This is a genomic window from Ruegeria sp. CDSC052 (genome assembly GCF_059610685.1).
Genome location: NZ_JBXWOB010000002.1, coordinates 165398 through 280096 on the forward strand (window position 1 = coordinate 165398; position 114699 = coordinate 280096).

The 114699-nt window shown below is 57.6% G+C and carries 107 protein-coding genes, 1 tRNA gene and 1 pseudogene (1 of these 109 running past the window's edge); 53 read left to right on the top strand and 56 right to left on the bottom strand.

All coding sequences use genetic code 11. From position 1 onward, the window contains the following. Positions 1-18: 18 nt before the first annotated feature. On the top strand, positions 19-216 hold the full coding sequence (locus AC2FIM_RS06200) for a hypothetical protein (RefSeq protein ID WP_142635508.1): 198 nt from the start codon (positions 19-21) through the stop codon (positions 214-216). Positions 217-255: 39 nt separating this feature from the next. On the opposite strand, the gene deoD is transcribed toward AC2FIM_RS06200, so the two are convergent. From deoD to AC2FIM_RS06215, 3 genes are all read right to left on the bottom strand, one after another. Next, positions 256-966 (bottom strand): purine-nucleoside phosphorylase, encoded by a 711-nt coding sequence (deoD, locus tag AC2FIM_RS06205; RefSeq protein ID WP_496707984.1) that lies wholly within the window; start codon positions 964-966, stop codon positions 256-258. Between the two features lie 17 nt (positions 967-983). Next, positions 984-1301: an H-NS histone family protein gene (locus AC2FIM_RS06210; protein WP_271948410.1), complete on the bottom strand. Its 318-nt coding sequence runs from the start codon at positions 1299-1301 to the stop codon at positions 984-986. Positions 1302-1426: 125 nt separating this feature from the next. Beyond that, positions 1427-3409, bottom strand: a complete 1983-nt coding sequence (locus AC2FIM_RS06215; protein WP_281286264.1) for a protein meaA — start codon at positions 3407-3409, stop codon at positions 1427-1429. Positions 3410-3538: 129 nt separating this feature from the next. On the opposite strand from AC2FIM_RS06215, the gene AC2FIM_RS06220 reads away from it, so the two are divergent. The 6 genes and pseudogenes from AC2FIM_RS06220 to AC2FIM_RS06245 all read left to right on the top strand — a co-directional run bounded on the left by AC2FIM_RS06220 (position 3539) and on the right by AC2FIM_RS06245 (position 10452). Next, entirely contained in the window at positions 3539-4924 is a 1386-nt protein-coding gene (locus AC2FIM_RS06220; RefSeq protein WP_271948408.1) for a 1-acyl-sn-glycerol-3-phosphate acyltransferase, read from the top strand. 115 nt (positions 4925-5039) lie between these two features. Then, positions 5040-6326, top strand: a complete 1287-nt coding sequence (ccrA, locus tag AC2FIM_RS06225; RefSeq protein WP_142635517.1) for a crotonyl-CoA carboxylase/reductase — start codon at positions 5040-5042, stop codon at positions 6324-6326. Positions 6327-6693: 367 nt separating this feature from the next. Further along, positions 6694-7413 carry a helix-turn-helix transcriptional regulator gene (locus tag AC2FIM_RS06230; RefSeq protein ID WP_142635521.1) on the top strand — a complete coding sequence of 240 codons (720 nt, stop codon included), beginning with the start codon at positions 6694-6696 and terminating at the stop codon, positions 7411-7413. Between the two features lie 82 nt (positions 7414-7495). Beyond that, positions 7496-8134: an acyl-homoserine-lactone synthase gene (locus tag AC2FIM_RS06235; RefSeq protein WP_496676560.1), complete on the top strand. Its 639-nt coding sequence runs from the start codon at positions 7496-7498 to the stop codon at positions 8132-8134. Positions 8135-8195: 61 nt separating this feature from the next. Next, on the top strand, positions 8196-9728 hold the full coding sequence (locus tag AC2FIM_RS06240; protein ID WP_496676557.1) for an ATP-dependent DNA helicase: 1533 nt from the start codon (positions 8196-8198) through the stop codon (positions 9726-9728). Continuing rightward, positions 9725-10452 (top strand): annotated as a pseudogene (locus tag AC2FIM_RS06245) (SDR family oxidoreductase). The gene AC2FIM_RS06240 and the pseudogene AC2FIM_RS06245 overlap by 4 nt, the downstream one beginning before the upstream one ends. A 4-nt stretch (positions 10453-10456) precedes the next feature. On the opposite strand, the gene AC2FIM_RS06250 reads toward AC2FIM_RS06245, so the two are convergent. The 13 genes from AC2FIM_RS06250 to trpS form a co-directional block, all read right to left on the bottom strand. Continuing rightward, positions 10457-11224, bottom strand: a complete 768-nt coding sequence (locus AC2FIM_RS06250; RefSeq protein WP_142635529.1) for a TIGR02186 family protein — start codon at positions 11222-11224, stop codon at positions 10457-10459. Positions 11225-11226: 2 nt separating this feature from the next. Continuing rightward, a complete protein-coding gene (locus AC2FIM_RS06255; protein WP_142635531.1) occupies positions 11227-12147 on the bottom strand; it encodes a sulfite exporter TauE/SafE family protein in 921 nt (306 codons plus the stop codon). Positions 12148-12503: 356 nt separating this feature from the next. Further along, the gene (locus AC2FIM_RS06260) at positions 12504-13472 is read right to left on the bottom strand and encodes an ABC transporter permease (RefSeq protein ID WP_142635533.1); all 969 of its coding nucleotides are present in this window, start codon (positions 13470-13472) and stop codon (positions 12504-12506) included. A 3-nt stretch (positions 13473-13475) separates the two neighbouring features. Next, complete coding sequence (locus tag AC2FIM_RS06265) at positions 13476-14567, bottom strand: ABC transporter permease (protein ID WP_142635535.1); 1092 nt, start codon at positions 14565-14567, stop codon at positions 13476-13478. Position 14568: 1 nt separating this feature from the next. Then, positions 14569-16098, bottom strand: coding sequence for an ABC transporter ATP-binding protein (locus AC2FIM_RS06270; protein WP_496688964.1), 1530 nt, complete (start codon positions 16096-16098; stop codon positions 14569-14571). 92 nt (positions 16099-16190) lie between these two features. Further along, complete coding sequence (locus AC2FIM_RS06275) at positions 16191-17189, bottom strand: BMP family lipoprotein (protein WP_271948395.1); 999 nt, start codon at positions 17187-17189, stop codon at positions 16191-16193. Between the two features lie 160 nt (positions 17190-17349). Continuing rightward, positions 17350-17763 (bottom strand): GNAT family N-acetyltransferase, encoded by a 414-nt coding sequence (locus tag AC2FIM_RS06280; RefSeq protein ID WP_271948393.1) that lies wholly within the window; start codon positions 17761-17763, stop codon positions 17350-17352. Further along, the gene (tsaB, locus tag AC2FIM_RS06285) at positions 17760-18347 is read right to left on the bottom strand and encodes a tRNA (adenosine(37)-N6)-threonylcarbamoyltransferase complex dimerization subunit type 1 TsaB (protein ID WP_271948392.1); all 588 of its coding nucleotides are present in this window, start codon (positions 18345-18347) and stop codon (positions 17760-17762) included. Before tsaB ends, AC2FIM_RS06280 begins: the two co-directional genes overlap by 4 nt. Next, the gene (locus AC2FIM_RS06290) at positions 18337-18900 is read right to left on the bottom strand and encodes a NifU family protein (protein WP_271948391.1); all 564 of its coding nucleotides are present in this window, start codon (positions 18898-18900) and stop codon (positions 18337-18339) included. The genes tsaB and AC2FIM_RS06290 overlap by 11 nt, the downstream gene beginning before the upstream one ends. Before the next feature lie 69 nt (positions 18901-18969). After that, complete coding sequence (locus tag AC2FIM_RS06295) at positions 18970-19563, bottom strand: 2-hydroxychromene-2-carboxylate isomerase (protein ID WP_496707983.1); 594 nt, start codon at positions 19561-19563, stop codon at positions 18970-18972. 10 nt (positions 19564-19573) lie between these two features. Then, positions 19574-20029, bottom strand: coding sequence for a universal stress protein (locus tag AC2FIM_RS06300; protein ID WP_142635548.1), 456 nt, complete (start codon positions 20027-20029; stop codon positions 19574-19576). 60 nt (positions 20030-20089) lie between these two features. Continuing rightward, complete coding sequence (locus AC2FIM_RS06305) at positions 20090-20953, bottom strand: branched-chain amino acid aminotransferase (protein WP_496693589.1); 864 nt, start codon at positions 20951-20953, stop codon at positions 20090-20092. Positions 20954-21013: 60 nt separating this feature from the next. Then, on the bottom strand, positions 21014-22042 hold the full coding sequence (gene trpS / locus AC2FIM_RS06310) for a tryptophan--tRNA ligase (protein ID WP_142635552.1): 1029 nt from the start codon (positions 22040-22042) through the stop codon (positions 21014-21016). 86 nt (positions 22043-22128) lie between these two features. On the opposite strand from trpS, the gene AC2FIM_RS06315 reads away from it, so the two are divergent. Beyond that, positions 22129-22815 carry a rhomboid family intramembrane serine protease gene (locus AC2FIM_RS06315; RefSeq protein WP_142635554.1) on the top strand — a complete coding sequence of 229 codons (687 nt, stop codon included), beginning with the start codon at positions 22129-22131 and terminating at the stop codon, positions 22813-22815. On the opposite strand, the gene murJ is transcribed toward AC2FIM_RS06315, so the two are convergent. The 3 genes from murJ to AC2FIM_RS06330 are packed head-to-tail and all read right to left on the bottom strand — an operon-like array spanning position 22816 to position 28305. Beyond that, the gene (gene murJ / locus AC2FIM_RS06320; RefSeq protein ID WP_271948384.1) at positions 22816-24357 is read right to left on the bottom strand and encodes a murein biosynthesis integral membrane protein MurJ; all 1542 of its coding nucleotides are present in this window, start codon (positions 24355-24357) and stop codon (positions 22816-22818) included. It lies immediately after the preceding gene. After that, positions 24354-27173 (bottom strand): [protein-PII] uridylyltransferase, encoded by a 2820-nt coding sequence (locus AC2FIM_RS06325; protein WP_496676538.1) that lies wholly within the window; start codon positions 27171-27173, stop codon positions 24354-24356. The genes murJ and AC2FIM_RS06325 overlap by 4 nt, the downstream gene beginning before the upstream one ends. Further along, complete coding sequence (locus AC2FIM_RS06330) at positions 27133-28305, bottom strand: penicillin-binding protein activator (RefSeq protein WP_271948380.1); 1173 nt, start codon at positions 28303-28305, stop codon at positions 27133-27135. The genes AC2FIM_RS06325 and AC2FIM_RS06330 overlap by 41 nt, the downstream gene beginning before the upstream one ends. Positions 28306-28392: 87 nt before the next feature. Here AC2FIM_RS06330 and rsmI point away from each other — a divergent pair, with 87 nt between their 5' ends. From rsmI to gshB, 3 genes are read left to right on the top strand one after another with little or no spacing between them, the layout of a single operon-like run. Next, positions 28393-29250, top strand: coding sequence for a 16S rRNA (cytidine(1402)-2'-O)-methyltransferase (gene rsmI / locus AC2FIM_RS06335; RefSeq protein WP_496676535.1), 858 nt, complete (start codon positions 28393-28395; stop codon positions 29248-29250). Position 29251: 1 nt separating this feature from the next. Then, positions 29252-29623 (top strand): YraN family protein, encoded by a 372-nt coding sequence (locus AC2FIM_RS06340; RefSeq protein WP_281995202.1) that lies wholly within the window; start codon positions 29252-29254, stop codon positions 29621-29623. 60 nt (positions 29624-29683) lie between these two features. Next, complete coding sequence (gene gshB, locus AC2FIM_RS06345) at positions 29684-30616, top strand: glutathione synthase (protein ID WP_281995201.1); 933 nt, start codon at positions 29684-29686, stop codon at positions 30614-30616. On the opposite strand, the gene AC2FIM_RS06350 is transcribed toward gshB, so the two are convergent. From AC2FIM_RS06350 to cobU, 4 genes are read right to left on the bottom strand one after another with little or no spacing between them, the layout of a single operon-like run. Continuing rightward, positions 30613-32124: a YifB family Mg chelatase-like AAA ATPase gene (locus AC2FIM_RS06350; protein ID WP_496676530.1), complete on the bottom strand. Its 1512-nt coding sequence runs from the start codon at positions 32122-32124 to the stop codon at positions 30613-30615. The two genes, gshB and AC2FIM_RS06350, sit on opposite strands and share 4 nt — an antisense overlap. Before the next feature lie 45 nt (positions 32125-32169). After that, a complete protein-coding gene (locus AC2FIM_RS06355) occupies positions 32170-33054 on the bottom strand; it encodes a glutathione S-transferase (protein ID WP_271948375.1) in 885 nt (294 codons plus the stop codon). A 58-nt stretch (positions 33055-33112) separates the two neighbouring features. Continuing rightward, positions 33113-33691: a histidine phosphatase family protein gene (locus AC2FIM_RS06360; RefSeq protein ID WP_271948373.1), complete on the bottom strand. Its 579-nt coding sequence runs from the start codon at positions 33689-33691 to the stop codon at positions 33113-33115. After that, positions 33688-34209 (bottom strand): bifunctional adenosylcobinamide kinase/adenosylcobinamide-phosphate guanylyltransferase, encoded by a 522-nt coding sequence (cobU, locus tag AC2FIM_RS06365; protein ID WP_496676526.1) that lies wholly within the window; start codon positions 34207-34209, stop codon positions 33688-33690. The genes AC2FIM_RS06360 and cobU overlap by 4 nt, the downstream gene beginning before the upstream one ends. Before the next feature lie 100 nt (positions 34210-34309). Here cobU and AC2FIM_RS06370 point away from each other — a divergent pair, with 100 nt between their 5' ends. From AC2FIM_RS06370 to AC2FIM_RS06395, 6 genes are all read left to right on the top strand, one after another. Continuing rightward, on the top strand, positions 34310-35188 hold the full coding sequence (locus AC2FIM_RS06370) for an RNA polymerase factor sigma-32 (protein ID WP_271948369.1): 879 nt from the start codon (positions 34310-34312) through the stop codon (positions 35186-35188). Next, positions 35185-36000 carry a ChaN family lipoprotein gene (locus AC2FIM_RS06375; protein WP_271948367.1) on the top strand — a complete coding sequence of 272 codons (816 nt, stop codon included), beginning with the start codon at positions 35185-35187 and terminating at the stop codon, positions 35998-36000. The genes AC2FIM_RS06370 and AC2FIM_RS06375 overlap by 4 nt, the downstream gene beginning before the upstream one ends. 63 nt (positions 36001-36063) lie before the next feature. Continuing rightward, positions 36064-37260 (top strand): bifunctional phosphopantothenoylcysteine decarboxylase/phosphopantothenate--cysteine ligase CoaBC, encoded by a 1197-nt coding sequence (gene coaBC / locus AC2FIM_RS06380; RefSeq protein ID WP_496707982.1) that lies wholly within the window; start codon positions 36064-36066, stop codon positions 37258-37260. Between the two features lie 15 nt (positions 37261-37275). Beyond that, positions 37276-37731 carry a dUTP diphosphatase gene (gene dut, locus AC2FIM_RS06385; protein ID WP_271948363.1) on the top strand — a complete coding sequence of 152 codons (456 nt, stop codon included), beginning with the start codon at positions 37276-37278 and terminating at the stop codon, positions 37729-37731. After that, positions 37731-38774, top strand: a complete 1044-nt coding sequence (locus tag AC2FIM_RS06390) for a HesA/MoeB/ThiF family protein (protein ID WP_496676523.1) — start codon at positions 37731-37733, stop codon at positions 38772-38774. Before dut ends, AC2FIM_RS06390 begins: the two co-directional genes overlap by 1 nt. Before the next feature lie 59 nt (positions 38775-38833). Then, positions 38834-40849: a M3 family metallopeptidase gene (locus AC2FIM_RS06395; protein WP_496676520.1), complete on the top strand. Its 2016-nt coding sequence runs from the start codon at positions 38834-38836 to the stop codon at positions 40847-40849. Here the strand turns inward: AC2FIM_RS06395 and AC2FIM_RS06400 are convergent. Genes AC2FIM_RS06400 through AC2FIM_RS06425 form a run of 6 tightly spaced genes read right to left on the bottom strand, consistent with a single transcriptional unit; the run spans position 40846 to position 47409 of the window. Beyond that, positions 40846-41778: a 2-hydroxyacid dehydrogenase gene (locus AC2FIM_RS06400; RefSeq protein WP_496676517.1), complete on the bottom strand. Its 933-nt coding sequence runs from the start codon at positions 41776-41778 to the stop codon at positions 40846-40848. The two genes, AC2FIM_RS06395 and AC2FIM_RS06400, sit on opposite strands and share 4 nt — an antisense overlap. Positions 41779-41793: 15 nt before the next feature. Beyond that, on the bottom strand, positions 41794-42933 hold the full coding sequence (gene rodA / locus AC2FIM_RS06405; protein WP_271948355.1) for a rod shape-determining protein RodA: 1140 nt from the start codon (positions 42931-42933) through the stop codon (positions 41794-41796). Next, positions 42930-44879, bottom strand: a complete 1950-nt coding sequence (mrdA, locus tag AC2FIM_RS06410; protein WP_496691765.1) for a penicillin-binding protein 2 — start codon at positions 44877-44879, stop codon at positions 42930-42932. The genes rodA and mrdA overlap by 4 nt, the downstream gene beginning before the upstream one ends. Beyond that, positions 44879-45412, bottom strand: a complete 534-nt coding sequence (locus tag AC2FIM_RS06415; protein WP_496676512.1) for a rod shape-determining protein MreD — start codon at positions 45410-45412, stop codon at positions 44879-44881. Before AC2FIM_RS06415 ends, mrdA begins: the two co-directional genes overlap by 1 nt. After that, entirely contained in the window at positions 45405-46307 is a 903-nt protein-coding gene (gene mreC / locus AC2FIM_RS06420) for a rod shape-determining protein MreC (RefSeq protein WP_281972515.1), read from the bottom strand. The genes AC2FIM_RS06415 and mreC overlap by 8 nt, the downstream gene beginning before the upstream one ends. A 55-nt stretch (positions 46308-46362) precedes the next feature. Continuing rightward, the gene (locus AC2FIM_RS06425) at positions 46363-47409 is read right to left on the bottom strand and encodes a rod shape-determining protein (protein ID WP_142635599.1); all 1047 of its coding nucleotides are present in this window, start codon (positions 47407-47409) and stop codon (positions 46363-46365) included. Between the two features lie 154 nt (positions 47410-47563). On the opposite strand from AC2FIM_RS06425, the gene rlmJ reads away from it, so the two are divergent. Continuing rightward, a complete protein-coding gene (rlmJ, locus tag AC2FIM_RS06430; RefSeq protein WP_496676508.1) occupies positions 47564-48349 on the top strand; it encodes a 23S rRNA (adenine(2030)-N(6))-methyltransferase RlmJ in 786 nt (261 codons plus the stop codon). 181 nt (positions 48350-48530) lie between these two features. On the opposite strand, the gene AC2FIM_RS06435 is transcribed toward rlmJ, so the two are convergent. Continuing rightward, entirely contained in the window at positions 48531-50102 is a 1572-nt protein-coding gene (locus tag AC2FIM_RS06435; protein WP_496676505.1) for a 2-isopropylmalate synthase, read from the bottom strand. A 283-nt stretch (positions 50103-50385) separates the two neighbouring features. Here AC2FIM_RS06435 and AC2FIM_RS06440 point away from each other — a divergent pair, with 283 nt between their 5' ends. Further along, positions 50386-51051: an SDR family NAD(P)-dependent oxidoreductase gene (locus AC2FIM_RS06440; RefSeq protein WP_496676502.1), complete on the top strand. Its 666-nt coding sequence runs from the start codon at positions 50386-50388 to the stop codon at positions 51049-51051. Positions 51052-51057: 6 nt separating this feature from the next. On the opposite strand, the gene AC2FIM_RS06445 is transcribed toward AC2FIM_RS06440, so the two are convergent. After that, on the bottom strand, positions 51058-52527 hold the full coding sequence (locus AC2FIM_RS06445; RefSeq protein WP_496676499.1) for an MORN repeat-containing protein: 1470 nt from the start codon (positions 52525-52527) through the stop codon (positions 51058-51060). Between the two features lie 146 nt (positions 52528-52673). Here AC2FIM_RS06445 and AC2FIM_RS06450 point away from each other — a divergent pair, with 146 nt between their 5' ends. The 3 genes from AC2FIM_RS06450 (at position 52674) to AC2FIM_RS06460 (ending at position 56355) form a co-directional block, all read left to right on the top strand. Beyond that, positions 52674-54332 (top strand): NAD+ synthase, encoded by a 1659-nt coding sequence (locus AC2FIM_RS06450; RefSeq protein ID WP_496731835.1) that lies wholly within the window; start codon positions 52674-52676, stop codon positions 54330-54332. A 288-nt stretch (positions 54333-54620) separates the two neighbouring features. Next, the gene (locus AC2FIM_RS06455; protein WP_496676493.1) at positions 54621-54872 is read left to right on the top strand and encodes a hypothetical protein; all 252 of its coding nucleotides are present in this window, start codon (positions 54621-54623) and stop codon (positions 54870-54872) included. Between the two features lie 154 nt (positions 54873-55026). Next, positions 55027-56355 (top strand): NAD(P)/FAD-dependent oxidoreductase, encoded by a 1329-nt coding sequence (locus tag AC2FIM_RS06460; protein ID WP_496676490.1) that lies wholly within the window; start codon positions 55027-55029, stop codon positions 56353-56355. Positions 56356-56358: 3 nt separating this feature from the next. Here the strand turns inward: AC2FIM_RS06460 and AC2FIM_RS06465 are convergent, their stop codons facing one another. Continuing rightward, positions 56359-57291 carry an MBL fold metallo-hydrolase gene (locus AC2FIM_RS06465; RefSeq protein ID WP_496676488.1) on the bottom strand — a complete coding sequence of 311 codons (933 nt, stop codon included), beginning with the start codon at positions 57289-57291 and terminating at the stop codon, positions 56359-56361. Between the two features lie 140 nt (positions 57292-57431). On the opposite strand from AC2FIM_RS06465, the gene gltX reads away from it, so the two are divergent. Then, positions 57432-58757, top strand: a complete 1326-nt coding sequence (gene gltX / locus AC2FIM_RS06470; protein ID WP_496676485.1) for a glutamate--tRNA ligase — start codon at positions 57432-57434, stop codon at positions 58755-58757. Positions 58758-58809: 52 nt separating this feature from the next. Here the strand turns inward: gltX and AC2FIM_RS06475 are convergent, their stop codons facing one another. Then, positions 58810-59379 carry a gamma-glutamylcyclotransferase family protein gene (locus tag AC2FIM_RS06475; RefSeq protein ID WP_142635620.1) on the bottom strand — a complete coding sequence of 190 codons (570 nt, stop codon included), beginning with the start codon at positions 59377-59379 and terminating at the stop codon, positions 58810-58812. Positions 59380-59472: 93 nt separating this feature from the next. Between AC2FIM_RS06475 and AC2FIM_RS06480 the strand changes: the two genes are divergently transcribed. Beyond that, positions 59473-59919 (top strand): RrF2 family transcriptional regulator, encoded by a 447-nt coding sequence (locus AC2FIM_RS06480; RefSeq protein ID WP_496676481.1) that lies wholly within the window; start codon positions 59473-59475, stop codon positions 59917-59919. Positions 59920-59921: 2 nt separating this feature from the next. On the opposite strand, the gene AC2FIM_RS06485 is transcribed toward AC2FIM_RS06480, so the two are convergent. Further along, positions 59922-62450, bottom strand: coding sequence for an ABC transporter permease (locus AC2FIM_RS06485; RefSeq protein ID WP_496676479.1), 2529 nt, complete (start codon positions 62448-62450; stop codon positions 59922-59924). Next, on the bottom strand, positions 62447-63142 hold the full coding sequence (locus AC2FIM_RS06490; protein WP_271948339.1) for an ABC transporter ATP-binding protein: 696 nt from the start codon (positions 63140-63142) through the stop codon (positions 62447-62449). Before AC2FIM_RS06490 ends, AC2FIM_RS06485 begins: the two co-directional genes overlap by 4 nt. A gap of 26 nt (positions 63143-63168) precedes the next feature. On the opposite strand from AC2FIM_RS06490, the gene AC2FIM_RS06495 reads away from it, so the two are divergent. Beyond that, positions 63169-63828 carry an arylesterase gene (locus AC2FIM_RS06495; RefSeq protein ID WP_496676475.1) on the top strand — a complete coding sequence of 220 codons (660 nt, stop codon included), beginning with the start codon at positions 63169-63171 and terminating at the stop codon, positions 63826-63828. On the opposite strand, the gene AC2FIM_RS06500 is transcribed toward AC2FIM_RS06495, so the two are convergent. The 5 genes from AC2FIM_RS06500 to AC2FIM_RS06520 form a co-directional block, all read right to left on the bottom strand. Next, entirely contained in the window at positions 63829-64386 is a 558-nt protein-coding gene (locus AC2FIM_RS06500; RefSeq protein ID WP_142635628.1) for a L,D-transpeptidase, read from the bottom strand. A 179-nt stretch (positions 64387-64565) separates the two neighbouring features. Continuing rightward, positions 64566-64772, bottom strand: a complete 207-nt coding sequence (locus AC2FIM_RS06505; RefSeq protein WP_142635630.1) for a cold-shock protein — start codon at positions 64770-64772, stop codon at positions 64566-64568. A 311-nt stretch (positions 64773-65083) separates the two neighbouring features. After that, complete coding sequence (locus AC2FIM_RS06510) at positions 65084-65830, bottom strand: hypothetical protein (protein WP_142635632.1); 747 nt, start codon at positions 65828-65830, stop codon at positions 65084-65086. Continuing rightward, on the bottom strand, positions 65827-67482 hold the full coding sequence (ettA, locus tag AC2FIM_RS06515; protein ID WP_271948336.1) for an energy-dependent translational throttle protein EttA: 1656 nt from the start codon (positions 67480-67482) through the stop codon (positions 65827-65829). Before ettA ends, AC2FIM_RS06510 begins: the two co-directional genes overlap by 4 nt. Before the next feature lie 81 nt (positions 67483-67563). Continuing rightward, positions 67564-68073: a DUF2059 domain-containing protein gene (locus tag AC2FIM_RS06520; protein ID WP_496676469.1), complete on the bottom strand. Its 510-nt coding sequence runs from the start codon at positions 68071-68073 to the stop codon at positions 67564-67566. Positions 68074-68488: 415 nt separating this feature from the next. Between AC2FIM_RS06520 and AC2FIM_RS06525 the strand changes: the two genes are divergently transcribed. The 3 genes from AC2FIM_RS06525 (at position 68489) to dacB (ending at position 70941) form a co-directional block, all read left to right on the top strand. Beyond that, positions 68489-68740, top strand: a complete 252-nt coding sequence (locus AC2FIM_RS06525; RefSeq protein WP_416383917.1) for an MOSC domain-containing protein — start codon at positions 68489-68491, stop codon at positions 68738-68740. 32 nt (positions 68741-68772) lie between these two features. Beyond that, the gene (locus AC2FIM_RS06530) at positions 68773-69393 is read left to right on the top strand and encodes a nicotinate-nucleotide adenylyltransferase (protein ID WP_271948332.1); all 621 of its coding nucleotides are present in this window, start codon (positions 68773-68775) and stop codon (positions 69391-69393) included. 66 nt (positions 69394-69459) lie between these two features. After that, a complete protein-coding gene (dacB, locus tag AC2FIM_RS06535) occupies positions 69460-70941 on the top strand; it encodes a D-alanyl-D-alanine carboxypeptidase/D-alanyl-D-alanine endopeptidase (RefSeq protein ID WP_271948330.1) in 1482 nt (493 codons plus the stop codon). A 2-nt stretch (positions 70942-70943) separates the two neighbouring features. Here the strand turns inward: dacB and AC2FIM_RS06540 are convergent, their stop codons facing one another. Beyond that, entirely contained in the window at positions 70944-71366 is a 423-nt protein-coding gene (locus AC2FIM_RS06540; protein ID WP_142635642.1) for a tellurite resistance TerB family protein, read from the bottom strand. A gap of 81 nt (positions 71367-71447) precedes the next feature. Continuing rightward, positions 71448-71906 carry an Lrp/AsnC family transcriptional regulator gene (locus tag AC2FIM_RS06545; RefSeq protein WP_142635958.1) on the bottom strand — a complete coding sequence of 153 codons (459 nt, stop codon included), beginning with the start codon at positions 71904-71906 and terminating at the stop codon, positions 71448-71450. Positions 71907-72021: 115 nt separating this feature from the next. Between AC2FIM_RS06545 and phhA the strand changes: the two genes are divergently transcribed. The 5 genes from phhA (at position 72022) to AC2FIM_RS06570 (ending at position 77760) form a co-directional block, all read left to right on the top strand. Next, positions 72022-72822: a phenylalanine 4-monooxygenase gene (gene phhA / locus AC2FIM_RS06550; RefSeq protein WP_496707979.1), complete on the top strand. Its 801-nt coding sequence runs from the start codon at positions 72022-72024 to the stop codon at positions 72820-72822. A 7-nt stretch (positions 72823-72829) separates the two neighbouring features. Then, a complete protein-coding gene (locus AC2FIM_RS06555) occupies positions 72830-73183 on the top strand; it encodes a 4a-hydroxytetrahydrobiopterin dehydratase (protein ID WP_496707978.1) in 354 nt (117 codons plus the stop codon). Between the two features lie 122 nt (positions 73184-73305). After that, complete coding sequence (locus AC2FIM_RS06560) at positions 73306-74880, top strand: lysine--tRNA ligase (RefSeq protein WP_142635648.1); 1575 nt, start codon at positions 73306-73308, stop codon at positions 74878-74880. 48 nt (positions 74881-74928) lie between these two features. Next, entirely contained in the window at positions 74929-75330 is a 402-nt protein-coding gene (locus tag AC2FIM_RS06565) for a DUF4864 domain-containing protein (protein ID WP_142635650.1), read from the top strand. 141 nt (positions 75331-75471) lie between these two features. After that, positions 75472-77760: a glycosyl hydrolase family 28-related protein gene (locus tag AC2FIM_RS06570; RefSeq protein ID WP_271948321.1), complete on the top strand. Its 2289-nt coding sequence runs from the start codon at positions 75472-75474 to the stop codon at positions 77758-77760. Positions 77761-77803: 43 nt separating this feature from the next. Here AC2FIM_RS06570 and AC2FIM_RS06575 read toward each other — a convergent pair whose 3' ends face one another. Further along, a complete protein-coding gene (locus AC2FIM_RS06575; RefSeq protein WP_142635960.1) occupies positions 77804-78466 on the bottom strand; it encodes a hypothetical protein in 663 nt (220 codons plus the stop codon). 144 nt (positions 78467-78610) lie between these two features. On the opposite strand from AC2FIM_RS06575, the gene AC2FIM_RS06580 reads away from it, so the two are divergent. From AC2FIM_RS06580 to AC2FIM_RS06595, 4 genes are all read left to right on the top strand, one after another. Beyond that, on the top strand, positions 78611-78931 hold the full coding sequence (locus AC2FIM_RS06580; RefSeq protein ID WP_142635654.1) for an antibiotic biosynthesis monooxygenase family protein: 321 nt from the start codon (positions 78611-78613) through the stop codon (positions 78929-78931). A 71-nt stretch (positions 78932-79002) separates the two neighbouring features. Continuing rightward, complete coding sequence (locus AC2FIM_RS06585) at positions 79003-79410, top strand: universal stress protein (RefSeq protein ID WP_281972496.1); 408 nt, start codon at positions 79003-79005, stop codon at positions 79408-79410. Between the two features lie 158 nt (positions 79411-79568). After that, positions 79569-79970 carry an excalibur calcium-binding domain-containing protein gene (locus AC2FIM_RS06590; protein WP_246097187.1) on the top strand — a complete coding sequence of 134 codons (402 nt, stop codon included), beginning with the start codon at positions 79569-79571 and terminating at the stop codon, positions 79968-79970. A 38-nt stretch (positions 79971-80008) separates the two neighbouring features. Next, complete coding sequence (locus tag AC2FIM_RS06595) at positions 80009-80362, top strand: MmcQ/YjbR family DNA-binding protein (protein ID WP_142635658.1); 354 nt, start codon at positions 80009-80011, stop codon at positions 80360-80362. A gap of 43 nt (positions 80363-80405) precedes the next feature. On the opposite strand, the gene AC2FIM_RS06600 is transcribed toward AC2FIM_RS06595, so the two are convergent. Then, positions 80406-80630 carry a hexameric tyrosine-coordinated heme protein gene (locus tag AC2FIM_RS06600; RefSeq protein WP_142635660.1) on the bottom strand — a complete coding sequence of 75 codons (225 nt, stop codon included), beginning with the start codon at positions 80628-80630 and terminating at the stop codon, positions 80406-80408. 110 nt (positions 80631-80740) lie between these two features. Between AC2FIM_RS06600 and AC2FIM_RS06605 the strand changes: the two genes are divergently transcribed. Then, entirely contained in the window at positions 80741-81187 is a 447-nt protein-coding gene (locus tag AC2FIM_RS06605; protein ID WP_271948315.1) for a MarR family winged helix-turn-helix transcriptional regulator, read from the top strand. A 275-nt stretch (positions 81188-81462) separates the two neighbouring features. After that, positions 81463-81753 (top strand): antibiotic biosynthesis monooxygenase family protein, encoded by a 291-nt coding sequence (locus AC2FIM_RS06610; protein WP_142635662.1) that lies wholly within the window; start codon positions 81463-81465, stop codon positions 81751-81753. Positions 81754-82586: 833 nt separating this feature from the next. On the opposite strand, the gene uvrB is transcribed toward AC2FIM_RS06610, so the two are convergent. Beyond that, positions 82587-84773 (bottom strand): excinuclease ABC subunit UvrB, encoded by a 2187-nt coding sequence (gene uvrB / locus AC2FIM_RS06615; protein WP_496676451.1) that lies wholly within the window; start codon positions 84771-84773, stop codon positions 82587-82589. 81 nt (positions 84774-84854) lie between these two features. After that, complete coding sequence (locus AC2FIM_RS06620; RefSeq protein ID WP_271948305.1) at positions 84855-85334, bottom strand: SRPBCC family protein; 480 nt, start codon at positions 85332-85334, stop codon at positions 84855-84857. Positions 85335-85492: 158 nt separating this feature from the next. Here AC2FIM_RS06620 and AC2FIM_RS06625 point away from each other — a divergent pair, with 158 nt between their 5' ends. Next, the gene (locus AC2FIM_RS06625; protein ID WP_142635668.1) at positions 85493-85804 is read left to right on the top strand and encodes an ETC complex I subunit; all 312 of its coding nucleotides are present in this window, start codon (positions 85493-85495) and stop codon (positions 85802-85804) included. Beyond that, positions 85805-86281 (top strand): GNAT family N-acetyltransferase, encoded by a 477-nt coding sequence (locus AC2FIM_RS06630; RefSeq protein ID WP_142635670.1) that lies wholly within the window; start codon positions 85805-85807, stop codon positions 86279-86281. 8 nt (positions 86282-86289) lie between these two features. On the opposite strand, the gene AC2FIM_RS06635 is transcribed toward AC2FIM_RS06630, so the two are convergent. Next, a complete protein-coding gene (locus tag AC2FIM_RS06635) occupies positions 86290-87159 on the bottom strand; it encodes a LysR family transcriptional regulator (RefSeq protein WP_271948302.1) in 870 nt (289 codons plus the stop codon). Positions 87160-87262: 103 nt separating this feature from the next. Between AC2FIM_RS06635 and glyA the strand changes: the two genes are divergently transcribed. Then, positions 87263-88570, top strand: coding sequence for a serine hydroxymethyltransferase (gene glyA / locus AC2FIM_RS06640; RefSeq protein ID WP_271948300.1), 1308 nt, complete (start codon positions 87263-87265; stop codon positions 88568-88570). Positions 88571-88671: 101 nt separating this feature from the next. Here glyA and hutU read toward each other — a convergent pair whose 3' ends face one another. The 3 genes from hutU to hutI all read right to left on the bottom strand — a co-directional run bounded on the left by hutU (position 88672) and on the right by hutI (position 93191). Further along, positions 88672-90345 carry a urocanate hydratase gene (gene hutU / locus AC2FIM_RS06645; RefSeq protein ID WP_271948298.1) on the bottom strand — a complete coding sequence of 558 codons (1674 nt, stop codon included), beginning with the start codon at positions 90343-90345 and terminating at the stop codon, positions 88672-88674. 105 nt (positions 90346-90450) lie between these two features. Continuing rightward, complete coding sequence (gene hutH, locus AC2FIM_RS06650) at positions 90451-91986, bottom strand: histidine ammonia-lyase (RefSeq protein ID WP_142635679.1); 1536 nt, start codon at positions 91984-91986, stop codon at positions 90451-90453. Beyond that, positions 91983-93191: an imidazolonepropionase gene (gene hutI / locus AC2FIM_RS06655; protein ID WP_281972488.1), complete on the bottom strand. Its 1209-nt coding sequence runs from the start codon at positions 93189-93191 to the stop codon at positions 91983-91985. Before hutI ends, hutH begins: the two co-directional genes overlap by 4 nt. Positions 93192-93407: 216 nt before the next feature. Between hutI and hutC the strand changes: the two genes are divergently transcribed. From hutC to AC2FIM_RS06680, 5 genes are all read left to right on the top strand, one after another. Continuing rightward, positions 93408-94112 carry a histidine utilization transcriptional repressor HutC gene (gene hutC / locus AC2FIM_RS06660; protein ID WP_496707976.1) on the top strand — a complete coding sequence of 235 codons (705 nt, stop codon included), beginning with the start codon at positions 93408-93410 and terminating at the stop codon, positions 94110-94112. 96 nt (positions 94113-94208) lie between these two features. Further along, a complete protein-coding gene (gene hutG, locus AC2FIM_RS06665) occupies positions 94209-95012 on the top strand; it encodes an N-formylglutamate deformylase (RefSeq protein ID WP_496707975.1) in 804 nt (267 codons plus the stop codon). Positions 95013-95056: 44 nt separating this feature from the next. Then, on the top strand, positions 95057-96433 hold the full coding sequence (locus AC2FIM_RS06670; protein ID WP_496707974.1) for a formimidoylglutamate deiminase: 1377 nt from the start codon (positions 95057-95059) through the stop codon (positions 96431-96433). 84 nt (positions 96434-96517) lie between these two features. Beyond that, positions 96518-96868 (top strand): hypothetical protein, encoded by a 351-nt coding sequence (locus tag AC2FIM_RS06675; RefSeq protein ID WP_496710029.1) that lies wholly within the window; start codon positions 96518-96520, stop codon positions 96866-96868. A 188-nt stretch (positions 96869-97056) separates the two neighbouring features. After that, positions 97057-97134: transfer RNA gene (locus AC2FIM_RS06680), tRNA-Arg, on the top strand. A 37-nt stretch (positions 97135-97171) separates the two neighbouring features. Here the strand turns inward: AC2FIM_RS06680 and AC2FIM_RS06685 are convergent. The 6 genes from AC2FIM_RS06685 to AC2FIM_RS06710 are packed head-to-tail and all read right to left on the bottom strand — an operon-like array spanning position 97172 to position 107870. After that, the gene (locus AC2FIM_RS06685; RefSeq protein ID WP_271948284.1) at positions 97172-99154 is read right to left on the bottom strand and encodes a DNA/RNA non-specific endonuclease; all 1983 of its coding nucleotides are present in this window, start codon (positions 99152-99154) and stop codon (positions 97172-97174) included. A 36-nt stretch (positions 99155-99190) separates the two neighbouring features. Further along, positions 99191-102328, bottom strand: coding sequence for an ATP-binding protein (locus AC2FIM_RS06690; RefSeq protein WP_496676435.1), 3138 nt, complete (start codon positions 102326-102328; stop codon positions 99191-99193). After that, entirely contained in the window at positions 102325-104133 is a 1809-nt protein-coding gene (locus AC2FIM_RS06695; RefSeq protein ID WP_496676432.1) for a S1 family peptidase, read from the bottom strand. Before AC2FIM_RS06695 ends, AC2FIM_RS06690 begins: the two co-directional genes overlap by 4 nt. Positions 104134-104140: 7 nt before the next feature. Further along, the gene (locus tag AC2FIM_RS06700; RefSeq protein WP_271948278.1) at positions 104141-105748 is read right to left on the bottom strand and encodes a S8 family peptidase; all 1608 of its coding nucleotides are present in this window, start codon (positions 105746-105748) and stop codon (positions 104141-104143) included. Further along, a complete protein-coding gene (locus AC2FIM_RS06705) occupies positions 105735-106436 on the bottom strand; it encodes a copper chaperone (protein WP_496676427.1) in 702 nt (233 codons plus the stop codon). Before AC2FIM_RS06705 ends, AC2FIM_RS06700 begins: the two co-directional genes overlap by 14 nt. A gap of 6 nt (positions 106437-106442) precedes the next feature. After that, positions 106443-107870 (bottom strand): tyrosinase family protein, encoded by a 1428-nt coding sequence (locus tag AC2FIM_RS06710; RefSeq protein WP_281972479.1) that lies wholly within the window; start codon positions 107868-107870, stop codon positions 106443-106445. A gap of 365 nt (positions 107871-108235) precedes the next feature. Between AC2FIM_RS06710 and iolG the strand changes: the two genes are divergently transcribed. From iolG to iolE, 6 genes are all read left to right on the top strand, one after another. Then, positions 108236-109249: an inositol 2-dehydrogenase gene (iolG, locus tag AC2FIM_RS06715; protein WP_271948273.1), complete on the top strand. Its 1014-nt coding sequence runs from the start codon at positions 108236-108238 to the stop codon at positions 109247-109249. Positions 109250-109366: 117 nt separating this feature from the next. After that, entirely contained in the window at positions 109367-110287 is a 921-nt protein-coding gene (locus tag AC2FIM_RS06720) for a sugar ABC transporter substrate-binding protein (protein WP_142635704.1), read from the top strand. A gap of 68 nt (positions 110288-110355) precedes the next feature. Continuing rightward, entirely contained in the window at positions 110356-111462 is a 1107-nt protein-coding gene (locus AC2FIM_RS06725) for an ABC transporter permease (protein WP_142635706.1), read from the top strand. A 1-nt stretch (position 111463) separates the two neighbouring features. Further along, positions 111464-112285 (top strand): ATP-binding cassette domain-containing protein, encoded by an 822-nt coding sequence (locus AC2FIM_RS06730; RefSeq protein ID WP_142635708.1) that lies wholly within the window; start codon positions 111464-111466, stop codon positions 112283-112285. Between the two features lie 83 nt (positions 112286-112368). Next, the gene (gene iolD, locus AC2FIM_RS06735) at positions 112369-114201 is read left to right on the top strand and encodes a 3D-(3,5/4)-trihydroxycyclohexane-1,2-dione acylhydrolase (decyclizing) (protein WP_281995352.1); all 1833 of its coding nucleotides are present in this window, start codon (positions 112369-112371) and stop codon (positions 114199-114201) included. Continuing rightward, a protein-coding gene (gene iolE / locus AC2FIM_RS06740; RefSeq protein ID WP_496707973.1) for a myo-inosose-2 dehydratase crosses the window boundary here: on the top strand, positions 114198-114699 show its 5' portion. Its footprint extends 398 nt past the window's final position; 502 of the gene's 900 nt are visible here — the first part of the coding sequence; it begins with the start codon at positions 114198-114200; its stop codon lies off the right edge, out of view. The genes iolD and iolE overlap by 4 nt, the downstream gene beginning before the upstream one ends.

The window sequence follows — 114699 nt, forward strand, 5'->3', positions numbered from 1 at the left end:
GATCAGCAAAGCAGGAGAATGCCTGTTTTTCTTCTGCTTCTTGCCGCCGCCGTATTCGCCTATTTTCTGTGGCGCGCCCGTACTTCGTCACTGACGCGTGAATGCCGTTGGCGCCAGCACCGAAAAGAAGGGCAATGGGTCTGTTCGTTTTGCGGTGCTCAGACCGATGGGGCGGAAAGCCCCAAGCAGTGTTTAAAGGGATCGACCGGTGGATAGCCGATGCGGGACAGGGTCGACCCTGCCCCAACCCGTTTTCTAAGCCTTTGGAAACGCCGCCTGAAGTGCGATCTCAACCATGTCGCCAAAGCTGCTTTCACGTTCGGACGATGGCAGAGCTTCTCCTGTCAGCAAGTGGTCGGAAACGGTCAGCACGGCAAGGGCCCGGCACCTGTGGCGCGCGGCCAGGATGTAAAGTTCGGCGGCTTCCATTTCGACGCCCAGAATGCCGTGACGCACCATCTGTTCGTTCAGATCGGGACGTTCATCGTAGAACACATCCGAGGAATAAATCCCGCCAACATGAGTTGGTGTTCCTTTGTTTGCCGCAGCCTCAAAGGCGGCCTGCAACAGGCTCCAATCCGCGCAAGGTGCAAAGTTGAGCTCTTTCATGATCCCCCGAGACGGCGTGCTGAGCGTGGTCGAAGTCATCGCCAAAATGACATCACGAATGTTCACACTGTCCTGCATCCCGCCACATGACCCAATACGGATCAAATTTCTGGCGCCAAAATCGCGGATCAATTCATTCACGTAAATTGACAGCGAGGGCATTCCCATACCGCTGCCTTGAATCGTGACCGGATTACCTTTCCAGGTTCCGGTGAAGCCCAACATGCCACGCACGTCATTCACCAGTTTGGCGTTATCCAGAAAAGTTTCTGCCGCCCATTTTGCCCGGTAAGGATCACCGGGTAAAAGAACTGTTTCAGCGATTTCGCCTTTTTCGGCGCCTATATGAATCGTCATTTCGTTATCAATTCCATTCAGATTTCCATATCCGAAATATCCGCTCCGGCTTTCAAAGCTTCGTGTACCCAATGCGGCTTGCGACCGCGCCCCGACCAGGTTTGATCGTGGTTGGATGGATTTCGGTATTTTTCTTTTGTTTTCGAAAGCTTAAGAGATTTCGAGGACCCATCAGAAAGTTCGGAAAGGGAAAACCCAAATTCCGCTGCGGCTTTCTGAGCAGCTTTCAAAGCCTCTTTCCGATCACGTCTTTCGGCTGCTTTCAGCGCCACATCTACATTGGCACGCAATTCCAACAGTTCATTGCGCGTCATCTTTTCGAGATTCATTCCCATTTACATTCCCCTGATGTTACCGAATTACAATGTCCCCGAAGAGTCACCGTAGTTCTAAAAGCATCCATTATCTATCCCTTTCGCGAAGGCGATAGATACGGGGAAAATGGGTGGCAAATCGGCGGTTATTCAGCGGCCAGGTTTTGCGGATCAACCAAGGAAACTATGTCGCCCATGATTGCATTCAACTCGAAGTTTTTTGGCGTGTAGATTTTGGCCACACCCATCGCTTTGAGCTTTTCAGCATCGTCATCTGGGATAATGCCACCGACAACAACAGGAACATGTTTCAGGCCCGCCTCGCGCAGACGGTTCAGAACGTCCTGAACCAACGGAATGTGACTGCCGGACAGAATCGACAGGCCGATCACATGGGCTTTGTCCTCGATTGCGGCGGCCACAATTTCCTCGGGTGTCAGACGGATGCCGTCATAGCTGATGTCCATGCCGCAATCGCGGGCGCGGAAGGCGATCTGTTCAGCGCCATTTGAATGGCCGTCCAGACCGGGTTTCCCGACCAGGAATTTCAGGCGACGTCCAAGCTTGTCGCTGACCGCGTCAACGGCCGAGCGCAAGTCCTCCAGCCCTTCGGTTTTGTTTGAGACCGAGCCGGAAACGCCGGTCGGGCCGCGATATGTGCCATAGACTTTGCGCATCTCTTCGGCCCATTCGCCGGTGGTGACGCCAGCCTTGGCGGCGACGATTGACGGCTCCATTACATTCGCACCGGATTGTGCGGCCTCACGCAAAGCGGCCAGCGCTGCTGCAACTGCCGCGCCATCCCGTTCGGTGCGCCATTCGTTCAGGCGGTTGATCTGTTCCTGCTCTACTGCCGGATCAACGACCATGATGCCGCCGTCTTCGGTTTCCAGGGGTGAGGGCTCGCCCTCGGTCCATTTGTTCACGCCGACCACAATGGTCTCGTTGCGCTCGATCCGGTTGAGGCGCTCTGCGTTCGAATCCACCAGGCGTGACTTCATGTATTCGATCGAAGCGACAGCGCCGCCCATCGAATCCAGGTTTGCCAGCTCCGCACGCGCGCCTTCTTTCAACTCTTCAACCTTGGCATCAACAGCCGGGTTGCCATCAAACAGATCGCCATATTCCAACAGGTCGGTCTCATAGGCCAGAATCTGCTGCATCCGCATCGACCATTGCTGATCCCAGGGCCGCGGCAATCCCAGCGCCTCGTTCCAGGCGGGCAATTGCACCGCACGGGCGCGGGCCCTTTTCGACAGTGTTACGGCCAGCATCTCAATCAGGATGCGGTAGACATTGTTTTCAGGCTGCTGCTCGGTCAGACCCAGCGAGTTTACCTGAACGCCATAGCGAAAGCGGCGGAATTTGGGATCCTCAACGCCATAGCGTTGTTGCAAAATCTCATCCCAAAGGTCGACAAAAGCCCGCATTTTGCACATTTCGGTAACAAACCGTATGCCGGCGTTCACAAAGAACGAAATCCGGCCACACAGCGCCGGAAAATCCTCGGCCGGTACCCGTGGGCGCAACTCATCCAGAACTGCAATCGCTGTTGCCAAGGCGTAGGACAGTTCCTGCTCGGGCGTCGCGCCAGCCTCTTGCAGGTGATAGGAACAGACGTTCATCGGGTTCCATTTTGGCACGTTGGTATAGCAATACTCGGCCACGTCGGCGATCATCTTCAGCGACGGTTTCGGCGGGCAGACATACGTTCCGCGGCTCAGGTATTCCTTAATCAGATCGTTCTGAACCGTGCCCTGCAGTTTAGAGACATCAGCGCCCTGTTCCTCGGCAACCGCTATATAGAGCGCCAGCAACCAAGGAGCCGTGGCGTTTATCGTCATCGACGTGTTCATCTGTTCCAACGGGATCTGGTCGAACAAAACCCGCATGTCGCCCAGATGGCTGATCGGCACACCCACTTTACCAACCTCGCCGCGTGCCAGCGTGTGATCGCTGTCATAGCCGGTTTGCGTCGGCAGATCGAAGGCCACTGACAGACCCGTCTGACCCTTGGCCAGATTCCCGCGATACAGCGCGTTGGACGCTTTGGCGGTGGAATGACCGGCATAGGTTCGGATGAGCCAGGGGCGATCTTTCTGCGTCTGCGTCATAACTGGGCCTCGTATTGCGGGTGGGCAAGAAAATTACGTTCATGGGTTCTAAAGCGCAATTTTCGGGACATGTCAATTCGCTGCGCCGCGGCATTTCCGGTTGTGCCGATTGTGGGATGCAGCGATTGGTGGCAGGGTGCATTTATGACACAGACCGTGGAACTTCCGCTTTGGCTGTTTTTGTTGATCCTGGTATTCGCCGCGGTCACACTGGCCTCGCATTTTCTGTTTCCGTCAGTGCGGTGGTTTTTTCGCCGTAGGTTGGAGCGCGCGGTCAAACGCCTGAACACGCGCCTGCAGCGCCCGATACAGCCGTTCAAGCTGGCCCGACGCCACGATATGATTCAACGTCTGATCTATGATCCTCAGGTAGGGCAGGCCGTGCAGCAGCACGCACGTGAAGAAGGCATTCCCGAAGCGGTCGCCTTTGAGCAGGCCCAGCGGTATGCGCGCGAGATCGTGCCTTCTTTTTCCGCCGTTGCCTATTTCAGTATCGCCATCCGGTTGGCGCGGATTCTGAGCAACGCCTTTTATGATGTACGGCTTAGTTATCAGGATGAAGATGCCCTGAAAGATATTGATCCAAATGCGACAGTTGTTTTTGTGATGAACCACCGCAGCAACATGGATTATGTGCTGGTCACCTATCTGGCGGCCCAGCAATCGGCTTTGTCTTATGCTGTTGGCGAATGGGCGCGCGTTTGGCCGCTCAGTCGGTTGATTCGTGCGATGGGGGCCTATTTTATTCGCCGCAAGTCCGGCAGCGAACTCTATCGTCAGGTATTGGCCTGCTATGTCCGGCATGCCACCGATGCCGGTGTTACACAGGCCATGTTCCCTGAAGGCGGGCTGAGCCTGACGGGGGCCATGGCACGCCCCAAGCTGGGGCTTTTGAAATACATAATCGATGGTGCCAGGGTGGATGGGGCGGATGTGGTGTTTGTTCCCGTTGCGCTAAACTATGACCGGGTTCTTGAAGATACGATCCTGACCAAGGCCGCACTTGGCAATCAAAGGCAATTTCGTGCCCGAATCGGGGTTATAACTGGGTGGATGTTGAAACAGATAGGCAGGCGTCTGACCGGTCGCTACCAGCGGTTTGGATTTGCTGGAGTGCGATATGGTCACCCTATCTCATTGAAGGAATTCCGCACCGCCCATGACGATGTGATGACTGATCTCGCGCGCGAACTCATGCAACGGATCAAAGAAGCGATTCCGCAGGCGCCTGTTCCTGCAGCGTGCTGGCTGGTTCGCACCAAAGGAGGAATGCCCGAAGACGAGCTTAAAAGCTTGATCACCGGGTTTTTGCAACGTGACGGAACTTTGGGTGATCAGGATGAGTCCGCGGTTTCAGCTGCCTTGGATCAGCTGGTCGAACGCAGAATTCTGAAACGAGAAGGTGGGAAAATATCTCAATCCGGGCAAAGGGTTGATCTGCTCGACTACTATGCAGCCTCAGCCCCGATTGGCGACGGCTGGCCTGATGCTGCGGCAGCGAAAGAAGTTTCTGCAGGCGCTGGGTCATAAAATTACAAAAATGATGCAAAATCTATTGCATTATTTCCCTCAGGCCAATATCTCATCATCCAACGCAAGCGCTTCTGCATCGCGGCAAACAGGAATGAGAAATAAGGAGGCCAACATGGCTCTGGACACCGACAGCGGTATCGCAACTTACGACGCGCCGGAAAAAGACCTCTATGAAATGGGTGAAATCCCTCCGATGGGGTTTGTGCCTAAGAAAATGTATGCATGGGCAATCCGTAAGGAACGCCACGGGGAACCGGATACTGCGATGGTCCAGGAAGTCGTGGACGTACCAGAACTGGACAGCCACGAGGTGTTGGTTCTGGTGATGGCGGCGGGCGTTAACTATAACGGCGTCTGGGCATCCCTGGGCAAGCCGATCTCGCCCTTTGACGGCCACAAAGCCCCGTATCATATCGCCGGTTCTGACGCTTCGGGGATCGTATGGGCCGTGGGTTCGAAAGTAACGCGCTGGAAAGTGGGCGACGAGGTTGTCATTCACTGCAACCAGGACGATGGCGACGACGAACATTGTAATGGTGGCGATCCGATGTATTCGGACAGCCAGCGGATCTGGGGTTATGAAACGCCGGATGGGTCTTTTGCACAGTTCACCAATGTTCAAGCCCAGCAGTTGATGCCGCGCCCCAAGCACCTGACCTGGGAAGAAAGCGCTTGCTATACTCTGACGCTGGCGACCGCGTATCGGATGCTGTTCGGGCACGAGCCGCATGACCTGAAGCCGGGCCAGAACGTTCTGGTCTGGGGTGCCTCGGGCGGCCTTGGCTCTTATGCGATCCAGCTGATCAATACCGCAGGCGCCAACGCAATCGGCGTGATCTCGGACGAAAGCAAGCGTGACTTTGTCATGGGTCTGGGCGCCAAGGGCGTGCTGAATCGCAAAGACTTTAACTGCTGGGGTCAGTTGCCCACAGTAAACACACCGGAATATGCGGACTGGTTCAAAGAGGCGCGCAAATTCGGCAAGGCGATCTGGGAAATCACCGGCAAAGGCAAGAATGTCGACATGGTGTTTGAACATCCCGGCGAAAGCACATTTCCGGTGTCGACCTTTGTCGTGAAAAAAGGTGGTATGGTTGTGATCTGCGCCGGTACCACCGGCTATAACCTGACTTTCGACGTTCGCTATATGTGGATGCATCAGAAACGTCTGCAAGGTTCGCATTTTGCGCATCTCAAGCAGGCTGCTGCCGCGAACCAACTGATGGTCGAACGCCGTCTGGATCCCTGCATGTCCGAAGTGTTTGCCTGGGGTGAATTGCCCGACGCGCATATGAAGATGATGCGGAATGAGCATAAACCAGGCAACATGTCGGTTCTGGTTCAGGCGCCGCAGACGGGCTTGCGCACGCTTGAAGAGGTTCTAGACGCAAAAGGCTGAGCCCCCCCAAAAAAATAGAATATTAGCACCCGCGAATCGCATCGAGCGAGCGCGGGTGTATCTATTTCGAGGCATAAGGAAATAATTACAGTGGGTTACAGAATCGTGACCCGCTAGTTTTGGGGAGTAGAAACCAGTGAATAGGCTTAAAATCATCTCACATGTTACGGTTGTGTTAACCCTTCGTTAACCGTTTCGGAGTGACTTTAGATGGCGCATAATGAGTGGATACTGGACGTTTTGTCGGACCTCAACGCCTTCGCTGTTGAAAACGGTTTGACCGCACTTGCCGAGCAGCTTGATGATACCAAGTTGATCGCAGCGGCCGAGATTGCGTCCATGCAAGATAAGGCACAGGCGCCCGCGAATGGGAACACAACTCGACATGAGTCAGGTCCTAGAGGACTTGGAAAGCACCAACACGCTTGACGAGTTGGGCGATGTAGCCGTTCGATTGCGCGACCGGCTGCAGGTTGAACATCTTATCTATCATTGGGTTGATGGTGCCGGGGATCAATACGGCTATACAACTTACCCGGACGCTTGGGCCGAGCGATACCGGGAGCGGAATTATCACCGCATAGATCCAGTGATCCTGGGGTGTTTCCAACGGTTCCACCCGGTTGACTGGAAATTTCTGGACTGGTCTGGAAAAGTGGCGAAAGCCTTTTTGCAGGATGCCCTTGAACATGGGGTTGGCAATCAGGGTTATTCGATCCCCATCCGGGGGCCGAACGGCCAGTTTGCCTTATTCACAGTGAATCACTCATGTGATGATGAGAAATGGAAGTCCTTCATCGAGGCCCATGGCCGCGAGCTGATTTTGATCGCGCATTACTTTAACCGAAAGGCTCTGGAGTTCGAAACCGACAGGCAGCCGGATACGACCCGAGGCCTGTCGCCTCGTGAGACGGATGCCATGACCTTGCTGGCGCTTGGATACAGCCGGGCACAAGTCGCGCACTCACTGTCAATCTCGGAACATACGCTGCGTGTCTATATTGAAAGTGCGCGTGCCAAGCTTGGGGCGCAGAACACAACCCATGCCATCGCAACAGCACTCAGCCGTGGATTAATAGTGGTTTAACAAGCGCGCGCGCCAAAAACGGGAAATTAACCACGACTTTGTACCCCCTTCGTTCCTGCACAGGACGACAAGGGGAAAAGTCATGTTGCGCTATTTGTTTGCCGACGAACTACATAAGTTTCCGAATTTGGCCCAAGGGATGTTCCGGGATCGAGCGGATCAGTTCAAAACACGTCTGGGCTGGGATGTTCACGTGGACGAAAAAGGAGAAGAGCGGGATCAGTATGATGACCTGAATCCGCTCTATGTCATCTGGGAAGAAGAGGATGGCAGCCATGGGGGGTCGATGCGGGTATTGCCGACGACAGGACCTGTCATGGTGAATGAGGTGTTTGGGCACCTGACAGGGGGTAAGCCGGTCCACAGCCCGCTGATCTGGGAAGTAACGCGGTTCTGCCTGTCCCGAACGGCCAGCGCCCATACTGCCGGTGCCATCATGCTGAGCGGCGGCGAAATCATGGAAGGGTTCGGGCTGACCCATATTGCTGGCGTCTTTGATGCGCGCATGATTCGGATCTACCGTCTGATCGGATCGTCTCCAGTCGTTCTGGGGTCACAAGGGAAAGGGCGTGATCAGATTTCGGTTGGGCTCTGGCCCTATTCGTCCGAGGATTGCAATCGGGTGGCTGAACGGGCGGGCATCCCACGTGAGCTGTCCAGGATGTGGTTCAAAGCCGCGTTCGGCACTGTCCGGCAACACCGGTTTGCCCTGTCCGCCTGACGGGGTCTGAAAGCCAATTCCATATCTGGCGATAGCTGGCGTGGCCCTGTAGGGTCGCGCCATGTCTATACCCACAGTCACCTTTTCCGACGATCAAGCCGCCGCCTATGACAGCATTTCCGAGATGCTGAAATCTGCTGGTGTGGACCTGGATGATGATGCCCTGCTGAAAATGCCCGGCAATGGCGAATCCGGGGTGATGGCCGTGATCGGCAAGGCGGGTTCAGGGAAAACGCTACTGCTGGCAGAGCTTTACAAAGCATTGGCTGACGCGGGTCTTCAGATCGTTTCCGGTGATTTCGAAAGCCGCAAAGCGCGCGAGAAACGCAGCTTGGCCATTCTTGCGCCAACGAACAAGGCCGCCAGTGTTTTGCGCCTGCGGGGTGTGCCTGCGACCACGATCCACCGCATCCTCTATACGCCGGTTTATGACCCGGAATATGAACGCATTGCCGAATGGCTGGCGGGCAACGATGAACGCCCCGAGGTTGAAGGGCTGACTGACGAAGCCCTGGACCGGGCGGCTGCTTTTTATCAGAACAACAAGTCTATCCCCGGCGCGCTGGCCGTTGCGGGCCTGCGTGGGTCCGACTTTATCACCGGCTGGAAACGTCGGGAGGAGCCGCTGGACATAGGCTTTGTAGATGAGGCCTCGATGCTGGATGACCGGCAGTTCGAAGACCTGAAAGAGATCTTCCCGACCCTGTTGCTGTTTGGCGACCCGGCGCAGCTGGCCCCGGTCAATCAGTCTGGCAGCATGGTATTTGAGACGCTACCCGAGCCGCGAAAGCAGGTATTGCACAGGGTCCACAGGCAGACGGCAGACAACCCGATCCTGGACCTCGCGCATGCGCTGGCCGACCCTCAGATGGGGTTTGAGGATTTTGAACGGCTCGTCGAACAGACCGCCCGACAGGATGACCGAGTTGTTTGGGGGCAGCGTGTTGAAGTTGACCTGATGGCCCGCAGCCCGGTTCTGGTCTGGCGAAATGCCACCCGAATTCGCTTGATTCAAGCCTTCCGCAATGTTCACGCTGCACCCGACACCGAGCTTCTGGCGGGAGAGCCGTTGATTTGCGATGGAATCGAACTGCCGCTGAAGCACCGCAAGAAAAGGCTGGATCTTGAGGCGCGCGGGCTAATCAAGGGTGCTCAGGTCATCTATCTGGGGCCAGGACGAAAACCGGGGTTTTCGCGCCTGCATGTGATGGGGGCCGAGGATCCGCAGGTCAGCGCAGCGTCGATTGTCAAAATCGAAATGCCTGATGAGGAAGAACCGTTTATTCCATTTGCTGCGCGAATGGGGGCTACCTTTTTGCATGGCGCAGCAGTGACCATTCACAAGGCGCAGGGGTCGCAGTGGGACACGGTACAGGTGTTTGCGCCGGATATATATGCGGCTGCCCGGATGGGGCGAACCGAGGCTGGGCAACCTTTGTGGAAACGTCTGGCTTATGTTGCGATCACGCGGGCGCAAGAAAGGTTGATTTGGGTGGTGCGCAACAGGCTGGCCAAGCCCACTTATCCGCTGCGCGTGGATGATTTGCGCGCGGCTCCGGCGGCGACGCTGACCCTGGAGGCGGAAGAGATATGAAATCCATCATCATCACAGGCGCCAGTTCAGGCATCGGACGGGCAACTGCCGAGCTGTTTTGGCCGAGGGCTGGGCGGTTGGGCTGCTGGCGCGCAGCGCGGATGTGCTGAACGAATTGGCTGAAAGGCACAAGAATGCGATCCCCCTGGTGACCGATGTTACCGACCCCACCGCTGTTTCGGGTGCTTTCGAGACATTCCAGAATGAGGCGGGACGTCTTGACGTATTATTCAATAATGCCGGAATCTTTGCCCCCGGCGGCACGATAGACGAAATCCAGTTGGAGGATTGGTACCAGAGCGTCAGCGTGAACCTGAACGGGATGTTCCTAAGCGCGCGCGAAGCCTTTCGCATTATGCGGCATCAGGCCCCTCAAGGGGGAAGGATCATCAATAACGGTTCGATCGCCGCGCATGTACCGCGTCCGAATTCGGTCCATTACACCGCTACGAAACACGCGATAACAGGCCTGACACGCAGCCTATCACTGGACGGGCGCGCCTTTGGTATCGCATGTGGTCAAATCGATATTGGCAACGCGCGAACACAGATGGTGCAAAACCTGGTTGAAAACGCCATCGCGGGAGGGCAGCAGCCCGACCCGACGATGGCTGTTGACGATGCCGCACGTTCTGTACTGCACATGGCGTCTTTGCCTGCAGAGGCAAACGTCCAGTTCATGACCGTCATGGCCACTACGATGCCCTATATCGGGCGTGGATAGGGCTTTAGTTCTCGCGCAATAGTCGGAAGGCTGTGGACGCTCCCCAACCCGCCGCGATGGCAATGACCAAAGACATCAGGCCATACCAGACCGGCTGCTGACGGGACATGTTGTAGAGGAACCGTTCCAGCCCGACCTTCCGCACGTCGATTGTGGTCTCGAACTGGGAAACAACCTCTCGGCCGCGGGTCAGGTATATGCGCGCGAAATAGGCGCCTTCGGTCAAATCGGCTGGCATGTCGATTGAGGTTCGGAACAATGTCTGCTCGTCCACCGCAACCGTATTTTCGCGGATAGAATACAGGCCCTCATCCTCACGGATGCGAACGACGGCCTCGGCAAAATTCTGCGCGCCCCGGATATTCATCGCGGCACCCACTGACCGAATGGCCCGTTCAATCGAGATCCTGTACCGCAAGTCTTCTGTATCTGACAGGATTTCTGTAAGCGGAGCGCTGGTGGCAACCGCATAAAAACTGGGCGCAAGGTCGACCAGGACGCTGTCGGTGTTGACCCAGATACCCAGCCTGCGTTCTTTTCGCCGGACCGTCACTGGGCTCGAGGGGCCTGCAACGGCCACGATAACTTGAAGCGGTGGGCCGGAAGGGATCGGCGTTTCACGTTTCACGGCACCGAAAATAAGAATTTCCGAGCCATCGAAATTCGCCGTGATGGCAACCCGGTCCTGACTTAGGCCAAGCACGACCTGTTCCTCCTCGGCGATGGCCGGGGTGACACAGAGGGCGAGTAGCAGGATCAACCGTCTCAGCATGATCAGTGCCCCCCTGCAACGCCGAGCGAATAGAGCTCGGAGGGTTCCAGAAGCAGATCCAGCGCCAGTTTGCCACAAACCACCAAGACCAGTGCAGCCAGCAATACGCGCAGCTGCTCGGCAGGCATTCGTGCGCCGATCACCGTTCCGATCTGCGCCCCGATCACGCCGCCGACCAGCAACAACACAGCCAGAACAATGTCGACTGTGTAGTTGGTTGTCGCGTGCAGCATCGTGGTGAACGCTGTTACGAAAATAATCTGGAACAGGGAGGTGCCGACAACGACTTTGGTGGGCATTCCCAGCAGGTAAATCATGGCAGGAACCATGATAAAGCCGCCTCCGACACCCATGATCGCAGAAAGGATACCTACGCTAAGCCCGACCAGGACGGGGGGGATGACCGAGATATAGAGGCCCGATGTACGGAACCGCATTTTGAACGGCATCGCGTGAATCCAGCCGCGCTGACGACGTGCAACAGGGGCGGCGGTGCCCTTTTTGGATTTACGCAGCGCGTTCAAGCTTTCGATGAACATCAAGCTGCCGACGACGCCCAGAAAGACCACGTAACACAGGGTTACGAGCAAATCGACTTGTCCGAGGCTTTTGAGATAGTTGAAGATCACCACCCCGAACGCAGCTCCGATCAGTCCCCCGACCAGCAATACCGTGCCCATCTTCAGGTCGACCGTCTTTCGGCGGAAATGGGCCAGAACACCAGAAAATGACGAGGCGACAATCTGGTTCGCTTCGGTGGCTACGGCAACTGCTGGTGGGATGCCAATGAAAAACAACAGCGGGGTCATCAGAAACCCGCCGCCGACCCCGAACATCCCTGACAGGATGCCGACCATGCCGCCCAACCCCAGCAGCAGAAAGGCGTTTACGGAAACTTCAGCGATAGGAAGGTAAATTTGCATGAGGTACTAGTAATTAGGGCCAGCTGCGTCGCGCAATGTGACACATTCGACTTCTGGAATTTGTGAAAGGGTTCGTATCTGACGCGCAGAATCACGCCCTTGGCGAGGCAGGGTAAAGCAGGGCTGGCGGCTTGGACCAGTCTGAAACTGTGCATCCGCAAAAGGCGTTTTGACAGGGAGTATCCCCTTAGACCAAGCGCAAGACCTAGCATCCGGCACCCCGGCGAGAAACTCTCTCAAATCAGCTGTCACTGGAAACACATCCATGCCCCTTTAGAGCCGTTGCGGCATGTAAAATCAACTCTACATGCCGCCATGCAGCGAACAGGACTGACGTGTGTTTCAAACTGGACCTATTACCGCTCTTTTACATAGGGTTCGCCACCGGCTTTCGGTGGAACGGCCTTGCCGACAAAGCCGGCCAAAATGACGACGGTCAGGATATATGGCAGCGCATCCATGACCTGCACAGGAATCACCACGCCACCCAGGTCAATATTTTGGAACCGCAACGCAACGGCTTGCAACAGTCCGAACAGCAGGCAAGCCCACATCGCGTGCCATGGCCGCCATTTTGCAAAGATCAGCGCCGCCAGCGCGATGAACCCGCGACCGGCAGTCATTTCCTTGACGAATCCAGCTTGCAGGGCCGTGGCCAGATAGGCACCGGCAATGCCGCACAGCACGCCACAGATCGCTACAGCCGCAAAACGCAGCCCAACGACAGAAACCCCGGCCGTATCCACAGCGGCTGGGTTTTCACCCACCGCGCGCAGGCGCAGGCCAAAGCGGGTGCGGTACAAAACCCACCAGGTTGTCGGGACCAGAAGGAAAGACACATAGACCAGGATCGAATGGCCGGACAGCAGCTCGGAATAGATTGGCCCAAGAAATGGGACATCACTCACCGCATCCGCAAAAGGGAAGGTGATCGGTTCAAAGCGCCCTCCGCCGAACAGCGAGGGGGTACGCCCGCCCTGTTTGAACCAGCTTTGCGCGATCAGGACCGTCAGCCCAGAGGCCAGAAAGTTGATGGCGACGCCTGAAATCAGCTGGTTGCCCCGAAAGGTGATCGAGGCCACCCCATGCAGGGCGGACAGAACAAGAGAGGCCGCGATCCCGGCCAGCAATCCCAGCCAGACCGATCCGGTCACGGCGGCGACGGCGGCAGAAAAGAACGCCGCGATCAGCATCTTGCCCTCAAGCCCGATGTCGAAAATACCGGCGCGTTCGGAGTACAGACCGGCCAGACAGGCCAGCAACAGCGGCGTAGCCAGGCGGACGGTCGAATCGAGGACCTGGATGAGGGTAACGAAAGTATCCATCGTTTAGCCCTCCTTCCGCATGGCAAGGAACAGCTTTTCCAGCGGCATGCGGACCATGTTGTCCAGCGCGCCGGTGAACAGGATCACCAGGGCCTGAATGACCACGATAAGCTCGCGCGGGATCGACGTCCACAGCGCCAGCTCGGCCCCGCCCTGATAGAGGAAACCAAACAGCAGCGCCGCCAGAAACACGCCAAACGGATGGGACCGGCCCATCAGCGCCACGGCGATACCGATAAAGCCAGCGCCCTCGGTCGAGTTCAGAACCAGCCGCTCTGCCTCACCCATCACGTTATTCGTGGCCATCAGACCAGCCAGCGCGCCCGAGATCAGCATGGCGATGATGGTGATCCGAACCGGAGAAATACCGGCATAGACGGCACCGGTTTCCGAATGCCCATAGGCGCGGATCTCATAGCCCAGCCGGGTGCGCCAGATCAGCGCCCAAACGATCACACAGGCCAGGACAGCAACAAAGAATGAGATATTGGCAGGTGCGCCACGGAATACGACGTTTTCAGCGGTCGAGAACATCGACTGGAACGTCGGCAGATGCACCGCCTCGGGGAAGCGTGCAGTTGCCGGGTCTTGCGAGCCCTGCGGGCGCATGACGTTGACCAGCATATAGTTCAGCAAGGCAGCAGCGATGAAGTTGAACATGATCGTGGTGATCACGATATGGCTGCCGCGTTTGGCCTGCAGATAGGCCGGAATGGCCGCCCAAGCGGCCCCGAACACCATCGATGCGGCACAGGCGGCCAGCAAGGCGATGCTCCAATGCGGCCAGTCGATGTAAAGGCACACCACGGCCACGCCAAGCCCGCCCAGCATCGCCTGACCTTCGCCACCGATATTGAACAGCCGTGCGTGAAAGGCGACCGCCACAGCGAGTCCGGTGAACATGAAATTCGTGGCGTAATACAGCGTATAGCCCCAGCCATAGGTCGATCCCAGCGCGCCGGTGACCATCAGGTTCACCGCTTCGATCGGGTTTTCGCCAATGGCGAGGATCACCAGCGCCGACAGGATTGCGGCCAGAAGCAGACTGATCACCGGGATCAGAACAACATCGGCCCATTTGGGCATTTTTTCCATGTTACGCTGCCTCTCCCGCAACACCGGCCATCAACAGGCCAAGTTCTTTTTCATCAGTTTCATGGGGCAGGCGTTCGCCCATGATATGTCCGTCAAACATGACAGCGATCCGATCCGACAGCGAGAATATCTCTTCCAGCTCGACCGAGACCAGCAGGATCGCCTTGCCCTGGTCGCGCAGATCGACGATCTGTTTGTGAATGAATTCGATCGCCCCGATATCCACGCCTCGGGTCGGCTGACCGACCAACAGCAGGTCCGGGTTACGTTCGATTTCACGCGCGACGACGATCTTCTGCTGATTGCCGCCCGAAAAGCTTTTGGCCGACAGCCAGGGGTTCGGCGGGCGCACATCGAATTTTTCGATCTTGGCTTCGGTATCGGCGCGCAGGGCGGCGTTATCCATGAAGAGGCCACGCTTATAGGCCGGGTCTCGGTGATAGCCGAAGGCCACGTTCTCCCAGGCGTGGAAATCCATGATCAGGCCTTCGCGCTGGCGGTCTTCGGGCACATGCGCAATGTGCTGCGCGCGCCGCGCCTGGCCATCTGACCCCGCCCCGCTGAGCGCAAGCGGCGTGCCGTTCAGTTTGATCTGGCCCTGGCCCGGGCGCATCCCGCCCAGAACCTCTAGCAGTTCGGATTGGCCATTGCCGGCGACGCCTGCGATGCCCACGATCTCACCAGCGCGCACGGTCAAGTCGATGCCTTTGACACGCTCGACGCCCGCGCTGTCGAAAACACGCAGGTTTTCAATCTCGAGGATGGGCTTACCGGGCTGTGCCGGAACCTTGTCGACCTGCAGCAGAACCTTGCGGCCCACCATCAGCTCGGCCAGTTCTTCGGGGCTGGTCTCGGCGGTTTTCACGGTGGCCGTCATTTGCCCGCGGCGCATGACCGACACGGTGTCGGTGTTTTCCATGATCTCGCGCAGTTTGTGGGTGATCACGATGATCGTCTTCCCCTCGGCCCGCAGCCGGTCGAGGATGCGGAACAGCTGATCCGCCTCGGATGGGGTCAGCACGCCGGTTGGTTCGTCCAGAATCAGGATCTCGGCCTTGCGATACAGCGCCTTAAGAATCTCAACCCTTTGCTGCATCCCCACACCGATTTCGTCGATACGCTTGTCGGGGTCAACGAACAGTTCGTATTCTTCTTCCAGCTCTTTCAACTCTTTGCGGGCTTTATTCAGGGACGGGGCCAACAGCCTTCCATCCTCGGCGCCCAGCACGATGTTTTCCAGAACGGTAAAATTCTCGACCAGTTTGAAATGCTGAAACACCATCCCGATGCCCGAGGCGATCGCGGCCTGGCTGTCAGGGATTTCGGTCTTTTGACCATTGATCCAGATTTCACCTTTGTCGGCTTTGTAAAAGCCGTAGAGAATGCTCATCAGCGTGGATTTGCCCGCACCGTTTTCACCGATGATCCCATGGATCGTACCGGGGGCGACGCTGATGGAAATGTCTTTGTTGGCCTGAACCGGCCCAAAGGATTTGGATATCCCTTTGAGCTCAATGGCGGGGACGGTCATGTCTTGTCCTCAGTTGCCGAAAGGACTGCCCGGTCATCCCGGTGCAGCAAAGTGGAATCGGGCCGGGAGCATCACCCCCGACCCGCGCGATATCAGAACTGCAGTGCTGGGCAGCTGTCGTTCTCGTAATAGCTGACAACTGAAACATTGCCGTCGATGATGTCCTGACGGGCTTTGTCGACTGCTGCTTTCATATCATCCGAAACCAGCGGAGCGTTGTTGTCGTCGATCGCATAGCCAACGCCGTCTTCGGCCAGACCCATGATATATACGCCGGTCTCAACGTTCTCACCTGCGCTCATCGCCTCATAAACAGCGACGTCCACGCGCTTCAGCATCGAGGTCAGAACTTTGCCTGGGTGCAGGTGGTTCTGGTTGCTGTCGACACCGATTGACAGGATGCCTTCGTCAGCAGCGGTTTGCAGAACACCAACACCGGTGCCGCCAGCTGCGGCATAGACCACGTCGGCACCCTGGCTGATTTGTGCCTTTGTCAGTTCCGAGCCCTTAACCGGGTCGTTCCATGCCGCAGGCGTTGTGCCGGTCATGTTGGCAACCACGTTGATATCGGGGTTCACCGCCTTGGCACCCTGAGCATAGCCGCAGCCAAAGTGACGGATCAGCGGAACATCCATGCCGCCGATGAAGCCAACAGTCCCGGATTCGGATGCCATCGCCGCCATCATACCAACGAGGTAAGACCCTTCGTGTTCAGCGAATCCAACCTGACGCAGGTTAGGCGCGTCCAGCCAGGTTACATCGACAACGACAAATTTCGTGTCCGGATAGTCGGCAACAACCGCGCTGAGCGGGTCAGCCATACCGAAACCCATGGTGATGATCGGGTTCGAGCCTGCTTCGGCAAAGCGGCGCAGGGCCTGTTCGCGTTGCGCTTCGGACTGCATTTCGATCTCGCGGTAGGTGCCGCCCGTTTCTTCCGCCCAGCGTGAGGCGCCGTTATGCGCGGCTTCGTTGAACGATTTGTCGAACTTGCCGCCCAGATCAAAGATCAGTGCCGGTTCGGCCAGTGCGGCACCCGCTGTCAGTGCAACCACCGCTGCGGCGCCCATCAAGGATTTCATCAGGGTCATTTGTTACTCCCGTTTGTTTTTTTTCGGTCGGAGCCAAGATAGCCCCGTTTACCCACTGTTAGCGAGCATAACCGTTGTGATGGCGGGAATTAAGGCCGTTTGCAACCGCCGCGGTCAACAGATTTTTGACCATTTGGTCCAAGAAAATTCGCGACCTGTCTCAGGTTAAATTGCATTCCATGACGATGGCATCAATTTTCTGATTATTTTCAACCGTATAGTAATTCTTGCGCGTGCCGCACACACGATACCCGCAATGCTTGTAAAGTGTAATCGCGGGCTGGTTGGCGATGGAAACATCCAGAATCGCCCGGATAGCGCCCAGTTTTTTGGCAGCCGAGTGCCATTCGACCATACGTTTCCTAGCCAGTCCCTGACGCTGAACTGTGGGATGGGTGGCAATCGTCAGCAGTTCGGCATCGTCAGCGATTGCCTGAAAAAGGGCAAAGGACTGGGTGTCGCCGACGATATGGGTAAAGCGATTCTGCAGCAGCTCTGCAAACTCTGTGGCGGTCCAGGGGCGCGCTTGCGTAAAAGCCGCCGCATGGGTATCGGCTAGGTCTTCCGGGGTCATCCGTCCAGCAACATCGGCGGTTGATCCTTGGAGGGCGCCGCGTCTGCGGGGCGTATGTACAGGGGGGCCGGTGCCTCGGTCGTAGTCTGCCATCTTTGCGCTGCCACGCGGGCAATAGCGCAGACCTGAGCCTTTGGGTTGTCGTTGAACATCAGCGTACCCAGCGATTCTGCCTGATCAAGCTGGATCAGTGCCGGTTCCATATCAGGCTGCGAAACATAGACCTGATCTCTGGGCGCGCGAATTGCGGGCAACGCATCGCTGTCCAGGACAGCAAGCGCGTCAAAGCCCGATACGCCAATGGCCGGTATACCCAGACCTAAGGCCAGACCCCGCGCGGCCGAGACCGAGATGCGTATTCCGGTGAAATTACCGGGGCCTATTCCAACGCCGATCGCTGACAGGTCGCGCCATGAGCATTGTTCTGATGACAGCACCTCTTCGAGCAGCGGCATCAGACGTTCGGCTTGTCCCCGCGACATGGGCTCGACACAAGACGCCACAATCCGGTCACCGCGCAACAAAGCGGCCGCGCAATGCGCGGCCGATGTGTCAAACGCCAGAATGATAGGATCAGACGGCAACAGGGCGAACCTCGGTCACTTCGGGAATGTAATGACGCAGTAGGTTTTCGATCCCCATCTTCAATGTCAGTGTCGATGATGGGCAGCCTGCACAGGCCCCTTGCATATGCAGGTAGACAACGCCGCGGTCAAAACCGTGAAACGTGATGTCGCCCCCGTCCTGCGCGACTGCCGGGCGCACCCGGCTGTCCAGCAGGTCTTTGATCTGGTTGACCACTTCGGCGTCCTCACCGCTGTGTTCAGCATGGCCCGAACCCGCATTGGCATCCGCGCCCATGATCGGCTGGCCGGACTGGTAATGCTCCATCACCGCGCCCAGAATGGCGGGTTTGATGTGGTCCCACTGAACGTCGTCCGCTTTGGTCACGGTCACGAAGTCATTGCCGAAAAAGACTCCGGTCACGCCACTCACAGCGAAAATGCGGTTGGCCAGCGGCGACTTTTCCGCAGCCTCAGCCGATGGGAAATCTGCAGTGCCCGCTTCCAGCACGGTCTGGCCGGGCAGGAATTTCAGGGTTGCAGGGTTCGGTGTGGATTCGGTCTGGATGAACATGGCGCGGCTCCGTATCTGTTGTCTCTGATATGCGGGGCCACGAGCTGGAAGTCAAGAATTGGAACGATTCTAAATTTCTGCAGCTGAGCTTATCGCATCGTCCAGCCGATCATCGCCCCAAAACAGCTCGTCACCGACCAGAAAGCTGGGCGCGCCAAAAAGCCCTTTGGCCTGAGCGGTTTTTGTCTGCGCGATAAGCGCTGCTTTGATCGCCGGATTCTGGGTCTGGGAAAGTAAATCAGCGGCAAGCCCGGCTGAGCTGAGGCATCCGGCCAAAACAGCCTCATCCGCGATGTTCTGCCCTTGGGCAAATTCGGCAGAATAGACGGCGCGCACAAAGGCAGCTTTTTGCCCCTGATCTTCAATCGCCAATGTTAACCTGGCCGCTTTCAAGCCGTTCTGCGGAAAAGGATCGGGCCGGACAAGTGGCAAGCCGCGCTGGGCGGTCAGGCGTTCCATATCCCGCCACATGTACAGGCCTTTTGCCGGGTACAGATTGAACGGAGAATTGTCCCACCCTTGGGCGGCAAAGATTGGCCCCAGCAGAAAAGGCTGCCATTCGACCGAGACGCCCTGGCGGGTGGCAGCCTCTTCGATACGCATCGCGCTGAGATAAGAATAGGTCGAGGCGAATTCGAACCAGAATTGAATGCTGCGTTGCATCGGTGTGGCCTCAGGTAATCGCTTCGAGTTTTTCTTTGCTCAGATCACCAGGAACAATAGTGATTGGGATCGGCAGGCTGCCTGAGTTTTTGGTCAGTTGAGTCACCAATGGGCCAGGTCCCTTTTTGTCAGTGCCTGCACCCAGAACCAGAACGCCGATATCAGGATCGGATTGCACATGCTCGATGATCTGGGCAACGGGCTCGCCTTCGCGGATGGCCAGTTCAGGATCAACGTCTTGCTTGTCGCGCATCCATTTTGCGAAAACTTCAAAATGCGCATGGATACGCTCGCGCGCTTCTTCACGCATGACGGTGGCAACGCCGATCCAATGGTTGAATTCGTCCGGTGGGATTACCGACAGGATTGTTACGCCGCCGCCGGTATGGGCCGCGCGCATAGCCGCGAATCGCATCGCATTCAGGCATTCGCGACTGTCATCCAGAACCACTAGGAACTTGCGCATGGGTGTCCTCATTCATTTCCGGGGATCATGCCCGACTAGGTGCGTGCTGGCAACCAGAGCCTAACGCCCACTGGCGGCCCAGTCCCAATACAGGTCGCGTGCACGCCGGGCGACGGGCCCGACCTGAAACCGGGTGTCCTCCAGCGCGGTCACCGGGGTGATCTTGCTCATGTTGCCAGTCATGAATACCTCGTCGGCCCCGTAGAAATCCTCGAAACTCAGAACCGCCTCATGCACAGCCACGCCGTCGGCCCGCAGGTTTTTGATATGTCGTGCACGGGTGATGCCGGCAAGGAAGGTGCCGTTGGGGACGGGGGTAAAGACCTCGCCGTCGCGGACCATAAAGATATTGGCGGTTGCGGTTTCGGCTACGTTGCCCAATGCGTCAGCCACCAAAGCATTCGAAAACCCGTTCGCACGTACCTCGTTCAGCATCCGTGCGTTGTTGGGATACAGGCACCCGGCCTTGGCATTCACCACTGCTGATTCCAGTACCGGACGGCGGAATCGGGTCAGTCCCAGCGTGTCCGAGGCGGTCTCAGGCGCCATCGGAATCTCTTCCAGGCAGACAGCAAACCCGGTGCTGTTTTCCTGCGGTACGATCGCTGTCGCATCTCCGTCGATCCCCCAATACATCGGGCGGATATACACGGCCGCGTCGGGCGCATAGGCTTCAAGCCCTTCCAGCACGATCTCGACCATCTGGTCTTTGGTGACGGTCGGGGTCAGCATCAGCGCCTCGGCAGAGCGGTTCACGCGGGCGCAATGGGCCTCCAGATCCGGGGTCAGCCCGTTGAAGAACCGCGCGCCGTCAAAGACGGATGATCCCAGCCACGCACCATGATCCGCAGCGCGCATGATCGGTGCATCCCCATCATGCCATTGCCCGTTGAAATAGGTGCGGATGTTCTTGCCGACTGCCATGACGCCCTCCCAAGCTTTGAGGCAAACCTAGGAAGGCGTTAAGGCAACGTCCAGAGCCAATCAGCCCCGTTTCGCACCAACCATGCCGACGATGTCATAGGTCTGCTGCAGGATCGGGGCTGCAATCGCCCGCGCCTTTTCTGCGCCATTGGCCAGAATGCGATCAATCTCGGCCTCTTCACCCATCAGGCGGGCCATTTCGGTCGAGATCGGAGACAGTTTGGCAACCGCCAGATCGGCCAGCATCGGTTTGAACTCGCCAAATTGCTTGCCGCCAACGTCGGCCAGAACCTGATCCGCCGTCTGATCGCTGAGGGCGGCGTAGATATTCACCAGATTGCGGGCCTCGGGGCGGTTGTCCAAGCCATCGACTTCCGAAGGCAGAGCGTCCGGGTCGGTCTTGGCCTTTCGGATTTTCTTGGCGATCGTGTCGGCATCATCGGTCATGTTGATCCGGGTCATGTCAGAGGGGTCGGATTTGGACATCTTTTTTGACCCATCGCGCAAGCTCATGACCCGAGTTGCCGCACCTTTGATGACAGGTTCGGTCAACGGAAAAAAATCGACGCCATAGTCATGATTGAACTTAGTTGCGATATCTCGGGTTAGTTCCAGGTGTTGCTTTTGATCATCTCCGACGGGTACATGTGTCGCGTGATATACAAGGATATCTGCGGCCATAAGCGCCGGATAGGCGAATAGGCCCAACGATGCATTCTGTGCGTTCTTGCCAGCCTTATCTTTGAACTGTGTCATGCGCTGCATCCAGCCAAGCCGGGCAACGCAGTTAAAAATCCATGCTAGTTGCGCGTGCTCAGGAACCTGGCTCTGGTTAAACAGGATCGATTTTTCGGGATCTAATCCTGATGCGATATACCCCGCGCACAGCTCACGCGTTGCGTGCTGCAACTCTTTGGGGTCCTGCCAAACGGTGATCGCGTGCAAATCAACCATACAGTAGATTGTCTGATAGTCGGACCCTTGCATCCGAACCCAGTTCCGCAATGCGCCCAAATAGTTGCCAAGGTGCAGGTTACCGGATGGCTGTGCACCGGAAAACACGCGCGGCGTGAACTTGGAATCGGTCATCGAAGGGAACTCCCGTCTGGAAAAATCAGCCCCCGTCGCTTACCCATGAGGCAAAGGGACGTCAACAGCCGCGAAAGGCCCGCCCAATGAGCAGTGAGCATTATACACCCGCCGTGAACCCTCTGCCGCCCGTGGTGGTGGCTTTGTGTGTGTTCATCATGGGGGTTGAACTGGCATTTACTCTAGGTACGCGCGGGATCATTGGGGGCCCAACTGCTGTAGGCTGGCGCCTGGACGCTTTGCAGCACTATTCGTTTTCGCCGGATATCTTCGACTGGATGGTGGAAAACGGGCGCTGGCCGTTCGAGCATCTGATCCGCTTTGTCACCTATCCGTTTGTATCCGGTACGTTCACACAGGCCATCTTTGTCTGCGTCTTTGTGCTGGCCATGGGTAAAATGGTGGCCGAGGTTTTTGGCAGCGTTCAGATGCTGGTGATCTTTGTGCTGTCGGGAGTGGGTGGTGCGCTGGCTTATGCACTGTTGCTGGATCCGCGCTTTCCGCTGGTGGGTGGGTTCCCTCCGGTCTATGGGCTGATCGGAGCGTTTACGTGGATATTATGGCGCAAGCTGTCCCTGGTGGGCGCAAACCAATCCCGCGCCTTCAGCCTGATCGCCGTTTTGATGGGCATTCAGTTGTTGTTCGGCCTGCTGTTTGGCGGAACGCTGGACTGGGTGGCTGATCTGGGCGGTTTTGCCACTGGTTTTGCCCTGTCGTTCCTGGTTGCTCCGGGGGGGTGGGCGCGGATTGTCGGGCGCATCCGACGCGACTGATCAGGATCGACGCAGAGCCTTTCTGAACTCGGAAAGTTTGAATGCACCAATCAGGTGGCCGAGCAGGAAATACGTGACTGCAGCAACGATGATCAAACCGAGCAGTGCCAGGTAACGCCAGCCTTCCAGGGCAAAGGCCCAGCCAAACAGCTCAATAGCGGCATACAGGACAGCTCCCATCCCCAGGGACGCCGCAATGATCCGCCATGCCCTGTTCTTGAACCGGTCGTCAAACTGCGCTTCTTCCCCCATTTTTCGCGCGCCCAAGGCCAGCAGTCCAACCATGGCCCATCCGGCCACCGAGGCGGCAATCGCAGGTGCGAACCATCCCACCAACGGATACAGCCCGAAAGCCAGTGCAGCGTTCACGACCATCGCAAACACTGCATAGTGAAAGGGCGAGCGTGTATCTTCACGCGCGAAATACAAAGGCTGCAACAATTTCTGCAGCATGAACGCGGGCAGGCCGATGCCATAGATCGCCACGGCAAGTGCGGTGGCGGCGGTGTCTTCGGGGGTGAACTGTCCGCGCTCGAACAGAACCGAGACCAGCTGGGTGGGGATGAGCACAAAGGCAACGGTCGACGGGATGGTCAACAGCAACGTAAACTCACCTGCGCGAGAAAACGCATCGCGGGCGCCCGATTTGTCCCCAGCGCGCAGGCGGCGAGATAGATCGGGTAACAGGACGATGCCGACGGCGATGCCCACGACGCCCAATGGCAACTGGTACAAGCGATCCGCTGCAAACAACCAGCTGACGGCCTTTTCGGTTTTCGACGCAACCAGCTGGCCCACCACCAGATTGACCTGTGTAACCCCCATGGCCAAGGCGGCCGGAACCGCAATGCGGACCATGTTGCGCATTTCAGGGCTGAGTTTCGGCAGGCCCGGGCGGATACGGATGCCCGCACGTTCGGTTGCAACCCAGACCAGCGCTAGCTGCGCAACACCAGCGATGGGGATGACGGCGATCAGCCAACGGATGACCTCTCCGCCTGATATAGCGCCGGCGATCAGTGCTATGCAGGCAAAGATGTTCAGTAAAATCGGCGCGGCGGCGGCAGCCGCGAAACGGCCGGTTGCGTTCAGCACGCCCGAGAACAGCGCCGCTAGCGACATGAAAAAGATGTAGGGAAAGACCACATATCCATAATCAACGGCAAGGTCGAAGCGGTCGTCACCGTAAAAGCCCTCAGCCGTCAGCCAGACCAGACCAGGCATGAAAACCATCGCCAGCCCGACCAGCGCCAGCACCGCCACGGCCAGCAGGTTGAACGCGTCCTGTGCAAAGCCTTGCGCGTTTTCCCCGCCTTCGAGCCGTTTGGAAAACATCGGCACAAAGGCTGCGTTAAACGCACCTTCGGCAAAGAAGCGGCGGAACATGTTGGGCAGGCGAAAGGCGGCGACGAATGCATCCATTACTGGCCCGGGCCCGATGTAGGCGGTCAGCAGGATTTCCCGCAGAAAGCCCAGAATACGGCTGGCCAGGGTCCAGAACCCAACAGTGAACAGGCCTGAAAACAGCCGGATCTGCTTCATGAGACCGCGCGCTCGGCGCCTTCGGAGATGGCCTTGCGCAGCTTGGTCTCAAGCCCGCGCTGCTTGCTTTCCGAGTGATATTTCAACCCAAACATATCCTTGACGTAAAAGGTGTCCACCACCTGTTCGCCATAGGTCGCGATCACCGCATTGGCGATATAGACATTGGCTGCAGCAAGCGTTCGTGTCAGATCATAAAGCAGGCCGGGCCTGTCCCGGGTATCGACCTCGATGATAGTGTAGATCTCGGACCCGTCATTGTCGAAGATGATATGGGTCGGCACGTTAAAGGCCCGTTCGCGTTTCTTGATCTTGTCGCGCGATTTAAGGGCATCCCGCGCCACGACCTCGCCTTTCAAAGTCTTGTGGATCATCTGTGTCAGGCGCGGCAAGCGGCTGGCCTCGAACGGGTGCCCATCGGCGTCCTGAATCCAGAACGCATCGGTCACATAGCCGTCTTTGGTGGTATAACTGCGGGCATCAACCACATTGGCCCCGACCAGAGCCAAGGCGCCTGCGATACGGGCAAAGATACCGGGGTGATCACCCATGGCAAAGCAGGCCCGCGTCGCGTCGCGGTCTTCATCCGGGTGCAGACGGATTTCCATCGCGCCAGCATCACCGCTGCGGTCCAGCTCTTTCAGCATCTCGGCAAATTCCACATGGGTCGAAAGGTTCAGGCCCTGCCAATAGGGGTCATAGTGCCGACCCGTCTCGGTTTTGAGGGCGGCTTTGGTCCATTCCGCCAGCTCGGCCCGCAACGCCTTTTTGGCACCGGCACCGCGATTGGCACGGTTGAGGTCTTCCATCCCGGTCTCAAGCGCGCGCTTGGTTTCTGCATGTAGCGCGCGTAGCAGGGTGGCTTTCCAGTTGTTCCAGGTGTTGGGTCCAACGCCGCGAATGTCGCAGACGGTCAACACGGTCAGTAGGTCCAACCTTTTGACCGTTTTCACGGCCTTGGCAAAGTCGCGCACCGTGCGCGGGTCGGAAATATCGCGTTTCTGCGCCATGTCCGACATCAACAAGTGATACCGCACCAACCATTCCACGGTTTCTGAATCCGATTTGTTCAGACCCAGCCGAGGTGCAATCTTTCGGGCCATCTGTGCGCCCAAAATCGAATGATCCTCGGGTCGCCCCTTAGCAATGTCATGGATCAGCAGGGCAACATACAGAACCTTGCGATTGACCCCGCCCTCCAGGATTGAAGACGCCAGCGGCAGGGATTCCCCCAACTCTCCGCGTTCAATCTGGGCCAGATTGACGATGCACTGAATGGTGTGCTCATCCACCGTATAGCTGTGGTACATGTTGAACTGCATCATCGCCACGATGTGTTCGAACTCGGGCAGAAAGGCCGACAGCACCCCCAGTTCGTTCATGCGGCGCAGGGCGCGTTCCGGGTTCCCGTGTTTCAGCATCAGGTCGAGAAAGATGCGCCGCGCCTCTTTGTCTTCGCGCATGTCGTCATCAATCAGGTTCAGGTTGGCGCTGACCAGCCGCATCGCGTCCGGGTGGATCAGCATGCCGGTGCGCAGACCTTCCTCGAACAGGCGCAGAAGGTTCAGCTTGTCCGCCAGAAACTTGTTCGGATCGGCTACGTCCAGACGTCCATGGACGACTTTATATCCGGCTTTGATCCTGGGGCGGCGGCGGAAAATACGCTCTAGCAGAGGCGCGCCTTTCATATGCGTCGCCTCGAGTTTGGTCAGGAAGATGCGCGTCAGCTCGCCAACCTTCGTGGCCTCGCGGAAATAGCGCTGCATAAACACTTCGACCGCCCGACGACCCGCCCGGTCTTCGTATCCCATACGGGAAGCAACCTCGACCTGCATGTCAAAGGACAGTTGTTCGGTTGCGCGCCCGGTCACCAGATGCAAATGCGAGCGAACGGCCCACAGGAAATCCTCAGCTTCCACAAAAGTGCTGAATTCCTCGGGGGTGAACAGACCCAGCGGTACCAACTCGGCCACGTCCTGAACGCCGTAAATATATTTGGCAATCCAGTAGAGCGATTGCAGGTCGCGCAATCCGCCTTTGCCCTCTTTTACGTTGGGCTCGACCATATACCGCTCGCCCTGTTTCAGATGGCGCGCGTCGCGTTCCTGCAGCTTAGCCTCGATGAACTGGCGCTCAGTGCCATTGAACAGATCGTCTTTCAGGCGCGTTTCCAACTCATTTGCCAGATCGGCGTCGCCAGCCAAATAGCGCTGTTCCAACATCGCGGTGCGAATGGTGAAATCCTCGGATCCCAGGCGCAGGCAATCCTTGATGGTGCGCGAAGAATGCCCGACCTTCAGCCGCAGATCCCACAGGATATACAACATGGATTCGATCACACTCTCTGCCCAGGCAGTGATTTTGTAGGGGGTCAGAAACAGAAGATCGACATCCGAGGACGGGGCCATTTCCCCGCGCCCATAGCCGCCCACTGCCAGCACGGCCATTTTTTCTCCCTGTGTCGGCGTGGCCAGCGGGTGAAGCTCGCGACTGGCCACTTGCATCGCGGTGCAGACCAGCCCGTCGGTCAGGTAGGTATAGGAATGGGTCAGCCGTCGCGCGTCAAATGGATCGCGGACGAAGGCATCGGCGATTGCCTGACGACCGGATTTCTGGACGTTGCGCAAAATCCGCACGGTTTCGCCGCGCCTTTCGGCGTTATCAGATGTCTTGTCGAAGGCCTCTGACAGCTGTGCCATAACGGCTGCGCTGTCAAAGATTTCTTCGGGCTGGCAAATCAGGTCACCCCTTGGGATGAGTGTCAGAGCCAGCCGATCAGAATCCGGCGCCAGAGAAGCTTTGGGGGGCAGGGTCAATCACAACCACCTGTTTGTTCTGGATCGTGGCAATGGCCAGACCACGTTCATTCGTACCGTTGGGTCGCAGACGGAAGATACCGCCAACGCCCTGAAAACCGGCGTTCTGAGTTAGGGCAGATACGGTCAGAGCGTCGGATTTGCCCTGGCTGACCAAGGCAGCAATCGCGGCTATGCCATCATAGGCTAGGCCACTGATCGGATGTGGTGCCTCGCCATATGTGTTGTTGTACCGCTGACGATAAGCCTGTGCCTTGGATGGGTCCGGCAATGCGAACCAGCCACCCTGAACGCCTGGCAGTTCCAGTGTCTGGGCCGGGATGTCCCAGCGGGTCAGACCCATATATTGCGTGGTTGCCGGGGAGACGCCCGCTTCTGGTAGAAGCTGGGAATACAGCGGCAACGCCCCTGCAGTGGTCGAAGTCAGAAAGATCGAATCCGCCCCCGAGGACGCTACAGTAGCCTTGATTGTCGGCACCGAGTTGATGACCCCCTGCTGAGAGCGGTCATAGCCGACCGTGCCTGCATTACCCACTCGGCTGTTGCTCAGCGCGGTTGCGATAGCCGATTGTCCAAGCCGCCCTGCGGCATCGTTGCTATGCACGATGACCGTTCCGGTCTTGCCGCGCGAACCGGCATAGTTGACCAACCGGTTGGCGGTGTTTTCAAAAGTGGGGCCGAGCACGAAGACATTGCCGCCTGCGATGCTGGTATTGTTCGAAAACGACAGCAGGTTGACCTTGTTGTTCAGTACCGCAAGACCAGCTGAGTTTGCCGCCTGGGCGTAGACCGGACCGATGATTATCTTTGCACCGTCTGCCACGGCTTGCTGCGCGACTGTTGCGGCGGTACCCGAATTGCCCCGGGTGTCGTAGACCCGCAAATCAATCTGTACATTCTGCAGATCGGACATCGCCAGGCGGGCTGCGTTTTCAAGGCTGCGCGCCAGTTCAGCGTCCCCGGAATTTCCAGATCCAGCCGGAACCAGCAAAGCAACCGGTACAGGTTTTGAAGTGTTGATCGACGGGCCTCCGCCGATACTGCTGACGTCACACGCCGTCAGAATGGTCGCGGTGGCCAAGACGGCGGCTGCACGCGCCAACTTGCGAACGGGCTTGCAAACGGTAAACATCTAAATGAAAACTCCCTGATCCGGCGGCTTGGGATGCTGCCATTATTTGCGCCGCGATAATAGACGTCACGCTGTGAGGGTCCAGCTTTGAATTTTCAAAAAGTCAAATTGGGCACGGGCCTGTATTTTGTTGCCACTCCGATCGGGGCGGCACGCGACATTACGCTCAGGGCGCTAGACGTGTTGGCGTCGGCGGACATGATTGCCGCCGAAGACACGCGCAGCCTGCGTCGGTTGATGGAGATTCACGGCGTTCCTCTCGAGGGGCGCCGCATCCTTGCCTATCACGATCACAGCGGTGCAGGCGCCCGCGGCAAAATCCTGGATGCGCTGAAAGAGGGGAAATCAGTGGCTTATGCGTCCGAGGCCGGTATGCCGTTGATCGCGGACCCGGGATACGATCTGGGACGACAGGCGGCCGAGGTGGGGCACACTGTCACCTGCGCGCCGGGGCCGTCCGCCGCGCTGATGGCGCTGACGCTGGCCGGTTTGCCGACGGATGCCTTTTTCTTTGCGGGGTTTTTGCCCAATGCCTCAGGCGCGCGCCGGACGCGGATCGAGACGCTGCGAGATGTGCCTGGAACGTTGGTATTTTATGAATCTCCGAAACGTGTGGCGTCCTGTCTGTCGGATCTGGCCGAGGTTCTAGGGGAAAACAGGCAGGCCGCGATGTGCCGCGAATTAACCAAGAAATTCGAAGAAGTTCGGCGCGGGTCGCTGGCAGAGCTGGCAGAAGAATTGGCGAGTCAGACGGTCAAAGGCGAAATTGTTCTGCTGGTAGACCGTGGGGCTTCGGAAACTGTTAACGATTCAGACATAGAAGAGGCTTTGATACGCGCCCTGGAAACTCATTCAGTACGCGATGCGGCGGATTTGGTGTCGCAGATGTATAAACTGCCGCGTCGACCGATCTATCAGAAGGCGCTGAAACTCGGGAAAGGGTAAGATGACCTCACGCACTGTCCGAAGTTCGGTTTCTTATCATGCGGGTCAGGCGGCGGAACAGCAGGTTGCGGCAGATTACGAGCGGCGGGGATATTCCATAGCACATCGCCGTTGGCGCGGGGCAGGGGGCGAGATTGATCTGATCGTCCGCAACGGTGACGGATTGGTTTTCGTCGAGGTCAAGAAAAGCACAAGCTTTGAGATGGCTGCTGCCCGGATCAAACGGCGCCAGATGGACCGTATCTGTGCCTCGGCCGCCCAATTTCTGGAAGGGGAACCCAACGGCCAGCTGACAAATGTTCGGTTTGATGCGGCTTTGGTGGATGCATTCGGCGCGGTGCAAATCATCGAAAACGCCTTTGATCAGGTCTGACCCCATTGAACCCCCGGCCTGGCTGGGCCATGTATCTGGCGTGAAACTGAGGGACACGCCATGAAAATTGCCTTTCAGATGGACCCGATCGGGGCCGTGGATATCAATGCCGACAGCTCATTCCGTCTGGCCGAAGAGGCACAGGCGCGCGGGCATACGCTGTTCTTCTACAGCCCTGACAAACTGGCTTATCAGGAGGGCCGGATCACGGCCCGCGGCCACGATATGACGGTGCAGCGCGTGGCTGGAAACCCGGCGGAATTGGGGCCCGAGCGCGAGGTTGATCTGGCCGAGTTCGACGTGGTCTGGCTGCGTCAGGATCCCCCGTTTGACATGCACTATATCACTTCTACCCACCTGCTGGACCGGCTTAAGGGACAGGCGCTGGTGGTAAATGATCCATTCTGGGTTCGGAACTATCCCGAAAAACTCCTGGTGCTGGATTTCCCTGATCTGACGCCACCGACAACCATCGCCCGCGATCTGCAGACGATTAAGGCGTTCAAAGAAAAGCACGGCGATATTATCCTGAAACCGCTTTATGGAAATGGCGGTGCGGGGGTGTTCCGGTTGGATGGCAACGACCGGAACCTGACATCTTTGCACGAATTGTTCACCGGGTTTTCGCGCGAACCTCTGATCGTTCAGAAATTCCTGCCCGATGTCAGCAATGGCGACAAACGGGTCATTCTGGTGGACGGTCAGGCTGTGGGTGCAATCAACCGTGTTCCCGCCAAAGGTGAAACACGATCCAACATGCATGTGGGGGGACGGCCCGAAAAGGTTGGTCTGACGGATCGCGATCTTGAGATTTGCGCAGCCATTGGACCTTTGTTGAAGGAAAAAGGGCAGGTTTTTGTTGGTATCGATGTAATCGGCGATTACCTGACCGAGATTAACGTGACTTCGCCAACCGGAATTCAGGAATTGGAACGGTTTGATGGCGTGAACATCGCAGAAAAGATTTGGCAGGCCATCGAAGCCAGGCTTTAAGATGCAATATTGGCGCTGATGCGAAAGCTCAGCGCCTCGGCCACATGGGGTCTTCGGACATCTGATGCGCCGTCCAGATCGGCAATTGTGCGCGCGACCCGCAAGATGCGGTGAAAGGCGCGCGCTGACAAACCAAATTTCTCAGCCGCTTTCAACAGCAGCTCTTTTCCTTCGGCATCCGGCGCGGCGATTTCTTCCAGCACATTGCCCTCAACATCCGCATTCTGGCGCGCGGACGTTCCAGTGTATCTTTGCGCTTGAACCGCACGCGCCTGCTCGACACGCGCGGCAACCGTGGCCGAACTGTCCCCGGATGGAGGCAGGTCAAGGTCGGTGAACCCGACCGGAGGCACCTCGATCCTCAGGTCGAACCGATCTATCAGCGGGCCTGAAATGCGCCCCAGATAATCCTCGCCGCAGACCGGCGCACGCGAACAGGCCCGCGCCGGATCTGTCAAGTAGCCGCATTTGCAGGGGTTGGCCGCGGCAACCAGCATAAAGCGGCAGGGATATTTCACATGCGCATTGGCACGCGCAATCATGACCTCTCCGGTTTCGATGGGTTGGCGCAGGGTTTCCAGAACGGTTCGTGGGAATTCGGGAAATTCGTCCATGAACAAAACCCCGTTATGGGCCAATGAGATTTCTCCTGGTTTGGCTCCTTTCCCTCCACCAACAATGGCTGCCATCGATGCCGTATGATGCGGTTCGCGAAACGGTCTGGTGCGGCTGATGCCGCCTTCGTCAAGCAGGCCGCACAGGGATTGGATCATCGAGGTTTCAAGCGCCTCGGTCGGTGTCAGCGGCGGCAATATCCCCGGCAGGCGCGCGGCCAGCATGGATTTCCCGGACCCCGGCGTGCCGATCATCATCAGGTGGTGCCGCCCTGCGGCGGCAATCTCCAACGCGCGTTTCGCCCGCTCCTGCCCTTTGACATCGCGCAGGTCGCGGGTGCTGGGGGAAAGGTTGATCTCGCCGGGCAGGGCAGCGGGCAAAGGGGCTTGGCCCGAGAAGTGGCGGACAACATCGCCCAAAGATTCAGCGCCGATCACCTGAGTAGCGTCAACCCAAGCCGCCTCGGCGCTGGAGACCCGAGGGCACAGCAGGGTTCGGTCCTCGGCCGCGGCGGTCATCGCGGCAGGAAGCGCCCCGACAACAGGCACAAGAGACCCGTCCAGTGACAATTCCCCCAGTGAAACGGCCCCTTCAGCCGCGTCCTTGGGAATGATTTCCAGGGCTGACAGCAGAGCCACCGCAATGGGCAGGTCGAAATGGCTGCCTTCTTTGGGCAGGTCAGCGGGGGATAGGTTGATGGTGATACGCTTTGACGGCAGGGCAATGGCCATCGAGCTTAGCGCGCTTCGGACGCGATCGCGGGCCTCTGAAACTGCTTTGTCGGGCAGGCCGACGATGGAAAAGGCAGGCAACCCCGGTGAAACCGCGCATTGCACCTCGACCGGGCGGGCGTCGACACCTTGAAAGGCGACTGTATGAGAACGAGCGACCATGAACGACCTGCTTGGTTAACAGGTCGTTACTGGCACGCCGCCGGTTTAGGAATCGTTAACGGCGCTGACCATCTGAGTGAATTTCGGCCATGCCTCCGGATCGGCGAGGGTTTTGTCGCGGCAGAACCGATTGCAGAATCCCCAGCGCAGACCGTCCAGGTCCAGAAAATCTGTGACAGGCTCTCCGGAATAGGGGCAGGTCTGGTTGACCGAGGGACCGCTCTGGGCGGCCACAGCAGACGATGCCCCGCCGATTGGCCAGGGATCCGATTGAAGGTCCAGCGAATACGGGAAAGGGTCGTACTGGACTGTCAGACCCATCGCACGCCACTGCCTGACAACCGGATCCGACAGGAGGGTCAGGCAATAGTCCCGGTTGGCGTCCGAAACAGGCAGCCCATAACCGATGATCCGCGCGGCAACGGGCGTGTAAAACACATCCACCAAAGAATATGTACCGAACAAAGGGCCGGTGTTCGCCCCAGACACTTGGCGCGCATGATCCCAAAGGGTTTCGATCCGGCGCAGGTCAGCAAGCGTTTCGGCCGCCGGTTCGAAACCCTTCCAACTATGAAGCAGCTGCATCGCGCATTCCCCGCGGAGGGCTGAAAACCCGGCCACCATCTCGGTGCAAAGCCACCGTGCAGTGGCGCGGGCAGCCGCGTCAGAGGGCCACAATCCGACCTGTGGGTGGCGCTCAGCCAAGGTCTCGGCCATGGCAAGGCTTTCACCAACCACAGTTCCGTCTGGCAGGCGCAGAGCAGGCACCAGACGCGCCGGGAACAGGGGTTTCATATCCTCGGCCATAGTGCCTGAATAAAGGCCGATCATGTGGTTTCGATAGGGCAGGTCGAACTTTTCCAGCATCAACCAACCACGCAAGGACCAACTGGAAAACAGGCGGTCTCCGATAAACAAATCATAGGTCATGGGTCTAGGATGACTCAGGCTATTCAATCCGTAAAACAGAGATTTGTGCGCGGCCTGATCACGGGCAGTGATTGATCCGACCGACCGACCAACCGTCGCCGTGATGAGTAATCTCAGTCACGGAAAGATTGTCGATCCGGTGGCCGAAAGCCTCTTGCGCGTCCACATCCATGGCACGCTGGACCTGTGTCAGGATGACGCCGAAATGGGCAACAATGATCAGGTCCTGGCCGGTGTGATCGCCAATCAACCTGTCAATAACCGCGTTGACGCGGGCTCGGACTTCATTCCAGCTTTCGCCGTTTGGCGGGCGAACTTCACCGGGATTGTCCCAGTAGGCGAAGGTTAGTTCGGGGTCTTCGGCCTCGATTTCCTCGAACCCGCGCAATTCCCAACTGCCAAAATTGATCTCTCGCAGGTCGGGGTGGTGGGGCAGGCGGTGCCGGGTGCCCTGTACCGCCGAAGCCGTGTCAACGGCACGGCACAGGTCGGATGAGATCAACAACCCGTTGGCCGGCAAGTAGCTTTGTAGCCGGCCAATGGCGGCGTGGTCGCTTAGGTCAGCAGGCAGATCGGACCAGCCGACCATGGTTTTGGCATGGGTCGGACCGTGCCTGACTAGATGCAGACGCGTCATGGCAGTTGCCCTTTCAACACCACAGGAAGCCCGGCGGTGACCTGAACCACCAGATCAGCCTGCGCGGCGAGCGCGATGTTCAGGCGGCCTTGCGCCTCGCGGAATTGGCGAGACAGGGCGTTGCCCGGAACGATCCCGTGGCCAACCTCGTTCGAGACGATGACGACCGGGGCAGGACAGTCTCGTAACGCATCAAGCAGTGCTGTCTGGGCCTGCTGCAGGTCGTGTTCCGCCAGCAGGTGATTGGTTAGCCACATGGTAGCACAATCTATCAGACAGATCTGATCCGGGGTCAGCTCGGCCAGCGTTGCGCCAAGGTCCAGGGGGGCCTCGATCGTGTCCCAACCGCTGCCGCGCTGTGAAACATGGCGCTTAACCTTATCGCGCATCTCATCATCAAACACTTGTGATGTGGCCAGATAAACGCGGCGTTTCCCTGATAAAACAACAAGTTGCTCGGCGAATGCCGACTTGCCTGAGGCTGCTCCGCCCAGCACAAAGGTTAAATCCGAACCCACGATCATTACCTTTTAAGTGATCCACCTGGTGTTGTTCTGCGTATCGACCATGGGTCGGCAAGGCAAGCCCGGGCCGCGCCAGCGAAAAAGGGAGATTTCCATGGCACTGGACAGCGCAAACGATTTCTCGATGTCGCGCAGGGCGATGAAGGCCGAGTTACTGGATGCAGAAACCGAGTTGAAGCTGGCCTATGCCTGGCGCGACCAGCGCGATGAAAAGGCGCTGCACCGGTTAATCACCGCCTATATGCGACTGGCAATTTCGATGGCGGCCAAGTTCAAACGTTATGGCGCGCCGATGAACGATCTGATCCAAGAGGCCGGATTGGGTCTGATGAAGGCCGCTGACAAATTTGACCCGGATCGCGGGGTTCGGTTCTCGACCTATGCCGTCTGGTGGATCAAGGCGAGTATCCAGGACTATGTAATGCGAAACTGGTCAATGGTTCGGACCGGGTCCACCTCTGCCCAGAAATCCCTGTTTTTCAACATGCGTCGCGTCCAGGCCCGGCTTGAACGCGAAGCGGCCACTGATGGGATGGCGCTGGACCGTCACCAGTTGCACCAGATGATAGCAGCCGAGATCGGTGTTCCGTTGCGCGACGTTGAGATGATGCAAGGCCGGCTGGCAGGGTCGGATTTCTCGTTGAACGCTGTGCAATCCACGGATGAAGACGGGCGCGAATGGATCGACGCGTTAGAGGATGAACGGGAACAGGCCGCTGAAACCGTTGAAAACAAGCACGACACCGAACAGTTGCGCGAATGGTTGGTGATGGCGATGCAGGCCCTCAACGACCGAGAGCGCTTCATCGTGCGCGAACGCAAGCTGCGTGAACCGGTGCGCACACTGGAAAGCCTGGGTCAGGAACTGGGCCTGTCGAAAGAGAGGGTGCGTCAGCTTGAAGCCGCGGCTTTTGTAAAAATGCGTAAGAACCTTGAAGCTCAATCGCGCGAGGTGCAACACTTCATCGCATGAAACAGATTGCGATTCTGATGTGTACGCTGATGGTTATGGCTGGGTCCGGTCATGCCGATGACCTGATCCCTGACGATGTTACGGCCGCGATGCGAATGGCAGACGTTGTTTTGTTGGGCGAAACCCATGACAATCCTCGCCATCATCTGGTTCAGGAACAGGCGATTACATTGATCGACCCCTCCGCCGTGGTCTGGGAAATGGTCACCGAGGAAGGCGCACAGCGCCTGGCGCAAAAAGCGGCGTCCGATCCCGAAGAACTGTCACGCATCCTGCGTTGGGCGGAATCCGGCTGGCCCCCTCTCAGCCTGTATTACCCGATCTTTCAGGCCACGGATGCGCCGGTCTATGGCGCAATGGTCCCGCGTAAGGCAGCGCGTACAGCGATGGAACGTGGCGCTGCAACTGCGCTGGGCGCTGACGCAGCGCGGTTTGGGTTGACCGTTCCTCTGTCAAAGGCGGAACAGGCGGCGCGCGAGGCTGACCAGATGGCGGCGCATTGCGATGCGCTGCCGGAAAGCGCTCTGCCGCAGCTGGTTGCGATCCAAAGGTTGCGCGATGCGGTGCTGGCACGGGCCATATTGCGTGCCGTTGACGAAACTGGTGGCCCGGTTGCAGTTATCACCGGAAATGGCCATGCGCGAAAGGACCGCGGTATTCCGACATTCCTGTCGCGTCTGCGTCCGGGTCTTAAAGTGTATGTCCTGGGTCAGTCTGAAGACGGTACGATCCAAGGGGACTATGATGCAGTCATCGACAGCCCCACCGTGGACCGAGAAGACCCCTGCCTGGCCTTTCAACCGCAGAATTAACCGCTGGAACTGTCGGGCGCGCTTGCCTAATGTCGGGGCCGACCGAGACGGGAAGGGCACAACATGCTGGCATCGAAACGGATTCTGCTGATCATTGGTGGCGGTATTGCTGCCTATAAGTCACTGGATCTGATCCGGCGACTGAAGGAACGCGGCGCCGCCGTTACGCCGGTCCTGACCCGCGCAGCAGAAGAATTCGTGACACCTCTGTCTGTTGCCGCGCTGGCCGGCGAGAAGGCCTATCGCGATCTGTTCGATCTGACCGATGAGGCCGAGATGGGGCATATCCAGCTGTCCCGATCTGCGGATCTTGTCGTGGTCGCTCCGGCGACTGCGGATTTAATGGGCAAAATGGCAGGTGGGTTGGCGAATGATCTGGCCTCGACCCTATTGATGGCGACTGACACACCGGTTCTGTGTGCGCCTGCGATGAATGTCCGTATGTGGGATCACCCGGCGACGCGTCGTAATTTTGAACAGTTGCAGGCGGACGGCATTCGTTTTGTCGGGCCGAACAAAGGCGACATGGCCTGTGGCGAATATGGTCCGGGCCGCATGTCGGAACCGCTTGAGATCGTCGCCGCGATTGAGGCATCGCTGGGCAGCGGACCGCTCAGCGGTAAACGCATTCTTGTGACCTCGGGTCCCACGCACGAGCCGATTGACCCGGTGCGCTATATCGCGAACCGCTCATCCGGGGCGCAGGGCACAGCGATTGCACGTGCTCTGTCTGCGTTGGGTGCAGAGGTTGTGTTTGTAACCGGACCTGCCGAGGTTCCTGCACCCGATGGGGTCGAGGTTGTGCGGGTTGAAACAGCCCAGCAGATGTCAGACGCGGTGGATTCAGCCTTGCCTGTCGATGCCGGGGTATTTGCCGCCGCCGTGGCGGATTGGCGGGTGGCCAGCGCGTCGGACCGCAAGCTGAAAAAGACACGCGACGGTCTTCCGGCGCTGGATTTTGCTGAAAACCCGGACATTCTGAAGCGGGTCGCCAAGCTGGACGATGGACGCCCCGCGCTAGTTGTTGGCTTTGCCGCGGAAACGGACAATGTGATCGAACATGCGACCGCCAAACGCGACCGCAAAGGGTGCGACTGGATCATTGCGAATGATGTCAGCCCGGGGACCGGGATCATGGGGGGCGCAGAAAACGCGGTGATCCTGATCTCCGATGATGGGGCTGAGGAATGGCCACGTATGGGCAAAGACGCAGTGGCAGAAAGACTGGCACACAAGATTTCCGACGCGCTGGCCGGTTAGACAAGAGGATATCCGATGGTAGCAATTCGTGTGATCCGTGAGGACGGGGCCGACCCTTCGGTGCCCTTGCCATCTTATGAAACCACCGGAGCGGCAGGCGCGGATGTGCGTGCAAACTTCCCGGACAAGACGCCGATCACGCTGCTGCCCGGTCAGCGGGCTCTGGTTCCCACCGGACTGCGGATTGAAATCCCAAAAGGGTATGAGGTGCAGGTCCGGCCCCGCTCGGGCCTTGCGCTGAAATACGGGATCACGCTGCCCAATACGCCGGGTACGATCGACAGCGACTATCGCGGCCCTCTGGGGGTGATCCTGTTGAACGCTGGGCAGGAGAGCTTTGAAATCACCCATGGGGAACGTATCGCCCAACTGGTCGTCGCCCCGGTGGTGCAGGCGTCATTCGAGGCCACGGATACACTCAGCGATACTGACCGCGGTGCAGGCGGGTTCGGTTCGACCGGGCGCGGCTGATGTTACTTGTCCTGATCATCGCCGCAGCGCTTTGGGGGCTCGGCTATCTGGCTGGCGTGTCACGCAATGCACGGATGATTTCGGTTGGGGTGTTGTTGCTGGGGGTAATCTCGGCACAGCTGGTTTTGCCCCTTGGTAACCCCCTGCGTCAGGCCACGGGTGGTTCTGCTGCGACCTGGTTGATTTTGGTTGGTACGGCGGTTCTGGTTCTGATCTATGGAAAGGGACTGAAAGCGCTGCGAAAACGCGCGGCGCCGGCCTCGAACAAGGAGCCAGCCATGCCCTCAGACAAATTCTCCGAGACCGAGCTTGACCGCTATGCCCGCCATATCGTGTTGCGCGAAATTGGTGGGCCAGGGCAGAAAAAGATGAAGCAGGCCCGCGTGCTTGTGATCGGCGCCGGGGGGCTTGGGGCGCCCGCTTTGCAGTATCTGGCTGCGGCCGGGGTCGGCACGATCGGGGTGATTGATGATGATGAGGTTGAGAACGCCAATCTTCAGCGTCAGGTGATCCACCAGGATGCGGATATCGGCATGCCCAAGGTTTTTTCGGCCCAGCAGGCCATGCTGGCGCAAAACCCGAATGTGGTTGTTCTGCCCTATCACCGCCGACTGACCGAAGAGGTCGCCACCGAGCTATTTTCCGATTTTGACGTCATCCTGGACGGAACTGATAATTTCGACACGCGCTATTTGGCCAATCGCACGGCGGTCGCGTTGGGCAAGCCGCTGATTTCGGGGGCTCTGTCGCAATGGGAAGGCCAGCTCAGCGTTTTCGACCCGGCCAACGATGCGCCTTGTTATCAGTGCATTTTCCCCGAGGCTCCGGCTCCAGGTCTGGCCCCGTCCTGCGCCGAGGCTGGGGTGATCGGCCCCTTGCCTGGCGTCGTCGGTTCGATGATGGCTGTTGAGGCGATCAAGGTGATCACCGGGGCGGGTCTGGCACTGATGGGTGAGATGCTGATTTACGACGCTCTCTATGGCGAAAGCCGCAAGATTACACTGCCTCGCCGTGCAGATTGCCCCGTTTGTGGCAAAGGATAACCCCCCTGCTCTGGATCGAACGCGCCGTCGTTCTTAGGTAGGGGACAAAGGAGACTTCAATGACCAACCCGATTCTGTCCGCCTGGACCAGCGCGTTCGAAATTGCACCGTTCGACACGATATCCGACACGGATTTCGCCCCGGCCCTGGACGCGGCCATGCAGGCCCATAACGCTGAGATTGGCACGATTGCCTCTAACCCGGAGGCCCCGACTTTTGCCAACACGGTCGAAGCGCTGGAAGCTGCAGGAGAGATGATGGACAAGGTTCTGTCGGTATTCTTCACGGTCGCGGGCGCAGACAGCAATCCCTTGCGTGAGGAGTTGCAGCGCGAATTTTCACCCAAGCTGGCCGCGCATTTCTCGGGGATTTCGTCCAACAAGGCGTTGTTTCAGCGGGTTGCCGATCTGTGGGCGCGCAAGGATGAACTGGGCCTGACGGATGAGCAGGCACGCGTTCTGATGCTGTCGCATCGCGGGTTTGTGCGCGCTGGTGCGGCGCTTGAGGGAAACGAAGACACGCGGATGCAAGAGATCAAAGCGCGGCTTGCCTCGCTGGGGACGTCCTTCACCCAGAACCTTCTTGCCGATGAGCGCGATTGGTTCATGGAATTGTCCGAAGATGACCTACAGGGGCTTCCTGATTTTGTGGTCAATTCTGCCCGGGCAGCGGGTGAGGAAAAGGGTGCAAAAGGACCGGTTGTCACCCTGTCCCGGTCACTGATCGTACCGTTTCTGCAGTTTTCACCGCGCCGGGATTTGCGCCAGAAAGCCTATCGCGCATGGACTGCCCGGGGGGCAAATGGCGGCGAGACTGACAACCGGGAAATTGCCGCCGAAATCCTGCAGTTGCGTCAGGAACGTGCAAAGCTGCTGGGCTATGAAAGCTTTGCCGATTTCAAACTGGAAACCGAAATGGCCCGCACGCCCGACCGCGTCCGTGATCTGCTGATGCAGGTTTGGGAGCCTGCCAAAACGCGCGCCAATGCTGATGCCGAAATCCTGACGCAGATGATGCAGAATGATGGGGTCAATGGGCCCTTGGAAGCGTGGGACTGGCGTTACTACGCCGAGAAACGCCGCAAGGCTGAACACGATCTCGATGAGGCGGCGCTGAAACCGTACCTGCAGTTGGATCGCATGATCGAGGCCTCTTTTGCCTGCGCGAACCGTTTGTTCGGGCTGGAATTCAAGCAGTTGGACATACCGCTGTACCATCCGGACTGCCGGGCCTGGGAGGTGACACGGAACGGGCAACATATCGCGGTGTTCATTGGGGATTACTTTGCACGCGGCTCCAAACGGTCAGGCGCTTGGTGCAGCGCGATGCGCGGGCAGGCAAAGTTTCCCAAGGTGCAGACTCCGGTCGTGATCAACGTCTGTAATTTCGCCAAGGGTGATCCGGCGCTGCTGTCTTACGACGACGCTCGGACTTTGTTCCATGAATTCGGCCATGCGTTGCACCAGATGCTGTCGAACGTGACCTATGAAAGCATCTCGGGCACCTCCGTTGCGCGCGACTTTGTCGAGCTGCCCAGCCAGCTATACGAACACTGGCTTGAAGTCCCAGAGGTTCTGGCCGAATTCGCCACTCATGCCGAAACCGGCGCGCCGATGCCGCAGGAGATGCTAAAGAAAGTGCTCAAGGCCGCCAATTTCGATCAGGGGTTCCAGACTGTAGAATATGTGGCCTCGGCGCTGGTTGATCTGGCCTTTCATGAGGGCGCAGCGCCCGACGAGCCGATGGCGAGACAGGCAGAAGTTCTGGCGGATCTGGGAATGCCCGCGGCAATCGGGATGCGCCATGCCACGCCGCATTTTGCGCATGTGTTTGCTGGTGACGGCTATAGCGCTGGCTATTACAGCTATATGTGGTCCGAGGTCATGGATTCAGACGCCTTCGCCGCGTTCGAAGAGGCGGGGGGCGCCTTTGATTCCGAACGCGCAAAAGCGCTGGAGGAAAATATCCTGTCCACCGGCGGTTCCCGCGAAGCCGAAGAACTATATCTGGCCTTCCGCGGTCGTTTGCCGGGGGTCGAGGCCCTGCTGAAGGGGCGCGGCCTTATCGCAGCCTAATATCCCAATTCGCGGTCAACGAGGTGCAGAAAAGGCTCGCCCGCCTCACCTCTGCGAATATTATCACTGATCACCTGCGCCGATGTAACGGGGCGGGTTTCAGAGGCAATGTGAGGCGTCACCGTGACGTTTGGATGCGTCCAATACGGGTGGTTCGCAGGCAGCGGTTCGACCCGGAAAACATCCAGCGTTGCGTGACCGATCTGGCCCGTATCCAGAGCTGCCAGCAAGGCTAAATCGTCGATCAGCGGTCCTCGGCCCGGGTTGATGATATGCGCACCCTTGGGCATCAGGGACAGGGTTTCGGCGTTCAGTGTGTTTTCCGTGGCAGGCGTATCGGGCAGCAATAAAACCGCGATCTCGGCCTGTGTCAGTGCCGCACGCAACCCATCCTCACCGTGAAAGCAGGTGACCCCGGGGATGGCCTTGGCCGAGCGGCTCCAGCCGGTAACGTTGAACTTCAGTACAGACAGCGCGCGGGCTGCGGCCTCTCCCAATGCGCCAAGGCCCAGGATGCAGACGGTTCTGTCCGGGGCCAGCGGTGGTGGATCTGGGGCCCAAACCCCATCCTGAACCGTGATGTGCCGGTCCATACCCAGATGATAGCGCAGCACGTGACCGACGACCCATTCGGTCATTCCCTGCGTCAACCCGTGGTCCACCATTCGCGCCAGCGGCACGGTCAGAGTGTCATTCTCGACGATGCTTTCGATCCCAGCCCAAAGGCTGAGCACGGCCTTGAGGCGGGTGTAAGGTGCAAAATCCCGTAAGCCGCTATTGGGCGCATAGACGACGTAATCCACCTGATCTGGTTCAAACTTGGTGCCTAGCTGAAACGCGACCCCGGCATTAGTCAGGTACTGTGTCATCAAAGGTTGATACACGGGCCATAGTTCGGGGCGTGCCGAGAACAGGATGTTTGCAGTCATAACAGGCCTTTCGGATCAGCGGGGGCGGTGAATATGGGCACTTTGGACGATGCCGAAAGCTGCCATCAAAACCAGCATGGCCGAACCGCCATAGCTGACCATCGGCAGGGGAACTCCTACGACTGGGGCCAAGCCCATGACCATCGACATGTTCACGGCAAAGAATAGGAAGAAGTTCAGTGCGATACCCAGCGTGACCAAAGAGGAGAACCTGTCCTTGGTTGTCAGGGCCGTAACCAGGCAAAAGATCAGGATCAGCCCATAGAGAACCAGCAGGGTGATGCCGCCGACAAATCCGAATTCTTCGGCCAGCGTCGTAAAGATGAAATCTGTGTGTTTCTCGGGCAGGAAGTTCAGGCGCGATTGTGTGCCCTGCATGAACCCGCGCCCGTTCCAGCCTCCGGACCCCAGCGCGATCTTGGATTGGGTGATGTGATACCCCGCGCCCAGCGGATCGGTGGAGGGATCAAGGAAGGTGTCGATGCGGCGGAACTGGTAATCCTTGAGCAACTGCCACTCGGTTCCGCGGCTGTTGAAGACCGTGGCGATCAGACCGACACCCGCGGCGATAACCGCAGCGAAATAGGCCCAGTGAACGCCGGCCAGAAACATCAGGCCTCCCCCCGCCGCCAGCAGCAGGATCGAGGTGCCGAGATCCGGCTGGCGCAACACCATGAAGGTGGGGATCAGGATCAGGATGACAGGGATCAGAACCCAAAGGGGGCGTGACGTTTTATGCGATGGGAGCCAGTCGTAATAGGCCGCAAGCACCATCACCAGTGCTACTTTCATCACCTCTGATGGCTGCAGGCGCATGAACCCCAGGTCGATCCAGCGTTGCGCGCCCATGCCAACCGTTCCGAACAACTCGACCACCACAAGTAGAGCGATCGCGGCCAGATAAGCCAGAACCGACATATTTCGCCAGAACCAGATCGGGACCAGTGCCACAATGAACATCGCGATCAAGCCCAACCCAAAGCGTTCCATCTGAGGTTCGGCCCAAGGGGTCCATGATCCACCCGCCACCGAGTACAGCATCAGGAACCCTGCGCTGGCCACGCTGATCAGCAGCAGGGTCAGGGGCCAGTTCATATACAGGAACTTGCGGAACCCCGATGGCGTGGATTTGACGGCATATTCAAGATAGCTCATGCGCGGTCCTTCTGGGGCGGACGCGCTTTGGGGCGGCGGTCGCCCTCCAGCCGTTTTTGCTGTTCCTTGATACGCTCACGATCGGCGGCCGGATAGGCTTCGAGTGGTGGCGTACCGTTGTACAGCGCCTGCAGCATGATATCCCGTGCAACCGGTGCCGCGGCCTTCGACCCCCCGCCGCCATGTTCCACCACGACGGCTACGGCGTATTTCGGGTTGTCATAGGGGGCAAAGCTGACGAACAGCGCGTGGTCACGGCGTTCCCACGGCAGGTCTTCGTTGCGGATAACGCCAGCCGCACGTTCTGCCTTGGTGATATTGCGGACTTGGCTGGTGCCGGTCTTGCCCGCCATACGGAACTCATCCGAGATGATACGGCTGCGATAAGCCGTGCCGCGCCGGTCGTTCGAGACCGAAAACATTGCCTTGCGGACATATTCCAGATTAGTCCGATTGACCGCGAGCGGTTCCCCCGCGCCCGAGGGTTGTTCAACCCCATTGACCGAACGCACAAGGCGTGGCGAGACCGCACGCCCAGTTGCAATCCGGGCTGTCATGACGGCTAGTTGCAGCGGTGAGGCCAGCATAAAGCCCTGACCGATTGAGGCATTGGCAGTGTCACCTACCAGCCATTCTTCGCCGTGGACACGCTCTTTCCAAGCCTGATTGGGGGCAAGCCCTGCAGCCACTGCGGACATCGGGATATCGTGTTTCACGCCCAGCCCAAAGATACGAGCCATGTCGGAGATATTGTCGATGCCTGTGCGCAGGGCAACGTCGTAATAATACACATCGCAGCTGCGTTTCAGAGACAGACCAAGATCAACCGTACCATGCCCGCCGCGTTTCCAACAATGGAACCGGCGACTGCCGACTTTCAAGTGGCCGGGGCAGTAAACAGTGTTTCCAGGACCGATGACCCCAGCCTCAAGCGCTGCCATGGCAGTGATCATCTTAAAGGTCGAGCCGGGTGGATAGGTGCCCTGTACTGTCTTGTTGGCCAACGGGCGATAGTTGTCTTGTGTCAGAGCCCGGTAATCGGCAACCGAGATTCCGCGCACAAAAAGGTTGGGATCAAAGCTGGGTGCGGAACTGATGGCGCGGATATCACCGGTCTCACAATCGATCACCACTGCTGCGGCGCTTTCACCAGCCAAACGGGCCTGAGCGTATTGTTGAAGATCGGCATCGACCGACAGTTGCAAATCGGCCCCGGCCAAACCTTCTTGACGGTCAAGTTCACGCATCACGCGGCCGGTGGCGTTCACTTCGACGCGTTTGGCGCCTGCTTTGCCACGCAGACTGATTTCCTGTTTGGCCTCAAGCCCGACCTTGCCGATCTGAAAACGGGGAATGCGCAGAACGGGTTCCGGATCTTCTATCTGACTGAGGTCGTAATCGCTGACCGGTCCGACATAGCCGACGATATGCGCGAAATCCTCATATCTGGGATATTGCCGGGTCATCCCGACCTCGGGTGTGACACCGGGCAGGGCGGGGGCGTTGACGGCAACTTTCGAGATATCTTCCCACGTGACTTGATCGGCCAGAGTGACCGGCAGGAACGGGGCCGATCTGCGCATTTCGGTCATGGCGCGTTCGACCTCATCCTCGGTCAGTGGGATCAGTTCAGAAAGCTTGGAGATGACGGATTCAACATCGCCCGCATCTTCGCGCACCATGACGATACGGTAGGACGGAGAGTTTTGCCCGATGATCTGCCCATTGCGATCGTATATTCGACCACGTGTGGGCGGGATCAGGCGGATGTTAATCCGGTTTTCCTCGGCCAACAGGCGGTATTCGTCAGCCTGATCTACCTGCATAAACCGCATCCGGGCGGCCAGACCTCCGATAAAAGCGGCTTGCAGGCCTCCAAGGATCAGCGCACGGCGTGGCAAACGTTTATAGGCGAGGCCCTGTGACTTAGGTTTGCGTTGTTTCATTACCGCCCTCCCGACAGGCCAGGGTCAGAAGGTGCGACACGACGCACACCAAAACCGTTCTGACTGAGCAGAACGATCAATGGGTAGATCCCGATTGTCAGAACCACTTGCACCACGACCATCCCCAATGCCGCTTGTTGCACGGACAGAATAGCAAGAATGACGCGATTCAGGAAAAAAACAGCTGTGATCACGACGGCAACGGTGGTCCATTCGCCCAAAAAGCCCGCGTCGCGCAACCCGGGAGTTGCGGACCGAAGATAGGCAGTACCCAACACAACAAGCGCGGCCAGCAAGCCGGGGGGACGTTGAAACAGAAGGTCGGCTGCCAGCATGATCAGGGCGACCAGCAGGGTTGGCACATATTCGGGGCGCCGCAGAACCCAGGCAAAGGTCAACGCAATCAGGAAATCCGGAAACGGCCAGCGATCCGGCTGCGTGTCCAGTGGCAGCAGGTGCAGGAACAAGACCAGCAGCGCCATCAGCAGATACAGGCCACGTTTGAGCCACAGATTGGATGCGGCACTATCCATCGCCGGTCTCCGTCGGTGTCAGTGCCGCTTCGGGTTGGCGTGGGCCGACAATTCCTCCGGGGTCCTGAATAAGTGGCGCAGACTGATAGCGCAGCACTCTTAGAAATTTGAGCCGTTCAAAATCTGCAGACAGCCGCACCCGGAGGCGGCCACCCGGATCAGCGGTAATCTGACCGATCAGCAGGCCGCCAGGAAAAACGCCGCCATCCCCCGAAGTCACAACCCTGTCGCCCGGGCGCACCAGTTCGCGGTTCTCCAGAAACTCAACCACAGGCGCGGCGGTGTTGTCCCCGGCAATCAGAGCGGTCTGCCCCGACGGTTGAATCGTGGCAGGTATCGCGCTGGATGCGTCGGTCATCAGGATCACCCGTGCGGTATCTGGACCAACACCCGAGATACGACCGACAACGCCAATCCCGTCCATGGTGGCCCATCCATCCATGATTCCGTCACGCTCGCCCACGTTCAACAGAACCGACTGCCGGAACGGAGAACCGCTATCGGCCATGACGACCCCGGTAATATAGGTCAGGCGCGGATCGAGACGCACATTGTTTAGATCCAGAAGCCGGGCATTTTCCTGCTCAAGTTGCAGTGCGGCCTCTTTCCAGGCGCGCATCAGACGCAACTCGCTGCGCAATTCCTGGTTCTGCTCGCTCAGGCGTTGATAGCTCTGAAAATCCCGTGCCAGATTGACCGCAGCGGTAACCGGAACCATCGCCCAATCCATCGAGGGCACCACGTTGTCGACAACCTGCGCCCGAAACCGTTCGACGCGAGGGCTGTCAATGCGCCAGACCAGAAAGATGCCCAGAAGGCACAGAACCACAATCCCCAGCAGCAGACGGCGGAGCGGGGTGGTGTATTCATCGCGCTGTGATCGGTCCTTTGCCACAGGACTCCTTCCCGTGCTGCTCGCGCCCGAATGTACCCATTAGAGGGTGCGCGCCTTAGCTTTCGTAGTCAATCGCGTGGCGCAGCTGTTTTTCGTATTCCAGTGCCTTGCCGGTGCCCAAAGCCACACAGTTCAGGCTTTCATCCGCAATCGACACGGCCAGACCTGTCTGTTCGCGCAGTGCCAGATCCAGATCGCCCAGCAGCGCACCGCCACCGGTCAGCATCACGCCGCGGTCCACGATATCTGCGGCCAGATCAGGCGGCGTAGTTTCAAGTGCGGTCATAACGGCTTCGCAGATTGCCTGAACCGGTTCCGACAGGGCCTCGGCGACCTGCGCCTGGCTGATCTCGATTTCTTTGGGCACGCCATTCAACAGATCGCGGCCACGGATATGCATCGACTGGCCACGTCCGTCATCAGGCATACGGGCGGTTCCGATGGTGGTCTTGATCCGTTCGGCGGTGGATTCACCCACCAACAGGTTCTGCTGGCGGCGCAAGTATGAGATAATCGCCTCATCCATTCGGTCTCCGCCAACGCGGACCGAACGGGCATAGACAATGTCGCCCAGCGACAGAACGGCAACCTCGGTGGTGCCGCCGCCGATATCCACGACCATGTTGCCGGTCGGGTCAGTGATGGGCATTCCTGCACCAATAGCCGCAGCGATGGGTTCGGCGATCAGGCCCGCCCGGCGAGCGCCTGCGGACATAACCGATTGGCGAATGGCCCGTTTTTCAACAGGCGTAGCACCATGGGGGACGCAGACAATGATTTTGGGCTTTGAGAATGTGGAGCGTTTATGCACCTTACGAATAAAGTGCTTGATCATTTCTTCAGCGGTGTCGAAATCCGCAATCACGCCTTCGCGCATGGGGCGGATCGCTTCGATCGAACCAGGGGTTCGGCCCAGCATCAGCTTGGCATCCTCACCGACGGCGAGGACTTTCTTAACCCCATCCTTGACGTGGTAAGCCACAACTGAAGGTTCCGACAGGATCACACCGCGCCCTTTGACATAAACAAGCGTATTTGCTGTTCCAAGGTCGATCGCCATGTCCGCTGAGAACAAGCCGCCCAGATTGCCAAAGATGCCCATGTTGTACTGATCCCGTTCGTCAGAATTTCTACTGCCCGCGACTCGACGGTTCCGGGACGGATGTCTTATAGGGTGCCATCTCGCCCGGTAAAAGGGCTGATTCCGCGTAACTCAGCACCTTTCCGCCTTATTGAGAGGGACTTTAGAAGGCAACATGCTCTCTTATCAACACATTTACCACGCCGGGAATCTGGCTGATGTTCAAAAGCACGCTCTTTTGGCATGGGTACTGGACTATCTGACGCGAAAAGATAAGCCGATAACCTATCTGGAAACCCATTCCGGGCGTGGCCTGTACCAGCTAGACGCAGCAGAAGCCGTGCGCACAGGCGAGGCAGCCGTAGGTATCAAGCGAGCGCAGCGCGAAGGGTGGTTCCCAGCAGATCATCCTTTGTCTCTGGCGTTGGCCAAGGTCCATGAACGGCACGGAGAAAACAGCTATGCCGGTTCGCCGCTGATCGCGGCCAACCTGCTGAGGGGGCAGGACAGCCTGCATTTCGCAGAGCTGCACCCGCAGGAATACGCGGCATTGTCGATGACCATGTCCCCCTTTGGGGCAAAGGAGTACAAACAGGACGGGTTTGAGCTGGCGCAGTCGTTGCTGCCACCAACGCCGCGGCGCGGGATGCTGTTGATTGATCCCAGCTATGAGGTGAAGGCGGATTATGACCGGCTACCGGGCGTGATCTCAAAACTGCACCGTAAATGGAATGTGGGCGTCATCGCGCTGTGGTATCCGATCCTGACCGATCAACGTCAGGCCCCGATGGTTGCCGCGTTGAAGGCGCAGGGCTTTCCCAAGGCGATCAGTCATGAAGTCCGGTTTGCACCTGCGCGGGAAGGTCATCGAATGGTCGGATCAGGGATGTTCCTGCTGAACGCGCCCTTTGGCATCCAAGATGAAATGGATCGCTTGTCTCAGCTGTTCAAAGGGCTGTGACGCCAGTCTGATTTCGGACCACAGGGTTCTCCCGCCCCATTTGCCAGCATCTAAAGATGCCATCAAACGTGTTGGGCCCGGCAGCGCGCCGCAGGCGCGCTGCCGGGCCCAAAGCCGCAAGGGCGTCCGGCGTAGCCGGGCACCCGCGGGTGCGGGAGCCCTTGGGAGTGTCATCCGGCTGTCAGGTCAGGTCCTTATAGCTGATTTCACGCGTGTCTGCACCTGGCCCGGCCTTTTCACGGCGCATGATCAGGCGGTTCAGTGCGTGGATATAGGCCTTGGCGGATGCCACGACCGTATCGGTATTCGCTGACTGACCGGTGGCGATCATGCCGTCCTCTTCCAGCCGAACCGATACGGTTGCCTGCGCATCAGTACCCTCGGTCACAGCATGGACCTGATACAGTTGCAGGCGGGCGGTGTTGGGATAGATTCGGCGAATGGCTTTAAAGGTGGCATCGACTGGACCGTCGCCATGTTCGGTCGCGACAATGTCCTTGCCATCCACTTCCAGCTCGACCGTCGATTCCGCCTGACCGCCGGTGCCGCAGGTGACTTTCATCGAAACCAACTGCAGGTGATCGTCGGCCTCATCATCCTGGCTCATCAACGCGATCAGGTCGTCGTCAAAAACCTCTTTCTTGCGGTCGGCCAGATCCTTGAACCGCACGAAGATGTCCTTGAGCTGATTGTCTCCGACCTCAAAGCCCAGCGTTTCCAGCTTATCGCGCAATGCAGCCCGGCCCGAGTGTTTGCCAAGCGGCAAAGAGGTGCCCGACAGGCCGATATCTTCAGGGCGCATGATCTCGAAATTCTCTCGGTTCTTCAGCATGCCGTCCTGATGGATTCCGCTTTCATGCGCAAAGGCATTCTTGCCGACGATGGCTTTGTTGAACTGAACTGGGAAGCCCGCAACCGTCGCAACCCGGCGCGAAATATGCATGATCTTGGTGGTATCAATGCCAGTGTGCCACGGCATGATGTCATTGCGGGTGCGCAGCGCCATCACAACTTCTTCCAGCGCAGTATTGCCCGCACGCTCGCCAAGGCCATTGATGGTGCATTCGATTTGACGCGCACCACCAGCGACAGCCGCCAGAGAGTTCGCCGTCGCCATGCCAAGATCGTTGTGGCAATGGGTGGCAAACACCACCTCATCCGCGCCCGGAACCGTTTCGATCAGGCGCTTGATCAGGTCAGCGGATTCGACAGGTGCCGTGTAACCGACAGTGTCGGGGATGTTGATCGTCGTGGCACCGGCCTTGATCGCGATCTCGATCACACGGCACAGATAATCCCACTCGGTCCGGGTCGCATCCATCGGCGACCACTGTACATTTTCGCACAGGTTGCGGGCGTGGCTGACGGTTTCGTGGATCTTGTCAGCCATCTCGTCCATGGTCAGGTTCGGAATGGCACGGTGCAGTGGAGAAGTGCCGATGAAAGTGTGGATGCGGTTCTTGCCAGCGTGTTTGATCGCCTCCCAGCAGCGGTCGATATCAGCGAAATTCGCACGGGCCAACCCACAGATGCGGCTGTTTTGTGATCGCTCGGCAATCTCGCTGACGGCTTTGAAGTCGCCTTCTGATGCGATCGGGAAACCGGCCTCGATGATGTCGACACCCATCTCGTCCAGCAGTTCCGCGATTTCCAGCTTTTCGGCATGGGTCATGGTCGCGCCGGGGCTCTGCTCGCCGTCGCGCAAAGTGGTGTCAAAGATCAAGACGCGGTCTTGGTCGGTCACATTGGTCATGGGATTCTCTTTCTTCTTCTGTCCTAAAGCCTATGGCGCGCGGGCGTCCTCCTCTGAGCGGGCGCGCCGGGTGGCACGCTCAGAGGCGGATTAGGATCAGTAGGCCACGCAGAGACGCACCGCAGGGGGCGGTGTCGGCAACAAGGATATCTGCGCGGTTGATCATGGGGTTGAGCTTATACAGCGCATGCGGGGAATGAAAAGTAGGAATTTCATGCAGACGTCAAAACCTGCACGAATCGTGACGGTTGATTGCCGAGTGAAGACCGCTAGTTGATCCGGAATGGAGAAAGCTCTCATCATAGGTGCCTCGGGTGGTATCGGTGCCGCGCTGCAAAGGCTGTTGACCATGCAATCCGTAGACGTAACCACCTTGTCGCGTTCTGCTGATGGTTTCGACCTCACGAATGTCGAAGCTGTCGGCCCGGCTCTGGAAGCATTGCAATGCCCGTTTGACATGATCTTCGTTGCGACGGGTGCTTTGGAAATCAATGGTGCACAGCCAGAGAAGTCCATCAGATCAATTTCAGCGCAAGCAATGATGGACCAGTTTGCCCTGAATGCGGTTGGCCCGGCCCTTGTGCTGTCACAGGCCGCGCGGCTGTTGCCACGGGAAAGGCGATCTGTCGTGGCGGTGTTGTCCGCCCGCGTCGGATCAATCGGAGATAATCGGCTGGGGGGATGGATCAGCTATCGGGCCGCAAAAGCGGCGGCCAATCAGATCGTGCGCACATCCGCGATTGAGCTGGCCCGCACCCACAAACAGGCGATCTGTGTGGCCCTGCATCCGGGCACAGTGCGTACAGAATTCACGCGCAAATATGTCGGGCGACACCCGGCCGTTGAATCGGATGAAGCCGCGCGAAACCTGCTGAGCGTCGCCAAGGCACTTGTGCCCGCAGACACGGGCGGGTTCTTCGACTGGGCTGGAAAACCTGTGCCGTGGTGAGACCCGCTAACCGTCAGAGGCAGGGCTGGTTGCCGTTGTCGCGCTGTCGTCTGCCGGAGCACTCTCCTGCGGCTCGCTGGTGTTTTCACCCGGCAGAACACCGTTTTCCCAGACGCCGGTTTCTTCTTTGCCGTCTGCATAGCGCATCGTGCCGTCACCGTGGCGTTTGTTGTCCAAAAACCCACCTTCGTACACGTCACCAGTCGCATAGGTAGCGGTTCCGGTGCCGCTGATCTTCCCCTCGACCCAACCGCCTGTATAGGTGAAGCCGCGCGGTGTGGTTATCGATCCTTGCCCGTGGCGCTGCCCATCTTTGAAATCGCCCTTGTAGGTCGTTCCGTCCGGGAAGCTGGCTTTGCCCTCGCCCTGGCGCGCACCGTCGACCCAATCGCCTTCATATTTGTACCCGTTTGCAAATGTCAGAACACCGGTGCCGTGGTTCAGACCGTTCTTGAACTGCCCATCGTAGATGGCGCCGTTCGGGTAAGTGGCCTTGCCCTGACCCTCGAAGACTCCGGCGATCCAGTCGCCGTCGTAAATCAGGCCATCAGGATAGGTGTGCATTCCTTTGCCATGGGGCAGGTCTGCACTGAAATCACCGACATAGGTCGAACCGTCAGGATAGGTCAGCTCTCCGAGGCCCTCAATCTGGCCGTCTTTCCATTCACCAGTATAGTCAAACCCGTCCGTGCCCAGAAAACGGCCTTTGCCGTGGCGGCGATCATCGTGATAGTCACCTTCGTAAATGGCGCCACTGGCATAGGTTGCCTTGCCCTTGCCTTGTCGGCGCCCATCAAAAAAGTCGCCTTCATACAAATCGCCATTGGCTTGCAGTAGACGGCCTTTTCCGGTCATGCGATTTTCGGACCAGTCACCCGTATAACTCATACCTTCCGGCCGCGTCAGGCTGCCTGTGCCATGACGCTTGCCGTCTTTGATATCGCCCTCATACACGTTGCCTTTGGCTGAGGTTATCTTGCCTTTGCCCTGCTTGACCCCGTCGACCCAGCCGCCCTCGTACACCTCTCCGGTCGGGTCGGTCAGAGTGCCTTTACCGTGGTGCCGGGCATTCTTGAACCCACCTTCGTATTTCGCTCCGTTGGCATAGACGGCGACTCCTTGGCCGTTGAACGAGCCATCGGCCCATTCCCCTTCATAGCTGCCACCATCAGCATAGATGATCGTTCCGAACCCTTCGGGTTGACCGTTGGCAAAGGCGCCCTGATAGATCGACCCGTTAGCATAGCGCGCGATACCCTGACCCTGAATTTCTCCTTCGATCCATTCGCCTTCGTATTCGAAACCATCTGGCAACTGGTAGGTGCCGGTTCCGTGCCGCAGGCCATTTAGGAACGTGCCTTCGTATACGCCGCCCACTTCGTCATCGGCCACGACTACCTGATCGTTCTGCGCGAAGGCGGTCAGCGCTGACAGGGTCAATGCAACTGCGGCGATTGAAGTGCGAAAAACGTTCATGTTTGGTCCTGTCTGCGCGAGCATCGTGCTTTTGCGCAAAACTAGGATACCGACGCAGGCAGGGCAACGGCTTTTGCCTTATTGGTCTTTCACTCGCGGTGCGATCTGGTAAATGGCAATAGGACAGACGAGGGCAAGAGGGCAGTATGGCCGACCGTTTCCGTATCACTCTGGCGCAACTCAATCCCATTGTCGGGGATTTGGAAGGCAATGCGGCCAAGGCTTTTTCTGCGTGGGAGCAGGCGCGAGAGGCCGGTGCCCAACTTGTTGCTTTCCCCGAGATGTTCATCACCGGCTATAATACGCAGGACCTTGTGATCAAGCCCGCGTTCCACAAAGCCGCAATGAAAGCTGTTGAGGCGCTTGCGGAACGTTGCGCCGATGGGCCTGCGATTGCGATCGGTGGGCCGTGGTTCGAAGATGACCGGCTGTATAACGCCTATCTCATCCTCAAGAACGGCAGGATCAGCAGTAAAGTGCTGAAACATCACCTGCCGAATGAGACAGTCTTTGACGAAGTGCGCCTATATGATTCCGGCCCGCTGGGCGGTCCCTATTCGGTTGGCAACTCTCGGATCGGCAGCCCGATCTGCGAAGACAGCTGGCATCCGGATGTTGCCGAGACGCTGGAGGAGACAGGAGCCGAGTTTCTGCTGATCCCCAACGGCTCGCCTTATTTCCGAAACAAATATGATGTGCGCCTGAACCATATGGTGGCGCGCGTGGTTGAGACCGGATTGCCGCTGATTTACCTGAACATGGTCGGAGGGCAGGACGATCAGGTCTTTGACGGGGCGACCTTCGGGTTGAATCCAGGCGGAGAACTGGCATTCCGAATGCCTGTGTTCGACGAAGCGATAGCGCATGTGGATCTTGAACGCGGCGATGCAGGTTGGCGCATAATTCCGGACGAGATTGTGCCGCAGCCAGATGCGTGGGAGCAGGACTATCGCGCGATGGTCCAGTCTCTGCGTGATTACATGGCCAAAACCGGGTTCAAAAAGGGTGTTCTGGGTCTCTCTGGCGGCGTTGATTCAGCCCTTGTCGCGGCAATAGCGGTGGATGCGATTGGCGCTGAAAATGTTCGCTGCGTGATGTTGCCGTCGGAATATACCAGCCAGGATTCTTTGGATGATGCCGAAGCGGTGGCTAAGTCGTTGGGTGTTCACTATGATTTCGTCCCTATTGCACAGGGGCGCGCGGCGATCACGGATACGCTTGCCCCATTGTTTGCCGGGCGAGACGAAGATCTGACCGAAGAAAACATCCAGTCCCGCCTGCGGGGGCTGTTGCTGATGGCCCTGTCGAACAAGTTCGGCGAGATGCTGCTGACCACAGGTAACAAATCCGAAGTCGCCGTTGGATATGCCACGATCTATGGGGATATGAACGGTGGTTATAATCCAATCAAAGACCTGTACAAAACCCGCGTGTTCGAGACTTGCCGCTGGCGCAATGCCAATCATCGCGGCTGGATGAAAGGCCCCGAGGGTGAGGTCATCCGACCCTCGGTCATCGACAAACCTCCTAGTGCCGAGTTGCGCGAAGACCAGAAGGACATTGACAGCCTGCCGGATTATCCGGTTCTGGACGCCATTCTGGATATATTGGTTGATCAGGATGGGTCGATCGCGGATTGCGTGGCCGCCGGGTTCGAAGAAGCCGTTGCGCGCCGGATCGAACATTTGGTCTATATCAGCGAATACAAACGGTCTCAGTCCGCCCCGGGGACACGTTTGACCAAGCGGGCATTCTGGCTGGATCGTAGGTATCCTATCGTGAATCGTTGGCGCGACAGGACCTGACGCCTTACAGGAATCACCATTCTGACGCGAAAACTGTTTCCAATTTATGGGCAATAGTCGTCTGCTTCTGGAACTGTTTTTGTTTTTGAGTGCAGCGGCTTAGATTTTCTTGGGCGTATCCGAGCCCCACTTGATGCTCGGTCTTTTTTTTGCCACATTTTAGCTTGATTGTTGCCCCATGTGGGGCGGATGCGACGCATTGTGGGAAATAGGTGTTTATGAGCTTTCCCTTCGGTCTTTAGCGACGCGTCCGAAATTGGATGTCTGAGTTAACGATTTGGTGCCATTATGTACGATGAATACGATAAACCGCTTCATTCACCGCCAAAATGGCGGTCTATGCAATCCGAAGGTCGGTCTCTGGATGAGGCAAAGGTAGATGCTGCCATTGCCAATTTGTTGAATGAAGAAGTGCCCAAAGAGGAATCCACGACGGTGGGCCCCTGCGCGCAGTTTCTGGAAACAGAAGCCAAGGTGCCGGAAGGCAGTATCGCTACCTCTTTGCGTCAGAAACTGGCTGAATTGTGCGGCGCGGCCTGAAGTTTTCAAAATCCTGAATTAGATGCGCTGGCTTGCCACGTTGGCCGAATGGTCACAGGCCTGAGCAATAGTCATTGAAGCAAAGTTTCTTCTGTTGCGTCTGTCCTGATCCCGCGCCTTCATTGCGGTCCGTGCAATGAATTATGAGCGGTTGATGCCTGGCCCCAAGCCTAATGCTGTTGAACCCGATCTAAAGCTGCCAAAAGCCGTTGATGTTGTTGTCATTGGTGGAGGAATTATTGGGGCATCAACCGCCCTCGAACTGTCAGAGCGGGGAATGTCTGTCCTTCTGTGCGAAAAGGGACAAATTGCCTCCGAGCAGAGTTCACGGAACTGGGGATGGGTGCGTTTGGGTATGCGCGATCCTCGGGAAATCCCGCTGATGCAGGAATCACAGCGTATCTGGGCGCAGCTCGATCAACGCACCGGGCGCAAGACAGGTTTCACACAGGCCGGTATCCTGTTCGGCGCCTCAGGCAAGCGGGAACAGAGCAATCTTGAACGCTGGCTTCGCCATGTGGAGGGGTTGAATACTGGGGCAAGGATGGTGTCCGGGGCTCTGTTGGCGGAACTTATGCCAGACCATCAGACGGGGTTGGATTGCGCATTGTTTATGCCGCAAGACGGTAGGGCGGAACCGCAATGGGCTGCACCCGCAATCGCCGAAGCTGCGCGTGACCGGGGGGCCCTGTTGATGACCAACTGTGCAGTGCGCTGTCTGGATACAGAGGCGGACCGTGTCGTCGGTGTCTTCACAGAACGCGGTCGCGTGGCCTGCGGCAATGTCGTACTGGCGGGCGGTGCGTGGTCGCGCTTGTTTGCAGGGAATGCTGGAGTTGATTTTCCACAACTGAAGGTGCTGAACACCGTATTCCGAACCTCTCCGGTTTCCGGTCCTGAGGCTGCCTTGTGGTCGGACGATTTTGCAATACGCAAGCGGGACGACGGAGGGTATACGATTGCGTCCGGGCACGAAAACACCGTTGATATCGTGCCGGATAGCCTTCGTCTGGCGTGGCAATTTCTTCCTGCGTTTCGCCAGGAGTGGCGGTCGCTGCGGTTTCGGGTGTCGAAGCGGTGGGCCGAGGAGGCGCGACAGGATCGGAGGTGGTTGCCCACGGATGTGACACCGTTCGAACTTTGCCGCACTCTGGATCCCGAACCATCGCGCCGGGCGTTGCGGCGGGCTTGGAAAAGCGCAATCAGTGGTATTCCCGCGCTAAAGCAGGCTGAAATCGTTCAGAGTTGGGCAGGGATGATTGATGTAACGCCGGATGCGATCCCGATCATCTCGCACGTGGACCACAGGCCCGGCCTGTTCATCGCTACGGGTTTCTCGGGTCATGGGTTCGGGATCGGGCCCGGTGCCGGGCGGCTGATGGCTGATCTGGTCTCGGGCAATGTCCCCTGTGTTAATCCGGCCGTTTTCCGCCTGTCCCGCTTTGTGGACGGGTCGAAAATCCGGCCGGACCTGGGGTATTAGACGTTAACCCATCATCTGATAGCTGACCGGGACAAATCGGAACCCATCGCCGCGCGCCTCGACGTAACCGGCTGCGGGGAAGGGCATGTGATATCCGATCATCGGAACTTTGTCTGCCGCCAGCATCCCCAGCACATTGCGGCGTGAAGCGGTGGCTGCGACTTTGTCCATGTCGAACTTTACCTCCCACTCGGGACGAGCAAAAGACCACACATAGTGATTGGCCAGATCGGCCGTCAGCACCAGACGTTGACCGTTGCTTTCCAGATGAAAGACCGTGTGTCCGGGGGTATGCCCATGCGCTGAAACGGCGGTTATTCCGGACAGAACCTCGCCGCCATCGCCGACAAAGGTCATCTTTTCGGCCATTGGGGTCACTTTGGCGGCGACCAGATCGCCGACCCGATTGCCGGAATCCTGCGCGGCCCAAAAGTCATACTCGGATGATGCGGTGACATAGCGCGCATTCGGGAAGGTTGGCGCGTCATTTGTGGTCATGCCGCCAATATGGTCAGGGTGCATATGGGTGATGACGACGACGTCGATTTGATCCGGGTTCACGCCTGCATCTGCCAATGCCGCCTGAATGCCGCCTTGCCCAAGGCCAGTATCAAACAGCACAAGTTCAGATCCGGTATTGACCAGCGTTGGTGTGAAAAAGAACTGGGCTTTATCGGCAGGAATAAAATTCTGGGCCGATACGTTTGCAAATTCCTCATCCGTGGCACCGCCGCCGAAAATCTCTTTGGCGCCATCGCGCGGCAGGCTGCCATCCAACAGAGTTGTTACGGTGAAATCGCCCAGCTGGAACGATTTCGCGATGGTTGAATTCGCTTTGGTATCGCTTGCTGCAGCCAGGATTGGGGTAGCAGCTGATGCAAAAGGCAATGCTGCCGCCGCGCCCAGTGCGGCCCTACGAGTTAGTGTAACGGTCATTTTGAGATCTCCCTGTGTGTGCCAGCACTTTGAAGATAGGGTATCGCCCGAGGATTGCCACCTGACGTTGGCGTGAACCGGTGCGGTGGCTGGACAATTTGCCCATCCTGTGAGAAGAGCCGCGCCAACAGGAGACTCCTATGACAACCACCCGTTTCGCCCCGTCACCCACCGGTTACATCCATGTGGGCAACTTGCGCACAGCTCTGATGAACTACCTGATTGCCCGCAAGGCTGGCGGCACCTTCATCCTGCGTATCGACGACACAGACCCCGAGCGATCGAAGGAAGAATATGTCGATGCCATCAAGCAGGACCTCGAGTGGTTGGGCCTGCATTGGGACCGGGTCGAACGACAGTCCGAGCGTCTGGACCGCTATGCCGAGGCAGCCGACAAGCTGCGCGAGATGGGTCGTTTCTATGAGGCTTTCGAAACCCCGACCGAGCTGGACCTCAAGCGCAAGAAGCAGCTGAATATGGGCAAGCCGCCGGTTTATGACCGCGCAGCATTGAACCTTAACGACGCCGAGAAAGACGCGCTGCGGGCAGAACGTGGCAACGGAGTCTGGCGCTTTAGGCTGGATCATGAACGGATCGAGTGGACCGACGGCATTCTGGGCGATATTTCGATTGATGCGGCCTCGGTCTCTGACCCGGTTCTGATCCGGGGCGACGGTCAAGTTCTGTACACGATTGCGTCGGTGGTCGATGATACCGAAATGGGTGTGACCGATGTGGTGCGTGGCTCGGACCATGTGACCAATACCGCGACGCAGATTCAGATCATCCAAGCGCTGGGTGGTACTTGCCCGCGTTTTGCACATCATTCTCTGCTGACCGGCCCCCAGGGCGAGGCGCTGTCTAAGCGACTGGGCACGCTGGCTCTGCGTGATCTGCGCGAGCAGGGCGTACAGCCGTTAGCATTGCTCAGCTTGATGGCGCGTCTGGGCTCATCCGACCCGGTTGAGTTGCGGACAGAGATGGCCGAGCTGATCGATGGATTTGACATTGGTCGTTTTGGTGCCGCACCGACCAAGTTTGACGTTCAGGACCTGTTTCCGTTGACGGCAAAACACCTGCAATCTTTGTCATTGGCCGACGTTGCGGATTCTGTGGCAGATGCGGGCGTACCGGCCGAACTGGCCGAACCGTTCTGGGCCATGGCCCGCGAGAACATCACCACTCTGGCAGACCTGAGAGGGTGGTGGGAGCTGTGCCGTAACGGTGCCGAACCTCTGATTGCCGATGAAGACCGAGAGTTCATCACCGAGGCCGTGGCGTTGTTGCCAGAAGGCCCGTTCGACGGCGAGACATGGGGGCAGTGGACCAGCGCGGTGAAAGACGCGACAGGCCGCAAGGGCAAGAGTCTGTTCATGCCTTTACGCAAGGCACTGACAGGGATGGAGCGCGGCCCCGAGATGGCAACCCTGTTGCCCCTTTTGCAGGTGATCCGCGCGCGCGGCTGATCTTAGTGCCTTAGATTGTGATAAGACGTGGTCTCCTGGCCGCGCCTTTTTTCTATAAGGTCTTTACGATCTGGGCTGCTATTCGCTTCAGCCGATCATCCACAAAACAAGTCTCATCCGGTTTCAATGCCTGGTGGCGCGGATACCGCGGCTCTGCCCGGTCATTCAGGATCGGGGCGTCCCAGCCATCAGTGGTGGCAAAAAAGCGATCGGCGCCCTCGGACCCGAACGCACGCAAATAGCCTTGCACAACCACGTCGATATAGCTCATCAGCAGGGGGTGGCGCCGGCTGGCCGCGGATTGACGGTCATCAGGTACGGCATAAACAGCGATCTCAACCTCGTGTGGCAGAGAATGGGTGACGGCCTTAGTCGCTGGAACGCGGTCGTAGGCCCACTCACGTTGATCCAGCGCGTCCCAGTCATTGCCTGGGACATGGGCAATCATGCCGTCGATTTCAGAAGTGGGATCCGGAATGGCGGTCAAGAAAGCGACCGGGCGCAAATCGGTATGCCGCCAGGCCCGCCGCCATCCCTTCAACTGCGCGGGATGCGGGTCGGGGAAATCGTGGGTCGCGAGATTCACGAGGCTGCCGTAGCCAAAGAAATAGGGGTCTGCCATGCGGGATCACTTCTGACCGGGAATTGATGTATGTCAAACCGCTTTTTTGCCCAACATGCAATAAGGCAGCATGTTGAACTTAGGGAGGCAAACATGCGGATAACCAAGCGGACAAATATTGCTGTGCGCCTACTGATGTATTGTGCAGCAAATCCAGACAGGTTGGTGACCAAATCCGAGATCGCAAAGACCTGCAATATCTCGGAAAACCACTTGGCGCAGGTGATCAACCAACTCAGCCAGTTAGATTATCTGAGCACTCATCGCGGTCGCAATGGTGGTATGGTACTCGCTAGATCTGCTGATCAGATTCGGATCGGTTCGGTTTTTCGACATATCGAGGGCGACTTGCCGATTGCCGAGTGCTTTGCGGATGCCGACAATACATGCCCGCTCACCAACGCCTGCCGGCTGCGCCTTGCGCTGCGGGACGCGGCCGAGGTTTTTTATGCCTCGCTGGACGAAATCACGCTGGATTCGCTGGTGTGTGACAATGCAAATCTGCTGTCGATTTTGCAGCCCGTCGCCTGCGTCCGATAAACTCAGTCGCTGGCGCGCAAGATGCGCGCCGGGCGAACGGCAAGGGGTTTCAAGGCAAAGATCAACCCCGCGCCCAGCGTGACGATGATCCCGGCCAATACGATGCCGATGGCAGATGGCCAGATGACGTCAAAGCTGGTGTCGAAAATATATGTCGCAACCGCCCAGCCGCCGAGGATGCCCACCATCAGGGCCACAATTCCAGCGGCAGACCCCAGCAGAACAGCCCGAAGGGCAAAGCTGATCAATATGCGCCGACGGTCGGCACCGATGGTCTTCAGGACTGCGGCCTCGTACCGCCGGGCTGGTTCACCCGCTGCCGCGGCGCCGATCAGGACCAGAAAGCCGGTTAGCAGCGATACACCAGCCCCATAAGACGTCGCAGCGGCCAACCCGGCCAGCAGACCCGAGACCCGGTCAATCGCATCGCGGACACGGATTGCGGTGATATTGGGGAATTTACCCGCCAGATCACGAAGGATCGCGGCTTCGGCCTGCTCTTCGGCATAGACGGTGGCAATGAAGCTATGCGGGGCGCCGGCCAGGGCCGACGGGTTCATGGACATGATGAAACCCATCCCGGCGGTCGAGAAATCCACCTCGCGCAGAGAGGTGAGCTCTGCGGTGATGTCGCGCCCTAATATGTTGACGGTCAGTTGGTCACCCAGCTTCAGGCCCATCTCTTCGGCCTCTTCAGCGGCGAAGCTGACCTGAGGCGTTCCGGAATAGTCTTCGGACCACCATTCCCCGGCGGTGACCCGTGCGTTCGAGGGCGGGGCGTCGGAATAGGTGACCCCGCGGTCGCCTTCCAGTACCCAGTGGTCCCCGGCGACCTCAATCGCGGGCTGCCCGTTAATCTGCGTGATGATTCCGCGCAGCATGGGCGCGCTTTGGATCCGGCTTACGGCAGGGTCGTTTTCCAGCCGTTCGGTAAAGCCAGGCATCTGCTCTTTCTGGATATCGACGAAGAAATAAGAAGGGGCGACATCGGGCAGGTTTCCTGAAATCGCGTTTCGCAGGGTGCCGTCGATTTGCCCGACTGCGGCCAGTACCGACAGGCCCAACCCCAGCGACAGGACAACCGATGCGGCCCCTTCGCGCGGATCGGAAATGGCCGACAGGGCCCATCGCAGGGGAGGATTCCCTCGGGCGGGTTTTGTGGTCAGGCGCGCCAGTTTGCGGATCGCCAGCGCTGCCATCGAAAGCAGAACCAGCGCTCCGGCCAACCCGCCGCTGGTCCAAAGGGTCAGGCGCGCCGATCCGCTGAAAAAGGCAGCTGCGCCGATCAGCGCCGCAAGCCCGATGCCTGTCGCTAGGATGTATTTTGCACGGGGCAGGAAGCGCGTCGAAGACAGCGCATCGCGAAACAGGGTCGCAGCGCGGACTTCTTCAGTACGGGCAAGGGGCCAGAGTGTGAACAAAAAGGCGGTGAGCACGCCGTAAAGCGCGGCTTCAGCCAGAGGCTGCGGATAGAACGAGAACACTGCGGGCACAGGCAGGCGAGTTTCGATCAGCGGCGCAAGCAGCAGAGGCACCGATCCACCCAATATGATGCCCAGAAAAATGCCGATGCCAGAGAGAATACCGATCTGGATCAGATAAGTCTGAAACACGGTCGCCCGATCGGCACCCAAAGTACGCAAGGTAGCAATGGTTTCAGTCTTTTGCGCCAGATAGGCGCGCACCGCTGCAGATACGCCGATGCCGCCAACAGCCAGCCCGGATAGTCCAACCAGAACCAGAAAAGCGCTGAGCCGGGCAACAAATTCTGAAATGCCGGGGGCACCGTTCCGTGCATCGGTCCACCGCATTCCGCTGCCTTCAAGGGCTTCGCTTGCCTGCGCCGAAAGAGCTGTAAGATCAGACCCCGGCGGCAGATCCAGACGGTATTTGGTGGAAAACAGAGTACCCGGTGCCAATAATCCGGAATTCAGCAAGTCCTGTGTGCGGATCAGCGTGCGCGGACCCAATCCAAACCCGTCTGCCGCCCCGTCCGGTTCGTGGATCAGGGCTGCCATCAGGACAAATTCCTGAGTTCCAAGTGAAAACCGATCCCCAACCGATAGCTGAAGCCGGTCGATCAGAGCGGGAGCCATTACGGCACCGGGCGCCCCTTGCTGGCCTGTAAAGGCGTCACGCAGGGGCATCTGGGGCTCTAGTATTGGCTTGCCCAACAATGGATAGGAGTCGTCAACGGATTTGACCTGCGTAAGCGCCCGCTGTGGGTCACTATTCTGCTGCGCGACTGCCATTGACCGAAAATCGACGACTTCGGAGATGGCTAAGGCCGCGTCGTTCATCCATGCACGCTCAGCCTCATCCGCAAAGCGATAGGTGAATTCCAGCTGTGCATCCCCGCCCAGCAGAGCCGCGCCTTCTTGCGTCAGTCCGGTTTGGATGGCGTGGCGGACCGAACCCACAGCGGCAATGGCAGCGACCCCAAGTGCAAGACAAGCCAGAAACACCCGAAAACCGCGCAGACCTCCGCGCAGTTCCCGCCGCGCCAGCCGCCCGGCCATCCGCAGGCTCATTCGGCAGCCTCTTGCCTTGTGTCATCGGCAATCCTTCCATCGCGCAGCCGGACAACACGGTCACATCTGCGCGCAAGGCTGTGGCTATGGGTCACCAGAACTAAAGTAGCACCATGCCTGTCGCGCAGGCCAAGCAGCAGGTCAATGATGGCGGCTCCGTTTGTTTCGTCCAGATTGCCGGTAGGCTCATCCGCCAGCAGGATCTGTGGTCGCGGGGCAGAGGCACGGGCTAGCGCGACGCGCTGCTGCTCTCCACCGGAGAGCTGCGCCGGATAATGGTCGCGTCGATGCGTCAGCCCTACGGACTCCAATTCGGCCTCGGCCCGTTGAAAGGCATCTTTGTGACCGGCCAACTCCAGCGGTGTGGCCACGTTCTCAAGGGCAGTCATCGTGGGGATCAGGTGGAAATTCTGAAATACAACGCCCATGCTGTTGCGTCGGAACCGTGCGAGCTCGTCTTCGTTCATGCGGGTCAGATTTTGCCCGAGTGCGGTTACCTGGCCGCCCGTCGCCTGTTCCAGCCCGCCCATCAGCATCAGTAACGACGATTTTCCTGACCCGGACGGCCCAATCAGACCCAGTGTCTCGCCCTTGTGTACGGAAAGCGTGATGTCGTGCAGGATATCTACCTGACCGGCATTGCCATCCAGCGATAAAGCGGCATTTTCAAGCGATAGAACAGTTGCGATCATGGGTTGGTCCGAACCGAGGTAATCAAATGGGATATGGAGCAGTTGAGATGTTGCGCAAGGCTTTGATGCCGGTGCTTATCATGTGTTGCGGCTTTGCGGCCACAGCAGAAACCGTAGTGATTGCCGCTCTCGGGGATTCTTTGACTCAAGGGTACGGCCTGCCCGAGCAAGACGGATTTGTCCCGCAGCTGGGTCGTTGGTTGAAGGATCACGGGGCGGATGTGCGCCTGATCAATGCGGGTGTATCCGGGGACACCACCGCCGGAGGGGCGGCGCGTGTAGACTGGACACTGACGCCCGACGTGGATGGGATGATCGTTGCATTGGGCGGGAACGATCTGTTGCGAGGGCTTGATCCGGCAGTTGCACGCGCAAATCTTGAGACGATCCTGAAAGCAGCAGATGGCGCTGAGGTCGCCGTGTTGTTGGTCGGGATGCAGGCGCCGGGGAATTACGGCCCAGATTACAAAGCCGCATTTGATGCGATCTACTCCGATCTGGCGGATCGATATCAGACTGGATATGCGCCAAGTTTTTTCACAGGTTTGACTGCGGCAGGAAACCCCGAAGAAGTACGGGAACACATGCAGGCAGATGGCATCCATCCCAACGCCAGTGGTGTGGCCCTCATCGTTGAAGACCTTGGACCAAAGGTTTTGGAACTTGTGAAATCAGCAGAAGATTGATCAGACGACCGTCACAACTGTTCCAATCGGCACCCGCTGGTACAGGTCGATGACATGCGTGTTCAGCATGCGTATACATCCGTTCGAGGCCGCACGGCCTATGGTCTGCGGCTGAGTGGTCCCGTGAATTCGGAAATAAGTGTCAACGCCGTTCTGGAACAGATAAAGCGCCCGTGCACCTAACGGATTGCCGTCACCGCCAGGCTGCACATAGTCGTTATCCTTGAAACGAGCATATGTAATTGGTTCACGCTCGATCATTTCATTGGTGGGGCGCCAGGTGGGCCACTCCTTTTTGACGTCTATGGTCGCTGTTCCGGTGAACTCCAGCCCGGCTTTGCCCACCCCGCACCCGTAACGGATTGCCTTGCGAGGTTCTGTTACGAAGTACAGATAGAACGAGCGTGGAACCACCAGAAGCTGGCCTGGCAGGAATTGCTTTTTGATTCGAACAAATTGTGGAGTAGGGTCGTATTCGACGGCTTTCTTTGCCGACGCGGCGGTCGAAACAAGGCTTGCTGCTGCTGTTGCAGTCAGGAATGTACGGCGTGTCAACATATCAGCTCTCTTCAATACAACAGAAAAATCATGACCATAGTGTCCGGATGATATCCGATCCGGTCAATCGTCGGGGAAGAGTAACTGATTTGTGATGTAATCGCCGAGACACACTTTTACAGGTGGTCGCTCAGGCACAAATAGAAAAGGGCAGAGGAAAACCCTGCCCTTACAGCGGCTTACGCCAGCTGGATGTCGTCGGCGCTTTCGCGACCGTCACGACCCGAGCGCAGCTCGTACGTGACTTTCTGGTTGTCGGCCAGACCGGTCAGGCCCGAGCGTTCGACGGCCGAGATGTGAACGAAGATGTCTTTGCCGCCATCTTCGGGTGCAATAAAGCCGTAGCCTTTGGTGGTGTTGAACCATTTTACGGTGCCTGAAGGCATATCCGTGTTCTCCTTATCTGGTGCTGCCCACGGAGTTGCGACAGCCTGGCGTCGTCGTCTGTATCGATAGACTGAACGCCGTAGAAGGAGACAGTGGGTCGAAATAGAAAAACGGTAGCACTCTGAGTATGCCAGTTCAGACGAGATGTGACAAGCCGGATTTGCAATCCTGAACGACTGAAACTAGCGCCAGGCATCAGAATCTACGCATCAGAATATCCTGAAACAATCTATACAATGTATGTGGTTAGACTGAATTTTTTGGATTCGCGAGCGCCCGGAAGAACGTCACGCGCCAGACCGTCCGAGGATCACTTTGCGAGCGGCAATTTGCCCACGATCTCGTTCATTTCGGGCGAGGCCACAAAACATCTGGGAAGCTGGGAAATCACTTCGTCAATCGGATCGTAGATTTGGCTCGCGGCCTTTCGCAGATCTTCCGGAATATCTTTTTCAGCCCGTTCACGCCGCGGAGCCGGTACAAATTTCAATCCGGTAAATTCAGAGATTTCGTCCTGATATTCCCACAACGCATCGTAGTGAACGCACAATACCGGGATGTCGTCATAAGTGACCCATTCCTTGATCTGCCGTGCCTGTTGCAGCACATCACGTTCGAAAAGCTCGTCATATGTGCCCGTCGCATGCAGATTGTAGAAGTGCTTTTTTATCCACTCAGGGCCATAGCCTTCCATCGCTGTGTAGACTGAAAAGGTAGAGTCCTTTGTCGAGCCAAAGCAAAAGACGACTCGGGTATCTTTTGACCAGTTTGACAAAACCTGCGGAAAATCATGCGTCTTGTAAAGAAACGGCGCCTGGAAGGTGGCGTCGTCCAACCGAGACACGAAACTGGCCTGACCCGAGAGGTTTGGGTCCAGTCTTTCCAGTGCATCGCGCAGCGCATGGTAGGTCATGGTGCTGCCCGACCTGCCATTGCTTGCGACGATCACACAGTAATCTGTCTTGTACATTTGCCGGATGCGCTTGCGCAGCGGCGCGCTGATTTTCAGCGCGCTACGTTGCCATTTTTCCAACCGTCTTTTGAGCTTCCGTCTCATCGCGCAAACTTCTTATGCTTCAACCGCTTCGGCTCCAGCGCGTCTGGTCCCAGACGGCGTTTCTTGTCCTCTTCGTAATCCTCGAAGTTGCCCTCGAACCATTCGACATGGGCATCACCCTCAAACGCCAGAATATGCGTGCAGATCCGGTCGAGGAAGAAGCGGTCGTGGCTGATGACCACGGCGCAGCCGGCGAAATCGACCAGCGCGTCTTCCAGCGCGCGCAAGGTTTCGACGTCTAAATCGTTGGTCGGTTCATCGAGCAGCAGGACGTTGCCGCCCTCTTTCAGCAGGCGGGCCATGTGGACTCGGTTGCGCTCGCCCCCTGACAGCAGCGAGACCTTTTTCTGCTGGTCGCCGCCCTTGAAGTTGAAGGAGGAGCAATAGGCGCGGGAATTGACCTGTGCGTCACCCAGTTGGATGATCTCGGCCCCGCCGGTGATCGCCTCCCATACGGTGTCGTTGTCCTTCAGGTCATCGCGGGACTGGTCGACATAGGACAGTTCAACCGTGTCGCCAAGCGTGATGGTGCCTGCGTCGGGCTGTTCCTGACCGGTGAGCATCTTGAACAGCGTCGATTTACCGGCGCCGTTGGGGCCGATGACGCCGACAATTCCGCCGGGGGGCAGGGTAAAGTCGAGGTTCTCGATCAGTTGCTTATCGCCCATGTGTTTGGACAGGCCTTCGACCTCGATCACCTTACCGCCAAGGCGCTGGCCGTTGGGGATGACGATCTGTGCGCGGGTCAGCTTTTCGCGCTCGGACTGTTCCGCCAAATCATTATAGGCGTTGATCCGGGCTTTGGATTTGGCCTGACGGGCCTTCTGGCCTTGGCGCATCCAGTCGAGTTCGCGTTGCAGGGTCTTCTGCTTAGACTTGTCCTCGCGGGCTTCCTGTTCCAGCCTTTTGGCCTTTTGTTCCAGCCAAGCGGAATAGTTGCCCTCGTAAGGCAGACCACGGCCCCGGTCGAGTTCGAGGATCCAGCCGGTGATACTGTCGAGGAAATAGCGGTCGTGAGTGACGATCAGGATGGTGCCCTTGTAGTCGATCAGGTGCTGTTGCAGCCAGGCGATGGTTTCGGCGTCCAGGTGGTTGGTCGGTTCATCGAGCAGCAGCATGTCGGGCGCTTCGAGCAGCAGTTTGCACAGCGCCACGCGGCGTTTCTCACCGCCCGAGAGGTTGGCGATATTGGCATCGTCTGGCGGGCAGCGCAGCGCCTCCATCGAAACGTCGATCTGGCTGTCGAGATCCCAGAGGTTCTGGCTGTCGATCTCGTCCTGCAGCTTGGCCATCTCATCCGCGGTTTCGTCCGAATAGTTCATCGCCAATTCGTTATAGCGGTCGAGGATCGCCTTTTTCTCGGCCACACCCAGCATGACATTTTCACGCACGCTGAGGCTTTCGTCCAGCTTCGGCTCCTGTGGCAGGTAACCGACTTTGGCGCCTTCGGCCGCCCAGGCCTCACCCGTGAAATCCTTGTCGAGACCGGCCATGATCTTCATCAGGGTCGATTTACCGGCGCCGTTGACACCGACGACACCGATTTTCACGCCGGGCAGAAAGCTCAGGTGGATGTTTTCAAAGCACTTCTTGCCACCGGGATAGGTCTTGGAGACACCCTGCATGTGGTAGACATATTGATAGGCGGCCATGTCGCGTCCTTTGGGTCGGAGGAATTTGGTTGGACGGTGTGATACCCGAGCCGACAAGGGCGAGCAAGAATAGTTCTGAGCTTATTCGAAGGCTTCCAGCAATTTGTCGGTGAAAGATCTACTTTCGATTACGAGACTTTCTTCGTGGATGCGCCGAACAATTTCGGGTTGAACCATCTGAGCTGCTTTTGCGCCGGCCACCTGACCCGTTTTTGCGCCATGCTGCATCATTGCAGGCGTAAATCGGAGTAGCTTCTTTCCCGTCGGGCTGTGGTAGAACTGGGCTATTTCGTGCAATTCAGAAGCTGAGAAATTTTCAACATAGAATTGAGCCGTTGGAATCCGCAGTTCGTGGATGAATCCATCCATGAATACGTCCATCACAATGTCGAAAAACGCTTCGGTATCAGATACTTTTATGCCCCTGGAAATTAGATCTTGTTGCACCGCTTGTATCAGGACCGGACGCATTGCGACCAGCACACCTTGCATGACTTCTTCGTTTACGGTGACGTTGGCTATATAATCGGCATCCTCCTGTGCGCCTGCATACAAAACATTCGACGAGAGGGCGAGGAAAGCAGTGGCCAATGATAGGTTGCGCAATAGATTGTTCCTATTGATTTAGTGTTTTTCTGTCGGGGTAGTGCTTATCCAGTCAGTACTGGTGCTGCAAGCTATGGCAGTGCCTTGACTCTGCAAATAATCCTTGCGTTGTGGGCTTGGAGGGAAGCTAGGAAACTGCAAGAAGGTCCGTTCAGTAACGCAGACTGAAGGAACCGCTATAACAACGGCATTCCAATACGTTATTTCTTGCTACTCACAAGCAGGTTGCGCTGACTGGATTAGTTTGCGGCCTGCGCTGCGGAATGAGATAGTCGCTGTAGAGGGGGCCATGTTCTCTGCTAATGGGCCGGACGGAGACCGCAGCTGCGCGGGCAAGCGAGCCGTGACCCTGATCCAGCGGGAACATCTGTCTGCGATAGGCTCCTATATCGGGTAGGGTCTGGTTGCGCCTGAAACCCTGCGACGCAATCTGGTGGTATCAGGAATCAATTTGGCGGCGCTCAAGGGGCGTGAGGTGCAGGTGGGCGAGGCCATCCTGCGTTTCACTGTGATCTGCGCGCCGTGCAGCCGGATGGAGGAGGCGCTGGGCAAGTGTGGTTATTCCGCCGTTCGGGGTCATGGCGGTTGGTGCGCCGAGGTGGTGCGGCCCGGGCGGGTCAGGTTGGGCGACGCTGTGCAACCTGTTGATTGACAACCCCGCCGAGTTCTGAACATCAGCAAGAGATGCAGCGTAGCTCTATCCCATATGTACGGCCCGGGCAGGTCGTGGGGTTGTTCGGGGGGTCATTTGATCCGCCGCATAAGGGCCATGTGCATGTGACACTCGAGGCGATGAAGGCCTTTGGGTTGGATCGGGTGTGGTGGCTGGTCTCTCCGGGTAATCCGTTGAAAGAGCGCGGGCCTGCGCCATTGGCGCGGCGGGTGAAGGCAGCGCAAGCTGTGATGCAGCATCCACGTGTCGAGGTGACGGATATCGAGGCCCAGACCGGCACACGCGCCACGGCGGATACTGTCGCCGCCCTGCAGAAGCTTTATCCGCAGGTCAGGTTTGTCTGGCTGATGGGCGCGGATAACCTGGCGCAATTCCATAAGTGGAAGGATTGGCAGTCGATTATTGAAACCGTACCGGTTGGCGTTGTTGCCCGTCCCGGAGACCGCATCTCTGCACGTATGTCCCCTGCGGCGCGTCGCTATGCCAAATACCGCATCGACGGGCAGGCGCGGCATTTACTCGGCCGGGCACAGGCCCCGGCGTGGTGTTTTGTGAATGTGCCGATGCTGGATGTCAGTTCGACCCAGTTGCGCATTCAGGGGGTTTGGGGCAACAAGGTGTTGCCTGAATAGCCCCTGTGGGCCCATAATTCGGATCTCAGGTTGTTTGCCTGTGATCTCTGGGATTTTAATTGACCCATGAATGATCGTTATTCGCGACGAGGATTTATTGCAGGGCTGGGTGCGGCCCTGATGCCTGTAGCCGTTATGGCTGAGGCACCGCTTACATCATTGAGGCCTCAGATTCGTGATGAGCCGATCGTAGGTGTTGTGCGCTTGGTCGAAGCCGCGAACCTGCGCGGCGAAGTCGCCTTTGCTGTAGCCGACGCTGATACAGGCACGGTGCTTGAAGCCTATGGTGGCGACCGGGGTTTGCCACCGGCAAGTGTTGGCAAGGCCCTGACCGCGCTTTACGCGCTGAATGTGTTAGGTGCTGACTACAGGTTCGAAACTGCGTTGGTCGCTGAGGGGCCCATAGAAAACGGCATTTTGAACGGCGATCTTGTTCTTGTTGGCGGTGGTGATCCTTTGCTGGATACGGATGCGCTGGCCGCGATGGCGGCAAACTTGCGCGAGGCCGGAATCACCGAGGTCCGCGGCGCGTTCAAAGTATATGATGGCGCGTTGCCTTACGTGTTCAGCATTGATCCGGGGCAGCCAGATCATTTGGGGTACAGCCCTGCGATCAGCGGCATTTCTCTGAATTTCAATCGCGTGCATTTCGAGTGGAAAAAGCAGGGCGCCAGCTATGACGTGACCATGGATGCCCGAAGCACGCGCTATACCCCTGCAGTGGAAGTGGCGTCCATGAAGGTCGAGGGCCGCAACCTGCCGATCTATACCTACGAACCCAGCGCCCGTCAGGACCGGTGGACTGTTGCCAAAGGCGCGTTAGGTAGCGATGGGGCGCGGTGGCTGCCTGTCCGCAAGCCCGCGCTTTATGCAGGTGACGTTTTCAGAACATTGGCCCGATCCAACGGAATTGTGCTGGGGCGGACGCAGGTCACGCGGCAGATGCCGAATGGAACCCCTTTGGTCATTCAACAAAGCGACCCGCTCGAGAGCATATTGCAGGGCATGCTGAAATACTCGACCAATCTCACTGCCGAGATGGTGGGGCTCGCTGCTTCGAGGGCGCGTGGTACGCGACCGCAGACTTTGGCGGAGTCAGCCGCCGAGATGAACAGATGGGCCACAGAGACCTATGGTGTGACCGGGGTTGCGATGGTCGATCATTCAGGGCTTGGGGGCGATTCACGCGTAGCGCCCGAGGATTTGGTGGTCGCGCTGCTGGCGGCGCAGAAAGCCGGAGACCTCCGGCCTTTGCTGAAGAAATTTACGCTTGCCGACAGTCAGGGGCGGCCGGTCAAGGATCATCCGATCAGAGTGAATGCGAAAACCGGAACCTTGAACTTTGTCTCGGGCCTGGGCGGGTTCATAACCTCACCGGATGGGGCAGAGCTGGCCTTTGCGATATTCACGGCCGACATAGAGCATCGCGCAACGATCCCCCGAGCGTATCGTGAACGGCCCGAAGGCGGGCGGAGCTGGAATAACAGGTCGCGCAAATTGCAGCGCGCACTGATCGAAAGGTGGGGGAAGCTGGCCGGCAGCAGCTGATGTCAGGTCGTGTGCCGTGCCCGCGCGCCACGCTCGATGGCAGCGGCATGCAAACGGTCGATGTCCAACTCGTAACGGATTTCCTCGAGCAGCCGCAATTCGGATTCTGCCAGCGTACCATCTGCAGCCGCAACATCACATGCAAGCGCATAGGAGGTTTCGTTCAGGCGTTCGGGCAGGTTGTCGCGGATCAGTCCAAACAGGGCATCCAGGCCATCTTCTTGTTCAAACAGATCGAAGACGATCTGGGAAACGCGATACATCCGGTCGATGTCATATTCTGCAAAGACAGGCAGCATGTTGACCGCGCCCTCGATCTTGACCAGCTCGGCGGTGCGGATGGTCTCATCTGATGCAGAGATCGCAACCATAATCGCCACGAGGCAATCTTGAGGAGACATCGGGTGTGGCACTTGGTTGGTCATAGGGGTGTCCTGATTGAACTGTTCTGATCCCGCACGATAGGTGGGGCAGGGAATAGGTTCAACGGATTTTGGAGCGATAGATCAAAGAATGGGCAAAGGGCCACGTGTTTTCGTCTGCCGCAGTACAAAATTGCTGCGAGTGTCGCGGACTAACCCCGATTTCAACAGCCTTTGCATGATGAACGCCTCAAGATCTTCGGGTGTTTTCGAATAGACTTTCAGAATGAAGTCATGATCCCCGGTGATTGAGGCGCACTCGACAATCTGAGCCTCGGTCTCAACCAGCCGCAAAAACGAAGTGATACTGTCTTCCTGATGATCGCGCAGCGCAACATGAACATAGGCTATTGCGTTCAGGCCAACGGATTTGGCGGGCACACGAGCGGTATAGCCTGCCACAACCCCGGCAGCTTCGAGATCGCGAACCCGCCGCCAACACTGCGAGGCAGACAGGCCGGTACGATCCGCGAGCTCTTGCATAGACAGACGGCCATCGGTCTGAAGCTCTTGCAGGATGGCGATATCGGCGTTTTGAAGCATTTGCGTCACTTCATATAGATTTGTGAAGCGTTTCGGTCATATTGTATGATTTTGAAAAACATTCAAACGATTTATTTCACGATGGCTGGCTATACTCGTTTCAGGAGGAGCCTTCATGCCAAAGTCGACCAAATACGTCGCCAAGGTGGCCAATGCCAATGGTCACATCACATATACCGACGAAGAGGATGCTGTCTGGGCTGATCTTTATGCCGCTCAGCAAGAGAACGTACAGCGCTATATGGCGCGTGATTATCTTGCGGGGCTGGATCGGCTGGAGCTTCCGAAAACCCGTGTTCCATCTTGTGTGGATATTTCCGAGCGACTGCTGGACATGACGGGCTGGCGGGTACAGCCGGTGCCCGCGCTGATCGGGTTCAAGACTTTCTTTGGTATGTTGGCTAACCGGGTTTTCCCCGCCGCCTCGTTCATCCGGTCCCGCGAGGATTTCGATTATATCGAGGAACCGGACATCTTTCATGAAATTTTCGGGCATGCTCCGTTGTTGAGCGATCCGCGATTTGCTGCGTTCAGTCATGCTATCGGAATGGCTGGGGTGCGGGCCGGTGAAAAGGACTATGCTTGGCTGATCCGGCTGTATTGGTTTTCGATCGAATTTGGTCTGCGGAGGCAAGACGGCGCGATCAAGGCGTTGGGATCGGGGCTTGCCTCATCCCCGACCGAACTTCTCTACGCGGTGGAAAGCGAAATACCCGACCGCGATCCCTTTGACGTTCTGACGATCCTGCGCACGCCCTACCGGATTGATATGCACCAGATGGGCTATTTCGTGCTGGACGACCCAGAGGAACTGTTTGCTGCCGCCGATCGGGATTTGCTGGCGGATGTGCATAAGGCGCAATCACTGGGCCTGTTGCCGAATAAGTTTCCCGAAAAGGCAACAGCGGCGGAGTAAGCTGGACATGACCACATCAGAACAAACCTGCACCCTATCGGATCGGACCTGTGCCCCTTGTTCCGGCGGCATTCCAGCTTTGAACCGTGATGCGGCAAGCGCGCATCTGGCCCAGTTGACCTCCGATTGGTCGCTGGATGCGGATGCAAAAATTCTCAGCCGTCATTTCAAATTCAAAGGCTTTGCCAAGGCGACCTATCTGGCAAACCTTTGCGCCTGGCTGGCCGATCAGCAAGGGCATCATCCCGACATCAGATTTGGATGGGGATATGTGGATGTTCAGCTGACGACCCACGAAATTGACGGCCTTAGTGAGAATGACTTCATCTGGGCGGCCAAGTTGGATCAGTTAGTCGTCTGAGGCCAGTTTCCAGACAGGAAAAACAGCTTGCTTTATTGACTCATGCTGCACCGGCACAATAGGAGGGGTCGGTCGGCGGCAAACGAAAGCCGACGCTGTTTTCCCGATGGAGCTTAAAGAAAATGTCTGAACTGCGTGAAACCGCGATGTCGTCCAAGGCCTGGCCTTTTGAAGAGGCGCGCCGGTTGCTCAAACGCTATCAGAAAGGGGCTCCGGACAAGGGGTATGTGTTGTTCGAGACGGGCTATGGCCCGTCCGGCTTGCCGCATATCGGGACATTTGGCGAGGTGGCGCGGACCACCATGGTCAAGCGTGCGTTTGAGGCGCTGTCGGATATTCCGACCAAGCTGATCTGTTTCTCGGACGATTTGGACGGTATGCGCAAAGTGCCCGGCAACGTGCCGAATCCCGAAGCGCTTGAAGAGCATTTGCAGCGTCCTCTGACTTCGGTCCCTGATCCGTTCGGCGAATACCCAAGCTTTGGCGAATACAACAACGCAATGTTGCGCCGGTTCCTCGACACTTTTGGGTTCGAGTATGATTTCTATTCGGCGCGCGACTTTTATCGCTCGGGTCAGTTTGACGAGATTCTGAAGCGGGCGGTCGACAACTATGATGCCGTAATGGCCATCATGTTGAAAAGCCTGCGAGAAGAGCGGCAGCAGACCTATTCGATCTTCCTGCCGATCCACCCCGAAACAGGTCGGGTTCTGTACGTGCCGATGAAAAAGGTCTGCGCCGAGACCTATACCGTCACCTTTGATGACGACGACGGCAAGGAATGGACGCTGCCAGTCACGGGGGGCAACGTAAAGCTGCAGTGGAAGCCGGATTTCGGTGCGCGCTGGGCCGCTCTGGGCGTCGATTTTGAAATGTACGGCAAGGAACATGCCACCAACGAAAAGATCTATGACGCGATCTGCCGGGCGTTGGGTGGCCGTGCGCCAGAGCATTTCAGTTATGAGCTGTTTTTGGATGAGAACGGTCAGAAGATTTCGAAATCTTCGGGCAATGGCGTCTCGATCGACGAATGGCTGACCTATGCACCGACTGAGAGTCTTGCGTATTTTATGTATCAAAAGCCCAAGACCGCCAAGCGCATGCATTTTGATGTGATCCCCAAGGCCTATGATGAATATCATCAGCAACTGCGGGCCTATCCGGGGCAGGAGCTGAAGGCGCAGTTGAACAATCCGGTGTGGCATATCCACGGTGGGGAGGTTCCTGAAACGACGCTGATGGTGCCCTTTGCGATGTTGCTGAATCTTGCTTCGGTTTCCGGGGCCGAGGACAAAGAGGCGCTGTGGGGGTTCATCCGTCGCTATGCGCCTGAGGCCACGGCTGAGACGCATCCTGATCTGGATCAGGCGGCGGGCTTTGCGGTCCGCTACTTTAACGATTTCGTCAAACCCACCCGCCAGCACCGGGCGCCGACGGATCAAGAGCGCGAAGCGCTGGAGGCGTTGAAAGCAGAGCTGGCGGCATATGACGGACCGATCGAGGATGAGGCGCTGCAATCGGTGGTCTACTCTGTCGGGCGCGAGCGGTTTGACCCTATGCGGGGCTGGTTCACCGCGCTCTACGAGGTGTTGTTGGGCGCATCCCAGGGGCCGCGATTTGGTGGGTTCATCGCGCTTTATGGCGTGCCGGAAACAGTCGCCTTGATCGACAAGGCGCTGGCCGGAGAGCTGGTCTGATTTGACCTGATCGCGCGTGGGACTATCCTTCAATCAGGAGGTGGCCCCATGCGTCGTTTTATGCTTGCTGTATCTATAAGCGCCGGACTGGCATCCGGTGCCTTTGCCCAAAACGCCGAGATCGAGGCGAATATCGCGGGGCAGATACAGGCGTTCATGGTGGATGATTTCGCAACCGCCTTTACATTTGCCAGCCCCACTATCCAGCGCCTTTTCGGAACGCCTGAGAATTTCGGGGTGATGGTCCGGCGTGGCTATCCGATGGTCTGGCGGCCTGCGGACGTGCGGTTTCTGGAACTTCGCGAAATTTCAGGGGCGTTGTGGCAGAAGGTGATGATCACGGATGGCGACGGGCAGATTCACATTCTGGACTACGAGATGATCCCTCAGGAAGAGGGCTGGAAAATCAATGGCGTGCAGCTTTTGGGCAATTCGGATCCGGCGGCGTAACGCAACACCACCGTCACGGTGATATGAACGGCGGTTAATTCCTTTTCGATACTCAGACTTTTGCGTTCGGGGTGCGTGGCCCTGGGCACTGGGTTTATGCGCACGGCGACTGACCGCAGCGCGATTGGGAAAGGGATTTCTATGAATAAGGCAATCACTGACGGCATCGTATTCATGCCGCCTGTTTTCGCATCCGGTCTGAACGTGTGGTCGAGCGGCGATGGTACTCCGGGTTCGCCAACCTATGACGGATCGGGGAACGGCGTATATGTCCCGGCCGATGCGGATTTTGGCGGATGTCTGGAAATCCTGAAGGTAAACGCAACACAACAGCTGCGCTATATGGGCCAGACACCGCTGCTGCCGGGATGCTACTTGCAGATCAAAGCTCGGGTAAAAGCGATTAGCGGCCCCTTGCCCGAAGTTCGTATCGCCGCCTGGGCGGGCGGGGCAGGTGATGTTCAGGTGCCGGGCGTGGTCGAACAGGGCCCGGCAACACAGCTGTCCGGGTACGGCACCGTGCATGAAATCACTGCGATTGTGGGCGCGGGGCAACGGACGGGTGTGGATATGCCTTGGGGTGTTTCCACCCTGTACGGGCATTTCGGGCTGGATATTGAAGGCACCAACGGCGCTGTGGTCCGGATCGACGATATCGAGATTACGGATGTCACCAATGTGTTCCTGCGCGACATGATCTCTCTGGTCGATATCCGTGATTTCGGGGCGGTCGGTGATGGTGTAGCGGATGACACAGCAGCGTTTGTCGCCGCTGATCAGGCAGCGAATGGACGACGTGTCTTTGTCTCGGATGGCACCTACCTGTTGACGGAAAACACGACGATCTCGTCTGAGATTGAATTTGAGGGCATGGTCACAATGCCCGATGACAAGATGCTCTTGCTGACGAAGAACTTTAACCTGCCGGCCTATATCACGGCCTTCGGCGCCGAGGACCTGGCATTCAAAAAGGCCTTTCAGGCTTTGCTGAACAACTCGGATCATGAATCGCTGGATCTGGGCGGGCGCAAGATTTCGGTGAGTGAGTCGATTGACATGGCAGCGGCGGTTCCGAACAAACAAACAGGGTTTTCGACACGCCGGATCATCCGCAATGGCCAGTTCGATGTTCAAAGCAGTTCGGCCTGGGGCACCGAGACATTCACATCTCTGGCAACCTACAGCCCGTCGGACCCAACGCGTTTGACCAATGTTGCGAATGTTGCCAACATTCCTGTCGGCGCGCTGGTGCAGGGCAGCGGCGTTGGCCGCGAGATCTATGTCCGGTCCAAGGATGAGGGGGCGGGAGAGATCACTTTGAACGCGCCGATCTATAACGCATCCGGGACGCAGACATTTACCTTTTTGTCTTTCAAATATCTGCTTGATTTCAGCGGTTTCAGCACGTTGCGCAAGTTCGGAATGGAAGAGATCGAGTTTCAATGCAATGGCCGCTGTAGCGCAATCCGCCTTGCGCCGTCAGGCAGCACAATTGCCATAACGAACTGTTTTATCAGCCGACCTTTGGATCGCGGTATCACCTCGATCGGTACAGGGTGTCAGGGCATGTTGGTCGATAATTGTCAGTTCCTGTCTTCTGAAGAGTCCTTTGACGTCTCGGATCGCAAGTCGATTGCGTTGAACTCAACGGCCAATGACATCAAGTTGCGCCACAATCGCGCGGTTCGTTTCCTGCATTTTGCGGTGCTGGCAGGGACCAACAACATGGTCCTAGGCAACCATTTTTTCCAGGGAGACAGCATCACTCAGGGGGTGCGCTCGGCCGGTTTGGTCATGATCGGAACTTACAACAGCTCGACCATCGCCGAGAACTATGTCGATAACTGTTTTGTCGAATGGACAAATGAGCGGGATTCAGACCCTGTTTACACCGCTGGCTTCTCATTCAGCGCCATGAGCATTACCGACAATATCTTCTACTCGAACGAGGTCGCGCCCTGGTTCAGCAGCATTGTCATTCGTCCCTATGGCGCCGGGCATTTCCTGAACGGCGTCGTCGTGACGGGAAACAAATTCCGGTCCATCAACGGAGGGATCGACCGGGCCGAACGCGTGGACACGACATTCGCTGATCTGAACAACACAGCCCATTTGAACGTGACGTTTGAAAACAATACGTTCCATGGTGTCACTGCTAAAACCGCAAATCCACTGAGGGTACGGCACGCACAGAACACAGCTGCAACGGCGTGGACGGTGTCTTCTGAGGACCGGTTGCCCTTTGGTGGCAAGGCGCGCAGTTGTGACTCGGTTACCGTTCTGGGACCTTTGAAGACAGCGCTTGGGTCAACCAAATATTCGCACCCCTATGTCCTGCTGGAGCACGGGGTGGATGGATCTGATATCCAGTTACGCTGGCCTGAGGGTCTGAAGGGCGAGGTTTCAGCAATCCTGAGGATGGAGCGCTGACGGTGCGGGCGTCTGCCGGAATTAATGTAGGAACGGATTGGGCTTAGAATTCGTTCCACAAAGCCAGTTTGATGCCCGTGTTTTTGCGGGCATCATTTCTTTCCACCCCCAGAACCCAGGTAGTAGAACTGTCTTTGGTTCGGATCATGACCGAGGGGCGTGCCTTCCAATATATCGAGTGCCCAGACCTGTAGGCCGTTTCGATTTGGATTAGGGGATTGATCAACCTGTCCGATGAAAGCCCTGTTGTCAGGTCGAGCTTTCGATAGATGTCATCATGTGTTCGGTTTTCGATGGCGGCATCAATCGCGATCCAACCGCTTCCCAAGGCGCTCTGGAATCCTTTGCCGTAAGACAGCGTCACTTTGTACTGTGCCCAGGCCCGTTCATGTTTGTGATATGCACCGGCACCAAATTCAGCAGCGAACCGACCCCATTGGCCCAAATCCGCTACTGGGACACGGGCAAAGATGAGTGCATGGCCATAGAGGTCTTGGTTTTGTTCGAAATCAAAGCCGACCGTCAGGTTCTGGCTGTATCCCCATTCCGCATAGAGAGAGGTTTTATAGTCGTACCCATCCTCAGGGAGTCGAAAAGCTGTCAGTGAGGCGGCTGTGAATGCTGCATCCTTTTCTCGCAGCCATGCACCTGACCAGGCAGGAGAGGCCATCAGCAACAGGTGCAATATCAGGGCAATGCGATACATGCTTGCAGCTTCCGTCAGCATGGTTAACGGAGTGTTAGTGTTTTGTTTATTTTTCGAATTGAAAAGAGCGCGCCTAGGCCAAAAGGAAACACAAGACCTTTCAGAATCCTGTGTTAGGTTTGAGACAGACAAGGGAGTTTCAAGATGCCAAAGATTTCCAAAAACGCTACTGTGCAGACCGTAATCACAACATTTGAAATGACGCCTGGCACCTGCCAGGATCTGCTTGAGGCGTTGACGGATGCCTATGCCAGCTTCATCTCAAAGCAACCTGGATTTGTTGCAGCGGGATTGCACGTGAACGACGCCCAGACCCGGATTGCCAATTATTCGCAATGGGAGCGTCGCGAGGATTTTCTGGCCATGCTGCGTACGTCAGAAATGCGTGATAGAAACCGTAAAATCAACGAGTTGTGCAAGAGTTTTGAGCCCGTCATGTACGATGTTGCGGAAACCTTCAACTGATCCTGACCTGGATCAAGGTCACGCGTCTGGTAATCGACCAGTATACTTGAGCAACCAAGGAGGCGCGTGCCATGTATCACAATATTCTTGTACCAATATCATTCGACGACGCGCGTGATATGCCGTCCGCATTGAAACTGGCGCAACTGTTGGCGGCACCCGAGTCACAGGTCACGCTGCTGCACGTGGTCGAACATATACCGGCCTATGCCAGCGCTTATATGCCGGTCGGGTATCTGGACGATGCGCGCAAGGCCGTTCAGGCCGAGTTGGATGCGCTGGCGGAAAATATTTCGGGCGCCCGCGGAGTCGTTGTCGAGGGGCATTCCGGTCGGACGATCCTTGACTGGGCCGACGTGAATAAGCCGGATCTGATCATCATCGCGTCTCATCGACCAGGTATGCAGGATTTGCTTTTGGGCTCCACCGCTACCCATGTTGTCCGCCACGCTGCATGCTCAGTGCACGTGGTGCGTTAGGTCTCTGCCAGATCACAAGCGAGCAGCCAAGAAATTGGCCGGTCTGTCTTGTTTGCTTGGCCCAGGTTCGTAGAGCGTCCTGCATCGTGACAGAGTTTCACAGATATGTTTGTCCCTTAGGTATCGGCATCCCACGGATACTGGTGTATTGATCGGGAATGCAGCCAGAAAAGACCACTCCCAAGGCGCTGTTCACGGATCCGAAATCGGCCAAACGTGTTCAACGCGCCGAAGCTCTGCGCCGGCGCGCATTGTCACCGGTGCGGATTCTGCTGATGGTCCTCATGTTGCCGCTGACGACAGGCATCATTGCCCTGAGCGTCTGGTTGCGCACTTCAGAATTCGAGCGTGATGAGGCGGTTTTACATCTTGTTGCCCTTGCCGGATGTGGTGCTGCGCTCTCGGTTCTTCCTGGTCCGTTTCTGGAGGGCGAGCCGGGCTATCACCTGCAAAACGATCCCGATCAGGATGGTGTGGCCTGTGGAGTGATTGCCCCGAATGCAGAACAAAGCGCTGCCCCTCAAAAACGCGTTGGCAATGCCAAATTCGTGAGGCCTTGACAGGTGGGTAAGGACTTCGGAACAAAGAGGCAAAGCCGATGACGCGAGCAGAGTTCAACAGTTTCTGCGCGGGCCTGAAGGCCAGCTCTCATGTGGTTCAATGGGGCAACGCAGACGTGTGGAAAGTGGGGGGCAAGGTGTTTGCGATCTGCGGCTGGAATGACGGTCAGGACGCCTTCACCTTCAAAGCCACTGAACTGGCCTTTGAGGTGCTGAGCGACGAACCCGGAATTCGCCCTGCGCCATATCTGGCCTCGCGCGGGATGAAATGGCTGCAGGTCTATGAGGACCGCGGGATGAGCGACACGTCGCTGCGCGAGCATATCGTGACGTCCTATGATCTGGTCGTGGCCAAGCTGACCAAGAAGATGCGGGCGGAACTGGGCGTATAGGAATGGGTCATTCCATCCGCCACCCAGCCCATTTCACCTTTACTCACTTGCGCCAATAGTTGTTCGCCGCCGCCACGGTCTGGTAATTTGTCGCCACGACATGCGACACCATAGTCAGGCTGTCCGCATCGTTTTCGTAGATCGGCCTCAGGCGCTGACGGATCTCGTCATTGGGCTGCGTCTTCTTAACCGCCATCCGTGATAGTTTGATTGCCAGGTCAAATCCCTCCTCGGGTGTCTCGGTGATGAGCGTTGGTAGCCAGGACATGTGCTGCCTCCTATATCGTGCACGATAATATTGATCACGATATAAACAACCTTGTGGGTGTGGGTCAATGAATTATATCGTGCACGATATAAGCGAGCGAAGGTGCTGCCGTGACAGATTCTCCGACCCAACCGAAGACCGACGAGATGTTTTGCCATGCGGTCTATACGTCATGGCATGTGATCAACCGCGCTTATAAGAGACACCTCGGCCCGCTAGGGCTGACCTATCCGCAATACATCACCCTGACTCTGCTGTGGCAGAGAGACCGGCGAAATGTCAGTGAGTTGGCCAACGCGTTGTCGATGGAAACCAGTACGCTGACCCCGCTGCTGAAACGCCTTGAGGCCGACGGGCTTGTCGACCGAACCCGTAGCAAAGAGGACGAACGCCAGGTTGTTGTTTCTCTGACCGGGGCGGGATCGGCATTGCGGTCTGTGGCGCATGAGATCACCGCCTGCATGATCGCCGATACCGGGCTGGACGAACCTGACCTAGACCGCCTTTTGAATACGCTGGAGAAGCTGAAAGCTGGCTTGTCACAGGCCGGCAATTAGCACAGGCCGCAAACACGGTGAACAGCGCTTTGGTAGTTCGGGTTCGATCTGGCTGCGGCTGTGGAATCACAATATGTGAATTCAGATGTCGAGCCTTCCGCACTGGGCAGCAACTCTGGCGTGTCAGTGGCCCAAATACAGTGAGGCGTATGGTTGAAAATGGCCACAAATCACGCGTATCAATGCGAGATTTCGGGCTGCCGTGCTAGGTTGCGTGCGGCGGGGTCGTTCCGACCGCGTCACATGGCGATATCGCCGGACGAGGGAGGAAGATCATGTTTGCACGTATTACTCAATTCAAGATGAAGCCCGGCACGCGCGAGGCGGCCACGGCGAAAATGAACGCATTGAAATCAGAAATCATGGGCATGCCCGGCATGCACAGCTTTACCAATGTGATGAACGAGGACGGGTCGGGCTATGTGATCTCGGTCGTTGAAAGCGAGGCGACCTCGAACGCAAACGCACCCAAAGTGGCCGAGCTATGGGGCCATTTCGCCGAGTTCATGGAAAGCCCGCCAACGCCGGTTGGGTATGATGTGATTGCCCATTGGGATAAGGGGTAAGGTATCGGGCGGGATATTCCCGCCCTTTTTTTGCAAAAGAACCTGTGCCAGATCCTCGGCCAGCACCACACGGGTGCCGCGCACCCGGTGAATGGCGCTTTGGTACTCATGGGTACTGGGCAGGGTGTGGGAGGTTGTCATGGCAACAGGTTGGGATCACAATTCGTGATTTCAAACGTGGAGGAGAGGGCGCTAGGCTGTAAGTTTGAAGTGCGGGTACCTTGAATTGCGAACGTGTTGGGTGGTGCTTTCACCCATATTTGGTTGGCAATCCGAAAAAATGGGAGCGAGCAATAGACGAAATTCGCAGTGCTCGACTGATAGACTAGAGAGCGGGTGCGTAAGACTCCAATAGATTGATATCTACAGATCGCTTGCACAGGTAAAGTAGTATCCGCATAGTTCATACGCGCAGCTTGGAATCAGTATACGTGGAACTTCAAAGGAAGCATCTGATGATTGGGCTGATAACCCTGATTAAAGAATTCTGTGTCTTTAACTCTGGCGCTCTAAAAGTGCTGGTTTGCTTGAGCCCAGGTGTCGTTTGGAAATTTGTGTACCCTGAAATCTATTATTCGTCTGGGTGGTCAGGATATGCCGACTTTAGCATTTTGATTCTAATGCCGTTGATGGTAATTTTCATGATTTGGGAATTTATCAAGCACAAGCGCCAACCTGCATAAATTGGTGCAAGAACCAAGTAACTTGGTCGTGCGCGAAGGGAACGTGCGTCGGTAGTTTCAGAAAAGTTAACTTTTGCGAGACTGAAGCAATGAGAGTGAATAGGTGCGCGGGCGCGATATGGAAGGTTCGCAAATAGATATCTTCTCAGCCTACCTCTTCCGCCGCTTCACATTCCCGCCCCGCTGCCCTGGTCTCCCAGCCGTTGACCGGCCCTTCGATTTCACCGCGTCTTCCGAGGCTTTCTCGACCGCCCATTGGCGCGCCATGGGGTCGTCGGCGATGGCAAGATCGACCGCTTCCAGGCGTTTGATCTCGTCCCTAATATTGGCGGCCTCTTCGAATTCCAGGTTCTCGGCAGCTTTGCGCATCTTGTCGCGCAGCCCGTCCAGATGCGCCTCGAGGTTCGCGCCGTGCATCGGTTTGTCGATGGTGGCGGTGACGCGGTTCATGTCGACGTCGCCCTTGTAGAGACCGGCCAGAACATCCTCGACGTTTTTCTTCACCGTTGCTGGGGTGATGCCGTGTTCCTCGTTATAGGCGATCTGCTTGGCGCGGCGGCGATCGGTTTCGTTCAGCGCGCGCTCCATGGAACCGGTGATCTTGTCGGCATACATGATCACCCGCCCGTCGGCGTTGCGCGCGGCGCGGCCAATGGTCTGAACCAGTGAGGTTTCCGAGCGCAGGAAGCCTTCTTTGTCGGCGTCCAGAATGGCGACCAGCCCACATTCGGGGATGTCGAGCCCCTCGCGCAGCAGGTTGATGCCGATCAGCACGTCAAACGCGCCCAGACGCAGGTCGCGCAGAATCTCGATGCGTTCCAGCGTGTCGATGTCCGAGTGCATGTAACGGACCCTGATGCCCTGTTCGTGCATGTATTCAGTCAGGTCCTCGGCCATGCGTTTGGTCAACGTTGTGACCAGCGTGCGATAGCCATCGGCGGCGACCTTGCGCACCTCGTCCAGCAGATCGTCGACCTGCATGCCGACAGGGCGGATTTCGACCTCGGGATCCAGCAGGCCTGTGGGGCGGATCACCTGTTCGGTGAAAACGCCGCCGGTCTGTTCGATCTCCCACTTGGCAGGTGTGGCCGAGACGAACACGGATTGCGGGCGCATGGCGTCCCATTCCTCGAACTTGAGGGGGCGGTTGTCCATGCAGGATGGCAGGCGGAACCCGTGTTCGGCCAGGGTGAATTTGCGCCGATAGTCGCCCCGGTACATGCCGCCGATCTGCGGTACGCTGACGTGGGATTCATCGGCGAAGACGATGGCGTTATCGGGGATGAATTCGAACAGCGTTGGGGGCGGCTCGCCCGGCGCGCGACCGGTCAGATAGCGCGAGTAGTTTTCGATTCCGTTACAGACGCCGGTGGCCTCCAACATCTCCAGATCGAAATTCGTGCGTTGTTCCAGACGTTGCGCTTCCAGCAGTTTGCCCTCTCCGACCAGTTGATCCAGTCGGATGCGGAGTTCCTTCTTGATGCCGATGATCGCCTGGTTCATCGTTGGCTTCGGCGTCACGTAGTGCGAGTTGGCGTAAACCCGCACCTGTTCCATATTCGCGGCGCGTTCACCGGTCAGCGGGTCGAACTCGGTGATGGTTTCCAATTCCTCACCGAAGAACGAGAATTTCCAAGCGCGATCTTCAAGGTGGGCGGGCCAGATTTCCAGGCTGTCACCCCGCACCCGGAACGAGCCCCGTTGGAATGCCTGATCATTTCGGCGGTACTGCTGGGCGACCAGATCGGCCATGATCTGGCGCTGGTTGTATTCACCGCCGACCTTCAGGTCCTGCGTCATCGCCCCATAGGTTTCGACCGAGCCGATACCGTAGATGCACGACACTGAGGCGACGATGATTACGTCATCGCGTTCCAACAGCGCCCGCGTGGCCGAGTGGCGCATCCGGTCGATCTGTTCGTTGATCTGGGATTCTTTCTCGATATAGGTGTCGCTGCGCGCGACATAGGCCTCGGGTTGGTAGTAGTCGTAGTAAGACACGAAATACTCGACCGAGTTTTCCGGGAAGAAACCTTTGAACTCACCATAGAGCTGCGCCGCCAGCGTCTTGTTGGGCGCAAGGATGATGGCGGGTCGCTGGGTTTCTTCGATCACTTTGGCCATTGTGAAGGTCTTGCCCGTCCCGGTCGCGCCCAGCAGGACCTGTTCTCTTTCGCCGTCGAAGATACCGTTGGTCAGCTCTTTGATCGCGGTGGGCTGGTCGCCTGCCGGTGAGAACTCGGTATGCATGACGAATTCTTTACCGCCTTCCAGTTTCAGGCGGGCGCGGACGTCATCAGCAGTCAGCTGAGTCTTGTCGGAATGGGCGTAAGGCATGGGCAGGCTCCGGGTCAGGCCCCTACATTTGTTCTTATTTTGTCCAACTGCAAGACCTGATCCGATCTAGAAACGGCAGTTTCAGTAATACGCAAACCGATGATCCGGTATTTGATCCGAACGCACCTTTTCTTCAAGCGCTTTCAGGTTGTCACCCAGGACACGCCCCATCATCGCTTTCAGCACAGTCTGCCCCATCAGCCATCCCAATGGACCAAACTTCATTTGATAATCCATGCTCCAGACTACTCTGGATTGGTTGTTGGCAAGGGGTTCAACGGCGATTGCTGCATGTGCTTGGGTCAGAGGCATTGCAGACATCTCAGACAAGCGGACACGGTAGCCCCGGTTGATTTGCCAATCCGTGACTTCTTCGACCAGAGACGTCCCATTTTCAAAATGGCATCGTCGTTTCGATCCCACCCCATCCGCACCTTGTGTTAGCGCATCTACTGATGTCACCTGCGGGGCGAAATCGTCGATATGCATGAACCGGCTCAAAATGGCCCAGATATCTTCGGGTCGGGTATCAATGTCGAGGCTGCGTTCGTGGTGGATCATCTTGCTGTCCTTGTTGTGGCGTTTGAATGATTATACCATTCCCCTAATGACAGTTTTCGTCATCAGAACATCCTTGTCCTCCGCGACATTTGCCACCTTGTCCCAGGCCTCGCTCTGACGCATAAACAACTTCAGCCAAGTGAGTACGGAGAGGCGACATGCGCGCACGGATCTACCAGCCTTCGCGGAATGCGATGACATCGGGTACGGCCAAGACCCGGCATTGGGTGTTGGAATATGCCCCAGCATCCACGCGCGAGGTTGATCCGTTGATGGGCTGGACGTCTTCCAGTGACACCCAGACCCAGGTGCGTCTGAATTTCGACACCAAGGAAGAGGCGCTGGATTACGCCAAGGACAACGGTATCGACGCACAGGTCAGTGAACCGCATAAACGCAAGCCGAACCTGCGCGCGCGCGGTTATGGCGAGAATTTTGCCACCGATCGGCGCGCACCCTGGACGCATTAAATGATCGACATTCGCGAGGCTGACCCAACCTCCGACGCATTGCGCCCGGTGGTCGAGGCGCATTTTGCCCATAGCGAAACCGCCGGGCCAGCCGAGAGCAATCACACGATGGATGCCAGTGCCTTGGCCGGGCCCGGAATGCGGTTCTGGGCTTTGTATGAGGGTAACAAGGTGCTGGGCTGCGGCGCGCTCAAGGCGCTGCCGGATGGGACCGCCGAAGTCAAATCCGTGCATATCCTTGCAACCGCACGTGGCCGCGGTCTGGCGCGAGTGATGATGACCCATCTTGCTGATCACGCACGGGTCGAAGGGACCTCGGCGCTGGTTCTTGAGACGGGCGCCGATCATCTGTCCTACTACGACGCCGCGCGCAGGCTGTATGAAGCGCTGGGCTATTCCTATTGCGGCCCGATCTACGGCTATGAGGCCGACCCCAACAGCGCCTTCATGCGATTGGATCTAAAGCCCGCAGAATAGGCCGGTTGTTAGGCACTACCTTCGTTCAGCAATGCCACGACCTGTTGCGTTTCGGGCCTTTGCCGCGTTGCGCCAGGTATGTGGACGAACAGAAAGCGGCCCGTTGGGCAGGTGTATTCGCTTGCAGACTTAAGAGCGCGGCTTGCCAGGGCATCCTCAAGCAAACATAGATGCCCCATCAGAATACCCGCACCTGCCTTCGCTTCCTCCACGGCCAGGCTGTACAGAGAGAACTGCGGCCCGGTCTGCGCATCCTGCAGTTCAATTCCCGTGTTCTGTGACCAGATTGTCCAATCGTCGTTCCAGGTCTGGTCATGCAGAAGGACGGTGTCGACAAAGTGGTTCATATGTTCAATCAGGCTAGGCGCGCCGACCGGAGAGATGAGATCGGGGCAAATGCAAATCTGCTCGGGCTCAGCATTGGGTTCGCCAATGAATATGGCCAGATCGAACAATTCCCGATCAAGACTGGGTGGGTTTTCCATCGCGGTCACCGAAAAATTGATATGCGGAAACTGCGCCCTGACCCGGCTTAGCCGTTTCGGCAGCCAAAGCTGCGCAACAGATGGCAAGGCGGCGATATGAAAATCGGCGTTGGGTTTAAGGTTGCGGAGGGCACGCGTCGCCTCGGCCAACCCGTCGAAGGCCGCAGAGAATTCAGCCACCAGCGAAGCCCCGGCCTTGGTCAGTTCCACCCCCTGCGCGTTGCGCCGAAACAACGCGGTACCTGCCCAGCCCTCCAATGTCTTGATGTGCTGCGAAATCGCTCCGGGCGTGACGCTCAATTCCTCAGCGGCGGCGACAAAGCTGACATGACGTGCGGCAGCTTCAAAGGCGCGCATTGCATTCAGCGGGGGCCCTTTCGGGCGTTTGGGCATGACACTCATTTCAAGCCTTAGTTTTTCTACGCCAAGAAATAGCAAATCTGCTTTGCGCTGTCACGGAATGGCTGCCACCATGCTGCAAAACGGAGGACGTCCAATGACGCTTGCACAACGAGATTGGGTGCCGAGCACCAGTGAAACCCTGATTCAGGACATAGCGGCCACGACGGCGTCCGCAACGTCTGCCGATCTGCTGGCCCGTATCGAGCAGCTGGCCGAGCAGAACCGAGTGATCCATGAGGAAGAGTGCTTTAACCTCAACCCTGCGACCAATGTGATGAACCCGAAAGCCGAAGCGCTATTATCCTCTGGCATAGGGTCGCGCCCCTCTTTGGGGTATCCCGGCGACAAATACGAAATGGGACTGGAAGCGATCGAGGAAATCGAAGTGATCGCGGCCCAGCTTTGCGCGGATGTGTTCGATGCCAAATTCGCCGAGGTTCGTGTGCCTTCTGGTGCGATTGCCAACCTCTATGGCTTTATGGCCACATGCAAACCGGGCGACACAATCATTGCGCCGCCCGCATCCATTGGCGGGCATGTGACTCATCATGTCGATGGCTGCGCCGGCTTATACGGCTTGCGCACCATAGAGGCCCCGGTTAATGCCGATGGCTATACCGTTGATCTGGACCAACTGCGGGCGCTGGCACGAGCCGAGCGGCCCAAGCTGATTACGATTGGTGGCAGCCTGAACCTGTTCGAGCATCCCGTGTCCGAAGTGCGGTCCATCGCCGATGAGGTCGGGGCCAAGGTCATGTTCGATGCGGCCCATCAATGCGGCATTATTGCCGGGCGCGCCTGGTCCAACCCGCTGGCCGAGGGCGCGCATTTCATGACGATGAGCACCTATAAAAGTCTTGGTGGCCCTGCAGGTGGGCTGATCGTTTCGAATGATTCAAAAATTGTCAAAGCGCTGGACGCTATCGCCTTTCCCGGCATGACGGCCAATTTCGATGCGGCGAAAACTGCCGCGCTTGCGGTCACGATGCTGGACTGGAAAGACTTTGGCGCGGCCTATGCGAAAGAGATGATCGCTATGGCGCAGGCATTGGCTGCGGCTTTGGATGCACAAAATGTGCCTGTGTTCGCTGGGGCCGAGGGCTTTACCAACTCTCACCAGTTTGCCGTTCTGGCCGAGCCATTCGGGGGCGGGCAAGCGGCCTCAAAAACCTTACGCCAAAGTGGGTTCCTTGCCTGTGGCATCGGTCTGCCTGTGGCGGTGGTTGAAGGTGATATGAACGGTCTGCGGATTGGCACGCCCGAGCTTGTCCGCTGGGGGATGACCGCAGGCGATGCGGATCGTCTGGCGGGGTTGATCAAACAAGGTCTGCAAGGCGCGCCGATTGCCTCCGAGGTTTCAGCCTGGAGACGCGCGTTCAACACGCTCTGCTTTGTCCATTAGATCACCGTTTCCGAAAGCAACCGGCGCGCACGGTGTTTTGTGATCGTTCAATCCCGGCCTTCACAAATGAATGGCCGGGATCTGTTCCGGTTGATCCAGGCTTAGTTTCCCAGAATTCCAGGCAGGCGCAGCCCGTGTTCACGAGCGCAATCCTTGGCCAGGTCATAACCCGCATCGGCGTGACGCCACACGCCCGAGGCAGGGTCGTTCCACAAAACGCGCTCCAGGCGTTTGGCAGCATCATCGGTGCCGTCGGCGCAGATCACCACACCCGCATGCTGGGAAAAGCCCATGCCAACGCCGCCGCCATGGTGCAGCGAGACCCATGTCGCCCCCGAGGCGGTGTTGACCAGTGCATTTAGCAGAGGCCAGTCCGAGACCGCGTCAGACCCGTCCTTCATCGCTTCGGTCTCGCGGTTGGGCGAGGCGACTGAACCGGAATCCAGATGGTCACGACCAATGACCACCGGCGCGCTTAGCTCGCCCGTTCTAACCATCTCGTTAAACGCCAGACCCAGGCGATGTCGGTCACCCAGACCAACCCAGCAGATACGCGCAGGAAGGCCTTGGAATGCGATCCGTTCACGCGCCATATCCAGCCAGTTGTGCAGATGCGTGTTATCGGGCAGCAGTTCTTTGACCTTTTGATCGGTCTTGTAGATGTCCTCGGGGTCCCCCGACAGGGCCGCCCAGCGGAACGGGCCAATGCCACGGCAGAATAGCGGACGGATATAGGCAGGCACAAAGCCCGGGAAGGCGAAGGCGTCTTCCAGACCTTCCTCAAGCGCCATTTGCCGGATGTTGTTGCCGTAATCTACGGTTGGAACACCGTCATTGTGAAAGGCGACCATCGCCGCGACCTGTACTTTCATCGAGGCGCGGGCTGCCTTTTCGACCTCTTTCGGGGCGGTTTCAGCCTTGGCGCGCCACTCGGCCACGGTCCAGCCCTGCGGCAGGTATCCGTTGATCGGGTCATGCGCGCTAGTCTGATCGGTGACGATGTCGGGCTTGACGCCGCGCTTGTGTATTTCGGGGAAGATATCGGCGGCGTTTCCGATCAGCGCCACGGATTTGGCTTCGCCCGCTTTGGTCCAACGCTCGATCATGTCCAGCGCCTCGTCCAGACTGTGGGTTTTTTCGTCGACATAGCGCGTGCGCAGCCGGAAATCGGCGGATTTCTCGTCGCACTCCACGGCCAGACAGCAGGCACCCGCCATCACAGCAGCCAGTGGCTGAGCACCGCCCATACCACCCAGACCCCCGGTCAGGATCCAACGGCCTTTCAGACTGCCACCATAGTGCTGACGTCCTGCTTCCATGAAGGTCTCATAGGTGCCTTGGACGATGCCCTGCGACCCGATGTAAATCCAGGAACCCGCAGTCATCTGGCCATACATCGCCAGACCTTTCTTATCCAACTCGTTGAAGTGATCCCAATTCGCCCAATGCGGCACCAGGTTCGAGTTGGCAATCAGCACGCGCGGTGCGTCCTTGTGGGTTTTGACGATGGCGACGGGCTTTCCCGACTGCACGACCAGGGTTTCGTCCGCTTCCAGGTCTTTCAGGCTGTCGACGATCAGGTCGAAATCCTTCCAGGTTCGCGCGGCCCGGCCAATGCCGCCATATACTACCAGCTCGTGCGGGTTTTCTGCCACGTCAGGATGCAGGTTGTTCATCAGCATCCGCAGTGGTGCTTCGGTCAGCCAGCTTTTGGCATTCAGTTCGGTCCCGGTTGGCGGATAGATGTCCCGGCTGTTCTTACGAGGATCGCTCATCGGTCATTCCCTTCAGATTGGATAGAGCCCGACAGGGCAAGGGCATTGAAGTTTTCAATCATGTGTCTCGGCTGCGGTCGCGCGCCATCATGGCAAAGGCCGCCATCAGGTAAGGCCCGGCAAAGAGGCGTTCAGCGCGTTCAGCAACGCACCCGACGCGACCAATTCCTTTGCCGCTTTCAGATCGGGCGCCATATAGCGATCCTCTTGCAGGCTCGAAACATCCTCGCGCAGCCGTGCGATGGCCTGTTGCAGCAACGGGCTCGTCTGGAGGGGGGCGCGGAATTCGATGCCACGCGCGGCGCAGAGCAGCTCGACCCCAAGGATGTGGTTGAGGTTTTCGACCATCCGGGCCAGCCGCCGCGCACCATGCGCTGCCATCGAGACGTGATCTTCCTGATTGGCGGAGGTGGGTGTTGAATCGGTGACACAAGGGTTGGCCAGATGCTTGTTCTCGCTCATCAAAGCGGCTGTCGTCACCTCGGCGATCATCAGGCCGGAATTCAATCCGGGTTCAGGTGTCAGGAAGGGCGGAAGATCGAAGCTGAGCGTTGGATCGACCATCAGAGCGATACGCCGTTGACTGATCGCGCCAATCTCGGACAATGCCAGCGCAATCATGTCAGCAGCGAACCCTACGGGTTCCGCGTGAAAATTACCACCGGACACGATCATATCCGCCTCGGTCAGCACAAGCGGGTTGTCTGTTGCAGCATTCGCTTCGATCAAAAGGGTCTGTGCGGCCTGTCGCAGGACATCCATCGCCGCACCAGTCACCTGCGGCTGACAGCGGATGCAATAGGGATCCTGAACACGTGTATCATCATCCCGGTGGCTTTCTCGAATTTCGGATTGCGCCAGTATCTCACGCATCGAACCTGCCGCTTCGATCTGGCCACGATGTCCTCGTAGCGCATGGATTTCGGGCTGCAGCGGAGCGGTTGATCCCATGATGGCATCGGTGGACATGGCCGAGATGACCAGCGCATTGCGCACAGCACGCCAGACTTCGAACAGACCGGCAAGCGCATAGGCCGTTGAAAACTGTGTGCCATTGATAAAGGCCAAACCTTCCTTGGGGCCTAGCTCGATCGGGGACAGGCCAGCCTTTGCAAGCGCCTCGGCACCCGGAAGAATTTCGCCTTTATATTCCGCCTCTCCCTCACCGATCACTACTGCGGTCATATGTGAAAGAGGTGCCAGATCGCCTGACGCGCCAACCGATCCTTGATTTGGAACAACAGGGGTGACGCCTTTTTCCAGCATGCCTTGCATAAGTTCGACCAGTTGCCAGCGGACGCCAGATGCGCCACGGCCAAAACTCAATAGCTTAAGAGACATCATAAGCCGAACCATCCGGCGGGGCATCGCGTTTCCTACGCCGCAGCAATGGCTGAGGATCAGGTTTCGCTGCAAAGTGGCGGTGTCTTCAGATTTGATCTTGAGGCTGGCCAATTTGCCAAAACCCGTGTTGACGCCATAAACCGGTACATCACCCGCAGCGGCGATAGCGATCCGTTTCGCGGCCGCCTCGACCGCAGGACGACACATCGGATCAAGTATGACCGAGGCTTCATCCCAATAGATGGTTTCAAGCTGAGGCAGAGTAGCCTGCCCGGGCGCCAGAGTGAGAGTTGTCACGCTTGACCTCCAAAGATGCGTTTGTGAAGCGGGTTGAACCCGATACGATAAGAAAGCTCGGCCGGACGGCCCACATTCCAGACCGCCAGGTCGGCCCGCTGACCCGCGGCGATCATACCGCGATCACTCAAACCAAGGGCACGCGCTGCGTTACAGGTTACGCCCGCAAGTGTTTCCTCTGGCGTCATGCGGAACAGGGTGCAGCCCATATTCATGGTCAGAAGAAGAGATGTCAGGGGGGATGATCCCGGATTGCAATCGGTTGCCAGTGCCATTGGGACATCGTGTTTGCGCAGCAGCTCAATCGGAGGCTGACGCGTTTCACGCAGAGTATAGAACGCACCGGGCAGGATTACGCCCGCTGTTCCCGCCTGGGCCATGGTGATCACGCCGTCTTCGTCAAGATACTCGATATGATCCGCAGACAATGCGCCATAGGAGGCGGCAAGCTGTGCCCCGCCCAGATTAGAAAGCTGCTCGGCATGCAGTTTAACCGGAAGGCCAAGCGCTGCGGCGGCGTCAAAGACACGGGCGATCTGTTTGGGCTGAAAGGCGATCCCTTCGCAGAATCCGTCAACCGCATCGACCAGCCCTTCTACATGGGCGGCCCGCAAGGTCGGAATGACGACCTCGTCGATATAGGCGTCATCGCGCCCCTTGTACTCTGGCGGAGTCGCGTGGGCGCCCAGATATGTGGTTTGAACAGAAACCGGGCGACGTTTTCCAATTTCGCGCGCGGCGCGCAGCATGTTCAGCTCTGTCTGTTGTTCTAGCCCATAGCCGGACTTGATTTCGATAGTGGTCATGCCCTCTTGGATCATCGCGTCGACGCGGGGCAATGCACTTTCTATCAGCTCTTCCAGGCTGGCGGCCCGTGTCGCTTGAACGGTTGCGTTAATACCGCCTCCGGCGCGCGCAACCTGTTCATAGCTTGCACCATTCAGGCGCATTTCAAACTCTTGGGCGCGGTCGCCGCCAAATACAACATGGGTGTGGCAGTCGATCAAACCGGGCGTCACAAGGCGTCCGTTCAGATCCTCGGCCTCAAGCTCGGTATATTCATCGGGCAGATCGCGTCTGGGTCCGACCCATTCGATAAACTCACCTGATATTACGATGATGCCATCCTCGATTAGCCCATAAGGGCCCTGCTGGCTGGCTTGTGTTGCAATTTTTGCGCCACGAAGGGTTGTTTTACCAGTCATGAGAATCTGATCCCAAGTTGCAATGCTTCTGAAATAGGTATACTGATTACTACATAATGTGTACACAAAATAATGAAAGGTATCGCGCCGAAGCCGCCTTCTTGGAGTCAAATTAGGTAGAGGTCTTAGGTGCGGGGCAGAGTTACATGCTTCATTGCAGATGTCTTATGTGTATGTATAAGCCAATTAAGGCCGGTTTTTGAGTTGGGGAGTTTTATGGCAAGACCTCAGGGGAACATGAGCTTTCGGGACATCAAGCAGGTGGTTTTGGATCGAATCCAAACCGGTATCTGGAGCCCGGATTCCATTTTGCCAAGCGAGATGGATTTGGCCGCTGAATTCTCAAGTACACGAACAACGGTCAACCGGGCGTTGAGAGAGCTTGCCGAAGAAGGATACCTGGAAAGAAAACGCAAGGCCGGCACGCGGGTTCTGAATTCTCCCATCAGAAAGGCGCAATTTGCGATCCCTTTGGTGCGTGACGAGATAGCAGCCACCGGTGCGGCCTATCGGTACTCTTTGGTGGACCGAGAGGTGCAACCCGCACCGTCCTGGCTGGCATCACGCCTCGACCTGAAAAAAGAGCAGGACGTCTTGCACCTGCGATGTATGCATTATGCCGACAACGTAGCGTTTCAGCTTGAGGTGCGATGGATTGTTGCCGACGTTGTACCTGAAGTGTTGGAGGAAAGTTTCGAACAATCGGGGCCGAATGACTGGTTGGTTAACAGGGTACCATTCAGCAATCTGGAGCTTAGTTTCATGGCGACCAAGGCTGATGGTGAAATCTCCAAGTTCCTGGACACGCCACCTGGCGACCCGATCTTTACTGCCGAACGCATTACCTGGCTGCGTCGCGCGCCGGTGACATATGCCAAGCTTTACTTTGCGCCGGGATACCGGATGACGACGCATCTCTGATCTGACCGGAGTCCAGCTTTTGGGGCGGTAAAAAATGTCGCTCTTCGTCGGCCCGCCGAACTATGGGCTGACAGAACATCAAACAAAGGGAACGCGATGGCTGTTCAGAATCTGATGACGTTTAAGGCGGGTTCAACGCCGATTTTGCTGAATGTCCCACATGCCGGAACCTTGCTGCCTCCGGAGGTTGAACGCCGTTTGCGACCCGCCGCGCAGGAGCTGAAGGATACGGATTGGCACATGGACAAGCTGGCGCTGCCTTGTGCCGAATTGGGTGTGGGTGTCATGGCGGCGCAGTATTCGCGCTATGTGGTGGACCTGAACCGCTCAGCTGATGACGCGCCGCTTTATTCCGGTCCGACAACCGGCCTGATATCGCAAATCGATTTTGACGGTCAGCCGCTTTATCTGGAAGGGCAAGAGCCAGATGGGCAGGAGACACAGGCGCGCATCCAATCCTATTGGGCACCGTATCATCAGGCGCTCAAGGCTGAGATTCTGCGGATCAGGGCGCAGTTTGGCACCTGCATACTGTTGGATCTGCATTCCATCCGTTCCGAAGTGCCAAGGCTGTTTGATGGGGTGCTGCCGGATTTGAATCTGGGCACAAATAGCGGGGCCAGCACAGCCGCGCGCTTTGAGGCCTGCGCCGAAAAATCGCTGGGGTCCGGCCAATACAGCTTTGTCAAAAACGGCCGCTTTAAGGGAGGCTATATTACCCGGCACTATGGCCAACCCGACCAGAACATTCATGCGCTGCAACTCGAAATTGCACAGTCCACCTATATGATCGAGCACGCTCCTTGGGACCTTGCGCGCCCCAAGGCAGAGGTGCTTGGCGTCGCGATCAAGAACCTTGTTACCGCGTTGTTGGATGAAGTTAACACCACCCGTGGATGACCCAAACAGACTCGCCGATACGGCATCCAAGTAAAGGAAAGTGGATGACAACTGGATTTCATTTCAAACAGGCACTGACGGACCAGGGCTGGCTTAGCAATATCTCCGTAACCGTCACGGAATCTGGTGAGTTCGGAGCACTGGTCGCGGACGACAATCCCAATGCCTATCCGGTGATTGAAAGCCCGGTTGTGCCGGGCATGCCCAACCTGCACAGTCACTCCTTTCAATACGCGATGGCGGGGTTATCAGAAGTGCGCCGGAATCCGGTCGACAGCTTCTGGTCCTGGCGCGAAATGATGTATTATTTCGCTCATAACGTATCGCCCGAGGACCTGCAGGCAATCACTGCCAAGCTGTATATGGAATTGCTCAAAGGCGGCTATACCGAGATTGTCGAGTTTCATTATCTGCACAACGAAGAGGATGGAGCGCACTACGCCCAACCTGAGGAGCTATCTTCTGCAATTGTCTCTGCTGCGGATCGAACCAGCCTCAGCCTGACGCATCTTCCGGTGTTTTATGCACACGCAAATTTCGGCGGCGTGTCTCCGCAAGATGCTCAGAGGCGATTCACCAATGCACGTGATCAATACGCTTTGCTGATCGAAACCCTGAAGCAGCAGCATGAAAAGCTTAACCTCGGAATCGCGCCGCATTCCCTGCGCGCCGTAACCGAGGATGAAATGTCATGGCTTATGGAGCTTCGGCAAGACCAGTTGCCGGGGTGTCCAGTTCACATCCATGTGGCCGAACAGACCAAAGAGGTGGAAGACAGTATCGCCCATAGTGGCAAACGCTCTGTTTCGGCGCTGATGGAACAGGTCCAGATTGACGCCGCGTGGTGCCTGATCCATGCCACCCATCTGGATGACGCCGAGGTTGCGGCCATTGCCGCTTCGGGTGCGACCGTGGGTCTGTGCCCGCTGACGGAATCAAATCTTGGAGACGGGATTTTCCGGGCGGTCGATTTCGTGGCAGCAAATGGCCATTTTGGTATCGGCTCGGACAGCAACATCTGTACCCAGGCAGTTCAGGAGCTGCGCACACTGGAATATAGTCAGCGCCTGCTGCACCGGCAGCGCAATGTTATGTGCTCCAAGGACATGCCCAATGTCGGCGGTTATCTCTGGCAAGCCGCCGCCCAAGGTGGAGCGCGTGCAGCCGGGCGCAATATCGGCCGTATCGCAGAAGGGTGCCGTGCTGATTTTGTAGAATTGTCTTACGATAGGAATGGTCTGATGGCGGCGGTGTCGCCCGGAGCCGTGCTGGATTTCCACATGTTCTCGGGTCAGCAGGCAGAAATCATTGCCGTCTATGTTGCTGGTCAAAAGGTCATTCAAGATGGTCAGCACCCCGATCACGAGACCATCGACGCCGGATATATTTCCACCATGCGTCGGTTGGCGCAAAAACTATGATGAAGGGTGAATAGAACCAACGGAACTCATTACTGCGCGAGCTTAAGAACCTTGGGGCACTTGGTGCTGGTCAGGCTGAAAACATTGTCCGAGATCGCCAAGGAATTTTCTGTCACCCAGCCCATCGGCATCGAACATTCCAGTTGGTACGCGCCTTCTGAACCTTGTCACATCAATGGCGCGCGTGATGCTGGCGGATCTGAGCGAAACGGAACTGGATCACCGTACCCCCATGACGGGTCTGGGCATGTGTGCGGTGCTATTAACAATTCCGGCCACCGCAATCAGCTGGGATCTGCAGAAGATCTGATCAAACAGGTTTGCCACTGCGCGGCGCAATATCAAATTGCAGTGATGCAGGTGGCGGCATCCCAGTTTGCCGATGTATTCCGTCATCGTGACAGGCTGCATATGCGGCCTGAATTAGTCTGGTAAGTTCGACTCGGTTAGGGCCTTTTGAGGCATGGCTTCGAGGTGCAGTTCACCCAGCAATCAAGGTACCTGTATAAGCTTGCTCCGGTCAGAGATAATGCTGAAATCAGAGAGGTTTTTTGCCCCAAAACCTCATCTCTCCATCAAGTTGACAAGGCGAGGGATTTGGCTGATACAGCCAGAATATGAGCGGGCCGTTAGCTCAGCTGGATTAGAGCAGGGAACTTCTAATTCTCAGGTCGGGGGTTCGAGTCCTCCACGGCTCGCCAAATGCACAATTCCTAATTGAGTATACATCCGCCACCCTCAGATTACGACGTTGGCAAAGCTCTCGACTGTGACGATCGGACGTGGTTGTCCCGCCAGGCTTTCTGCATCGGTCAGACGCTGCGCCAATGGGTCGGCATCGCTAAGGGGGCCAAAGTTCAGCCCGGTTAATTTTTCCAAATCCCGGACGCGGATCTGGAATGTCTTATAGGCACCAAACTCAAATCCACCGACAGATTCCACGCTCCCCTGGTTCGAGAGCATCTGTTGGATGACCTCAACCTGGCTGAGTACATAGGCGGTGGAATGAAGGCGAAGAATGCCTTCGCTGCCATCCTCTTCGGCCAGCATGGTCACAAGCTTGAAGAACTTCAGGGGTACCGGCGATCCGGTATCTTTCAACATCGGCTCGTCACCGGTCAGGATTGGTCCGGTGAACACACAGGCCTTGAATCCATGTGTGCGCACATTTGTCATGATAAAGTTCTCAAGACCCAACCATTGCGCGTGGCTCCGGTTAAAGGCCCGGTGCTGCGGGGCAGCAGCGGTATAGTGAAAGCTGTCATCATTGGCCTGTTTGGCCTGTGCATCATCGACACCCCAATTTGTCGCCGCACGGCGAACCAGGTGGCCCCGGTCAATATCTGCGTGATCATAATCCTCTTTGCCGAGTTGGACATTTGCTGGGATGCGCAGGTCAGCGAACCACTTGTCGCTACCTCGTTTTTGCGGTCGGGTCTTGGCACCATCGATATTTAGCGCGGCAATGATCGGTGTTTTGAAAGTCGCAGAATAGAGAATGCCGAAATTCTGATAGCGCAATTCGTTGGGGCGTTCCGGGGTCGCATCCGACGGAGTGGCAAGTCCAAACGCATTCGGTACCACCGGCAGAGGCACCTCTGCCACTTGAAGGAAGTCCGGGTTGTACCCGTCGCGCGGTTCAAAATGGTCTGCGTCATGGTTTCCGTCAGGTCGTTCTGGCCGGACGATTTCAGTTCCGGGGATCGAGGTCGGCACCGCCCCGTCCAACAATGCGTTGACCGTGCTGATCCTGACCGCCGAGTTTCCGACGCCGAAGGTACCTGCATAATGCAGACCAACCGCTTTGCCGCTGTCCAACGAGATCACAGGCGAGCCCGAGTTGCCGCCCAAAGTCGTGCAGTCATGGCGCAGGATCGTCACGCCGCCATCTTCGATGAGAAATCCGGGCGAAAAGCGTTTCACGTCATACAGGTCGTTGAAATAGTTGGACATCTGCGTGGGGTCATTGCGCAGGGAATCCTTGGCGGGATACCCGATCACCGCGACGCATTCGCCGTGCTGGGCATCCGTATCGGCGCGCGGGATCGGCGTAGGCGTGAAATTGGCCGTATCTGCGGGCAGGTCGATCTTTCCAAGCGCGATATCTGCGGCCGCATCTTCGGCGATATAGGTGAACTTGCGAATGTCGAAAAGCCGGTCGGGGTCGGGTGTCGAGCCGACCTCTTCCAGGAAATCTATCCGGGCGCCATAGCGGGCATTGCCGGGGGCAAACATGAAGACACCATCGCCCAGGAAACTGCGCCGCGCGACCAGCTTGGCAACATGGCGATTGGTGATGATCAGCAGATGGTCGTCCTTCTTTTCGATCACCCAGCCAGTGCCACCCCAGCTAAAGTCATGATTGATAAACTCGATCCGCCCGACCGAGGCGATATTGTCTTCGGCCTTGCCGATACGAATGTCGATATCCGGCGGAAAGTCGGATGACAGCGATTGTTTGCCTTCAACCTTTCCGCCACGCACAATCAGGGGAGGGCGTCCCACGGCGCGCACGATGGCTTCAAGTTGCGAGGGCGTGGAGCCAAAGCTCTCTAGCTTGTTCAGCTGCGCGCCCATCAGTTCACGGGCACGATCCGGCGTCAGGCCCATTTCGCCAAGAATGCCGGGACTGGCATCCAGAACCTCGCGCGCCTTGTCGATCGCGCCGGCATTTCCAAGGCCTTCCAGCCGGTTGAAGGTTTCCTTTTCGAAATCGCTCATGACATTGGTTCCTCAGCTAATATGAAGTTTTCTAAGTCAATCGGTCTGACCTTTGGGATCGAGGTAATCTGGCCGCATCCCGGTTTCGACAAGCATGGCCAGCGCCGGGTGAAACACCACCGGCGCCCGGCTTTTGGTCAGCCGACCCAGGATGGCCTCGGGTCCTGACCCCTGGGTAAGCCCTTTGGCAACACTCGCCAGACGGCGTTGCAGGGTCTGAGTGGATTTCTTGCGCCCTTCGTTCAATGGGTCCGCCCAAAAGCTAAGAACACGGTCTGCCAGGCCATGACTGCCACGTTCCAAAAGCTCGAGGGTTCGGCTGGACGTCAGGTCGCTCCATTTCCGAGAGGAATTCCATTCCGGAGGCGGGGGCGACGGGAAGGCCCAATAGCCGCCGATGACCTGCTGCCAACGTCTGGCCGCACGCGCAAGCGTTGGGAGATCGGGAATCGGGTGGTAAAAGCTGTATCCTTCGGCCCAGTCCGAGGTCAGGCCCATGGCGCGCAGCAATGACAGCACGTCGGTGGGCCGGTCGGACATCTGGGCCATTGCGTCATCGATCCCCTGCAGGCCCGGGGCAAAGATGTCAGCCGCCTCATACAGGCCGGTGGCAAGGTTGGACAAATCGCTCAGAACACGACCCCGGCCGCTCACCTGAAACTCGTCGACAAGTGCCAGCATCCGGTCGAAATAGGGGTTCAACGGGGCCAGGGCGAGCCCGTAATCATCCGTCGGTAAGTCTGGGTTGGGCATGTCTGGTTCCGAATACTCCAACCCGAATTCCTGACGGATACCCCCCGCGAAGCGCAGTCTTTCATAGGTTAGTTCACGCGGGCCGTGATCCAGATAGGGGGCGATCAGGCCCAGAACCTCATGATCCCCCTCAAAGCTCATGCCCATTGCGATAAGCGCGAATTCCAGCGCTGCGGACTGCATTCCAATCCGGGATGATCGGTTCACAACGCGTAACGCGACTTCGTGGAATTCCTTGTCGTGCAGGTTCTCGATCAACTGTCTGAACCGGAACTCCCCCAATACCTCCAGCAGGATGCGGCCTTCCAGCTCGGGCCGCTCGTGCATTTGCCTTAGCACTGTGTCTTCGGGCAGAAGGTTGAACAGATCACGTGCCATGGACCAATGACCGCTTTGCCAGTTGTGGCACAGGATCAGGATACCAACCTCGCTTGCCGGATCATAGGCGCCCCGCAGCCCCTCGCGGATGATATGGGTCGCTTCGCGACGCTGGCCCTGTTCCAACATCGCGCGCAGGTCATTGACAGCGCGCTCATCCGGTGAGGCGACATATCCGCGGCTTTTGATAATCTGCGCCCGTGCAGTGGCCGCTTTTGGGGAAATTTGTACCAGTTTCGATGGGGGCAGATCGGAACCGCTGTCCAGCCCGGCTGCGCTGTATTCCCGCTGCTCGGTCTTTTGCACCGGGGCCGAACGCTGGCCGCGTGCCTGACGGATCAGGTCCTGCGCGTCGATTGGCAGCTCGGTCAGAAGATGTTCGGGGAAGCGTTCGGCCAATGAGGGGTCGATGCTTGGCGCGGCTTCTCCGACGCGCATAAGCTGAAGCGAATGGTACAGGAACAGCAGCGGATCGCGGTCGGCGTAATACGCACAGGCCGCGCGGTTGACCTGCGCGGTTTCGATGGGGCTTTGGCTGTAGGTCGGTTCCAACAGGTCCCGCCGCATATCGGCCTTATGGGTCAGTTGACCATCAGTAGCGGCGTCCATCAGCCAGGATTGCAGACCAAGATCCGCGACGATTGTGCCTGCTTCGTCGCTGAGGTCGCCCAGCCCAAGCGCCGGTGCGACGATGCCGTTCAGATTGTCGGCGTTTATCTCGCTAAGAACCATGCCGTAATTGGCAATGCCGCGCAGATGCACGGGCAGGCGCGATGTGACGGCCCGGTTTACGATGCCTGCAGCAATCGGGTCATTCTCGTCTTCGGAGACTTCGGCCAATCGGCCCTCGGTCTGCACCTCGTCAATCAACAGCCGCAATTTCAACGGGTTGCCCTGACAGCGCAAAATGATCTGATCGCGGAATTCCTCGGGGATTCCGGCCTCATCCAGCGTTTGATTGACCAACTCGTCCTCGATCTGGTCGAGCTTGATGTATTCGCCCCGTCTTGGGTGATCATCGCCGAAAATCGGCCCGCGACCGGCAGAGATGATCGATACTTCGATCTGTTCCTTTTCCACAAAACGGTCCAGATCGCTCATCAGGTTGTTCACGAAAGTAGCGCCCTGACCATCCAGAACTTCAAGCGTATCCAGCAGGATAACCAGGCGCAGAACGGCATCAGCCACCGCATTGATCATCGCCCGGATCAACTGACGCGGTGTAAGGTCCGAGCTTTCGTATATCTCCCGTGTGACCTGTTCGGAATAGCGCAGCCGCAATTTGCGGAGTTCGGGGGCCGCTTGGGGTATTGCGGTACCGATCTGACGCGAGATCTCTTCAAAGATTGGACCGGTCTGCAATGAGGGCTGATCGAAATCCAGCCGGATCAGGATGACGTCTTTGCGTTCGCTTGTAATCTGGATGATGCGTTCCAGAAGGTAGGATTTTCCGATCCCGTACTGACCTTCGATATGCAGGGTTTTCAAAGGGGCATGGCGCAACGGATGGTCGATCCAGCGTTGAATCTTGTCGATTTCGCTGACACGCCCCACGAATTTTTCGCCCAGGCGCTCTTTTGATCGGCGCTCGCGTCTGAGCAGGTTCAATCGGCTGCGCAGCCTGAACAGGCGGTCATATCCCGGCGCTTTTTGGCCTGCACGCTCTAACGTGACAAGGTGCTGCGACAGGTTTTGTTCATCTGTTTCCGCCTCGATAAGGTGATCCAGAGCGCTCGGTGCGAAACCTTCTCGTCCCGACAGAGCCTGCACGATCTCGGTCTGCGTTGCCGCCGAGTCGAACTCTTCGATCCCGGATAATTCGCGATGTCGTGCAGTCAGGCGCAGTATCCATTTCGTAGAGCTGCCCGACTTATCAACATGGCTCAACTCGCGCAGGGATGACATCAGCCGGGCCCGTAGCACCCGGTTGCGGTACTCATCTTCGCTCAGCACCTCGCGCATAAGCTGCCGTGGTTCAAATGCCCCTCGAAGGGCGGCGGCGCGCAGCAGGCGCGAACGAAGTTCTTCCTGCGCCTGGTTCATTCTTCTATCTCCAGAAAGCGTTTGGCCTCTTGGCGAACACGGGTGACAACGGTTTCCAGATGTTCGCCATCGAATTCACCTGTGTTGTCAGGACTCAACCCGGCCAGAGCAGAGTCCACCATTGCCCGTCGAGCAGCCGGTGTCAGCTCTTTTGCCGGGTCAAGCGAGGTGATCATGCTGTTCAGTGTAGCCTCAACATCGCTACGTGTGAATGGTCCCAGCTCTTCCACCAATAGGCCGCTGCGCTGCGCGCCGTCGACAGCGCCGACATTGGCAAAACGCAGGGGCGACAGGCGATAGGTCTCATAGCCTGCGAGGATCAGGCGCAGGTTCTCGGATGTGGGCAAGCATTTGGCGATGTGCTCGAACTGTACCTGGGCACGTGGTGAGAGCCCTTCGGGCGGGTTGTCGAAATAGATCCACCATGTTTGCCCTGCGGTTTGGGCGGCCAGGTCCATGTCCGCAATCAGGGTCTCCGCGCGGCTGCCCTCGAATGCAACATCGGTGGTCTGGGCGGCGGTTGTTCCAGCAGCAGCGTCTGGCGAGGCGACGGTCCCGTTGGCCTTCTCGGCCAGATCAGCAAGTAAATCGTCCGTATTCAGGGTCGGCCCCAAACGGATGCAACGATGTTGCGGCGCGGTGTTAGGTGCTTCTTGCATCAGCAGATAGGATTCCAGCATGTCATAGCTGAACCCAAGACCGCGAATGGACGTCGTATCCTCGCGCCTGATCCAGATCCCACGCAGTTTGGATTTGGGATGATCCAGCATATGGGCAAGGCCGGTTACGAATTGGTTGCGGCCGATGATGATGGTTCCGTCAATGTCGCGGCTCAGCGACCACATGTCCCGCTGGTTCGAGTTCTTGCTGATCAGATCTTGGAAGTCGGGGTCATCGTGGAACTGCTCGAAAGGGACAAGCCGTTTGGTCGTCTCCCATTTGCCCTGGTGGATGCCCAGAAACCTGAACTGGCTGTCAAAACCGGGGCCACCCGATGACCCGCCGGATGTGTCGATGTCATGAGGGAACCGCTTGGCGCCAGGTTCTCGGTGCACTTTGCCGGGCATGAACCCCTTGGTGACACCTTCGGGGTAGTGGACCAATGTGAACAGGTCTGCACCCTCAAAATCGGGGGGATCGCCGGTCACATCGACACTGCCATAGGTATGCCCCAGCGGCAGGAATATCCGCAGCAGCGCGATATCCACCTCATCGCCCGGCGGCAGGTTCCCGGCCTTTTCACTGTCGTGATAGGGCCAGAGCTTTACGCATTTTGCCCGGTACCGCTTTTCGTCCGAGGCAAGTATTTCAAGCCGAGGGTCGACCCCGGCGGGCACGGAGTTTAGCGGGTCCAGAACATGGGCTGCAGTCAGCACCAGATTGGGGGCAACAAACGCGCCGGAGCCTTCGAATGTGTTGTTGATCCAGATCTGACAGCGAAAGCTCTCTGCGCGCGGGGCAAAATCGCCCAATGCAGCAAAGTCGAACGAATTATTCGCCGGTGTGCCGATCAGGGTGCCGTCAAACCGAGCGATGTTTTCGGCAAAAATCAGGTTACGGTCGCGCGGCACAGGGTCCGCGCCGCGCGCGCGCAGAAAATTGAGGAACTGCTTGACCTTCGCAGCGTCGACCAGAATTTCCAGCAAGACATCGGCAAGCGTTTCGCCGATATCTTCGTCTACACTTTCCTCGATGGCTTCATAATTCACCGGGTCATCAGGGTCGGGAAACAGCGCAGTCAAAGCATGACGCACAATCGGTTCATGCTTTCGGATTGCAATCCGGATATGCGCTGCATTCACCATCCGTGGCTTATCCCATGCCCAAATAGGCGCTGAGGGCCGGTTTGTCCGACAATGCGGTGTCCAGCCCCGAGGTCGGGGCGTCTTCGCCAACCATGGCCTCGGCCCCACCATCGCTTTCGGCGATGCGTTTGCGGGCCCCACGGCGATAGCTGAGCCAGATGATCTCATTGGCGTAATCGGCCATGTCAGGGGTAACCTCTCCGGCGGCGGTGCTGTCTGTTCCCGCAAGATGCGAGACCAGAATGTTCAATGTTGGGGTCGCATTCGGATCGGGTGCCGCCGGGCTTTCGGCGCCTGTGGGTAGCGGCGCGTCCAGGACCGCCTGAGCGTTGATGATGCCCGCGCCAAGATCGGTGGCCCCGTTCCAGACGACTGGCTTGTTCATCCCGTGTTTGGCACAGTGCAACCACATCGCCTGAACGGTTGTTCCTGCATTCTGGGCCTTTTGCAACAGCGCCGCCCGACCGCCGTGATGCGCGACCCAAAGTGCAGCGACACCGCCTGTCATCGAGGTGGCAAGCGTGGTGCCCTGGCTGGCGCGGATACCCGAGTTTGGGTCGGTCGCCTTGTTCTTGGCCGCGCCCCACACGTTTTCGCCATAGGCCGAAAAGCTGACCTCGGGGCCACGCCCAGTTTTGCGCCAGGGGCGTCTGTCGGGCTGCAGTGCAGCGACCGCTGTGCAGATTTCCAGTGATGCATAGGCGGCGGGAAAGACCACGTTCGGATAACAGTTGCCCGCGGCGCAGACGATGACCAGTCCGGCCTGTACCGCATTGCGCAGCGCCTGTTCGGTTGAAGAGACCCGCACCGGCCCGCCAAGCGCCATCACGATGACATCGGCGTTTTGGTTGACCGCATGAGAGATTGCCGCAGGAATACGCAGCTGGGTCATGTCGATCACCGATTTGATCGCCCGGATCGGCAGAACCTTGGCCGCAGGGGCCGTACCGGTTATTGCCCCGGGCGAGGTGGTATCGCCATTCATATCGGCCCCGCCCCGCGATCCGACGACCGAGGTGACAAGCGTGCCATGACCAGGATGTTTTAGGACGCCGCCTGAAAACCGGTCACGCGCATCCCCGTTCCCTTCGACAAAATTCCACATGCCGTTGGTTTCAATCACGCCCGCCAGTTCGCTATGGTCGGAATAGCCCGTGTCGATCACCGCGACCTTGCTGCCCTGACCCCGGGTGTGCTGCCAGGCCAGCGGTGTCTTGATCCGTTTGTGGTGCCAGCCATAGGGCCGAGAGTTGTCGCGCTTGGTTTCGCAGAAACTGAGAAAGCTTTCCGTACCCACATGTGCAGCCCCGTACAGGCTGTCTGGCAAGACCGGGTTGGCCTCGGCTACGTCCAGCGCCATACGGAGGGCACGGCCAAATGCAAAAACCTCACGCTCTTGGCCTTTTGGATCGATCTCGGGGAATTCAACAAAGAAAAATCGATCCGCATCTGCGTCGAAGACCGCTTGGGTACTGGTGGCAACATCAGGAAGTGCACTACCCACACGTTCTTGAATAGCCGACAACGATTGCGGTGTATCCGAGACCACTTCAATGACTAGCGGATCGCCGTCGAGCGAGACATCGGACCTTGTTAGGGCGTCATATTCCTGCATGGCAAATATCCTTATACAAAAGCAAAAGATGGTGGGGCGCATGGGCCAACGCCGTAAGCGCCAGCGCGGTCAGCAACAGGGTGAATGCGCTGGCGCGGGGGTCGGGGCGAAGAACGGCGCGCTCCGACAGGATGATCACTGTCAAAAAGATCATGACGGCAAAGTCGTGGGTCCCCAGCATGACAAGCATCATCGGCAAGCAAGAGGTGATGCAATCGCGCGCATAGGTCAGCCCAAAGATCAGCACATCGCGGTCGCCACTTGGACCAAAGGCGGCCAGGACCGGACGGCTGTGGCATTTCCTTAATGCGCTGCGTTTTTGCGGGCTGAACTGCCATGCTGCGGCGCACAGGCAAGCCAACGGTGCAAACACGGTTTGGTGCAGAACCGGCGCCAGAAGAAACGCAGCAAGCGCGCCTGCGACCAGCCAGGCCAACAGATATGGCAGAACAAACAGAAGTGCCGCGCGTGATCTTCGATCTGCGAAGCTGCGCGCGCGGACATGTGCGATCTGCGGAACAAGCGTTGGAAGCATCATCGCCAGAACCATCGCCGGCCAATGCAATGAGGGCGCGGGCACCAAAGCAAGCCAAAGCCATGCAAGCGCGGCCACGCCAAGTGTCGTGCGTATTTCGATATCGGCCCGTCCAAACAGGCGAGGGCGATCTATTCCGGTAGCCGACGCCATGGGCGATCAGTCGAAATAAAGGTTTATGCGGCCGATCTCAATGTCTGGCTGCTGTTCTGTTGGGGCGATCTGTTCCAACCCTGGTACTTGGCCAAAGGCCTCGCTGTCATCAAACATCCGTTGAAACCGGATTTGCAACCTGTTGGCGTCGCCTTGGCTCAGCCCCAGTGCAAAGGCCAGCTTTGTGATCTCGTAAGTCACTGCAAGGCCGTTGCCGCCATGTGGGCCGTCCGGGTTGCTTGCCTGTTCAAGGCCAAACGGCGACAAGGTGCCGATAATCGCTGGCGGCAAAGCGTCATCCGGAAGATCCAGCATGACGCGGTAAGATCCGGGCATGCCACGGCCCTTGATCCCCTCAAGATGCAGGTGAACGCGCCGGGTGGTGCCGGGGGCCTCGGCGCCGGAAATCAACGCGACTGAAGTGTCGAGCTTTACGCCGGCAGTGGTCATTGCACCACGCAACTTGACCGGAGCTTCGCTTGCGCCGGCAAGCTCGGGTTCCTTGCCTGCCATGACGAACTCCTCTGCTGGAATGGCGGGTTCTACTGCTGGTGGAACGCCGTCATATTGAAACCCGTGCAGGACGCTTGTGCTGTCCAGCATTTCTTCGCTGTTGAAGGTGAATGCCGCGCCATCGCCATCATGCATCGAGAATGTCTGGCCTGTGCGCCACAGTGGCGAGGGTGGGGCGACATGGCTCGGGTCGGCGTTGCGCCAGACTTCCCATAGCCGATCAATGTTGCAATGGTGCAGCCAGAAAATCGGATCAAAGGCCGCAGTGGCCGGATTTGCCATAAAACCGCCAGAGCCCCCAATCCAAACGTGTATATCGTTATGGGGCGTGCTTTCCAATGCGCCATTGTCCCCACCGCCGGGGTGAAACCCGGTTTGCGGGCCACCAAACCCTGATGAGAAGCCGGGCGTATCATTGGTGAAATCTTCATGATCCAACGCATCCAGCGACACCACGTCGTCCGGAAATCCGAAATCTCCATTCACCACTACACGTCGGCGGGAAAACAGGAAGTTGCGCGTGCCGTCTGACTTGGTCGGCTCACGGAACGCCACAGGAAGGCGGCGCGCATTCGGGTTTTCTGACAGGGGTTGGGAATAGTCCCAATAAGGCAGCGCCCAATCCTGCGGCCCGCCCAGATCGGCGACGGCTTTGCCGACGACGGCCTCAAATGCGGTGATATATCCGCGGTGCCAGGGCAGGAAGAACCAGCTTTGGTGCTGGCATTGGTTCCAGAATTGTCCGGAACCGGGAATGTTCGGAAAATTCTGCGGCTGCCCATGAACTGCGCCCATGAAAAACCACGATGTCGGGTCTTCCAGATCTCGGTCCCAGAGAGCTTCGACAGCACGCTCATACCAGATTAGAGTTTCGTCGTTGGCTGGCAGGGTCCAAACGTTTTTGCGGATTCTTGTGGCCATAACAATACCTCAAACTGCAAATAAATCTTGGAATCTAATAATGCGTCGAGTGTAACACTTGAGTGGTTTTATGTTAACCAAAATGAATCCAAGCCATAGCAGGGTAGGCCTGAACAAGTGTTGAGTGTGCCAATGTGCGTTTCCCAGATAAGATGAATTCAGGATGACGCGCGGCCTTTCGCTTGCGTTCTGAGTCAGAGGCGCCAGTTACTGTATATTTGTGAATTGGACGGCCGCAGCTGCAGTGGGCACACATGCCGAGTACCCGAAAACAAGGGTGAATTCGCGTAGCTGTGAAATAATTCTTGCAACCGGTTGCAAAGAGAATCATTGTGGTGTCGAAAAAAGGGATTCGGGGGCGCGGGATGCTAAAAGTAGGATTGCTGGGGGCTGGGCGCATTGGGCGTGTTCACGCGCAGGCTATTGCGGCGCATCCTTACAGTGAACTGAGCGCAGTGTCTGATGCACTGCCCGAAGCTTCGGCGCGTTTGGCTGAGGAATTCGGGGCCAATGCACGACAGTCACAAGAGATTATTTCCGATCCTTCGATAAATGCAGTGCTGATCGCCACGCCGACGGATACGCATTCCGACCTGATCGAAGCGGCCACCCAAGCCGGGAAAGCGGTATTGTGCGAGAAGCCGGTTGATTTGAGCCTTGAGAGGGCTTTTGCCTGTCAATCCGTTGCAAAAGCCACCGGCCAACCTGTCATGGTCGGTTTCAATCGTCGATTCGACCCGAATTTTGCTGCTTTGAAGGCTGCGTTTGAGGCTGGTGAGGTCGGCAAGGCCGAGTTGTTGTCCATTACATCTTTCGACCCAGCGCCGCCACCGGTGAGCTATGTCAAAGTATCAGGAGGGCTGTTTCGGGACATGATGATTCATGATTTCGACATGGCGAACTTCCTGATGGGTGACCTGCCGGAAGTAATCTCGGCAGTGGGCACATCGGTTGTTGACCCCGAAATCGGTGCCGTGGGTGATGTGGACACGGCGGTCGTGACAATGACTTATGCAGATGGCCGGATCGCTGTGATCAAAAACTCTCGGCGTGCGGCTTATGGGTATGATCAGAGGGTTGAACTGCTGGGATCAGAAGGGATGCTTCAAGCGCAAAATATCCTTGAAAACTCAGTGGTTAAGTCAACTTCGAATGGCGTGACCGGTGCCAAGCCGACTTACTTTTTCCTTGAACGCTACATGTCTGCCTATCGCGCAGAATGGGATGCATTCGTTAGGTCAGTAAATTCTGGATCAGGGGTGCCTGTAACTCTGGACGACGGTGTCGCCGCGCTTGCTATGGCCGAGGCCGCAACCCGTTCTGCGCAGTCCGGACAGTCGATGGTTTTGGCCAAAGTTTTGAAACCGGTTGCAAAATGATCGGATATGCGGAAACTTGGGGCAGCTTCGCCCCGGATCGGGGCGAAGAAGATTCGGTTTAATCGGAAGATTGGGGCCAAGACCCCAACACACTGTTCAAACGGGAGGAGAAACCATATGAATAATTTCTTTAAAGGCGCACTGGCAGCTGGTGCACTGGCGATGGCCACGCCTGCATTCGCGCAGGAGATCGTCGTTGTGTCTCATGGTCAGGCCAATGACGCCTTCTGGAACGTCGTGAAAAACGGCGTTGAGCAAGCGGGCAAGGATGTCGGCGTGAACGTGGAATACCGCGCACCCGAGACCTTTGACATGGTTGCGATGTCACAGCTGATCGACGCCGCCGTGAACCAGGAACCGGACGGGTTGATTGTCTCGATCCCGGATGCCGATGCGCTTGGCCCGTCAATCGAACGTGCTGTTGCCGCCGGAATTCCGGTGATCTCGATCAACTCGGGTTCGGACGTGTCCAAACAGCTGGGCGCATTGCTGCATGTCGGTCAGGACGAGTTTGATGCGGGCAAGGCCGCAGGCGAAAAGCTAGCTTCGATGGGTGGCGCAAATGCGATCTGTGTGAACCACGAAGTCGGAAATGTGGCGCTTGACCTGCGTTGCGCCGGTTTTGCCGAAGGCTTTGGTGGCAGCGTCGAAGTTCTGCCGACCTCGAACGATCCTTCAGAAATCGAAGCGAAGGTCTCGGCCGCTCTGGCCGCGAATGACGCTGTCGACACAGTCATGGCGCTGGGTGCAAGTTCGGCTGGTGAACCCACGGTAGCGGCTGTGAAAGCATCGGGCCGTGATGTGAACGTGGCCTCGTTCGACCTGTCTGCGAACTTCCTGCAGTCCATCGCCGATGGAGATGCGGCATTTGCCATTGACCAGCAGCAGTATCTGCAGGGCTATCTGTCTGTGAACTTCATGGGCCTGCATGCCAAATACGGTCTGATGCCAGGTGGCAACGTGCCATCGGGTCCGAACCTGATCACACAGGACAAGGCAGCCCAGGTTATCGACCTGTCGGCACAGGGTATCCGCTGATCCGTTTGGGACAGTGAAAAACAGAAACGGCGCCAGGTGCGCCGTTTCAACCGAATTGGGAGGGAAACATGAGTGAGTCAGCGCCCGTCACTACGGACGAACGCGTAAAGAAAGAACCGTTTCTGACCAAGCTGATGAAACGTCCAGAGCTTGGTGCCATGGCCGGTGTGGTACTGGTGGTCATTTTCTTCGCGCTCACGGCAGACGATTCCATGTTCACGCTGGCTGGAGTTATGAACTTCATGACGCCCGCGGCACAGCTGGGTATCCTGGCTATCGGAGCGGCGCTGCTGATGATCGGGGGTGAGTTTGACCTGTCGATCGGTTCGATGGTTGCCTTTGCAGGCCTGTTCTTTGGTGTCTGCGTGGTGACTTGGCAGTTACCTCTGATCATTGCGATCCCAATGACATTTGTTTTTGCGGCCTTTGTTGGGGCGGTGAACGGCAATATCGTCATACGGTCGGGTTTGCCTTCTTTTATTGTAACTCTGGCTTTCCTTTTCATTCTGCGCGGTCTCTCACTGGTGGGTCTCAAAGCAGCCACTGGGGGGTCAACCCAGCTGCGTGGCGTGCGCGACGTAGTCGAAAACGACTGGCTGGCCCCGTTCTTCTCGGGCGAAGCTTTTGCCGGTTTGTTTGCCTGGCTGGCTGCAAACGGATTGATCGACACATTCAAAAACGGGGCGCCGAAAGTACCGGGCATTCCGGTCGAGATTTTGTGGTTTATCGTTCTGGCCCTAGCGGCGACCTATGTTTTGCTGCGGACCCCAGCTGGAAACTGGATTTTTGCCGCCGGTGGCGACAGTAATGCGGCGTCGAATTCTGGTGTGCCGGTGAGCCGTATCAAAGTTTCTTTGTTCATGCTAACCGCCTGTTGCGCGGCGCTGGTTGCAATCATCACCGTAATCGACGCGGGATCGACCGATGCGCGCCGTGGCTTCCAGAAAGAGTTTGAGGCCATCATTGCGGCGGTGATCGGAGGCTGTTTGCTGACCGGCGGCTATGGATCGGCCATCGGGGCGTTCTTTGGCGCGATCATCTTTGGCATGGTGGTCATCGGGCTGACTTACACGGATTTCGATCAGGACTGGTTCCAGGTGTTCCTGGGCGCAATGCTTCTGATCGCGGTATTGTTCAACAACGCCATCCGCAAACGCGTAACCGGGGAGCGCTGATATGACTGAAGACAGCAAGTTCCATCACGGGGATGCGGTAAAGGATGTCGCGCCGATCGTGCAAATGAAGAATATCGAAAAGCACTTTGGTAACATTATTGCCCTGGCAGGCGTCAGCTTTGACGTCAGGCCTGGCGAATGCCACTGCCTGCTGGGCGACAACGGTGCCGGAAAGTCGACCTTCATCAAGACCATGTCCGGAGTTCACAAACCCACCAAGGGCGAGATCTTTTTCGAAGGCAAACCGCTGCAATTTGACACGCCACGCGATGCGATGGAGGCGGGCATTGCGACCGTGTTTCAGGATCTGGCGATGATCCCGCTGATGAGTGTGACGCGGAATTTCTTCATGGGTCGCGAACCGACCAAGGGCAAGGGATTGCTGAAACGGTTCGATATCGACCAGGCCAATGAGGTCTGTATGGCCGAGATGCGCAAGATGGGTATCAATCTGCGCGGGCCGGATCAGGCCGTTGGAACCCTGTCAGGGGGCGAGCGTCAGACGGTTGCCATTGCCCGGGCGGTTTACTTCGGGGCCAAGGTTTTGATCCTTGATGAGCCGACCTCGGCACTTGGGGTACGTCAGACATCGAATGTTTTGGCAACCATCGACAAGGTGCGTAATCAGGGCGTGGGTGTGGTGTTTATCAGCCATAACGTGCGCCATGCGCTGGCAGTGGGTGATCGCTTTACCGTGCTCAATCGTGGCAAGACGCTGGGCACGGCCACACGTGGAGAGATCACACCCGAGGAATTGCAGGACCTGATGGCCGGAGGTCAGGAAATGGCCCAGCTGGAAGGCTCTTTGGGCGGAACGGTTTAACCGTTCCCCCGTCTGGGCCACAGGCCCGCTAATTTCGAAATTGCAGGAATGGCCGAGATGGCCTTGTGTTGAAAGGTATCACTATGGGCAACACAGTCCGACTGACCGCAGCGCAAGCTTTGGTGCGCTATCTGGGCGCGCAGATGAACGAAGCGGGCGAGCCCTTTATCGCCGGTGTCTGGGCCATTTTTGGCCATGGCAATGTGGCCGGGCTGGGCGAAGCGCTGCACGGCGCGAAAGACAGCCTGCCAACCTATCGCGGGCAAAATGAACAGACAATGGCACATTGCGCGATTGCCTATGCCAAGCAGACGCGGCGGATGCGGGCGATGGCGGTGACCTCATCCATTGGACCGGGGGCGACCAATATGGTCACCGCGGCGGCGTTGGCGCATGTGAATAGGTTGCCGGTTCTGATTATCCCCGGAGATGTGTTTGCCACCCGCGGGCCTGACCCTGTGTTGCAACAGATCGAAAGCTTTGGTGATGGTACGGTTAGTGCCAATGACTGTTTTCGCCCGGTCAGCCGGTACTATGATCGCATCTCGCGGCCTGAACATCTGTTGACGGCCTTGCCCCGCGCCTTTCGCACCATGACCGACCCGGCCGATTGCGGGCCTGTGACGTTGGCCTTTTGCCAGGATGTTCAGGCTGAAGCCTATGACTATCCCGAGAGTTTCTTCGAGCCGAGGGTCTGGTATCAACGCCGCATTCGCCCGGATGAGGCGGAGTTGGCCCGTGCGGTGGCTGCGATCAGATCAGCCAAACGTCCCGTTATCGTTTCCGGAGGTGGCGTGCATTACTCCGGAGCGACGGATGTGCTGCAGAGCTTTGTGGAATCCCACAATATCCCGATCACCGAGACGCAAGCCGGGAAATCGGCGCTGGCTTGGGATCATCCGTTGAACCTTGGCCCGGTTGGTGTAACCGGTGGTGAACCGGCCAACGCCACCTGCGCCGAGGCCGATCTGGTGCTTGCTGTTGGGACGCGGTTGCAGGACTTTACCACCGGGTCCTGGGGGCTGTTTTCCAATCCGAACCGCGAGATGATCTGCCTGAATACAGCCGCCTATGACGCCGAAAAACACGGCGCAATGCCGCTGCAAAGCGATGCGCGTGTCGGGTTAGAGGAACTTGGCGAAGCCTTGCACGGCTACCGGGCCGACCCGGTGGCGGACACGCTGAAGGCAGATTGGTTTGGCAAGGTGGATGCACTGACCGACGCGCCCGGTGACGGAAACGCGTTGCCTACGGATATGCAGGTAGTGGGTGCGGTGCAACGCGCCTCGGACAATAACACGGTAGTCATGTGCGCCGCGGGCACGATGCCAGGTGAGCTGCACAAGCTGTGGAAAGCGCCCCGCCCCGGTGCCTATCACATGGAATACGGGTTCAGTTGCATGGGCTATGAAATCGCCGGTGCAATGGGCATCAAGATGGCCCAGCCTGATCGCGACGTCATCTGCTTTACCGGTGACGGCACCTATATGATGGCGAACTCCGAAATGGCGACGGCAGCGATGATGGGCATCTCCTTTACTGTCGTCGTGACCGACAATCGTGGATTTGGCTGCATCAACCGTCTGCAAATGGGCACCGGCGGGGCCGAGTTTAACAATCTGCTGGATCATGCGGTGCACGAAACGCCCTCGGCCATAGACTTCGCTGCGCATGCGGCGGCGATGGGGGCGACCTCGGTCAAGGTGGGCTCGATCGTTGAGCTGGAGCAGGCATTGGCCAAACGTGGCGAGGTCACCGGCCCCTATGTGGTCGTCATAGACACCGATCCGTACCCGTCGACCGAATATGGCGGCACCTGGTGGGAAGTGGCCGTGCCCGAAGTCAGCATCCGCCCGGAAGTGAATGAAAAGCGCGCAGCCTATGAGGTTGCCATCAAGGAAAGAAACACGAAATGAGCGTGAAGATCGGCATCTCTCCGATTGCATGGCAGAATGATGATCTGCCGGACCTGACCGCGGCTTACACGATGGAACAGGCCCTGAAAGAGGCGCGCGAGATAGGCTATACCGGCGTTGAACGCGGTCAGCGGATGCCCGGCGATACCGAAGGTCTGCGCGCCTATCTCGACACCAATGATATCGTCCTGTGTGGCGGTTGGTGTTCTGGGGCTTCTCTGGTTAACGATTTTGCCACCGAGCGCGAGGCCGTGCGCGCGCAGGTCGAACAATTCGTAGCGCTCGACAGCCCGTGCATCGTCTATGCCGAATGTTCGAACACCGTGCAGGGGCAGATCGGGGTCGCGGTTAATGACCGGGTGAAACTATCCCGGGATGAGGTGTTGGCCTATGCCGCCAAAATCACCGAGCTGGCCAAATGGATGGCTGATCAGGGCATGCCGATGGCCTATCACCACCACATGGGCACGATTATCGAAAGCGAAGAGGATGTGAACT

Bases quoted from the DNA above. Each gene is read 5' to 3' on its own strand.
- AC2FIM_RS06565 (WP_142635650.1), top strand. From the start codon at position 74,929: ATGCGTCGTTTTATGCTTGCTGTATCTATAAGCGCCGGACTGGCATCC.
- AC2FIM_RS06210 (WP_271948410.1), bottom strand. From the start codon at position 1,301: ATGGGAATGAATCTCGAAAAGATGACGCGCAATGAACTGTTGGAATTG.
- AC2FIM_RS06440 (WP_496676502.1), top strand. From the start codon at position 50,386: ATGGAGAAAGCTCTCATCATAGGTGCCTCGGGTGGTATCGGTGCCGCG.
- rodA (WP_271948355.1), bottom strand. From the start codon at position 42,933: ATGAGCTATCTTGAATATGCCGTCAAATCCACGCCATCGGGGTTCCGC.
- AC2FIM_RS06235 (WP_496676560.1), top strand. From the start codon at position 7,496: ATGTTGCGCTATTTGTTTGCCGACGAACTACATAAGTTTCCGAATTTG.
- AC2FIM_RS06290 (WP_271948391.1), bottom strand. From the start codon at position 18,900: ATGTTCATCCAGACCGAATCCACACCGAACCCTGCAACCCTGAAATTC.
- AC2FIM_RS06300 (WP_142635548.1), bottom strand. From the start codon at position 20,029: ATGCGCAAGTTCCTAGTGGTTCTGGATGACAGTCGCGAATGCCTGAAT.
- AC2FIM_RS06295 (WP_496707983.1), bottom strand. From the start codon at position 19,563: ATGCAACGCAGCATTCAATTCTGGTTCGAATTCGCCTCGACCTATTCT.
- AC2FIM_RS06700 (WP_271948278.1), bottom strand. From the start codon at position 105,748: ATGCAGGAATATGACGCCCTAACAAGGTCCGATGTCTCGCTCGACGGC.
- AC2FIM_RS06495 (WP_496676475.1), top strand. From the start codon at position 63,169: ATGGGATATGGAGCAGTTGAGATGTTGCGCAAGGCTTTGATGCCGGTG.
- AC2FIM_RS06540 (WP_142635642.1), bottom strand. From the start codon at position 71,366: ATGACCAACCAAGTGCCACACCCGATGTCTCCTCAAGATTGCCTCGTG.
- AC2FIM_RS06230 (WP_142635521.1), top strand. From the start codon at position 6,694: ATGGGAACACAACTCGACATGAGTCAGGTCCTAGAGGACTTGGAAAGC.
- AC2FIM_RS06255 (WP_142635531.1), bottom strand. From the start codon at position 12,147: ATGCAAATTTACCTTCCTATCGCTGAAGTTTCCGTAAACGCCTTTCTG.
- AC2FIM_RS06545 (WP_142635958.1), bottom strand. From the start codon at position 71,906: ATGCTTCAAAACGCCGATATCGCCATCCTGCAAGAGCTTCAGACCGAT.
- ccrA (WP_142635517.1), top strand. From the start codon at position 5,040: ATGGCTCTGGACACCGACAGCGGTATCGCAACTTACGACGCGCCGGAA.
- AC2FIM_RS06620 (WP_271948305.1), bottom strand. From the start codon at position 85,334: ATGATCCACCACGAACGCAGCCTCGACATTGATACCCGACCCGAAGAT.
- uvrB (WP_496676451.1), bottom strand. From the start codon at position 84,773: ATGCCTTACGCCCATTCCGACAAGACTCAGCTGACTGCTGATGACGTC.
- AC2FIM_RS06390 (WP_496676523.1), top strand. From the start codon at position 37,731: ATGTTACTTGTCCTGATCATCGCCGCAGCGCTTTGGGGGCTCGGCTAT.
- AC2FIM_RS06395 (WP_496676520.1), top strand. From the start codon at position 38,834: ATGACCAACCCGATTCTGTCCGCCTGGACCAGCGCGTTCGAAATTGCA.
- hutI (WP_281972488.1), bottom strand. From the start codon at position 93,191: ATGACTGGTAAAACAACCCTTCGTGGCGCAAAAATTGCAACACAAGCC.
- iolG (WP_271948273.1), top strand. From the start codon at position 108,236: ATGCTAAAAGTAGGATTGCTGGGGGCTGGGCGCATTGGGCGTGTTCAC.
- AC2FIM_RS06530 (WP_271948332.1), top strand. From the start codon at position 68,773: ATGCAGCGTAGCTCTATCCCATATGTACGGCCCGGGCAGGTCGTGGGG.
- AC2FIM_RS06510 (WP_142635632.1), bottom strand. From the start codon at position 65,830: ATGAGACGGAAGCTCAAAAGACGGTTGGAAAAATGGCAACGTAGCGCG.
- AC2FIM_RS06375 (WP_271948367.1), top strand. From the start codon at position 35,185: ATGAAACAGATTGCGATTCTGATGTGTACGCTGATGGTTATGGCTGGG.
- AC2FIM_RS06560 (WP_142635648.1), top strand. From the start codon at position 73,306: ATGTCTGAACTGCGTGAAACCGCGATGTCGTCCAAGGCCTGGCCTTTT.
- AC2FIM_RS06465 (WP_496676488.1), bottom strand. From the start codon at position 57,291: ATGACCGTTACACTAACTCGTAGGGCCGCACTGGGCGCGGCGGCAGCA.
- AC2FIM_RS06555 (WP_496707978.1), top strand. From the start codon at position 72,830: ATGACCACATCAGAACAAACCTGCACCCTATCGGATCGGACCTGTGCC.
- AC2FIM_RS06270 (WP_496688964.1), bottom strand. From the start codon at position 16,098: ATGACCGTCCCCGCCATTGAGCTCAAAGGGATATCCAAATCCTTTGGG.
- AC2FIM_RS06360 (WP_271948373.1), bottom strand. From the start codon at position 33,691: ATGACGCGTCTGCATCTAGTCAGGCACGGTCCGACCCATGCCAAAACC.
- AC2FIM_RS06595 (WP_142635658.1), top strand. From the start codon at position 80,009: ATGACGCGAGCAGAGTTCAACAGTTTCTGCGCGGGCCTGAAGGCCAGC.
- AC2FIM_RS06200 (WP_142635508.1), top strand. From the start codon at position 19: ATGCCTGTTTTTCTTCTGCTTCTTGCCGCCGCCGTATTCGCCTATTTT.
- gshB (WP_281995201.1), top strand. From the start codon at position 29,684: ATGAAAATTGCCTTTCAGATGGACCCGATCGGGGCCGTGGATATCAAT.
- AC2FIM_RS06705 (WP_496676427.1), bottom strand. From the start codon at position 106,436: ATGGCGTCGGCTACCGGAATAGATCGCCCTCGCCTGTTTGGACGGGCC.
- AC2FIM_RS06635 (WP_271948302.1), bottom strand. From the start codon at position 87,159: ATGCCCAAACGCCCGAAAGGGCCCCCGCTGAATGCAATGCGCGCCTTT.
- AC2FIM_RS06260 (WP_142635533.1), bottom strand. From the start codon at position 13,472: ATGGATACTTTCGTTACCCTCATCCAGGTCCTCGATTCGACCGTCCGC.
- murJ (WP_271948384.1), bottom strand. From the start codon at position 24,357: ATGAAGCAGATCCGGCTGTTTTCAGGCCTGTTCACTGTTGGGTTCTGG.
- AC2FIM_RS06445 (WP_496676499.1), bottom strand. From the start codon at position 52,527: ATGAACGTTTTTCGCACTTCAATCGCCGCAGTTGCATTGACCCTGTCA.
- dut (WP_271948363.1), top strand. From the start codon at position 37,276: ATGGTAGCAATTCGTGTGATCCGTGAGGACGGGGCCGACCCTTCGGTG.
- AC2FIM_RS06220 (WP_271948408.1), top strand. From the start codon at position 3,539: ATGACACAGACCGTGGAACTTCCGCTTTGGCTGTTTTTGTTGATCCTG.
- AC2FIM_RS06670 (WP_496707974.1), top strand. From the start codon at position 95,057: ATGACAACTGGATTTCATTTCAAACAGGCACTGACGGACCAGGGCTGG.
- AC2FIM_RS06280 (WP_271948393.1), bottom strand. From the start codon at position 17,763: ATGACCCCGGAAGACCTAGCCGATACCCATGCGGCGGCTTTTACGCAA.
- AC2FIM_RS06720 (WP_142635704.1), top strand. From the start codon at position 109,367: ATGAATAATTTCTTTAAAGGCGCACTGGCAGCTGGTGCACTGGCGATG.
- iolD (WP_281995352.1), top strand. From the start codon at position 112,369: ATGGGCAACACAGTCCGACTGACCGCAGCGCAAGCTTTGGTGCGCTAT.
- AC2FIM_RS06580 (WP_142635654.1), top strand. From the start codon at position 78,611: ATGCCAAAGATTTCCAAAAACGCTACTGTGCAGACCGTAATCACAACA.
- AC2FIM_RS06490 (WP_271948339.1), bottom strand. From the start codon at position 63,142: ATGATCGCAACTGTTCTATCGCTTGAAAATGCCGCTTTATCGCTGGAT.
- AC2FIM_RS06710 (WP_281972479.1), bottom strand. From the start codon at position 107,870: ATGGCCACAAGAATCCGCAAAAACGTTTGGACCCTGCCAGCCAACGAC.
- AC2FIM_RS06275 (WP_271948395.1), bottom strand. From the start codon at position 17,189: ATGACCCTGATGAAATCCTTGATGGGCGCCGCAGCGGTGGTTGCACTG.
- AC2FIM_RS06305 (WP_496693589.1), bottom strand. From the start codon at position 20,953: ATGGCAGTCGGCAAGAACATCCGCACCTATTTCAACGGGCAATGGCAT.
- AC2FIM_RS06435 (WP_496676505.1), bottom strand. From the start codon at position 50,102: ATGACCAATGTGACCGACCAAGACCGCGTCTTGATCTTTGACACCACT.
- AC2FIM_RS06585 (WP_281972496.1), top strand. From the start codon at position 79,003: ATGTATCACAATATTCTTGTACCAATATCATTCGACGACGCGCGTGAT.
- AC2FIM_RS06450 (WP_496731835.1), top strand. From the start codon at position 52,674: ATGGCCGACCGTTTCCGTATCACTCTGGCGCAACTCAATCCCATTGTC.
- AC2FIM_RS06570 (WP_271948321.1), top strand. From the start codon at position 75,472: ATGAATAAGGCAATCACTGACGGCATCGTATTCATGCCGCCTGTTTTC.
- AC2FIM_RS06340 (WP_281995202.1), top strand. From the start codon at position 29,252: ATGACCTCACGCACTGTCCGAAGTTCGGTTTCTTATCATGCGGGTCAG.
- AC2FIM_RS06500 (WP_142635628.1), bottom strand. From the start codon at position 64,386: ATGTTGACACGCCGTACATTCCTGACTGCAACAGCAGCAGCAAGCCTT.
- trpS (WP_142635552.1), bottom strand. From the start codon at position 22,042: ATGACCGATTCCAAGTTCACGCCGCGCGTGTTTTCCGGTGCACAGCCA.
- AC2FIM_RS06725 (WP_142635706.1), top strand. From the start codon at position 110,356: ATGAGTGAGTCAGCGCCCGTCACTACGGACGAACGCGTAAAGAAAGAA.
- hutU (WP_271948298.1), bottom strand. From the start codon at position 90,345: ATGAGCGATCCTCGTAAGAACAGCCGGGACATCTATCCGCCAACCGGG.
- AC2FIM_RS06475 (WP_142635620.1), bottom strand. From the start codon at position 59,379: ATGGCAGACCCCTATTTCTTTGGCTACGGCAGCCTCGTGAATCTCGCG.
- AC2FIM_RS06730 (WP_142635708.1), top strand. From the start codon at position 111,464: ATGACTGAAGACAGCAAGTTCCATCACGGGGATGCGGTAAAGGATGTC.
- AC2FIM_RS06425 (WP_142635599.1), bottom strand. From the start codon at position 47,409: ATGGGCATCTTTGGCAATCTGGGCGGCTTGTTCTCAGCGGACATGGCG.
- AC2FIM_RS06685 (WP_271948284.1), bottom strand. From the start codon at position 99,154: ATGAGCGATTTCGAAAAGGAAACCTTCAACCGGCTGGAAGGCCTTGGA.
- AC2FIM_RS06370 (WP_271948369.1), top strand. From the start codon at position 34,310: ATGGCACTGGACAGCGCAAACGATTTCTCGATGTCGCGCAGGGCGATG.
- AC2FIM_RS06575 (WP_142635960.1), bottom strand. From the start codon at position 78,466: ATGTATCGCATTGCCCTGATATTGCACCTGTTGCTGATGGCCTCTCCT.
- AC2FIM_RS06690 (WP_496676435.1), bottom strand. From the start codon at position 102,328: ATGAACCAGGCGCAGGAAGAACTTCGTTCGCGCCTGCTGCGCGCCGCC.
- gltX (WP_496676485.1), top strand. From the start codon at position 57,432: ATGACAACCACCCGTTTCGCCCCGTCACCCACCGGTTACATCCATGTG.
- hutC (WP_496707976.1), top strand. From the start codon at position 93,408: ATGGCAAGACCTCAGGGGAACATGAGCTTTCGGGACATCAAGCAGGTG.
- AC2FIM_RS06415 (WP_496676512.1), bottom strand. From the start codon at position 45,412: ATGGATAGTGCCGCATCCAATCTGTGGCTCAAACGTGGCCTGTATCTG.
- AC2FIM_RS06400 (WP_496676517.1), bottom strand. From the start codon at position 41,778: ATGACTGCAAACATCCTGTTCTCGGCACGCCCCGAACTATGGCCCGTG.
- AC2FIM_RS06330 (WP_271948380.1), bottom strand. From the start codon at position 28,305: ATGTTTACCGTTTGCAAGCCCGTTCGCAAGTTGGCGCGTGCAGCCGCC.
- AC2FIM_RS06625 (WP_142635668.1), top strand. From the start codon at position 85,493: ATGCGCGCACGGATCTACCAGCCTTCGCGGAATGCGATGACATCGGGT.
- AC2FIM_RS06455 (WP_496676493.1), top strand. From the start codon at position 54,621: ATGTACGATGAATACGATAAACCGCTTCATTCACCGCCAAAATGGCGG.
- AC2FIM_RS06265 (WP_142635535.1), bottom strand. From the start codon at position 14,567: ATGGAAAAAATGCCCAAATGGGCCGATGTTGTTCTGATCCCGGTGATC.
- AC2FIM_RS06250 (WP_142635529.1), bottom strand. From the start codon at position 11,224: ATGCTGAGACGGTTGATCCTGCTACTCGCCCTCTGTGTCACCCCGGCC.
- hutG (WP_496707975.1), top strand. From the start codon at position 94,209: ATGGCTGTTCAGAATCTGATGACGTTTAAGGCGGGTTCAACGCCGATT.
- AC2FIM_RS06350 (WP_496676530.1), bottom strand. From the start codon at position 32,124: ATGGTCGCTCGTTCTCATACAGTCGCCTTTCAAGGTGTCGACGCCCGC.
- AC2FIM_RS06460 (WP_496676490.1), top strand. From the start codon at position 55,027: ATGCCTGGCCCCAAGCCTAATGCTGTTGAACCCGATCTAAAGCTGCCA.
- dacB (WP_271948330.1), top strand. From the start codon at position 69,460: ATGAATGATCGTTATTCGCGACGAGGATTTATTGCAGGGCTGGGTGCG.
- AC2FIM_RS06315 (WP_142635554.1), top strand. From the start codon at position 22,129: ATGAGCAGTGAGCATTATACACCCGCCGTGAACCCTCTGCCGCCCGTG.
- AC2FIM_RS06590 (WP_246097187.1), top strand. From the start codon at position 79,569: ATGCAGCCAGAAAAGACCACTCCCAAGGCGCTGTTCACGGATCCGAAA.
- ettA (WP_271948336.1), bottom strand. From the start codon at position 67,482: ATGGCCGCCTATCAATATGTCTACCACATGCAGGGTGTCTCCAAGACC.
- AC2FIM_RS06505 (WP_142635630.1), bottom strand. From the start codon at position 64,772: ATGCCTTCAGGCACCGTAAAATGGTTCAACACCACCAAAGGCTACGGC.
- AC2FIM_RS06355 (WP_271948375.1), bottom strand. From the start codon at position 33,054: ATGACCTATGATTTGTTTATCGGAGACCGCCTGTTTTCCAGTTGGTCC.
- phhA (WP_496707979.1), top strand. From the start codon at position 72,022: ATGCCAAAGTCGACCAAATACGTCGCCAAGGTGGCCAATGCCAATGGT.
- AC2FIM_RS06480 (WP_496676481.1), top strand. From the start codon at position 59,473: ATGCGGATAACCAAGCGGACAAATATTGCTGTGCGCCTACTGATGTAT.
- AC2FIM_RS06695 (WP_496676432.1), bottom strand. From the start codon at position 104,133: ATGGTGAATGCAGCGCATATCCGGATTGCAATCCGAAAGCATGAACCG.
- AC2FIM_RS06610 (WP_142635662.1), top strand. From the start codon at position 81,463: ATGTTTGCACGTATTACTCAATTCAAGATGAAGCCCGGCACGCGCGAG.
- coaBC (WP_496707982.1), top strand. From the start codon at position 36,064: ATGCTGGCATCGAAACGGATTCTGCTGATCATTGGTGGCGGTATTGCT.
- glyA (WP_271948300.1), top strand. From the start codon at position 87,263: ATGACGCTTGCACAACGAGATTGGGTGCCGAGCACCAGTGAAACCCTG.
- AC2FIM_RS06485 (WP_496676479.1), bottom strand. From the start codon at position 62,450: ATGAGCCTGCGGATGGCCGGGCGGCTGGCGCGGCGGGAACTGCGCGGA.
- mrdA (WP_496691765.1), bottom strand. From the start codon at position 44,879: ATGAAACAACGCAAACCTAAGTCACAGGGCCTCGCCTATAAACGTTTG.
- rlmJ (WP_496676508.1), top strand. From the start codon at position 47,564: ATGCTCTCTTATCAACACATTTACCACGCCGGGAATCTGGCTGATGTT.
- deoD (WP_496707984.1), bottom strand. From the start codon at position 966: ATGACGATTCATATAGGCGCCGAAAAAGGCGAAATCGCTGAAACAGTT.
- AC2FIM_RS06630 (WP_142635670.1), top strand. From the start codon at position 85,805: ATGATCGACATTCGCGAGGCTGACCCAACCTCCGACGCATTGCGCCCG.
- AC2FIM_RS06240 (WP_496676557.1), top strand. From the start codon at position 8,196: ATGTCTATACCCACAGTCACCTTTTCCGACGATCAAGCCGCCGCCTAT.
- AC2FIM_RS06600 (WP_142635660.1), bottom strand. From the start codon at position 80,630: ATGTCCTGGCTACCAACGCTCATCACCGAGACACCCGAGGAGGGATTT.